At 67.2% G+C, this 113,969-nt stretch carries 111 protein-coding genes and 3 pseudogenes (2 of these 114 only partly in view); 55 read left to right on the plus strand and 59 right to left on the minus strand.

Translation table 11 applies throughout. The features are described 5' to 3' along the window. Positions 1-132: the end of an SDR family NAD(P)-dependent oxidoreductase gene (locus GAA2_RS19965; RefSeq protein WP_159405817.1), read on the plus strand. 669 nt of this gene lie to the left of the window's left edge; only the last 132 of its 801 coding nucleotides appear in the window; the start codon falls outside the window, past its left edge; the stop codon is at positions 130-132. An 18-nt stretch (positions 133-150) separates the two neighbouring features. On the opposite strand, the gene GAA2_RS19970 is transcribed toward GAA2_RS19965, so the two are convergent. The 4 genes from GAA2_RS19970 to GAA2_RS19985 form a co-directional block, all read right to left on the minus strand. Then, on the minus strand, positions 151-648 hold the full coding sequence (locus GAA2_RS19970) for an NADPH-dependent FMN reductase (RefSeq protein WP_024499740.1): 498 nt from the start codon (positions 646-648) through the stop codon (positions 151-153). A gap of 97 nt (positions 649-745) precedes the next feature. Continuing rightward, positions 746-1,525, minus strand: coding sequence for an MFS transporter (locus GAA2_RS19975; protein WP_159405816.1), 780 nt, complete (start codon positions 1,523-1,525; stop codon positions 746-748). Positions 1,526-1,604: 79 nt separating this feature from the next. Beyond that, entirely contained in the window at positions 1,605-2,900 is a 1,296-nt protein-coding gene (locus tag GAA2_RS19980; RefSeq protein WP_159405815.1) for an MFS transporter, read from the minus strand. A gap of 253 nt (positions 2,901-3,153) precedes the next feature. After that, the gene (locus tag GAA2_RS19985; RefSeq protein WP_159405814.1) at positions 3,154-4,227 is read right to left on the minus strand and encodes an ADP-ribosylglycohydrolase family protein; all 1,074 of its coding nucleotides are present in this window, start codon (positions 4,225-4,227) and stop codon (positions 3,154-3,156) included. 264 nt (positions 4,228-4,491) lie between these two features. Between GAA2_RS19985 and GAA2_RS19990 the strand changes: the two are divergent. Further along, positions 4,492-5,746, plus strand: a pseudogene (locus GAA2_RS19990) (DUF222 domain-containing protein). A gap of 291 nt (positions 5,747-6,037) precedes the next feature. Further along, complete coding sequence (locus GAA2_RS19995; RefSeq protein ID WP_159405830.1) at positions 6,038-6,355, plus strand: hypothetical protein; 318 nt, start codon at positions 6,038-6,040, stop codon at positions 6,353-6,355. Positions 6,356-6,367: 12 nt separating this feature from the next. Here the strand turns inward: GAA2_RS19995 and GAA2_RS20000 are convergent, their stop codons facing one another. Genes GAA2_RS20000 through GAA2_RS20030 form a run of 7 tightly spaced genes read right to left on the minus strand, consistent with a single transcriptional unit; the run spans position 6,368 to position 12,491 of the window. After that, on the minus strand, positions 6,368-7,102 hold the full coding sequence (locus tag GAA2_RS20000) for a hypothetical protein (RefSeq protein WP_006438007.1): 735 nt from the start codon (positions 7,100-7,102) through the stop codon (positions 6,368-6,370). Between the two features lie 31 nt (positions 7,103-7,133). Further along, entirely contained in the window at positions 7,134-7,922 is a 789-nt protein-coding gene (locus GAA2_RS20005; protein ID WP_159405813.1) for an MlaD family protein, read from the minus strand. Continuing rightward, the gene (locus tag GAA2_RS20010) at positions 7,919-9,037 is read right to left on the minus strand and encodes an MlaD family protein (protein ID WP_159405812.1); all 1,119 of its coding nucleotides are present in this window, start codon (positions 9,035-9,037) and stop codon (positions 7,919-7,921) included. Before GAA2_RS20010 ends, GAA2_RS20005 begins: the two co-directional genes overlap by 4 nt. After that, positions 9,034-10,140, minus strand: a complete 1,107-nt coding sequence (locus tag GAA2_RS20015) for an MCE family protein (RefSeq protein ID WP_236577707.1) — start codon at positions 10,138-10,140, stop codon at positions 9,034-9,036. Before GAA2_RS20015 ends, GAA2_RS20010 begins: the two co-directional genes overlap by 4 nt. Then, positions 10,137-11,156: an MCE family protein gene (locus GAA2_RS20020; RefSeq protein ID WP_159405811.1), complete on the minus strand. Its 1,020-nt coding sequence runs from the start codon at positions 11,154-11,156 to the stop codon at positions 10,137-10,139. The genes GAA2_RS20015 and GAA2_RS20020 overlap by 4 nt, the downstream gene beginning before the upstream one ends. 20 nt (positions 11,157-11,176) lie before the next feature. After that, positions 11,177-11,494, minus strand: a complete 318-nt coding sequence (locus GAA2_RS20025; RefSeq protein WP_006438013.1) for a hypothetical protein — start codon at positions 11,492-11,494, stop codon at positions 11,177-11,179. Between the two features lie 25 nt (positions 11,495-11,519). Beyond that, positions 11,520-12,491 carry a class I adenylate-forming enzyme family protein gene (locus tag GAA2_RS20030; protein WP_236577706.1) on the minus strand — a complete coding sequence of 324 codons (972 nt, stop codon included), beginning with the start codon at positions 12,489-12,491 and terminating at the stop codon, positions 11,520-11,522. A gap of 128 nt (positions 12,492-12,619) precedes the next feature. On the opposite strand from GAA2_RS20030, the gene GAA2_RS20035 reads away from it, so the two are divergent. Then, entirely contained in the window at positions 12,620-12,778 is a 159-nt protein-coding gene (locus tag GAA2_RS20035; protein ID WP_159405810.1) for a hypothetical protein, read from the plus strand. Positions 12,779-12,810: 32 nt separating this feature from the next. On the opposite strand, the gene GAA2_RS20040 is transcribed toward GAA2_RS20035, so the two are convergent. Then, the gene (locus tag GAA2_RS20040; protein WP_006438015.1) at positions 12,811-13,617 is read right to left on the minus strand and encodes a FadR/GntR family transcriptional regulator; all 807 of its coding nucleotides are present in this window, start codon (positions 13,615-13,617) and stop codon (positions 12,811-12,813) included. A gap of 162 nt (positions 13,618-13,779) precedes the next feature. On the opposite strand from GAA2_RS20040, the pseudogene GAA2_RS20045 reads away from it, so the two are divergent. The 3 genes and pseudogenes from GAA2_RS20045 to GAA2_RS20055 all read left to right on the plus strand — a co-directional run bounded on the left by GAA2_RS20045 (position 13,780) and on the right by GAA2_RS20055 (position 16,526). Then, positions 13,780-15,263: pseudogene (locus GAA2_RS20045) on the plus strand (aldehyde dehydrogenase family protein). Continuing rightward, positions 15,260-15,448, plus strand: coding sequence for a ferredoxin (locus GAA2_RS20050; protein ID WP_006438018.1), 189 nt, complete (start codon positions 15,260-15,262; stop codon positions 15,446-15,448). The pseudogene GAA2_RS20045 and the gene GAA2_RS20050 overlap by 4 nt, the downstream one beginning before the upstream one ends. Before the next feature lie 112 nt (positions 15,449-15,560). Next, positions 15,561-16,526: a spirocyclase AveC family protein gene (locus GAA2_RS20055; RefSeq protein ID WP_248664830.1), complete on the plus strand. Its 966-nt coding sequence runs from the start codon at positions 15,561-15,563 to the stop codon at positions 16,524-16,526. A gap of 26 nt (positions 16,527-16,552) precedes the next feature. Here the strand turns inward: GAA2_RS20055 and GAA2_RS20060 are convergent. Beyond that, positions 16,553-17,401: pseudogene (locus tag GAA2_RS20060) on the minus strand (sulfurtransferase). 32 nt (positions 17,402-17,433) lie between these two features. Here GAA2_RS20060 and GAA2_RS20065 point away from each other — a divergent pair. Beyond that, complete coding sequence (locus tag GAA2_RS20065; protein WP_159405809.1) at positions 17,434-18,594, plus strand: metallophosphoesterase; 1,161 nt, start codon at positions 17,434-17,436, stop codon at positions 18,592-18,594. Between the two features lie 22 nt (positions 18,595-18,616). Further along, positions 18,617-19,492, plus strand: a complete 876-nt coding sequence (locus GAA2_RS20070) for an alpha/beta fold hydrolase (RefSeq protein ID WP_159405808.1) — start codon at positions 18,617-18,619, stop codon at positions 19,490-19,492. 74 nt (positions 19,493-19,566) lie between these two features. On the opposite strand, the gene catC is transcribed toward GAA2_RS20070, so the two are convergent. The 4 genes from catC to GAA2_RS20090 form a co-directional block, all read right to left on the minus strand. Continuing rightward, positions 19,567-19,848: a muconolactone Delta-isomerase gene (gene catC / locus GAA2_RS20075; RefSeq protein ID WP_159405807.1), complete on the minus strand. Its 282-nt coding sequence runs from the start codon at positions 19,846-19,848 to the stop codon at positions 19,567-19,569. Beyond that, on the minus strand, positions 19,848-20,714 hold the full coding sequence (gene catA, locus GAA2_RS20080; protein WP_006438024.1) for a catechol 1,2-dioxygenase: 867 nt from the start codon (positions 20,712-20,714) through the stop codon (positions 19,848-19,850). The genes catC and catA overlap by 1 nt, the downstream gene beginning before the upstream one ends. 62 nt (positions 20,715-20,776) lie before the next feature. Continuing rightward, entirely contained in the window at positions 20,777-21,880 is a 1,104-nt protein-coding gene (locus tag GAA2_RS20085) for a mandelate racemase/muconate lactonizing enzyme family protein (protein WP_006438025.1), read from the minus strand. Further along, positions 21,877-22,809: a LysR family transcriptional regulator gene (locus GAA2_RS20090; protein ID WP_006438026.1), complete on the minus strand. Its 933-nt coding sequence runs from the start codon at positions 22,807-22,809 to the stop codon at positions 21,877-21,879. Before GAA2_RS20090 ends, GAA2_RS20085 begins: the two co-directional genes overlap by 4 nt. Positions 22,810-23,035: 226 nt before the next feature. Between GAA2_RS20090 and benA the strand changes: the two genes are divergently transcribed. The 4 genes from benA to GAA2_RS20110 all read left to right on the plus strand — a co-directional run bounded on the left by benA (position 23,036) and on the right by GAA2_RS20110 (position 30,675). Continuing rightward, entirely contained in the window at positions 23,036-24,427 is a 1,392-nt protein-coding gene (benA, locus tag GAA2_RS20095) for a benzoate 1,2-dioxygenase large subunit (RefSeq protein ID WP_024499691.1), read from the plus strand. Between the two features lie 31 nt (positions 24,428-24,458). After that, positions 24,459-25,016, plus strand: coding sequence for a benzoate 1,2-dioxygenase small subunit (benB, locus tag GAA2_RS20100; protein WP_006438029.1), 558 nt, complete (start codon positions 24,459-24,461; stop codon positions 25,014-25,016). 61 nt (positions 25,017-25,077) lie between these two features. Continuing rightward, the gene (gene benC / locus GAA2_RS20105; protein WP_159405806.1) at positions 25,078-27,897 is read left to right on the plus strand and encodes a benzoate 1,2-dioxygenase electron transfer component BenC; all 2,820 of its coding nucleotides are present in this window, start codon (positions 25,078-25,080) and stop codon (positions 27,895-27,897) included. Between the two features lie 72 nt (positions 27,898-27,969). After that, positions 27,970-30,675 carry a helix-turn-helix transcriptional regulator gene (locus GAA2_RS20110; protein WP_159405805.1) on the plus strand — a complete coding sequence of 902 codons (2,706 nt, stop codon included), beginning with the start codon at positions 27,970-27,972 and terminating at the stop codon, positions 30,673-30,675. 12 nt (positions 30,676-30,687) lie between these two features. Here the strand turns inward: GAA2_RS20110 and GAA2_RS20115 are convergent, their stop codons facing one another. The 4 genes from GAA2_RS20115 to GAA2_RS20130 are packed head-to-tail and all read right to left on the minus strand — an operon-like array spanning position 30,688 to position 34,176. Continuing rightward, positions 30,688-31,341, minus strand: a complete 654-nt coding sequence (locus GAA2_RS20115; RefSeq protein WP_159405804.1) for a 3-oxoacid CoA-transferase subunit B — start codon at positions 31,339-31,341, stop codon at positions 30,688-30,690. A gap of 14 nt (positions 31,342-31,355) precedes the next feature. Continuing rightward, positions 31,356-32,162, minus strand: coding sequence for a CoA transferase subunit A (locus tag GAA2_RS20120; protein ID WP_159405803.1), 807 nt, complete (start codon positions 32,160-32,162; stop codon positions 31,356-31,358). Continuing rightward, positions 32,159-32,944 carry a 3-oxoadipate enol-lactonase gene (pcaD, locus tag GAA2_RS20125; protein WP_159405802.1) on the minus strand — a complete coding sequence of 262 codons (786 nt, stop codon included), beginning with the start codon at positions 32,942-32,944 and terminating at the stop codon, positions 32,159-32,161. The genes GAA2_RS20120 and pcaD overlap by 4 nt, the downstream gene beginning before the upstream one ends. Next, a complete protein-coding gene (locus GAA2_RS20130) occupies positions 32,941-34,176 on the minus strand; it encodes an acetyl-CoA C-acetyltransferase (RefSeq protein WP_159405801.1) in 1,236 nt (411 codons plus the stop codon). Before GAA2_RS20130 ends, pcaD begins: the two co-directional genes overlap by 4 nt. Positions 34,177-34,266: 90 nt before the next feature. Between GAA2_RS20130 and GAA2_RS20135 the strand changes: the two genes are divergently transcribed. Then, a complete protein-coding gene (locus GAA2_RS20135) occupies positions 34,267-35,157 on the plus strand; it encodes a LysR substrate-binding domain-containing protein (RefSeq protein ID WP_159405800.1) in 891 nt (296 codons plus the stop codon). A gap of 407 nt (positions 35,158-35,564) precedes the next feature. On the opposite strand, the gene GAA2_RS20140 is transcribed toward GAA2_RS20135, so the two are convergent. Both GAA2_RS20140 and GAA2_RS20145 read right to left on the minus strand, forming a co-directional pair. Beyond that, complete coding sequence (locus GAA2_RS20140) at positions 35,565-36,341, minus strand: enoyl-CoA hydratase (protein ID WP_006438037.1); 777 nt, start codon at positions 36,339-36,341, stop codon at positions 35,565-35,567. 43 nt (positions 36,342-36,384) lie between these two features. Continuing rightward, complete coding sequence (locus GAA2_RS20145) at positions 36,385-37,458, minus strand: enoyl-CoA hydratase/isomerase family protein (protein WP_024499688.1); 1,074 nt, start codon at positions 37,456-37,458, stop codon at positions 36,385-36,387. A gap of 106 nt (positions 37,459-37,564) precedes the next feature. Between GAA2_RS20145 and GAA2_RS20150 the strand changes: the two genes are divergently transcribed. After that, positions 37,565-38,446, plus strand: a complete 882-nt coding sequence (locus GAA2_RS20150; RefSeq protein WP_024499687.1) for a siderophore-interacting protein — start codon at positions 37,565-37,567, stop codon at positions 38,444-38,446. A 31-nt stretch (positions 38,447-38,477) separates the two neighbouring features. Here the strand turns inward: GAA2_RS20150 and GAA2_RS20155 are convergent, their stop codons facing one another. Continuing rightward, positions 38,478-39,029, minus strand: coding sequence for a MarR family winged helix-turn-helix transcriptional regulator (locus tag GAA2_RS20155; protein WP_024499686.1), 552 nt, complete (start codon positions 39,027-39,029; stop codon positions 38,478-38,480). A 71-nt stretch (positions 39,030-39,100) separates the two neighbouring features. Here GAA2_RS20155 and GAA2_RS20160 point away from each other — a divergent pair, with 71 nt between their 5' ends. After that, positions 39,101-40,522 carry an FUSC family protein gene (locus tag GAA2_RS20160; RefSeq protein ID WP_159405799.1) on the plus strand — a complete coding sequence of 474 codons (1,422 nt, stop codon included), beginning with the start codon at positions 39,101-39,103 and terminating at the stop codon, positions 40,520-40,522. Between the two features lie 22 nt (positions 40,523-40,544). On the opposite strand, the gene GAA2_RS20165 is transcribed toward GAA2_RS20160, so the two are convergent. Next, the gene (locus tag GAA2_RS20165; protein WP_024499684.1) at positions 40,545-41,417 is read right to left on the minus strand and encodes an SDR family oxidoreductase; all 873 of its coding nucleotides are present in this window, start codon (positions 41,415-41,417) and stop codon (positions 40,545-40,547) included. Further along, positions 41,414-41,917 carry a MarR family winged helix-turn-helix transcriptional regulator gene (locus GAA2_RS20170; protein ID WP_024499683.1) on the minus strand — a complete coding sequence of 168 codons (504 nt, stop codon included), beginning with the start codon at positions 41,915-41,917 and terminating at the stop codon, positions 41,414-41,416. The genes GAA2_RS20165 and GAA2_RS20170 overlap by 4 nt, the downstream gene beginning before the upstream one ends. Before the next feature lie 95 nt (positions 41,918-42,012). Between GAA2_RS20170 and GAA2_RS20175 the strand changes: the two genes are divergently transcribed. Continuing rightward, on the plus strand, positions 42,013-43,476 hold the full coding sequence (locus GAA2_RS20175; RefSeq protein WP_159405798.1) for an MFS transporter: 1,464 nt from the start codon (positions 42,013-42,015) through the stop codon (positions 43,474-43,476). Positions 43,477-43,539: 63 nt separating this feature from the next. Here the strand turns inward: GAA2_RS20175 and GAA2_RS20180 are convergent, their stop codons facing one another. Then, positions 43,540-44,283 carry a GntR family transcriptional regulator gene (locus GAA2_RS20180; RefSeq protein ID WP_159405797.1) on the minus strand — a complete coding sequence of 248 codons (744 nt, stop codon included), beginning with the start codon at positions 44,281-44,283 and terminating at the stop codon, positions 43,540-43,542. A 46-nt stretch (positions 44,284-44,329) separates the two neighbouring features. Then, positions 44,330-45,481: an acyl-CoA dehydrogenase family protein gene (locus GAA2_RS20185; protein ID WP_024499680.1), complete on the minus strand. Its 1,152-nt coding sequence runs from the start codon at positions 45,479-45,481 to the stop codon at positions 44,330-44,332. Positions 45,482-45,654: 173 nt separating this feature from the next. Between GAA2_RS20185 and GAA2_RS20190 the strand changes: the two genes are divergently transcribed. From GAA2_RS20190 to GAA2_RS20200, 3 genes are read left to right on the plus strand one after another with little or no spacing between them, the layout of a single operon-like run. Beyond that, positions 45,655-46,497, plus strand: a complete 843-nt coding sequence (locus GAA2_RS20190; protein ID WP_236577704.1) for an HpcH/HpaI aldolase/citrate lyase family protein — start codon at positions 45,655-45,657, stop codon at positions 46,495-46,497. Continuing rightward, positions 46,490-47,509: a MaoC family dehydratase gene (locus GAA2_RS20195; RefSeq protein WP_159405796.1), complete on the plus strand. Its 1,020-nt coding sequence runs from the start codon at positions 46,490-46,492 to the stop codon at positions 47,507-47,509. Before GAA2_RS20190 ends, GAA2_RS20195 begins: the two co-directional genes overlap by 8 nt. 31 nt (positions 47,510-47,540) lie before the next feature. Beyond that, the gene (locus tag GAA2_RS20200; protein WP_024499677.1) at positions 47,541-48,680 is read left to right on the plus strand and encodes a CoA transferase; all 1,140 of its coding nucleotides are present in this window, start codon (positions 47,541-47,543) and stop codon (positions 48,678-48,680) included. 61 nt (positions 48,681-48,741) lie between these two features. On the opposite strand, the gene GAA2_RS20205 is transcribed toward GAA2_RS20200, so the two are convergent. From GAA2_RS20205 to GAA2_RS23285, 5 genes are all read right to left on the minus strand, one after another. After that, positions 48,742-49,671 carry a phytanoyl-CoA dioxygenase family protein gene (locus tag GAA2_RS20205; protein ID WP_096274698.1) on the minus strand — a complete coding sequence of 310 codons (930 nt, stop codon included), beginning with the start codon at positions 49,669-49,671 and terminating at the stop codon, positions 48,742-48,744. Positions 49,672-49,917: 246 nt separating this feature from the next. Continuing rightward, a complete protein-coding gene (locus tag GAA2_RS20210; protein WP_159405795.1) occupies positions 49,918-50,706 on the minus strand; it encodes an acyl-CoA thioesterase domain-containing protein in 789 nt (262 codons plus the stop codon). A gap of 13 nt (positions 50,707-50,719) precedes the next feature. Then, entirely contained in the window at positions 50,720-52,297 is a 1,578-nt protein-coding gene (locus GAA2_RS20215; protein WP_332108854.1) for an FAD-dependent oxidoreductase, read from the minus strand. Continuing rightward, complete coding sequence (locus GAA2_RS20220) at positions 52,194-53,057, minus strand: SDR family oxidoreductase (protein ID WP_024499673.1); 864 nt, start codon at positions 53,055-53,057, stop codon at positions 52,194-52,196. Before GAA2_RS20220 ends, GAA2_RS20215 begins: the two co-directional genes overlap by 104 nt. Before the next feature lie 146 nt (positions 53,058-53,203). After that, positions 53,204-53,353 carry a hypothetical protein gene (locus tag GAA2_RS23285; protein WP_232513026.1) on the minus strand — a complete coding sequence of 50 codons (150 nt, stop codon included), beginning with the start codon at positions 53,351-53,353 and terminating at the stop codon, positions 53,204-53,206. A 250-nt stretch (positions 53,354-53,603) separates the two neighbouring features. Here GAA2_RS23285 and GAA2_RS20230 point away from each other — a divergent pair, with 250 nt between their 5' ends. The 5 genes from GAA2_RS20230 (at position 53,604) to GAA2_RS20250 (ending at position 58,529) form a co-directional block, all read left to right on the plus strand. After that, entirely contained in the window at positions 53,604-54,251 is a 648-nt protein-coding gene (locus tag GAA2_RS20230; RefSeq protein WP_159405826.1) for a PAS and ANTAR domain-containing protein, read from the plus strand. A gap of 160 nt (positions 54,252-54,411) precedes the next feature. After that, the gene (locus GAA2_RS20235; protein WP_024499671.1) at positions 54,412-55,578 is read left to right on the plus strand and encodes a glycosyltransferase; all 1,167 of its coding nucleotides are present in this window, start codon (positions 54,412-54,414) and stop codon (positions 55,576-55,578) included. Then, the gene (locus tag GAA2_RS20240) at positions 55,571-56,680 is read left to right on the plus strand and encodes a glycosyltransferase family 4 protein (protein WP_191834534.1); all 1,110 of its coding nucleotides are present in this window, start codon (positions 55,571-55,573) and stop codon (positions 56,678-56,680) included. Before GAA2_RS20235 ends, GAA2_RS20240 begins: the two co-directional genes overlap by 8 nt. Continuing rightward, on the plus strand, positions 56,677-57,654 hold the full coding sequence (locus GAA2_RS20245; RefSeq protein ID WP_159405793.1) for a hypothetical protein: 978 nt from the start codon (positions 56,677-56,679) through the stop codon (positions 57,652-57,654). The genes GAA2_RS20240 and GAA2_RS20245 overlap by 4 nt, the downstream gene beginning before the upstream one ends. After that, complete coding sequence (locus tag GAA2_RS20250) at positions 57,651-58,529, plus strand: glycosyltransferase family 2 protein (protein ID WP_159405792.1); 879 nt, start codon at positions 57,651-57,653, stop codon at positions 58,527-58,529. The genes GAA2_RS20245 and GAA2_RS20250 overlap by 4 nt, the downstream gene beginning before the upstream one ends. 10 nt (positions 58,530-58,539) lie before the next feature. On the opposite strand, the gene GAA2_RS20255 is transcribed toward GAA2_RS20250, so the two are convergent. Further along, positions 58,540-58,965, minus strand: coding sequence for an anti-sigma factor (locus GAA2_RS20255; RefSeq protein ID WP_024499667.1), 426 nt, complete (start codon positions 58,963-58,965; stop codon positions 58,540-58,542). A gap of 314 nt (positions 58,966-59,279) precedes the next feature. On the opposite strand from GAA2_RS20255, the gene GAA2_RS20260 reads away from it, so the two are divergent. Both GAA2_RS20260 and GAA2_RS20265 read left to right on the plus strand, forming a co-directional pair. After that, complete coding sequence (locus tag GAA2_RS20260) at positions 59,280-59,714, plus strand: hypothetical protein (protein ID WP_024499666.1); 435 nt, start codon at positions 59,280-59,282, stop codon at positions 59,712-59,714. Between the two features lie 4 nt (positions 59,715-59,718). Further along, complete coding sequence (locus GAA2_RS20265) at positions 59,719-60,897, plus strand: zinc-dependent alcohol dehydrogenase (RefSeq protein WP_191834535.1); 1,179 nt, start codon at positions 59,719-59,721, stop codon at positions 60,895-60,897. An 83-nt stretch (positions 60,898-60,980) separates the two neighbouring features. On the opposite strand, the gene GAA2_RS20270 is transcribed toward GAA2_RS20265, so the two are convergent. After that, positions 60,981-61,787, minus strand: a complete 807-nt coding sequence (locus GAA2_RS20270) for a SigB/SigF/SigG family RNA polymerase sigma factor (protein WP_159405790.1) — start codon at positions 61,785-61,787, stop codon at positions 60,981-60,983. A gap of 416 nt (positions 61,788-62,203) precedes the next feature. On the opposite strand from GAA2_RS20270, the gene GAA2_RS20275 reads away from it, so the two are divergent. After that, positions 62,204-62,647, plus strand: coding sequence for an STAS domain-containing protein (locus tag GAA2_RS20275; protein WP_024499663.1), 444 nt, complete (start codon positions 62,204-62,206; stop codon positions 62,645-62,647). Positions 62,648-62,672: 25 nt separating this feature from the next. Here GAA2_RS20275 and GAA2_RS20280 read toward each other — a convergent pair whose 3' ends face one another. Beyond that, positions 62,673-63,356 carry a GAF and ANTAR domain-containing protein gene (locus GAA2_RS20280; RefSeq protein WP_159405789.1) on the minus strand — a complete coding sequence of 228 codons (684 nt, stop codon included), beginning with the start codon at positions 63,354-63,356 and terminating at the stop codon, positions 62,673-62,675. Positions 63,357-63,568: 212 nt separating this feature from the next. Further along, positions 63,569-64,741, minus strand: coding sequence for an acyl-CoA dehydrogenase family protein (locus GAA2_RS20285; protein WP_159405788.1), 1,173 nt, complete (start codon positions 64,739-64,741; stop codon positions 63,569-63,571). Between the two features lie 128 nt (positions 64,742-64,869). Between GAA2_RS20285 and GAA2_RS20290 the strand changes: the two genes are divergently transcribed. Beyond that, positions 64,870-65,889, plus strand: a complete 1,020-nt coding sequence (locus GAA2_RS20290; RefSeq protein WP_159405787.1) for a LacI family DNA-binding transcriptional regulator — start codon at positions 64,870-64,872, stop codon at positions 65,887-65,889. 17 nt (positions 65,890-65,906) lie between these two features. Here GAA2_RS20290 and GAA2_RS20295 read toward each other — a convergent pair whose 3' ends face one another. Beyond that, positions 65,907-66,719: a mycofactocin-coupled SDR family oxidoreductase gene (locus GAA2_RS20295; protein WP_024499659.1), complete on the minus strand. Its 813-nt coding sequence runs from the start codon at positions 66,717-66,719 to the stop codon at positions 65,907-65,909. 125 nt (positions 66,720-66,844) lie between these two features. Then, a complete protein-coding gene (locus GAA2_RS20300; RefSeq protein WP_159405786.1) occupies positions 66,845-67,333 on the minus strand; it encodes a nuclear transport factor 2 family protein in 489 nt (162 codons plus the stop codon). A 148-nt stretch (positions 67,334-67,481) separates the two neighbouring features. Here GAA2_RS20300 and GAA2_RS20305 point away from each other — a divergent pair, with 148 nt between their 5' ends. The 6 genes from GAA2_RS20305 (at position 67,482) to GAA2_RS20330 (ending at position 73,919) form a co-directional block, all read left to right on the plus strand. Beyond that, complete coding sequence (locus tag GAA2_RS20305; protein WP_159405785.1) at positions 67,482-68,108, plus strand: TetR/AcrR family transcriptional regulator; 627 nt, start codon at positions 67,482-67,484, stop codon at positions 68,106-68,108. A gap of 88 nt (positions 68,109-68,196) precedes the next feature. Beyond that, positions 68,197-69,390 (plus strand): acyl-CoA dehydrogenase family protein, encoded by a 1,194-nt coding sequence (locus tag GAA2_RS20310; protein WP_159405784.1) that lies wholly within the window; start codon positions 68,197-68,199, stop codon positions 69,388-69,390. Continuing rightward, positions 69,387-70,121 (plus strand): hypothetical protein, encoded by a 735-nt coding sequence (locus tag GAA2_RS20315; RefSeq protein WP_159405783.1) that lies wholly within the window; start codon positions 69,387-69,389, stop codon positions 70,119-70,121. Before GAA2_RS20310 ends, GAA2_RS20315 begins: the two co-directional genes overlap by 4 nt. Then, positions 70,118-70,990 (plus strand): alpha/beta fold hydrolase, encoded by an 873-nt coding sequence (locus tag GAA2_RS20320; RefSeq protein ID WP_159405782.1) that lies wholly within the window; start codon positions 70,118-70,120, stop codon positions 70,988-70,990. Before GAA2_RS20315 ends, GAA2_RS20320 begins: the two co-directional genes overlap by 4 nt. Then, complete coding sequence (locus tag GAA2_RS20325; RefSeq protein WP_159405781.1) at positions 70,987-72,684, plus strand: AMP-binding protein; 1,698 nt, start codon at positions 70,987-70,989, stop codon at positions 72,682-72,684. The genes GAA2_RS20320 and GAA2_RS20325 overlap by 4 nt, the downstream gene beginning before the upstream one ends. After that, complete coding sequence (locus GAA2_RS20330) at positions 72,681-73,919, plus strand: acetyl-CoA C-acetyltransferase (RefSeq protein ID WP_159405780.1); 1,239 nt, start codon at positions 72,681-72,683, stop codon at positions 73,917-73,919. The genes GAA2_RS20325 and GAA2_RS20330 overlap by 4 nt, the downstream gene beginning before the upstream one ends. 8 nt (positions 73,920-73,927) lie before the next feature. Here GAA2_RS20330 and GAA2_RS20335 read toward each other — a convergent pair whose 3' ends face one another. After that, the gene (locus GAA2_RS20335; RefSeq protein ID WP_191834536.1) at positions 73,928-74,635 is read right to left on the minus strand and encodes a tyrosine-protein phosphatase; all 708 of its coding nucleotides are present in this window, start codon (positions 74,633-74,635) and stop codon (positions 73,928-73,930) included. Positions 74,636-74,711: 76 nt separating this feature from the next. Then, positions 74,712-75,026, minus strand: a complete 315-nt coding sequence (locus GAA2_RS20340; RefSeq protein WP_159405779.1) for a DUF2470 domain-containing protein — start codon at positions 75,024-75,026, stop codon at positions 74,712-74,714. Between the two features lie 104 nt (positions 75,027-75,130). Here GAA2_RS20340 and GAA2_RS20345 point away from each other — a divergent pair, with 104 nt between their 5' ends. After that, positions 75,131-75,763, plus strand: coding sequence for a flavin reductase family protein (locus GAA2_RS20345; RefSeq protein WP_024499649.1), 633 nt, complete (start codon positions 75,131-75,133; stop codon positions 75,761-75,763). Here GAA2_RS20345 and GAA2_RS20350 read toward each other — a convergent pair. The 3 genes from GAA2_RS20350 to msrB form a co-directional block, all read right to left on the minus strand. Beyond that, positions 75,760-76,713, minus strand: a complete 954-nt coding sequence (locus GAA2_RS20350) for a PfkB family carbohydrate kinase (protein WP_024499648.1) — start codon at positions 76,711-76,713, stop codon at positions 75,760-75,762. The genes GAA2_RS20345 and GAA2_RS20350 overlap by 4 nt on opposite strands. A gap of 114 nt (positions 76,714-76,827) precedes the next feature. Further along, complete coding sequence (gene msrA / locus GAA2_RS20355; RefSeq protein ID WP_159405778.1) at positions 76,828-77,376, minus strand: peptide-methionine (S)-S-oxide reductase MsrA; 549 nt, start codon at positions 77,374-77,376, stop codon at positions 76,828-76,830. Next, complete coding sequence (gene msrB, locus GAA2_RS20360; RefSeq protein ID WP_159405777.1) at positions 77,373-77,858, minus strand: peptide-methionine (R)-S-oxide reductase MsrB; 486 nt, start codon at positions 77,856-77,858, stop codon at positions 77,373-77,375. Before msrB ends, msrA begins: the two co-directional genes overlap by 4 nt. Positions 77,859-78,048: 190 nt before the next feature. Here msrB and GAA2_RS20365 point away from each other — a divergent pair, with 190 nt between their 5' ends. Then, positions 78,049-79,461, plus strand: coding sequence for an amino acid permease (locus tag GAA2_RS20365; protein WP_159405776.1), 1,413 nt, complete (start codon positions 78,049-78,051; stop codon positions 79,459-79,461). Positions 79,462-79,555: 94 nt separating this feature from the next. Here GAA2_RS20365 and GAA2_RS20370 read toward each other — a convergent pair whose 3' ends face one another. Next, a complete protein-coding gene (locus GAA2_RS20370) occupies positions 79,556-81,289 on the minus strand; it encodes a PEP-utilizing enzyme (protein ID WP_024499644.1) in 1,734 nt (577 codons plus the stop codon). 272 nt (positions 81,290-81,561) lie between these two features. Between GAA2_RS20370 and surE the strand changes: the two genes are divergently transcribed. Further along, on the plus strand, positions 81,562-82,350 hold the full coding sequence (surE, locus tag GAA2_RS20375; RefSeq protein ID WP_024499643.1) for a 5'/3'-nucleotidase SurE: 789 nt from the start codon (positions 81,562-81,564) through the stop codon (positions 82,348-82,350). Between the two features lie 98 nt (positions 82,351-82,448). On the opposite strand, the gene GAA2_RS20380 is transcribed toward surE, so the two are convergent. Further along, the gene (locus GAA2_RS20380) at positions 82,449-83,078 is read right to left on the minus strand and encodes a MarR family winged helix-turn-helix transcriptional regulator (protein WP_024499642.1); all 630 of its coding nucleotides are present in this window, start codon (positions 83,076-83,078) and stop codon (positions 82,449-82,451) included. After that, on the minus strand, positions 83,075-84,646 hold the full coding sequence (locus GAA2_RS20385; RefSeq protein WP_024499641.1) for an AMP-binding protein: 1,572 nt from the start codon (positions 84,644-84,646) through the stop codon (positions 83,075-83,077). The genes GAA2_RS20380 and GAA2_RS20385 overlap by 4 nt, the downstream gene beginning before the upstream one ends. A gap of 165 nt (positions 84,647-84,811) precedes the next feature. Here GAA2_RS20385 and GAA2_RS20390 point away from each other — a divergent pair, with 165 nt between their 5' ends. The 8 genes from GAA2_RS20390 (at position 84,812) to GAA2_RS20425 (ending at position 93,300) form a co-directional block, all read left to right on the plus strand. Beyond that, on the plus strand, positions 84,812-86,011 hold the full coding sequence (locus GAA2_RS20390) for a cytochrome P450 (protein WP_024499640.1): 1,200 nt from the start codon (positions 84,812-84,814) through the stop codon (positions 86,009-86,011). Beyond that, a complete protein-coding gene (locus GAA2_RS20395) occupies positions 86,008-87,462 on the plus strand; it encodes an aldehyde dehydrogenase family protein (RefSeq protein WP_024499639.1) in 1,455 nt (484 codons plus the stop codon). Before GAA2_RS20390 ends, GAA2_RS20395 begins: the two co-directional genes overlap by 4 nt. After that, positions 87,459-88,283 (plus strand): SDR family oxidoreductase, encoded by an 825-nt coding sequence (locus tag GAA2_RS20400; RefSeq protein ID WP_024499638.1) that lies wholly within the window; start codon positions 87,459-87,461, stop codon positions 88,281-88,283. The genes GAA2_RS20395 and GAA2_RS20400 overlap by 4 nt, the downstream gene beginning before the upstream one ends. Positions 88,284-88,296: 13 nt before the next feature. Next, positions 88,297-89,781, plus strand: a complete 1,485-nt coding sequence (locus GAA2_RS20405) for a pyruvate, phosphate dikinase (protein ID WP_024499637.1) — start codon at positions 88,297-88,299, stop codon at positions 89,779-89,781. After that, positions 89,778-90,491, plus strand: coding sequence for a TetR/AcrR family transcriptional regulator (locus GAA2_RS20410; RefSeq protein ID WP_024499636.1), 714 nt, complete (start codon positions 89,778-89,780; stop codon positions 90,489-90,491). The genes GAA2_RS20405 and GAA2_RS20410 overlap by 4 nt, the downstream gene beginning before the upstream one ends. After that, complete coding sequence (locus tag GAA2_RS20415) at positions 90,488-91,531, plus strand: ferredoxin--NADP reductase (protein WP_159405775.1); 1,044 nt, start codon at positions 90,488-90,490, stop codon at positions 91,529-91,531. Before GAA2_RS20410 ends, GAA2_RS20415 begins: the two co-directional genes overlap by 4 nt. Positions 91,532-91,666: 135 nt before the next feature. Continuing rightward, positions 91,667-92,548 (plus strand): SDR family oxidoreductase, encoded by an 882-nt coding sequence (locus GAA2_RS20420; RefSeq protein ID WP_159405774.1) that lies wholly within the window; start codon positions 91,667-91,669, stop codon positions 92,546-92,548. Next, complete coding sequence (locus tag GAA2_RS20425; RefSeq protein ID WP_159405773.1) at positions 92,545-93,300, plus strand: enoyl-CoA hydratase/isomerase family protein; 756 nt, start codon at positions 92,545-92,547, stop codon at positions 93,298-93,300. The genes GAA2_RS20420 and GAA2_RS20425 overlap by 4 nt, the downstream gene beginning before the upstream one ends. A 110-nt stretch (positions 93,301-93,410) precedes the next feature. On the opposite strand, the gene GAA2_RS20430 is transcribed toward GAA2_RS20425, so the two are convergent. Next, the gene (locus tag GAA2_RS20430) at positions 93,411-93,629 is read right to left on the minus strand and encodes a hypothetical protein (RefSeq protein WP_236577703.1); all 219 of its coding nucleotides are present in this window, start codon (positions 93,627-93,629) and stop codon (positions 93,411-93,413) included. 143 nt (positions 93,630-93,772) lie between these two features. Between GAA2_RS20430 and GAA2_RS20435 the strand changes: the two genes are divergently transcribed. Together GAA2_RS20435 and GAA2_RS20440 are read left to right on the plus strand one after the other, a co-directional pair. Beyond that, a complete protein-coding gene (locus GAA2_RS20435) occupies positions 93,773-94,414 on the plus strand; it encodes a TetR/AcrR family transcriptional regulator C-terminal domain-containing protein (RefSeq protein ID WP_096274702.1) in 642 nt (213 codons plus the stop codon). After that, the gene (locus tag GAA2_RS20440) at positions 94,414-96,096 is read left to right on the plus strand and encodes an acyl-CoA dehydrogenase family protein (RefSeq protein ID WP_159405825.1); all 1,683 of its coding nucleotides are present in this window, start codon (positions 94,414-94,416) and stop codon (positions 96,094-96,096) included. Before GAA2_RS20435 ends, GAA2_RS20440 begins: the two co-directional genes overlap by 1 nt. Positions 96,097-96,115: 19 nt before the next feature. Here GAA2_RS20440 and GAA2_RS20445 read toward each other — a convergent pair whose 3' ends face one another. After that, entirely contained in the window at positions 96,116-97,027 is a 912-nt protein-coding gene (locus GAA2_RS20445) for a LysR family transcriptional regulator (protein ID WP_024499629.1), read from the minus strand. 292 nt (positions 97,028-97,319) lie between these two features. Here GAA2_RS20445 and GAA2_RS20450 point away from each other — a divergent pair, with 292 nt between their 5' ends. Beyond that, positions 97,320-98,528, plus strand: a complete 1,209-nt coding sequence (locus GAA2_RS20450; protein WP_024499628.1) for a sensor domain-containing diguanylate cyclase — start codon at positions 97,320-97,322, stop codon at positions 98,526-98,528. Here GAA2_RS20450 and GAA2_RS20455 read toward each other — a convergent pair. Next, positions 98,506-99,870, minus strand: coding sequence for an FAD-binding oxidoreductase (locus GAA2_RS20455; protein WP_159405772.1), 1,365 nt, complete (start codon positions 99,868-99,870; stop codon positions 98,506-98,508). The genes GAA2_RS20450 and GAA2_RS20455 overlap by 23 nt on opposite strands. An 87-nt stretch (positions 99,871-99,957) precedes the next feature. Here GAA2_RS20455 and GAA2_RS20460 point away from each other — a divergent pair, with 87 nt between their 5' ends. Both GAA2_RS20460 and GAA2_RS20465 read left to right on the plus strand, forming a co-directional pair. Continuing rightward, on the plus strand, positions 99,958-100,383 hold the full coding sequence (locus tag GAA2_RS20460; protein ID WP_024499626.1) for a nitroreductase/quinone reductase family protein: 426 nt from the start codon (positions 99,958-99,960) through the stop codon (positions 100,381-100,383). A gap of 72 nt (positions 100,384-100,455) precedes the next feature. Continuing rightward, positions 100,456-101,400, plus strand: coding sequence for a serine/threonine-protein kinase (locus tag GAA2_RS20465; RefSeq protein ID WP_159405771.1), 945 nt, complete (start codon positions 100,456-100,458; stop codon positions 101,398-101,400). Positions 101,401-101,414: 14 nt separating this feature from the next. On the opposite strand, the gene GAA2_RS20470 is transcribed toward GAA2_RS20465, so the two are convergent. After that, on the minus strand, positions 101,415-102,542 hold the full coding sequence (locus GAA2_RS20470) for an amidohydrolase family protein (protein ID WP_236577702.1): 1,128 nt from the start codon (positions 102,540-102,542) through the stop codon (positions 101,415-101,417). 132 nt (positions 102,543-102,674) lie between these two features. Between GAA2_RS20470 and GAA2_RS20475 the strand changes: the two genes are divergently transcribed. Continuing rightward, positions 102,675-103,826: an FAD-binding oxidoreductase gene (locus tag GAA2_RS20475; protein WP_006437657.1), complete on the plus strand. Its 1,152-nt coding sequence runs from the start codon at positions 102,675-102,677 to the stop codon at positions 103,824-103,826. On the opposite strand, the gene GAA2_RS20480 is transcribed toward GAA2_RS20475, so the two are convergent. The 8 genes from GAA2_RS20480 to dnaK form a co-directional block, all read right to left on the minus strand. Continuing rightward, positions 103,820-104,902 carry a hypothetical protein gene (locus GAA2_RS20480; protein WP_159405769.1) on the minus strand — a complete coding sequence of 361 codons (1,083 nt, stop codon included), beginning with the start codon at positions 104,900-104,902 and terminating at the stop codon, positions 103,820-103,822. The genes GAA2_RS20475 and GAA2_RS20480 overlap by 7 nt on opposite strands. Positions 104,903-104,935: 33 nt before the next feature. Next, complete coding sequence (locus GAA2_RS20485; protein ID WP_006437655.1) at positions 104,936-106,081, minus strand: hypothetical protein; 1,146 nt, start codon at positions 106,079-106,081, stop codon at positions 104,936-104,938. Between the two features lie 46 nt (positions 106,082-106,127). Next, positions 106,128-106,430, minus strand: a complete 303-nt coding sequence (locus tag GAA2_RS20490) for an antibiotic biosynthesis monooxygenase family protein (RefSeq protein WP_006437654.1) — start codon at positions 106,428-106,430, stop codon at positions 106,128-106,130. Positions 106,431-106,504: 74 nt separating this feature from the next. Next, entirely contained in the window at positions 106,505-106,972 is a 468-nt protein-coding gene (locus tag GAA2_RS20495; RefSeq protein ID WP_006437653.1) for an SRPBCC family protein, read from the minus strand. 36 nt (positions 106,973-107,008) lie between these two features. Beyond that, a complete protein-coding gene (locus GAA2_RS20500; RefSeq protein ID WP_006437652.1) occupies positions 107,009-107,407 on the minus strand; it encodes a heat shock protein transcriptional repressor HspR in 399 nt (132 codons plus the stop codon). Between the two features lie 3 nt (positions 107,408-107,410). After that, the gene (dnaJ, locus tag GAA2_RS20505) at positions 107,411-108,613 is read right to left on the minus strand and encodes a molecular chaperone DnaJ (RefSeq protein WP_096274705.1); all 1,203 of its coding nucleotides are present in this window, start codon (positions 108,611-108,613) and stop codon (positions 107,411-107,413) included. A 133-nt stretch (positions 108,614-108,746) separates the two neighbouring features. Beyond that, on the minus strand, positions 108,747-109,370 hold the full coding sequence (gene grpE / locus GAA2_RS20510; protein WP_096274706.1) for a nucleotide exchange factor GrpE: 624 nt from the start codon (positions 109,368-109,370) through the stop codon (positions 108,747-108,749). Then, complete coding sequence (dnaK, locus tag GAA2_RS20515; protein WP_024499619.1) at positions 109,367-111,214, minus strand: molecular chaperone DnaK; 1,848 nt, start codon at positions 111,212-111,214, stop codon at positions 109,367-109,369. The genes grpE and dnaK overlap by 4 nt, the downstream gene beginning before the upstream one ends. Positions 111,215-111,551: 337 nt before the next feature. On the opposite strand from dnaK, the gene GAA2_RS20520 reads away from it, so the two are divergent. The 3 genes in view from GAA2_RS20520 to GAA2_RS20530 are tightly spaced (at most 11 nt apart) and all read left to right on the plus strand, a layout consistent with a single transcriptional unit that may run on beyond the window. Then, a complete protein-coding gene (locus GAA2_RS20520; protein WP_024499618.1) occupies positions 111,552-112,739 on the plus strand; it encodes a hypothetical protein in 1,188 nt (395 codons plus the stop codon). An 11-nt stretch (positions 112,740-112,750) separates the two neighbouring features. Then, entirely contained in the window at positions 112,751-113,833 is a 1,083-nt protein-coding gene (locus GAA2_RS20525) for a DUF1214 domain-containing protein (RefSeq protein WP_024499617.1), read from the plus strand. Continuing rightward, positions 113,833-113,969: the start of a sulfotransferase family protein gene (locus tag GAA2_RS20530; protein ID WP_024499616.1), read on the plus strand. Its footprint extends 1,126 nt past the window's final position; only the first 137 of its 1,263 coding nucleotides appear in the window; the start codon lies at positions 113,833-113,835; its stop codon lies off the right edge, out of view. The genes GAA2_RS20525 and GAA2_RS20530 overlap by 1 nt, the downstream gene beginning before the upstream one ends.

Consider the following 113,969-nt stretch of genomic DNA (forward strand, 5'->3'; position numbering starts at 1 on the left):
GGCAAAGCCCGATCCGTGGCGGCGTCGACAAAGACGCGAATCATGGCCGGCGCGAGCATGATCACCCCCGATGCGGTGAAAGCCGCGCTCCATCGCGTTCTCTCCGCGCCGGGGTCCGGTTCCACGAGCTGAACGAGGGGCGCCGTCGGATCAGGCATCGGAAACCTTGGGCTGCAACGCCGATGCCCACCGATCGGTGTAATCGGCGATGCGGGTGTCGGTGGTGTAGGTGGAGTCGATCAGGTAGAGACCGGGCAACGGGCACACGGCGCCGAGTTCCACGAGCACCGGCTTGAGCAGCAGGTCGGGTGCCATGGCGTGCGCCGGACCCGCCCCCAGCATGAGCGGCACCGCGGTGACTCCGCGCAGACCGTCGCCGGTCGCGAACTGGTCGAGGAAGAGCTTCAGAACACCGGTGTAGGTCGACTTGAACGTCGGGCTCGCGACGATGACGAGATCCGACGACGCAACGGTCTCGACGGCCGCCTTGACCTTCTCGTCGCCCCAGCCGAGGAGACCAGGGCCGAGTTCGATGACGTCGACCACATGGTCGGGTGCGGATCCGGTCAGCGCTTCGGCGAGCCGGTTGGCCGCGTCGAGCGTCCGCGAGCCGGGTTTCGGATTGCCTGCGACGACGGTGGTGGTCATGGCGGTGCCTCTCGGTCGGAATGAACCGTGCTGGATGCTATCCGGGCACCGTCGCGGCCGCACCACCCAACGGGGATACCGATCACGCGGGCTGACGTCACGCCGACGCCAGAACCGCACCACCACGACGCCGCACCACGAACACGACGCCCGTCGTGATCACCAGTGCGACGATCGTGCCGATCGCGACTCCGACGACGGCGGTCGTCTCGCCCTGCGCCGTGTCCAGGATTCCGAGGAACGCCCAGACCAGAGTGAGCGGATAGGCGACCAGCACGGAGCCGACCACCGCGGTCACGGCGAGCCCGAACAGGGCGCACAGGATCAGGACCGTCAGCTGCCAGCCGAGGGACTGCGGGTCGGCGAGCTCGGCGCCGATGGCGGCCGCCCAGTTCTGGAAGACCGCGGCTGTGGCCCATGCGGCGTAGACGCCGACCAGGACGCGGGTGAGCACTCGCAACCAGCCGGGTGCCGCGTAGTCGGCAGGGCGCGCCGCGATCCGTGCTGCGTCGAGCAGCACCATCGTCATGACGGTCAGCACGATCGGGGTGATCCACGTCCATTCCGCGGCGGACACCAGAATCCAGATGGCCGCACCGGCGAACGCGATCTCGAGGTCGATGAGCAGGCGACGTGGATCGGCGGTCCCTGTCGATCCCTTCCAGACCACCGCGAGCGCGACGACGAGCGACAGCAGGTAGATCAGGCTCCAGATGGAGAACGTCCAGCCTGCCGGCGTGATGAGCAGATCGGTCGTCGACTCATCGGGTGAGGCACCGATCCCGGAGAACGGCACAACGGGCGCCACCACCTGCGCCACTGCGAGAAACACCGCGAGCCAGGTGATCGGACCGGAGACGCGTGCGACAGATGCCATGGCTCCCACCGTAGGCACAGGTTCGACTCCGACCATGTGGAAGCCGCTGAACTGCAACATCACCGACAGCCGGCAGCGGTCAGGAAGTCGTGTCCGCCGTCTGGCGATCCGCCGCCCGGGTCACGGTCGGCGTCGCCACCCGTGTACGCCGGAGCACCAGCGCGATCGCGATCGCCGAGATGACCGCATAGACCACACCGATCGCGACGGCCCCGCCGATTGTTCCGGCCAGCTGCCCGGCGATGCCGTCGAGTACCACCATCACCCCGGCCCCGCTGTAGGCGAAGGCGGAGAACGTGGCCGCCACCCGGCCCTGCTGGATGGGCGTGAGCCCGACGGTGATGTACGCCAGCGCGACCCGGTAGCCACCGGCTTGGCCGATGCCGCCGATGACGGTACCCAACAGGATCACCTCGAGCCGGCCCACCGCGAGACCTGCGATCGCGATCGACCAGCCAAACGCCAGGAGCAATCCCACCGACGGCAGCGTGGTGATGACGCGGAGACCCACGCCGACGAAGTTCGCCAGCATCGAGACGATCAGGCATGCGCCGCCGACACATTGCGCGACGAGCAACGACTCGCTGATGCCTGTCGCAAGAATCGCATTCGGCATGGCTCCCACCGCGAGCGCGCCGATCGCCCATGCCAGCGCCCCGACGAGGAACGCACCGGGGTCGCGGGACCGGGACGAGTCGACCACCACGTCGAGATCTCCGGTGTGCGCCGAGGGTACGTCCGCGATCTCCTGCTCGCCGACCGGCACCGGATCACGTCCTGGCGCAAGCAGATCCGGGGCCGCCCGGAGTCCCGCGACCAGGAAGCCGAGACAGATCGTCATCGCGACCGCGTGGATGGCGTAGACCGTCACCAGCTGCCAGGGCAGGTACACCGCGATCAGGATCGCGGCGATGAGTCCGGACCCGGCACCGATGAGAGAACCGGTCGCCATGAACGCACGACCCTTCTCGCCGCGGGCCGCCACCATCATCGCCGCCGCCGCACCGGTGCTGAGCGCCACCGACGCGCCTGTCATCAACCGCCCGGGGAACAGCACCAGCGGATACCAGGCGCCGACGATCTCCACCAGGTCGCCGACGATGGCCGTGAGGAACGCGATCGGCAGCACCTTGCGCGTGTGCCGGATGAGCGGGCCGCGTGCGGAGATCAGCAGGATGACGATGAGCGCGACGAAGTAGGTGGCGAACAACACCGCGGCCGCGGCCGGACCGAAACCGTGGCGATCCATGTAGCCGGGCAGCAGCGGCGTCATCGCATTCGAGCCGCAGATCGCGAGGATGAAACCCACACCCGATGCTCCTGCGAGCAAACGGGTTCCGGCGTCACCTGTGCCCGCCGCGACCTTCACTGTCATATGTCGTGCCTCCTCATGCCACCGGTGGCCGTGAAGGCGCCGGACGGCACCACCGGAATCACCGTGCAGGAGTACTCAATAGGACAGCTGTAACCGATCGGGAACCTGATCGTGGCGGCCGTATTGCGCACCTCGGACACGTGAGCACGACGCGCTGACCTGCCCGGATGGCGGACGTCGTGCGAACCACGCCGATTGCCGCCATGCCCTGATCCGGTTGGGAGATCTGGGCGTGCAGTTCCACCGGGATCGGTCAGCCCGTCGGCTGAAGTCCGACGTACTTCTCCGCGACGCCCGGGGCGTCGAGTTCCCAGTCGATGAACTCGTAGAGGTCGACGGCCACCTCGGTGATGACGTCGCGTAGTTCGAGCGGTCCGAGCCACTGCTCACCGATCGCCCCGATGCCGTCACGGGCCCCGAGCAGGTTGCCGGTGATCGCCCCGGTCGAATCCGAGTCGCCGTCGTGATTGACCGCGATCACCACGCCGTGTTCGAAGTCGCGTGCGACGAGCGCGCAGTAGATCGAGATCGCGAGCGCCTCCTCGGCCACCCACCCCTCGCCGAGGCGGGCAATGGCTTCCTCCGGCGCGACGTTCTCGGCAGCGATCTGCTCGGCGAGTTCGACGGCAGCAAGGGTCTCGTCGTGCTCCGGTTTGGTTCGCAGGATGTCCTTCGCGCCGGCGAGCGACTCGTCGAGCGTCGCACCTTCGACGAGGTCGCGAATCATCACCGCGAGTACGCCTCCGCTCAATGCTCCCGACGGATGACCGTGCGTCAGTGCCGCGAGCGAGGTTGCGAGGTCGAAGGTTCCGACCGCCGACCATTCGGCGCGCGATGCGAACAACCCGACGGGGGCGACTCGCATGACGCCGCCGCAGCCCTTGCTGTTGTTGGATGCCGGCGCACCCGGTCGTGTCGTCGCGCGCAGAGCACTCAGGCAAGTGGTGCCGGGTGCGCGCTGATCATGGAGTTCCCGGTGGCTCATCAGCCAGGTGGCTCGTTCGGTCATCGGCAGCACACCGTGACGCGGGTGTTCACCCTGCGTGATGAACCAGCGAAGGTAGGCGCGGGCCGTCGTCGCGGCGAAGCACGAGATGCCGCCGTCGCAGTCCCGCACCCACGCGCGCAGAAGTCCCTCGGCAGTGAACAGCGTCATCTGGGTGTCGTCGGTGATGGTGCCGATCCCGCCGTACGCGGGAGCATAGGAGGTGATCCCGGCCGGACCGAATCGATCGACGATCGCCGCTCGTGACATGAACTCGACCGATCCCCCGAGCGCGTCCCCGACCGCACCCCCGATCAGGCAACCAACAAACTGATCCTTCATCGGTGTCACCTGCACTTTCCACGGTGTTCCAACCATGTTCACATGCAGGGACGACATTCGCACGACGACAGTTCGACGAGGCCTACGCCTCGTCGTGCTGTGAGTGGACCGCTTCGTCGATCACATCGGTCGGGGCAGCCGGTCCGCAGTTCTTGTCAGACCCCCGAGGTAGAACTGAAGACACAGAGAATTGACGACGGAGCAGTAGTCAACGACGGTCCCACCCAACCGCATGTAGGCCTCCACGAGAGAGACGGCTCCGTCATGATCGACACCGCCACGACTTCAATCGACGCAATCCTCGACCACCTCATCGAGATCACCCCACCCACCGACGACCCCACTGGCCGCACGACGTGCGAGCAGCTCAATCTCCTACGCCTGATCCGCAACACCGTCGATCACCAGATCGTCTCCCACACAGCACAACTCGATGAACTACGCGTCGCCGAGAAGGCCGGGTCCACCACCAAGAAGCTGCTGATCGAGATGGGCTTCGCACCCGCGGTCTCCACACGCGCCACCCGCATCGCCGACGCGATGGGCACATTGAGCAAGGCCGAGGCCTACGCGGCCGACGGACGCCTCTCCGCCGAGGTCGTCGACGCCATCGTGCGCGGAATCACGACCATCGAGAGACGTTCCCCCACAGCGCTTTCCGACGAAGACCACGCCATCTACGAAACCGAGCTCGTCACCCAAGCCCTGTCGGGAGCCACACCCCCCGAGATACAGAAGCACGCCCAGATGATCGGCAACACCATCGCCGACACCTCCGACAACGGAATCCCCGCCAGCGACGACCGGACCCTCGACACCCTCTCCCACCACACGACCGAAGACAGTCGCGTCGAGATCCATGCCAACGTGACCCAAGTCGTCGGCGAGAAATTCATCGCCATGATCGACGAACGCGGCGTGCCCCGACCCGAACCCGACGGCTCCCCCCGATCGACGCTCAGCCGCCCAGATCCGAGCCGACGCGCTGGAGGTGCTGTTGGATCAAGCTGCCGTTGGAGCGGCCATGGACACCATTGGCACCCCCAGAACCCAAGTGGCGTTGACCATTCCCGCCACCGGCGACCCCGCCACACTCCCTTGGACGGGCCCGGTCACCCACGTCATCGCCAAACAACTGTCGTGTGACGGTTCCTTGACCGAGATCATCATCGACGGCGAGACCGTGCCCTTGCAGATGGGCCGCGAACGACGACTGTTCCCGGCACACCTGCGCAAGGCGATCATCCTGCGTGACGAGACCTGCATCAAATGCGGTGCGCCGCCATCCCATACCCAGGTCCACCACATCCAACACTGGACCGACGACGGCAACACCGACCTCGACAACGGCTGCCTGCTCTGCCAACGCTGCCACACCCAGGTCCACCACCACGGCTGGGACATCCTCCTCGGCTACGACCGCCACCCCTGGCTCATCCCACCCGCCGACATCGACCCGCAACGCCGCGCCCTACCCGCCCACAACCGACGCACCATGCGACTCGACGACGCCGCCTGACAGACAGCCCGGTTTCGATAGCCCCGTCGCAAGCCACTCACCCCCTCAACCAGCGGGCGGTTCGGTCCGTCGATCCGCACTCGTTCTTTGACAACTCCACAGTGTGAAATCCAAGCTCACCCGGGTCCGCACACCCATCCGTTCCCGCTCGCGCATCCTCGTCGGCGGGAACGGATGGGGCGAGAGGCGGCACGCTCCGCCGTGCCGACGTGCACTATCGCGGCGGGCGAGATGACCAGCCACCACCACTGTTCACTACTCGAACATACGTGCGATAATTCTGACGTGAGCATGAAGTGGATTGGCGGGGACAACGGCCAACCACACCGGCCGGCGTTCGTGCGGGTCGGCCACAAGGCGGTGCTCATCGACCTGGGCGCCCTCTACCCCAACGCACCCCACTTCACCGGCGAATACAACCCCGAAGGCCTGCAGATACGGTCGGTCCACCTGGGCGTGCTCACCGAGTGGGGACGCGACGAGTGGGGCGCCTGGTACGGCAAGGTGACCTACACGATCACTGCCAAGGACCGCCAGGAGAAGGTGACGCACTGGGTGCCGTCCTGGGCGCTGCGCCCGGCCGGGGACCCGCCGAATCCTCGGCGCTGAGTCATCCGAGGATCATGGCAGATCCACCTTGCTCGCCAGCCAGCGACCGTCGACCTTCTCCATGGTCATCAGCACCCGGCTGCGGTCGACGCGCGGTTCCGGGCTCGCGGTGTTGGTGATCGACTGGTCGACGAACAGCATCACCACGACGCGATCGGTCGTCGCCGACTTCACGCCCGCGTCGATGACGACACCCTTGCTGGTGGCTTTGTTGTCGACGAGCATCTGCTTGAGCTGACTGCTCGACCGCGAGTACATGTCCTTGAACTCGCCGGTCGCGCCACCGAGGACCTCGGTGAAGTTCTGGTCGATGCTGCCGGAGTCGATACTGGTCAGCGTGACCGCGTAGTCCTTGGCGGTGGCCACCGCCTGCTGCTCGGCCTGGTCGACCGCATGGTTCTCGTAGAGCTTCCAACCCGCATATCCCCCACCGGCGAGCAGCGCGAGGATCGCGAGGACCGCAACGACCCGGCGCGGCCGCAGGAGACCGGCCAGCCGTCCCGCCCGGATCACGGGACGACGACGCGCCGAAGTCTCCTGCTCGGGGGCCGCGGGTGAATCGACCACATCTGCGTCCCCGACCTCGATCTCGGTGGTCTCCGTGGTCGCGTCGGACGAGACCTCGTCCACCACCGACTCGTTGTGGGATCGCCGCGACCTGCCTCCCCGCACGGGGGACTTCTTCACGACGTCCTTGCCCTTCGGAGTCGTGGTCCCGGTCGTCTTGTTCGTCGTGGCCGCGCTCATGGTCTCGCCTCTCGCCTCGGATACGGGTGGTCTAGTTGTAGTGGATGTCGGGGCCGCCGAACGGCGTCGGAATGGTCTTCGGTCCACGCGGTGTCGGGTCGGTCCGGGCCTGGGGATCGCTCCCCGGTGCCGGCAGGTTGGTGTCGTCGCCGGGCGGCCGTGGCACAGCGCCCGCACCACGAACCAGGAGTTCGGTGTTCTTGCAGTGCGTGTTGATGAACGGCTCCGGGAAATCCGGCCGCGACGCTGCCGCCCGGGGAAGGTCGTAGTCGCAGGGGACGCGCGGGTAGACGTCGACGCTGCCCCACAGGCCACCGTCGCGGAAGGCGGTACCGATCGCGTCGAGTGTCGACCCGGAGCGTTGCGTCGGGAAGAAGAACTCGCGCAATGCCGGGACGCGGAGGAACGGCGCGGAATCGCCGGCCGGCCGGAAGTCGAGGAACTGTTCACCGGCCGGCGACAGGCTCGACACCCTGACTTCTCCGTCGGCCGGGATCCTGATGCCGGCGTCGATGGTGGCGACCACGCGCACCCCCTCGTCGTCGATACGCACCGAATCGACCCGGCCGACCGGGACGCCGCGCAGCGTGACGTCCTGATTCGGCAGCAGCCCACCGGATTGCGCGAGTTCGACCTCGACGCGGATGTTCGATGCGGTCGGATCCCGCTGCAGGGTGTCGAGCAGCAGGTACGCCACTCCGACGACGAGGATCGTCAGAAGTCCCAGCACCGACAACCAGTTCCGACGCCGACGCCCCCATCGCACGGCCGCAACGACGCCTCGGGCTCCGGTCTCCACGAGGTCGGGCCGCGCGCTCATCGCGGCGCTCCCGGTTCGACGTGCTGACGCAATCGCATCAACGTGACCGACAACGATCCGATGAACTGCTGCCAGTCGGTGACGTCCGGCAGTCGCATTCCCGGATCAGCCCGGTGATTCGGGTCGTCGAGGGCGCCGATCGCGAACTGGGAGATCGCGACGTCCGTGTGTCCCGACGTCGCGTCGGTCAGTTTGACGATGGGCCCGAGGATGCGGTTGACCGCGTCGAGGCTGGCTCCCGGTGCCGTGGCAGCTGCGTTGAGCGACGCGGCGATCCGGTTGATGTCGTCCATCATCCCACCGGCGGCGGTCCCCTTCACCGACGGGAACGCGCCGAGTTGCCGGATGATCCGGTCCACCTGCTCGACGGTCGTCAGGATCGATTGCGTGTTGTCGGCCACCGTCCACAGCGCGGGTCCGGCTGCCGCGAGGGCCGAGTCGATGGTCTGCTGCCGTGCAGACACCGTCGACGCCAGCCGGCTCGCGGAACCGAGGACGGCCTCGATCTCCTCGGTCCGTGCCGACAGCGAGGACACCAGGACCGTCGACTGCCTGACGAGCTTGCCGAGTTGGTGCCCGTCGTCGCCGAGCGATTCGCCCAGACCGTTGACGATGTCGGTGAGGTTGCGGATGGCACCGCCGTTGACCAGCATGGCGGCCGTCGACAGCACCTCCTCCACCGTGGCTCCGGCCGACGTGCGGTCCAGCGGGATGACGTCGCCGTCACCGAGGAGGACCGCGCCCGGCTCCGGTTCGGCAGGTGGTTCGAGGGCGACGAACACGTCGCCGAGCGGTGTGGCGGAACGTAGTTCGGCACGGGTTCCCTCCGGAAGGCGGGTCCCGTCGGCGATCCGCATACCGACATCGGCGAGATAATCGTCGACCTCCATCGACTCCACGAATCCCACGTCGGCGCCCAGGAGCCGCACCTTCGCCTTGGCCGGGAGGTTCAGCGCGTTGTCGAACTGCGCTTTCAGCTCGAACCCGTCGCCGCTGGTGCCGGGCGCCGGAAGCGGAAGTTGTCCCAGACCCACCGAACACCCGCTGAGTACGCAGATCAGCACTGTTACGACCGCGGTGACGGCCTGCCGGTGAATTCGCCTCGCCGCGTTCATTTCTGTCCGACCCCCGCCATCGCGGCCAGCATCGCCGTCACTCCGAAATCCGGGCCGAAGTCCTGTGGCTTACCGGTGTTGCACCCGAGGTCCTTCAGGTTCGCGAGATTGCAGACCTCTTTGAGGACCTGCTGGTCGAAGAGAATCCGGTCGGCGAAGGTGTGCACCCGGATCGTGCCGTTGATCTGGTCGATCGCGTTGTAGGCGTTGTTCATCAGCGTCGGCGTCAGGTTCAGGAACTCGGAGAGTTCACGTTGGTAGTCGGCGAGCGTGCGGGTGACGGTGGTCGCGTCGCGGGCCGCGTTCCGTAGCGGAATCCTGTTCTCTTTGAGCAGTTCCGAGGTCTTGGCGAGAATCTGGTTGAGCTTGGCGCCGGTGTCTCCCTCGCCCAGTTGCTGATCCGCGATGACCTGGCTCATCGCCCGCAGGCTGCCGCCGAATTCGCGAATCGTCTTGTCGTTGTTCGCGGCGGCCTCGGTGAGGATGTCGAGGTTGTCCACGAGCTTGACGATCGCCTCCCGGGTGGCGCTCGGGTCGGCTCCGGTGCGCAGGGCCTTCGACAGTTGCCCGAGTGCGTCGCGCAGGGCCGGGCCGTTGCCGTCCAGGGACTCGGAGGTCACCGACAGCATGTCGGCGATCGGTCCCCCGCCCTTTCCGTCCCCGCCGAGCTCACCGGCCAGGTTGTCGGTCATCGTGAGCAGGCGGTCGAACTCGATGGGCGTCCGGGTCCGGTCGAGCGGCAGGAACGCGTCCGCGGCCAGCTTCGGTCCGCCGGAGTAGGCGGGGGTGAGTTCGACGTGGCGGTCGGTGAGCACCGACGACGACACCGCCACCGCCGTCACGTCGACCGGCAGGGTCACCTCCTCGTCGACCTCCATGGTGACGTCGACGACGGTGCCGCGCGGACTGATGTCGGTGATGTGGCCGACCGTGATTCCCAGGACCGACACCTTGTTGCCGTCGTAGAGGCCTGCGGCACTGTCGAACTGTGCGACGATCCGGTGGGAGCCGGACGACGGGTTCCAGATCGCGACGATCGTCGCCGCCACCGCAACCGCGATCGCCGTCACCACCACCAGAGTGCGCATACGTGGTCGTCTCATCGGCAGTCCTCGAAATACTGTGCGCGTCCAACCTGTTCGGCTCGTCCGCTCAGCGCACACATCCATGAGTCGATGAGAAAGCCTGCGGGCCCGGTGAAGTCGATGTAGTTGCCGGCGCCGGTCGCATTGGTGAAGTTGCGCACCGGCAGCGGCAGGGCCTGGAGCGTGTTGCGCAGCAGGTCGTCGTGACGGGCGAGCGCACCCAGCATCCCGTTCAGGTCCTCGATGAGTGCATCGAGCGCCGGCCGGTTCACGACGGTGATGCGATGCAACTGCGCGACGAGAGCCGTGGTGGCGTTGAACATCCCGTGGACGGCGTCCCGGCGTCGGGTCAACTCGACCATCAGGTTCCGTCCTTGGACCATCAGCGATCCGATGTTGGACTCCTGGTTGCGGATGACCGTGGTGACACGTTCGGCACCGGTGATCAGTTCGCCCAGCTGGGTGCGCCGGGTCGCGATGATCTCCGAGAGGGTGTGTGCGGTGGAGATGGCCTCCGGTACAACCTCCGGCGCCCCCTCGAGTTGTGTCGACAGTGTCGTCATGGCGTCGGCGAGCCCACCGGCGTCGACCTGCTCGAAGTTGGTGGTCGCATCCTCGATCGTCTCCTGCAGGTCGTAGGGAACCCGGGTGTTGCGCAATGGAACCCGATCATCTTCCAGTGATCCCGATCCCGCCGGGGTGATCGCGATGTAGCGCGAGCCGAGGATCGTGGTGAGTTTGATCTCCGCCTTGGTCTCGTTGCCTAGCCGGATTCCGCGGTCGATGTTCATCGAGATGATGACCCGATTCCCGTCGAGACGTGATCCCTTGACCTCACCCACCGGCACACCGGCGAGAGTCACCTGATCACCGTTCCGGATCTCACCGGCCTGTGCGAACTCGGCTTCGATGTTCTTCCGGCCGACGTCGATCGCACTGATCCCGACGACGAGGACGAGGACGCCCACGCCGCCGAGGCCCAGGTAGAGCGAGTTCCATTCGGCGATCGGCTTCCGGGGCGATCGATCGGTCATTCGGCGGGTCCCTGACGTTTTCATGGCTGACAGATCGGCGAGTACTTCGGCTTCCCGCCAGGCGTGGCCGCGGCGACGATGGCCGGTGCCAGCGGGGTGAGGAACGGAACGAAGTCGGCGGGATTGAGGTCACACACGTAGGCGCTGAGGAAGCTGCCCTCCTGGCTGACGCGGGCCATCCCCTTCAGGAGCAGTGGGACGTTGGCGCCCAGGTACTCGAATTCGGACTTCTTCTCGGCGAAGTGGGCGAGGAAGCCCGGCTGTCGGGTGAGGAAGGCGTCGAAGGACGGTGCGGTGTCGGAGGCGATCTCCGCGAGGCGTCCACCGACTTCTGTCATGACGTCGGCGGTTCCGACGAGGTCCTCAGAGGTAACCCTCGTCGTCGACCCAGGCCTGGTCGTTGGTGGGGAACCAGCCCTCGTCGTCGAGAACCGAGCCCTTCCCCAGGTAGGAACCCGACACCTGTGCACCGCGGACGAACAGCGAGCCGGTCTCGCCCGGACCGACGGGTTTCCCGTCGGCATCGCGGATCTCGATCTCCATGCCCGGTATGGGGCGCCCCACGCTCTCGAGCCGCCGTCGGATGCGCGGGTCGTCAGAGGCGATGGCCCGGGCATCATCGTCCGGACCCAGCAGTGCGAGTGTCGAACTCGTCTCGGTGAGTCCGTACGCGTTGCAGAAGCCGGCGTCGGGGAACGCGCGCATCGCACGTTCGAGAACCGGAAGCGGTAGTCGCGCACCGCCGTAGGAGATCAATCGCAGTGCCGGCGCCTCCGCGACCTCGCCACCGAGAGCGTCGACGACACGGGCGAGCATGGTCGGAACCACGGTCGCCGATGAAATCGACTCTCGTGCAACCAGGTCCAGCCAATCGCCGGCATCGAAGTCGGGAAGGTGCACGACTCGACGGCCGCCGTAGAAGTTGGTGAGCGTGGCCCCGACCGCCGCCACATGGTACGGCGGCACGGTGATGAGGGCCGCCTCTTCTTCTCCGGCGCCGGCGAAGTCGACGGTCGCGAACCCGTGGGCCTGGAGGTTCTCGTGCCGCAGCGGTACGACCTTGGGTTTCGACGTGGTACCGCTCGTGTGGAGCAGGACCGCGGGCGCGTCGTCGGGAACATCGATGGGCGGCATCGGTTCCGCCGCTCGCGCCGCAGCCAGGAAGTCGTCGAGGCCGACCACCTGGTCCCGCCCGGCGACCCGGTCACGGTATCGCTCCTCGACGACGATCAGAGGATGGTCGAAGTCGTCGACGAGATCGCCGAGCACCTCGTCGCCCAGACGGTAGTTGACCGGGACGAAGGGCACGCCGGCCATCGCCGCGGCGAAGAACACCTGCGGATATCCGGGGCCGTTGCGGCCGAGATAGATGACTTCCGAGGGCGGACGCCCGACAGCGCCATCGGAGGGGAAGACCCGGAGATGACCGCCGCACCGCCACGGGCGGTGGCGACCACGTCGCCATGGGTGAGACCCGAGGCACGGTCGCCGAGCGCGACTCGATCACCGAGCCCGGATTCCACCATGTCCAGAAGAAGGCCGACACCCATGTTTCCGCCAATCCACGTGAGCTCACGAATGGTGCGCAGCGTCGAGCAGCGCACACCGCTCATCGTCGATGATTAAGTGTAATCAGTTCACCGTTTTGCGTCCCTCAGTTGAAGAGGTCGACCACGGATTCCGTCGCGAACCGACCCCACAGCATCTTCTTGGCAGCCGTCTTCATATGCCGGCGCCAGTGAGCCTCGGCCGCTTCGGCGTCGCGGGCCTCGACCAGCGTGATGAGCTTGCGGAATGCCCGGATCGTCTTCTTGAACTGCGCGGCGACCTCGCCGGTGTCCGTGGATCGGGATACGACACGCGACATGTGCGTCGCGACCACGTCGGCGAGAACCTGACCGATGAGTCCGATCGCCTGGTTGCCCGCGCGCTCCAGGATCAGATCGTGGAAGCGGAACGCGGTCCGCGACCACTGGTCGAGGTCGGCGGCATCGGCCCCGGCGTCGACCAGGTCCGCGAGTTCGTCGATCACCACGACGAGAGCCTTGAGGTCGTCGTCGGTCCGGCGTGCGGCGAGCATCCGAACCGCGGCCGGCTCGAGGACCATCCGGGCCTCGTACAGATCGGAGAGCGTGGTGTTCTGGATCTGCAGCAGCAGCCCGATATAGCGGGCGGCAACGGACACATCGGGCGAAACCACCTGCACGCCACCGCGCGAGCCGCGGCGGACGACGATGAGCGATTCGTTCTCCAAGATGCGGAATGCTTCTCGTAGCGTGGGCCGCGAGACATCGAACCGTTGTCCCAGCACGGTTTCCGGCGGCAACATGTCACCCGGCTTCAGCACCCCGCGCACGATCTGACCGCGCAGCTGTTGAGCGATGAGTTCAGCGGTCTTGGGGACCTGAATCCGCTTGGGCAATCCGTTCTCGTCGAACGAGCTGTTGGCCAATTCCCACACCTTCCGGAAGCCGGCGACTGCCGAGCGGGATTCAGCCTAGCACCCGGCCGAATAACACCCCGGTTTTGACCAAACCGACATGAAGATGATCACACCCATTGTACGGTTCAATCATCTAACTCATCTAGTGATCCTGCGGGACGCAGGGGAGGTACCCACAGCATGTCGGATGCATCAACCCAGAGCACACGTACCGGGCAGCTCTTCATCAACGGCAAATGGGTCGACGGCCGCGGCGCCGAGACGATCACCGTGATCAACCCCGCGACCGAGGCGGTGATCGGGACGGTGCCGCAGGCAACTGTCGCCGACGTCGAGGACGCGGTCGGCGCCGCACGAGCTGCGTTCGACGAGGGCCCGTGGCCGCGGATGTCCGTGCGCGAGCGAGGCGCGGTGTTGCGCCGGATGGCCGAGGGTTTCGCCGACCGCCGCGCCGAGCTGGTGGACCTCTCCGTCGCCGAAGCGGGATCCACCCGTGCGCTGGCGGAGTTCCTGCAGGTCGGCACCCCGATCGACCACTTCTTCGACCTCGTCGACCGCATACTCCCCGGCTTCGAGTTCGAGACCCCGCTGCCGCCGATGATCGGCAACGGCATCGGTCAGGGTGTGGTGGTCCGCGAGCCCTTCGGTGTCGCCGCCCAGATCACGCCGTTCAACTTCCCGCTGTTCCTGAACCTCTGCAAGGTCGCGCCGGCACTGGCCGCGGGCTGCACGGTTGTTCTCAAATGCTCGCCGTACACGCCGTTCGAGGCCCTCGTGGTCGGCGAGATCGCCGAGGCCGCGGGACTGCCGCCGGGCGTCCTGAACATCATCACCGGCGACGTCGAGGCGGGCGAAGCGCTGACCACCCATCCCGGCGTCGACATCATCAGCTTCACCGGCAGTGACACGGTGGGCACGAAAGTGTATGGGCAGGGGGCACAGTCGCTGAAGAAGGTGGTGCTCGAGCTCGGCGGCAAGTCGGCGAACATCCTCCTCGAGGACACCGATCTGGACAAGGTGATGCAGAGCGTGCTCGGGGGCTTCCTCACCCATGCCGGACAGGGATGCGCACTGATGACCCGCATCCTCGTGCACGAATCGCTGCACGACGAGCTCGTCGGCCGCGTCAAGATGGCGCTCGACTACGTCCCGGTGGGCGATCCGGCCGATCCCAACGTGGTGATGGGTCCGCTCATCCGTGAGGCCCAGCGCCCCCGGGTGGAGGAACTGATCCGGGTCGGCCAGCAGGAAGGCGCCCAGATCGCCTACGGCGGTGGACGACCCGCCGGACTCGACAAGGGGTTCTTCGTCGAGCCCACCCTCTTCGTGGGTGTGGACAACGGTATGAAGATCGCCCAGAGCGAGATCTTCGGCCCCGTCGGTGTGGTCACCCCTTCTCCTTCGATGCCGAGGCCGTCCGGATCGCCAACGACAGTCCGTACGGACTCTCCGGCGGCGTCTGGTCGGCCGACCCCGTACGCGCACACGGCATTGCCCGCCAACTCCGCACCGGCATGGTCGTCGTCAACGGCGGCGGAGGCGGATTGATGCCCGACGGACCGTTCGGCGGCTACAAGCACAGCGGCATCGGCCGCGAGTTCGGCGCGCATGGACTGTCGGAGTACTTGCAGCACAAGACGATTCAGTGGGCAGCCGGTCGATGAGGGTCGTCGTCGACCAGGACAGGTGCGGCGGTCACGGTCGTTGCATCGCCGTCGCACCCGATCTCTTCGACCTCGACGACGACGGAGTGAGTTTCCCGATCACCGAAGAGATCGGGACCGATCAGGAAGCAGCGGCCAAGGAGGCCATCGCCAACTGTCCGCAGAGCGCGATCCGCATCGAATGAGACCGTTACCGGTCATCGGGAGGACTGAACAAGCAATGTCGAGTTCACTTGGGGAGAAACCCGATTCGGGTGCGGTCGGGCAGACCTCACCGGATGACCGGTCGCCGCACCGGTGGCCAAGGAGTCGCCGCCGATCGTGTGGCTCGCCCGGCTGGGGGCGGTCTTCGTCGCCATCCAGGCCTACGTCTACATCCGGTGGATCTTCTCCGACTCCTTCACCCCCATTCCGACCGGCCCCGACGATGTACCGACCCACACGCTGGTCATCATCCGGGCGTCGGAGGTCATCTGCGTCGTCGGCGTGATCGCCTCGATCATCTGGCTGGTGCGCCGGACACGACGCGACGGACAGTTCCCCACCATCGGCGTCTTCATGATGGGCTGGCTGCTCACCTGCTGGCAGGACGTCGGCGTCAACGCGGTGGTACCCGTCTTCTCCTACAACTCGGCCTTCCTCAACATGGGCACATGGGGCGAGTTCGTTCCGGGTTGGGTCAGCAAGGGACCCGAGACCCCCGCCCCGATCCTGTACGAGCTGGCCGACTACATGCTCTTCCTCCCGCTGGCCGTCGTCGGCATCGACAAGGCCGTGAAGGCCGCGCGAGCACGCTGGCCGCGGCTCAACAAGGCCGGCATCATCGCGGCCCTGCTGCTGATCTTCCTCGTGCTGGACACCATGAGCGAGCAGATCCTGCAGCGCCAGGGGCTGTGGTCGTACCTGCGGGTGAACGAGACCTGGTCCATCTTCACCGGCACGCTCAACCAGTTCCCGCTGTACGAGGGCATCGTCTTCGGTTCGGTCGTCATGGTGGCGTCGATGTGCTTCTACCTGTTCCGCCGCGACGGCGACCGGCTGATCACCGACGCCGGCATCGAACGGCTCAAGATCACCCGCGGCGTCGCCGTCGTGCGCATCCTCGCGTTCTCGGCGGTGATGAACGTGATCCTCGCGGTCTTCTTCCTCGGCTTCAACCTGGTCAACATGCACGCCGACGTCGCGCCCACCGATGTACCGAGCTACCTGCACCAGAACATGTGCGGACTGGCCGAGAACCCGCCCTGTCCGCACCTCGAGTAGCCGAACGCCGAATCACGGGATGGCCGTCAGCGCTGCACGCCCAGCGCGACCGGCCGATCCGGGTCCGACGACCACTGCGAGAACGACCCGGGAAACAGGGTCGCGTCGATGCCGGCGACCGCCAGGGCGGCGATCCCGTGGGTCGCGTTGACCCCGGAGCCGCAGTAGACCACCACCTCGCGCTCGTCACCGGGTACGACGCCGACCTCGGCGAATCGGCGCCGCAGTTCGTCGGCCGAACGGAAGCGCCCCGTCTCGTCGATGTTGTCGACCGTCGGGGCGTTGACCGCACCCGGGATGTGTCCGGCCCGTGGATCGACCGGCTCGACGTCACCGCGATACCGTTCTCCCGCACGAGCATCGACGAGCAGCGCGTCACCGTCCGCTACGTCGTCGATCGTGGCGACCGGGAGGTTCCCGGCGGTCAGCGTGACCGTGCCGGCGCGCGGTCGCCCACCGTCTCCCGTCGTCGTGCGCAGACCCTCGGCACACCAGGGGCGAGACCACCGTCGAGCAGGCGGACGTCGGCGTGCCCCGCCCAGCGGAGCAACCACCATGCCCGCGCGGCCGCGAGGTTGCCCGAATCGTCGTAGACGACGACGGGCACGCCGTCGTTGATCCCCCACCGACGAGCGGCTGCCTGCAGATCGTCGATCGCGGGGAGCGGATGCCGGCCGCCGGCCGCCGGCCGGCCCGGACGGCGGGGCGGCCAACTCGGTGTCGAGGTCGACTTACACCGCGCCCGGAATGTGGCCCTGCCGGTAGTGCTCGCGACCGTCGGGGTCGCCGAGCCGCCAGCGCACGTCGAGGACGACCGGGGGCGTGCTCAGAAGATGTTCGGCCAGGTCGAGCGGCGCGATGAGGTACTCGTGCATGGCGCGAGGATACCGATCGGCAGAATGGTCCGGTGGCGCTCATCCCCGCGGTCTTGTTCGGCCTGCTCACCTTCTGGTTACACCGCCGGATCGTCCGCGCGACCGCACTTGCCCGGCCCTGGTCGATCGTCGCCGATGGTGCGCTGGTGGTGCTGTGGGCGCTGGCGCTCGTCGGGTTCGAGAGCGGACGATCACTGGATCCGTCGTGGGCGCGTCCCATCGGCACGATCGGACTGATCTGGCTCGCCACCTTCTTCTACCTGTTCCTCGGCCTGACGATCATCGGCCTGCTCTCGTTCGGGGCGCGCGTCATCCGTTGGGCGCGACGCCGTCTCGCGGGCGCACCGGACACCCCGCAGTCGGCCGCGCGCCGGTTGCGCCGGATGCGGATCGCGACCGCCGCGGTGGTCGCCGCCGCCGTCGGGGTCACCGGGTACGGGGTCGTCGAGGCGTCCCGGCCGCAGGTGATCGACGTCGACGCCACGCTCGCGAACCTGCCCGCACGGTTCGACGGCCTGCGGGTGGCGGTCGTCTCCGACCTGCACGTCGGCCCGGCGCGCGACGCCGACTTCACCCGCGGCGTCGTCGACCAGGTCAACGCGCAGAACCCTGATCTGGTGGTACTGGTCGGTGACCTCACCGACGGCACGATCCCCCACGTCCGCGACACCCTCGAGCCCATTGCCGGACTACGAGCCCAGCTCGGCGTGTACGGCGTCAGCGGAAACCACGAGTACTACTCCGACGACGGCGGACGCTGGCTGGATGTGTGGGAGGAACTCGGCGTGCGCACGCTTCGGAACGCGCGGGTACCGCTGACGGTCGACGGCCAGACCATCCAGCTCGCCGGCGTCCACGACGCCACCGCTCCCGAACCCTATGAGCCCGATCTCCCTGCCGCCCTGGCGGGCTCGTCTCCCGATGACTTCGTGCTCCTTCTGGCACACCAGCCCAATCAGGCCGTGGAGGCCTCCGGTCTCGGAGTCGATCTGCAGTTCTCCGGGCACACCCACGGCGGGCAGCTGTGGCCGGTCCGCTACCTGGTCCCGGCTCAACAACCCACGGTCACCGGTCTGGACACGGTCGGCGAGACCGTCATCTACACGACCCAGGGAGCCGGCGCTTGGGGGCCGCCTGTCCGCGTGCTCGCCCCGCCGGAGATCACGGTGCTGACGCTACGGACGAAGTCGTGACGTTCCACGTAGGCTCCACACGATGACGGAGTTCAGGTTGGACATCGGGGGACGACTGATAGCGGTTCGGGAAGCCGGAGAGTCGTCCGGACCTACCGTCGTACACTTTCACGGCACTCCGGGATCCCGCCTCGAGGCCGCCTTCGGCGATCAGATCGCCCAGCGCGCCGGGATCCGGGTGGTGAGTTTCGATCGCCCCGGGTACGGCGGGTCGGACCCTGCGCCGATCGGTCTCACGCCGGTCGCCCGCGATGCCGAGGCCCTGGCCGACCACCTCGGACTGGACCGGTTCGCCGTCTTCGGATGGTCGGGCGGTGGGCCCTTCGCGCTTGCCGCCGCAGCACTGATGCCCGACCGGGTGACCTGCGTCGGTGTGTCCGGCGGCCCCGGACCCGCGCTCGACGTGCCCGGGGCGCGTGAGCTGCTGACCGACAACGACCGGCTGGCACTTTCGCACCTGCCGGCAGATCCAGCTCGGGCGGCCGAGGTCTTCCTCGCGGGCAACCGGGACATGCTCGATGCGATGATGTCCGTTCGGACCGACCCGACAGCGCCCTGGATCGACTGGATGTGGGGCACCAGCGACGCCGCGGTCATCGCGGACCCCTCGGCAAGACAGACGCTCTTCGAGTCCTTTTCCGAAGCGATGAAAAGGGGTCCGGGTGCCATCGCATGGGACAACGTCGCATTCGTCGGTCCGTGGGATTTCCGGCTCGCCGACGTCTCGGCGTCGGTGTGTCTGTGGTACGGCGCCGACGACACGATGACGCCCCTGCCGAACGGCGAATGGCTGGCCCGCCACCTACCCGACGCCGATCTCACCGTCTTCCCGGGTGAAGGTCATCTGCTCCCGCTGAGACACTGGGACGCAATGCTTTCCGCGTTGATCGCCGAGTGAGGACCGTACCCGGACCGGAACGCGACATGCCCCGGCGACACGGTGCGGTCGGCGGGGCATGTGGCGCGTGTGCGTCAGCTGTTGATGTCCGACGGATGCGTCGCCAGCGGCGTCACCTTGATGTCCATGTACGGGAACAGCGGCAGACCCGACAACAGCGTGTGCAGCTCATCGTTGGAGTTGACGTCGAAGATCGAGTAGTTGGAGTATTCGCCGACGATCCGCCAGATGTGGGGCCATTTGCCGGATCGCTGGAGATCCTGCGAGTACGCCTTCTCCCGGGCGACCGTGTCGGCCCGGACGTCCGGGTCGAGGTCGTCGGGGATCTTGACATCCATACGGACGTGGAACAGCATCACTTCTCCGGATCGAGCACGAAGTCGTAGGCCACGGTGAAGCCACCCTTGCCGTCTTCCTTCGGGTCGAGCACGAGTTCGGGCTTGACCGCGCTGGCGACGTCGTCGTCGTTGTGCGGGTCACCGGGGAAGTAGAGCTGCGCGGTCAGCTGCTCGTGACCGGGCGCCGACACCTTGAGGTGCAGGTGCGCGGGACGCCACGGGTGCCAGCCGGCGGCGGCGATCATCTTCCCGCATGAACCGTCGGTCGGGATCATGTACGGCGCCGGGCGGATCGTGGTGATCTCGAAGCGACCCTCGTCGTCGGTGGTGAAGGTGGCCCGCAGATTCCATTCCGGGATGCCGGGCGCGAACTGGGAGTAGAAGCCGTCGTCGTCGGCGTGCCACAGCTCGACCTTGGCCCCGGCGAGCGGGGTGCCGTCGCACGAACGGACCTGGCCGTTCCACAGCAGCGGATCGCCCTTCTCGTCTTCGCGCATCGGCACCGAGCCCGTGGAGCCCTGGTCCGGCGCATTCGGCACGTAGTACGGGCCCTCGATGCTGCCCTTGTTGCCCTCGCGGTGCTCGGTGGCGACATCCTCGACGACGTGCTCGACCCAGACGTCGAGGAACAGCGGCCACTCGCCGTCCTCACCGACATTGATGAGCCACGCCTTGAGGGCGTTGTACTCGTCGTAGGTGACCTTGTGCTCGCGGATCGTCGCGTGCACGGCGGCGAGTACCTCGTTGATCAGCGTGGCCACGCGCTCCGGCGGGGTGTCCCTGACGGCCTCGAAGGGCGACTTGTCGGCGTGGAACCGTTCGGTTGCGGAGGCTCCGGAGGCTGCTGCGGTCGCGACCTCGTTCGGGTGCTCGGTGGTGGTCATGATCTTCTCCTTGTACTCACTGCTCGTGGGGCTGCCACGAAACGCTTTGTGGGAAAGCTCTTTCAGTTGTCGGTGCGGTAGCGGTCGAGTTTGGCCGGATCGATCTCGAAGCCGATGCCGGGTGCGGTCGACCGATGCAGATGGCCGTCGCGGATCTGGAGCGGTTCGGCGAGCAGGTCGTCGCTCATGTCGAGGAAGTTCGACAGTTCGCCCGCGTACCGCGACGTCAGTTCGAAGGCACTGCCGAAGGCGAGCGCACAGGCGGTGCCGACCTGGCCGTCGATCTGATTGCCCATGACCACCGGGACGCCGAGTCCCTCGGCGAGGTGATGTGTCCGGCGTGAGGTGGTGAAGCCGGTTCGGGCGGTCTTGATGCTGATCGCGGTGGCCGAACGACCGAGGATCTCCCGGGTCACGTCGGCGGGAGTGGGCACCGACTCGTCGGCGATGAACGGTACGTCGAGACGCTCGACGAGCCATCGGCGACCGAGCACATCCGCTGCGTCGCAGAGCTCTTCGGCGAACAGCAGATCGAGATCGGCCATCTCCTTCATCGCCCGCGCCGACTCGGCGGCGGTCCAGCCGCGGTTGCCGTCGACATACAGTTCGATCTCGTCGCCGAACCGCTCCCGCAAGGCGCGCACGACCGCCGTGTCGAGGGTCACCGGATGGCGGCCGACCTTCACCTTGAAGGTCCGGATGCCGTACGTGTCGACCATCTTCTCGGCCTCGGCGACCATCGCCGCCGGTTCGGCGAAACCGAGCATATGGCTGACCCGCATACGGTCGGTGAAGCCACCGAGCATGTCGCCGACGGGAAGTCCCTGGATCTTTCCCAAGGCATCCCAGATCGCCATGTCCACTGCGGATTTGGCGGCCGGGTTGCCGATCGTCTTGGCCAGGCGCGCCGCCACGACCTCACGTTCGAGCAAGGTGAGACCGACGACTGCCGGCGCGAAGATCGTGTTGATCACGGCGATGATGCCGTCCTGCGTCTCACCGTAGGTGAACGGGCGTGGTGGGGCCTCGGCCACCCCGATGACACCGACGTCGGTGTGCACGCGCACGAGCACGTGATTGGCGACCTGCACCTCGCCCGACGCGAACTTCAGCGGCTTCACGTAGGGAATCGCGAATGGAATCGCTTCCACCCGAGTGATCTTCATGGTTCATCTCCGTATCGAGCGCTCGCGTGAGCGCCGGCTTGGGTTGGTTCGACGGCGAAGGCGGCGGCGATGACGTCGGCCACCGCGGCCGTGACGGGGTCGTTGTTGCCGGCGCGCCAGGCCAGTGCGACCTCGACGGTGTCGGCGTCGACCAGGTCCCGGACGACGAGTCCGTCGAGCGGCAGCGAGCGCACGGACGCCGGCAGCACCGAGACACCCAGACCGGCCGCGACGAGAGCGAGGAGTACCGCGGTTCCCGGCGCCTCATGGGCGCGATGGGGCACGAAACCGGCTGCGCGGCAGGTCCTCATCGCCGCGTCGTTGACGGCGGAGTCGCGGCTGTCGTACATCACGAAGGGTTCGTTGCGCAGGTCGGTGACCGAGACGACCGGCTCGACCGCCAGGCGGTGGTCGATCGACACGGCGAGCACCATCGGCTCGACGTCGATGACCCGTGTCTCGATGCCCTCGCCGACCGCCGGCGGTCGCAGGACGCCGAGGTCGAGTGCGCCGGCGCGTAATGCGTCGCACTGGCTCGGGGTGAGCATGTCCGACTGGATGTGCAGGTCGACGTCCGGCAGCTCACGCTTGACCACCCGCGCGATCCGTGGCAGATGCGAGAACGCGGCGATACCGGTCAGTCCCACCCGAACCAGACCGCTCCGCCCGGCAGCGATCCGACGCACGCCGTCGACCGCATCGTCCACGCCCGCGAGGATTCGCTCCGCCTGACCCTTCAGGTAGGCCCCGGCCGGGGTCAGCGCCACCTGGCGGGTGGTCCTGGTGAAAAGCGTGACGTCGAGTTCGTTCTCGAGCTGACGGATGGCGTAGGAGAGGGCCGGCTGCGCGACGTGCAGCGACGCAGCGGCCTGACCGAAGTGACAGGTGTCGGCCACTGCGGCGAAGTAGCGCAAGTGCCGTAGCTCCATGACCTGGCCTTATCTCGATCTCGGTGGATGTCGGCCCCGGTGCTGTGACCGGGAACACGTCTCCACGGTAGGACCTCGCTTAGATACAGACAATGACCCGTTTTCCATTTATTGATGTCTTTTGTTTATCAATCTGGGCCTAGGTCAGGACTGGTCATTACCCCAGTGTGATCGGCACCACGTGGTGCCACAGTGCACATACAGCCCACATCTGGAGGAACACGACATGACCGCGTCCGTAACGGAACATCTGCACCACGTGAACTCGGTTCTCGGCGACGCGGTCGTCGACGACCGCGAGGCCGGCATCTACCGGGCCAACCGGCGGATATTCACCGACGAGGACATCTTCGAACTGGAGATGAAGCACATTTTCGAGGGCAACTGGATCTACCTCGCCCACGAGAGCCAGGTGGCGAACCCCGGTGACTACTTCACCACCTACATCGGACGGCAGCCGGTCGTGATCACCCGGGACAAGAGCGGTGAGCTGCACTGCCTGATCAACGCCTGCGCCCACCGCGGCGCGATGATCTGCCGCCGCAAGACCGACAACCGGATGACGCTCACGTGCCCGTTCCACGGGTGGACGTTCCGCAACGACGGCACCCTGCTCAAGGTCAAGGATCCCGAGGGCGCCGGATACCCGGACACGTTCGACGTCGACGGTTCCCACAACCTGACCAAGGTCGCACGTTTCGACTCCTACCGCGGATTCCTGTTCGGCAGCCTCAACGACGACGTGGCCTCGCTCGACGATCATCTCGGCGACACGCGTCTAGTCATCGACATGCTCGTCGACCAGTCGCCCGACGGCCTCGAGGTGCTTCGCGGTGCGTCGACCTACACCTACGACGGCAACTGGAAGGTCCAGGCCGAGAACGGTGCCGACGGCTACCACGTCACCGCGACCCACTGGAACTATGCCGCAACCACTTCCCGCCGCGGCACCGGCGAGTCCAAGAACGACACCAAGGCGCTCGACGCCGGCGGCTGGGGCAAGTCCGGGGGCGGCTACTGGTCGTACCCCAACGGCCACCTGTGCCTCTGGACCTGGGCGGCCAATCCGCAGGATCGCCCGCTGTGGGACAAGATGGACGACCTGAAGAAGACCCACGGCGACGCCAAGGGCGAGTTCATGGTGAAGGGTTCGCGCAACCTCTGCCTGTATCCGAATGTCTATCTCATGGACCAGTTCTCGACGCAGATCCGCCACTTCCGGCCGATCGCCCCGGACAAGACCGAGGTGACCATCTACTGCATCGCCCCCAAGGGTGAGAGCGATACCGCACGCGCGCACCGCATCCGCCAGTACGAGGACTTCTTCAACGCATCCGGGATGGCGACGCCGGACGACCTCGAGGAGTTCCGCAGCTGCCAGCTCACCTTCCGGGCCCAGGCGGCACCGTGGAACGACATGAGTCGCGGCGCGCAGCACTGGCTGACGGGTCCCGACGAGGTCGCCGATTCACTCGGCATGACCGGCGTCATCTCGGCCGGCGTGAAGAACGAGGACGAGGGTCTCTACCCCGTCCAGCACGGCTACTGGCTCGAGACCATGCGCGCCGCAGTCGCCGCCGAAGAGGCAGCAGCCGCCCAGACCAACGGCCGACGGTGAACCGGCCACAAGCGATTACGGGGAACACACGATGACCACCTCAGAGACCACATCCGGCGCCACCGGCACACCCGCGAGCAGCCGGGCGGACGGCGGAAAACTGATCACCCAGAACATGATCGAACAGTTCCTCTATCGCGAGGCGCGTTACCTCGACGACCGCGAGTTCGAGAAATGGCTCGACTGCTATGCCGACGACGTCGTCTACTGGATGCCGTCGTGGGACGACGCCGACCGGCTCACCGAGGACCCGCAACGAGAGATCTCGCTGATCTACTACGCCAACAAGGGCGGCCTGGAGGACCGGGTCTTCCGGATCCGGACCGAACGCTCGTCGGCGACGTCGCTACCCGAACCGCGGACCAGTCACAACATCTCCAACGTCGAGGTCATCGAGCGGCGCGGCGAACTCGTGGACGTCCGGTTCAACTGGCACACGATGTATTTCCGGTACAACGCCGTCGATCCGTACTACGGGACCTCGTTCTACACGATCGACTTCTCCGGGGAACAGCCGCTCATCCGGCGCAAGACGATCGTGCTGAAGAACGACTACATCCACCACGTGGTGGACGTGTACCACTTCTGACCCGAGCTCAATTCTGACCCGAGCCCACTTCTGACCCGACCCCACTTCGAGGAACCTCTCCATGACTGTCACCACCGACGCGGACACCGGCATTGGCGCCGGCACCGCCACCAGCCACCAGGTGGCGCTGTCCTTCGAGGACGGGGTCACGCGCTTCATCACCTGCCGCGAGGACCAGACCGTCGCCGACGCGTCGTACCGGCAGCGCATCAACATCCCTCTGGACTGCCGCGACGGTGCATGCGGAACGTGTAAGGCGTTCTGCGAGTCCGGAGATTACGACGGTGGCATCTACATCGAGGACGCGGTGTCCGACGCCGAGTCGTCGGAGGGCTATGCACTCCCCTGCTGTATGAAGCCGAAATCCGACCTCGTGCTGCAGATCGCGTCCACGTCGGATGTGGCGAAGACCCAGGCGGCGAGGTTCACCGGGACGATCGCCGGGCTCGACCGGCTCTCCGACTCGACGATGCGCCTGGAGATCCGCATCGAGAACCGCGGCGAGCTGGCGTTCCTGCCGGGCCAGTATGTGAACATCGAGATCCCCGGCAGCGATCGTGGCGACGGTGAACCGGTTAGCCGCTCGTACTCGTTCGCCAACGGCCCTCACGAGGACCGGCTGATCTTCCTGATCAAGCTCACCCCCGGCGGCGCGATGTCGACCTATCTCACCGACCGTGCGACACGCGGCGAGGAAATCTCCTTCACCGGTCCGCACGGGTCGTTCTTCCTGCGGGAGGCCACCCGTCCGGTACTGCTGCTCGCCGGTGGCACCGGGCTGGCACCGATCCTGTCGATGTTGCGGAAGATGCACGCCGACAAGAGCCTTCGCAAGGTCCACCTGATCTACGGCGTGTCCAGCGACACCGACCTGGTCGCCACCGACGAGATCGAGTACTTCGCCGACAAGCTGCCGGGCTTCACCTGGGACCACTGCGTGTCCGATCCGGCCGGCACCGCGGCGAACAAGGGCTATGTGATGAGCCTGATCCGGCCCGAACACCTCTACGACGGCGACGTCGCCATCTACCTCTGCGGTCCGCCGCCCATGGTCGAGGCCGTGCGCAAGCACGTGGCAGAGGTCGGGATCGAACCCACCGGCTTCTACTACGAGAAGTTCGCGCTCGCCGCGAAGCCGGCGACTGACCGTGATCGCACGGCGATGCCGGCGGTCGAGCCCGAACCGGAGGCGGGCAGCGTCACCGAAACCGAGGCGATCAGCGACGAGGCCGCTGCTCCTGCTGCCCCGACCCCGGTCGGTCGGGACGGTGACGACCCCATCCTCGAGGTCGCCGACGCCCGCGCCATCGCCGGCCGGATCGCCTTCCCGCCGACCGGTCTCGACACCTGGTCCGGCTCGAGACCCGCACCGCGCGAGGATGACTCGCTGGCCCGCATCGGTGGGCAACGGATGTGGGACGGACGGACCGGCGATGCCGGACTCGACGTCGACGCGGGTACGCTGCGTCCCGCCGGGACCGCACGGTCGATCGCCGGGCAGGAACTCTTCGCGCCCGACGGCATCTCGCAACTCCACGAGAGTGCGCCCAGCACAACCGAACCCGACTCCGTCGAGGCACCGCCGCTGCCCACCGTCGTCGGCTCACAGGGTTATCAGATCGGCGAGGAACACCCCGAGATCCACGAGTCCGACGCACTTTTCGAGGCACGCGCCGCGCTCGAACTCGGCGCTCTGGAGCTCACCTTCGGCCGGATGACCCATCAGCAGCTCACCGGCTATCGGCTGCTCGCCGAGGCCACGGTCCCCTACGTGGACGGCGACCGCTTCGTCGACGCCGCGCAGTACACCGAGACGAACGCGGCCTTCCACGACTACCTGTTCAGCCAGACCGGCAACGACCATCTCCTCGAGGCCTACAAGGCCCTCGGCGTGAAGGGCCGCATGACCGAGGTGCTGCGCAACGCGACCTGGTGCCACCCGCTGTGCGCACAGGACCACCTCGACATCGTCTCGGCGTTCGAGTCCGGCGACCACGATGCCGCCCGCGCGCTCATTTCGGCACACGCCGACCGGTCCAAGCAGACCATGCGCCGGGCGATGGCCGACGAGATGGCCTCGCGCCGGCCGCGTTTCATCACCCCGGGACGCTTCGCGAACAAGGTCGTCGTGATCACCGGTGCCGCACAGGGGATCGGCGAGCAGACGGCACGACGGATCAGTGCGGAAGGCGGTCGGGTCGTCCTCGCCGATCGTTCAGATCTGGTGGAGGAGGTCGCCCGAGACCTCGAGACCGCCGGTCCCGGTGCGGTGGCGGCGATCGCCGACCTCGAGACCTACGACGGTGCCGAATCGGTGATCCGGCGCGCTCTCGAAACCTACGGCCGGGTGGACGTGCTCATCAACAATGTCGGCGGGGCGATCAACTTCAAACCGTTCACCGAGTTCACCCACGAACAGATCCGGGCCGAGATCGACCGCTCACTGCTGACGACGCTCTACGCGTGCCGCGCGGTGCTGCCGTCGATGGTCGAACGCGGCGGCGGGGTGATCGTCAACGTCTCCTCCGCGGCGACGCGTGGCATCCACCGCATCCCGTACTCGGCGGCCAAGGGCGCTGTCAACGCGATGACCGCCTCGCTTGCCATGGAGTACGCCGAGTACGGCATCCGCGTGGTCGCGACCGCCCCGGGTGGGACGGAGGCCCCACCGCGTCGGATCTCCCGCGGTACCCCCGAACCCCGCAACGAGGTGGAGGCCGGGTGGTTCCGGGCCCACATCGATCAGACGTTGTCCTCGTCGCTGCTGAACCGGTACGGGACGCTCGACGAACAGGCCGCGGCGATCTGCTTCCTCGCCTCGGACGAGGCGGCCTACATCACGGGCAGCGTCCTGCCGGTCGCCGGCGGCGACCAGGGCTGACCACCCACGTCGGGAAGACGCGGGCGAGTCTGTACGACCCGGGGTCTGTGACCTGGGTCCTAGTATGGAGCGATGATGGTCACTGCCGTGTGCGTCGGGCGGGACCGTGAGGTCGATGCGCTGTGGTCGCGGCTGCGGCACGCGACGGGCGCGGAGTTCCTCGCCGTCTCCGGTGACCCCGGGAGCGGGAAGTCGACCCTGCTCACCCATCTGGTCGCGCGGCATCGCGCCGAGTCGCACGGTACCGACGACACCGGGGCGACCCTGTGGGCGCGCGTGTCACCGTGGCAGGCGTCGACGCCGGGTGCCCTGGTCCGGCAACTGCTGCAGGATCACTCACCCGCCGGCACAACCGATGTCGAAACACTGGTCGGCGGCCTGCTCGCCGCACTCGGCCCGGCCGCCGACACCCCGTCGCTCATCGCCATCGACGACGCCGATCTCGCGGACGAGATGTCACTACAGGCATTGCTCACGCTCACCCGCGACCATCGCGCCTGCCGGGTCCTCGTCGTCGCCACGACATCCCGGCCCGGGGCGCGTCTGGTGGGGCAACCCCTCGACGAACTGCGGCTCGAGGGCATCGACCCACAGGGCACCGCCGAGATCGCGGGCCGGCGGGGCATCGTGCTGCACCCCGCGATGCGGGAGGAGTTGACCCGTCACACCGCGGGCAACCCGCGCGACATCGTCGCTCTCCTCGACGAGGTGCCCGCCGGTACGTGGTCGCGCAGCGGCGCCCAGCTACCGGCCCCCCGATACGTCGTCGCGCAGGTCCGCGACCGGTTGCCCGACACCGGCGTACCCGCGCGCTCGCTCATCGAGGCGCTCGCCATCCTCGACGACGCCGAACCGCTCTCCACCGCAGTGGAACTCGCCGAGATCACCGACCCCTTGGACGCCATCGACGAGGCGCGACGCACCGGACTCGTCACCTGTGACGGGGCGCTGACACCGGCCGAGGCCCGACCTCGGATCGTCACGCCCCTCGTCCGTGCGGCAGTGCTCGAGGTCCTCGGGATGGGAGCGGTCGGCGAGGCCCATCGTCGTGCCGCGCAGATCGTCGCCGACCCCGCCCGACGACTCCACCATCGAGTTGCCGCGACGCCGACCGCCGATGCCGCACTCGCCGACGACCTCGCCGAACTCGCGCGCGCCCGCGGCGCCGACGGGGCGTGGGCCGAGGCGGCTGGCCTCTACCGCCAGTCCGGTCGGCTGACCCCCGACCCGCTCGAACGCGACACACGGGTGACACTCGCGGTGGATTCGCTTCTGGCCGCGGGTGATTGCACGGGCGCCGGCGCACTGGTCCCGACCGTCGAGAGCCTACGGGAGACGCCGCTGCGCAACGCGACCCTCGCCTACCTGGCGATCCTGCGCGGGCGTTCTGCGGAGGCACAGCTCCGCCTCGACCGTGCCTGGGGAATCGTCAACGTCGAACGAGAACCCGACGTCGCGGCCCTCATCGCGCAACGCCACGTGCTGCACAACCTGGTGCGCTGCCAGGGTTCCGAGCTCGTCGCCTGGGCAGATCGTGCGATGGAGATGGCCGGGGGCCGTTCGGCGGCACGGGTCGAGGCGGCCGTCATCCGTGGTCTCGGCCTGGCGTGGTCGGGTCAGCCGGAGGCCGCACGCGCCGAGTACGAGTCGGTCTCGGCGACCATCCGCTACGGCGCGCAGGCACAGCGAGCCGTCATGGGTCGCGGCTGGCTGCAGCTCGGACTCGACGAGATCGATGCCGCGCGTACGAATCTCGAGGCTGCGGTCTCGATGGCGCAGCTGGGCGGTTCGACGCGGATCTCGTTGTGGGCGCTGGCCTGGCTGGCGCGCGTGCAGTTCCTCACCGGGGACTGGGCCGATGCGATGCGCAGCGTCGAGGCCGGCCGGGCGCTCGCCCGTAGCAGTGGAATCGCACTCACCACACCGCTGCTGAACTGGACTGCGACGCAGATTCATTCGCTTCGCGGCGACTGGGAGGAGGCGCATCGCAGCATCGCCGCATCGGCCACGTCGATCGGCGACTACGAGATCATGCGGATACCGGAATTACTGGCGCGGGCGCAACTCGCCGAGGCCGCAGCCGATTACGGCAAGGTGCGTCGAATTCTCACACCGCTGGTGACGATGGCCGAATCCGTCCCCGCCCTCGCCGAGCCCGGGCTGTGGCCGTGGGTCGACGTCCTGGCCAACGCGCAGGTTCTCGAGGGCCAGTTCGACGAGGCCGACCGGTTGCTGCGCACCTACGAAGCCCGTTCCGCCGAACGCGGCCACCGGTCGTCGGCCGCCCGGATGAAGTACGCGCGGGGCCGCCACCTCGGTGCCACCGGAGACATCCACGGGGCAAGGAGGGCGTTCGAGGAAGGACTCGAACTCCTCGACGGACTGGGGTTGCGTTACGACCAGGCACGGGTGAACTTCGCCTACGGACAGACACTGCGACGCGCGGGTAAGCGCCGCGCCGCCGATGCCGTCATCGGTACCGCGCGAGACCTGTACCTATCGCTCGGGGCGACCAATTACGTCGACCGTTGCGACCGTGAACTCAAGGCAGGCGGACTGGCCGGGTCGCGAACCGAGAACCGGGGCTCGCCGAGAGACGCCGGCGAACTCACCCCGCAGGAGGAGGCCGTCACCGCACTGGTGGCGCGCGGGCTGTCCAACCGCGAGGTGGCGGCGGAGCTGTTCATCTCGCCCAAGACCGTGCAGTACCACCTGACCCGGATCTACGCGAAACTCGGCCTGCGGTCGCGGTCGGAGCTGGCGGCCTCGCGCCGTTGAGTGGCCGCCGGCTCAGACCGCGGCGTGCACCGCGGTGCGATCGGTGACCGGCGCTCCGGTCTTGGCCTCGACGATCTCGAGATCGACACCGGGAGCGAACTCCACGACCTCGAAACCTGTTCCCGCGACGTCGAACACACCGTGATCGGTGATCACCCGGCTCACCACGCCGCGACCGGTGAGCGGTAACGAACACGCCTCGAGGAGCTTCGGCTCACCCGCCTTGGTGACATGCTCCATCAGGACGATGACCCTGCCCGCCCCGTTGACCAGGTCCATGGCACCGCCGATCCCCTTGACGAGTGCGCCGGGAACCATCCAGTTCGCGAGGTCGCCGTTCATCGCGACCTGCATGCCGCCGAGGACGGCGACGTCCACGTGGCCGCCGCGGATCATCGCGAAACTGGTCGCTGAGTCGAAGTACGACGCCCCCGGCAACACCGACACGGTCTGCTTGCCCGCGTTGATCAGGTCGGGATCGACCTCGTCGTCGTACGGGAAAGGGCCGACGCCGAGGATGCCGTTCTCGGCGTGCAGGTAGATCCCCGAGTCGTCCGGCAGCTGGTCGGGGATCATCGTCGGCAGACCGATCCCCAGGTTGACGTAGTCACCGCGGGTCAGTTCCCGGGCCGCGCGGGCGGCCATCTCGGTACGGGTCCAAGTCATCTGAATCTCCTGGCTCAGTGCGCCGCGACGGGACGCTCGCGGACGGTGCGCTTCTCGATGCCCTTGCGAGCGGCCTGCTCGGGGGTCAGCTCGACGATCCGCTTCACGAAGATCCCAGGCAGATGGATCTCGTCGGGACCGAGCTCGCCGACGTCGACGACCCGTTCCGCCTCGACGATGGTGATCCGCCCCGACATCGCCGCGGGCGGGTTGAAGTTGCGTGCGGCCGCGTGGAATCGGCAGTTTCCGGCGGTGTCGACGACCGCCGCGCGGATCAGGGCGTAGTCGGTGACGATGGCTTCTTCGAGGACCATGTCCACCCCGTTGAAGGTGCGGACCTCCTTGGGCGGGGACGCTTCGGCCACCGAACCGTCGGGGTTGTACCGCCACGGCAGACCACCCTCCGCGACGAGGGTGCCCACGCCGGTCGGGGTGAAGAACGCCCCGATTCCGCTGCCGCCGGCGCGCATGCGCTCGGCCAGAGTGCCCTGCGGGGTGAGTTCCACGGTGACCTCGCCCGCGAGGAACTGGCGGCCGAATTCCTTGTTCTCGCCGATGTAGGAGGCGATCACCTTGTCGATCCGGCGGGCCTCGAGCAGCAGACCGAGGCCGGCGCCGTCGACACCGCAGTTGTTGGAGACGATCGTCAGGTTCTTCGCACCCTGCTCGAGGAGGGCGTCGATCAGGAACCCGGGGATGCCGGCCAGGCCGAAACCGCCGACTGCGAGGCTCGCGCCGTCGGGGATGTCGGCGACCGCATCCGCCGGCGACGCGGCCAGTTTGCTCACCGCACCGGTGGCGGCGGTCTCGTCGATGGTCATGGCTGCTCCAGGTGTTCGATCAGTGCGGGGTTGATGATGTCGGGCTGCTGAGCGTTGGCCAGGTGCGCCGAGTCCGGCACCACGAGCAGACGGCCCTGCTGCACGTTGTCGGCGATCTCCTCGAGTTTCGCCGGTGGGGTGGCCGGGTCGTCGGCGCCGGCGATGGCGAGCGTCGGCGCGACGATGGACGGCAGGTCGTCCCGCAGATCCATGGCCGCGATCACCTCGCAGCACGCGGCGTACCCCTCGGCCGGGGTCGCGGCCACCATGTCCTCGTGATACTTCCTCGACGCCTCGTATGTGCTCCGGTACTCCTCGGTGAACCAGCGCTGCACGACGGCTTCGGCAACTGCCCCGGTGCCTTGTGCCCGGACCGTCGCGGCCCGGTCGAGCCAGGCCTGGGCCGGGGGGAGTTGCGCGCCGGTGCAGAGGACGGCGAGACGCCGTACCCGTTCGGGATTGCGTGCGGCGACCCGCATCATGGTCATTCCGCCGAGCGAGAGGCCGACGAGATGTGCCTGCGTTATCTCGAATCGATCGAGGAGGGCGATCACGTCGTCGGCCAGATCGTCGATCGTGTACGGCCCCTGGGGAACCGGGGATTCGCCGTGCCCGCGGGTGTCGTACCGGACGACGCGGAAGCGGTCCTCGAGTGCGGCCAGCTGCGCGTCCCACATCCGGTGCGTCGAACCCAGCGAGTTCGACAGGATCACCGCGGGGCCGTCCTCGCGACCGGTGACGACGGCGTGCACCTCGACCGCGCCGGTCTCGCGCCCGCTCATCGGGTCGCCTCGAAGATCGCGGCGAGTCCCTGGCCGCCGCCGATGCACATGGTCTCCAGGACGTGGCGCGCCTCACGACGGCGCGCCTCATGGGCGGCGGTGGCCAGGATTCGCGCACCGGTGGCACCGATCGGATGCCCCAGGGAGATGCCGGAACCGTTGGGGTTCAGGCGTTCATCGCTCGCGTCGATCTTCCACTCGTCCAGGCAGGCGAGGACCTGCGCGGCAAAGGCCTCGTTGAGTTCGATCAGGTCGATGTCGTCGAGGGTCAGCCCGGCCCGTGCGAGCACGACGGCGGTCGCACTGACCGGACCGAGACCCATGGTCTCCGGCGCGCACCCGGTGACCGCCCAGGAGCGCAGTGCGAGAAGGGGGTCCAGACCGCTGCGTCGTGCGTGTGCACGCGTGGTCACGACACACATCGCCGCGCCGTCGTTCTGGCCGGAGGCATTACCGGCGGTGACCGTGGACTCCGCGTCGACCTTGAGCCGGATGGGACGCAGCTTCGCGAGCGAGTCCGCGGTGGCGTCGGCGCGCGGATGCTCATCCCGGTCGACGACCGTGGCGGGTTTCCCGCGGCGTCCGGGAATCGCGACCGGGACGAGTTCGTCGGCGAAGCGGCCTTCCTCATGGGCGGCGACGGCACGGTGGTGCGACCGTGCGGCGTACTCGTCCTGGTCGGCACGGGAGATGCCGTACTTCGCGCGGAGGTTCTCGGCGGTCTCGATCATCCCGCCGGGGACGGGGTGGGATTCCCCACCGGCGGTGAGACGACCGCGGTCGAGCCGGTCCATCAACTCGACGCCGCCCTGCTTGATCCCCGAGCGGAGTCCGAGTGCGTAGTGTTCGACCGTCGACATCGATTCGGCGCCGCCGGCGACCACGAGTCGCGCTCCGCCGGTCGCCACCGAGGACGCGGCGGTGAGGACGGCCTGCAGACCCGATCCGCACCGGCGGTCGACCTGCATGCCCGGGACGCCGACACCGAGCCCGGCATCGAGAGCGGCGATCCGGCCGATCGCCGGCGACTCCCCGCTCGCGTAACCCTGCCCGAGGATCACGTCGTCGATGTCTCCCTCACCCAGCCCGGTGCGCGCGGTCAGTTCCCGCAGCAGATCGGTCGCCAATCGGGTCACCGGCACGGTGGACAGCGCTCCGCCCATGCGGCCGACGGGCGTACGCAGGGGCGAACAGATCACGATGTCGGTGTCCGAGGTGCCAGAGGATGCCATGCCACCAGCGTAAGGACCTGCAGCGATATGGAGAAGTATCCATTTGTCGAGTTTTGATATCTCACACATATCAATCGGTAGAGTGGGTGCATGGAACTACGCCACCTGCGGTACTTCCGCGCGGTCGCCGAGGAACTGCACTTCGGCCGTGCGGCCCAACGGCTCCACATCGCCCAGCCGCCGCTGTCCCAGCAGATCCGGCAACTCGAGGACGAACTCGGGGTCCCCCTGCTGGTCCGGTCGACGCGCCGCGTCGAGCTGACCGCCGCGGGTGAGGACTATCTGCGTCAGGTCGAGGCGATCCTCGACTCCGTGGATGCCGCGGCCCGTCGCGCACAGCGCATCGCCGACGGCCGGCAGGGCAATCTGGCGATCGGCTGCGTGGGGTCGGCGACCTACTCACTGCTGCCCCGCTTCGTGCGCGCGCTGCGCGACGAGTTGCCCGACGTGGACGTGAGCGTCCGCGGCGAGATGCTGGCACCCGAACAGATCGGCGCGCTGGCGTCGGGCGACATCGACCTGGCGTTGCTGCGCATGCCCGTGGAGACACACGGTCTCATCGTCGAATCGATCCGGAAGGACCGGCTGATCGTCGCACTCCCCGCCGACCATCCGCTCGCCGACACCCCCGAGGAGCAGTTCGTGGAACTCGCCGCACTCCGCGGCGAGGACTTCATCTCCCATGTGGGCGGTGGTCGGTCGGTGATCGCCGGGGTCCTGGCCGCCGCGTCGGACCGCGCGGGCTTCGTGCCGCGTGTGCGCCACGAGGTCGAGGAGACGTCGACGCTCGTGACGCTGGTCGCGGCCGGACTCGGCGTCGCGATCGTGCCAGAGCCGACCTCGGCTCTCGGCGTGGCCGGCGTCGTCTACCGACCGCTGGCCGCACCGATCGACCACGTCGACCTGACGGCCGCATACGCCGCGGCCCGCCGAACCCCGCTCATCGAGCGGGCGGTGGCGGTGCTGCGTACCCTCTCCTGAACGCCGCACCTAGCCGCTGCCGAGCGAGCCAGCGCAGCGCAACCCCCGCTCCCTGAGGAGTGAGCTTGCGAGCGTCCGCCCCGTGCTCCCTGAGGAGCGAGTTTGCGAGCGTCCGCCCCGTGCTCCCTGAGGAGCGAGCTTGCGAGCGTCCGCCCCGTGCTCCCTGAGGAGCGAGCTTGCGAGCGTCCGCCCCGTGCTCCCTGAGGAGCGAGCTTGCGAGCGTCCGCCCCGTGCTCCCTGAGGAGCGAGCTTGCGAGCGCAACCCCCGCTCCCTGAGGAGCGAGCTTGCGAGCGTCTCGAAGGGCCTGGCGAGAATCTCTCACCATGCCCTTCGAGGCTCGTCGCTATCGCTCCTCGCACCTCAGGGAGCGAGAGATCGGTTGCGACGCAGCGATGTTCGCGAACTATCAGCGGTGCGTGAAGTTCGGGTCCCGCTTCTCGACGAAGGCGGCCATGCCCTCGGTCTGATCGTCCGTGGCGAAGGTCGAGTAGAACAGGACCCGCTCTGCGTGGACACCCTCGGCCAGGCTCGACTCGAAGGCGCGGTTGACCGCGTCCTTGGCGAGCGCGGAGGCGATGAGCGACTTGGAGGCGATGACCTCGGCCACCTCGATCGCGGTGGCCAGGGCGTCCTCCTTGGGCACGACACGCGAGACCAGGCCCGCACGCTCGGCCTCGTCGACCTTCATCTGACGACCGGTCAGGACCATGTCCATCGCCTTGGCCTTGCCGACGGCGCGGGTCAGGCGCTGCGAGCCGCCGATGCCGGGGATGACACCGAGGTTGATCTCCGGCTGACCGAAGACGGCGTTGTCGCCGGCGATGATGGTGTCGCACAGCATCGCGAGCTCACAGCCGCCGCCGAGCGCGTAGCCGGTGACCGCGGCGATGATCGGGGTGCGCGCACGCGCCAGCTCGTCCCAGGCGCCGAAGAACTGCTCGTTGACGACGTCGGCGTAGGTCTTGGAGGACATCTCCTTGATGTCGGCGCCGGCAGCGAAGGCCTTCTCCGAGCCGGTGATCACGATGGCACCGATGCCCTGGTCGACGTCGAGTTCCTTCACGACGCCGACGACTTCGTTCATGAGCTCGGAGTTGAGGGCGTTGAGCGCCTTCGGGCGGTTGAGGGTGATGATGCCGACGCGGCCGCGGCGTTCGACGAGGATGGTCTGGTATTCGGTCACGTGATTCCTTCTTCCGGTTGTGGTGGTCGGTCAGGCAGTGACGTCAGGCAGGGAACGTCAGGTCGTGCGGCAGCGGCGCGAAGAACGCGTCGACGCCCGCCTCCGAGAATTCTGCCCAACTCGGGTTGCGGTCCTTGTCGATGACCTGTGCGCGGATGCCCTCGGCCATGTCGGGATGCAGGAGGCACCGGAGGGATACGCGGTATTCGCGCACCAATGTGTCCTCCAGGGTCGCGTCGGCCGCGGCCTCGCGCAGCGAGCGCAGCGTGACCGCGAGTGCGGTGGGGCTCTTGGCCGCGATGGTGTCGGCAGTCTTGGCCGCCGCCTCGGTGCCGACTGCGCGGCAACGGTCGATGATCTCCGAGATCGTTTCGGCAGCAAAGGCTTCGGCGATCCAGTCACGCTGCGCGGCGAGCTCCGACGCGGGAGCGTCGGTGGCGTACTGCTCGATCGCCGCGTCGACCCCGGAGGTCCCGATGGCCTCGATGAACGCGGGCAGCGAGTCCGAGGGGACGAAGTGGTCGGCGAGACCCATGGCCAGCGCGTCGGCGCCGCGGAGGTGAGCCGCGGTGAGGCCGGCGTAGAGGCCGAGCCCGTCGGGAACACGCGAGAGCAGGTGTGTGCCACCGACATCGGGGACGAATCCGATGCCGACCTCGGGCATGGCGAGGCGGGTGCGGTCGGTCACGATGCGGATGTTGCCGTGTGCGGAGACGCCGACGCCGCCGCCCATGACGATGCCGTCCATGATCGCGACGTAGCTCTTCGGGTAGCGGGAGATCGCGGCGTTGAGCCGGTACTCGTCGAACCAGAACTTCGCCGACGGCGAGTTCTCCGCGTCGACATCGGTCGAGTCCGGGTTCCCGCTGAGAGCGGAGGCGTCGCGATGGATCGCGACGATGTCGCCACCCGCACACAGGCCGCGCTCGCCGGCACCGTAGAGAACGACGGCCTCGACGGCGTCGTCACCGGACCAGGCGTCGAGGCGTTCCGCGATCTCGGTGACCATCTCGTGGTCGATCGCGTTGATCGACTTCGGACGGTTGAGGATCAGCGACCGCGCCGACCCGTTCTCCTCCGTCAGGACAGACGGGACCAGCACTGATTGTTCCGACACGACCGAAACTCCTCTCCACACCGACAGGCCTCCACAGATGGTTGCATATCCTAGTAACAGAGGCCAGACCCCGGGTGCCCCTCCATTACGAGGTTAGGGTGGCCTCATGGGCTACTCGAGAGCACGCGTCCGCGGGGTCGACGACCTGACGCCCAACCTGCGCCGCCTGACGTTCGACGTCGATGACCTGACCGGCCTGGGACTGCCCGGCGTCGCCGACGAGGCGGTGGGCATCTACTTCCCCTTCGAGTCGCACCGCTCGACCCCGGACATGGAGTGCCGGGACGGGACCTGGGCCTACTACGACACCGACCCCGCGCCGGCCGGGCGCAACTACTCGATCCGCGCAGCCGACCCCACGGCCGGCACCGTCGTCGTCGATTTCGTCATCCACGCCGCGGGACCGGCGACCACGTGGGCCCAGCGGGCCGAGCCGGGTCATGAGGTGGTTCTGACGCACGCGCGTAGTTGGTTCACGCCACCGGCCGGTACGAGCCGACTCGTCCTGGCCGCCGACCTCGCCGGACTCCCCGCCCTCGCCCGGATTCTCGAGGAACTCTCGTCGACCGTCGGCGTGACGGTGGTGGTCGAGGTGCCGGCGCCGACCGACCTCGCCTACCTACCCGAGCGGGAGGTCGAGACGATCACGCTGGTCGGCGGCAATGGACGGACGCCGAGCCGGCTCGCGCAGACGGTCGCCGAACTCGACCTTCCGGCACCAACTGACACCTCCGCGTACTGCTGGTTCGCCGGCGAGGCCGCCGAGTCACGTTCCGTCCGTAAGCATCTGCGCAGCGAGCTGCGATGGGGCCGTGATTCCTACGACGTGATCGGCTACTGGCGAGCGGACAGCGAACGCTGGACCCGACGCTATACCGAGCGCAGCACCGAACTGTTCGCGGTGTACCGGCAGGCGCTCGCCGACGGCAAGACCGAGAAAGAGGCGTCCGAGGAGTTCGACGAGGCGCTCGAGCGCGTCGGCCTGTAACCGACGATCCGGACCGCGCAACCGGCACTGCTCAGGTCCGGTCTGCCCGAGTTCGGGGACCGCGCTCCACGTTGCGGGTGATCCGCCGCAACAGCTCGATGAGGGTTTCGATCTCCTCGTCGTCGAGGCCGTCGAGCATCTGCCGTTCCGACTCGAGACGACGCGGGAACTGCTCTTCCACCAGCTCCCGTCCTTCGGGGGTGAGTGACAGCAGGACCACCCGCCCGTCACGTTCGAGCCGCTCGCGTTCGACCAAACCCATCTTGACCAGGCGCTCCACGTTCTTCGTCGTCGACGCCCCGGAGATCCCGGTGACCGAGGTGACCTCGCTGGCGCGCAACGGGTGATCGGCGCGCGCGATCGCACTCAGGACGTCGTATTCGACGCGGGTGACCCCACGCGGGTCGAGTTCGCGCTCGAAACGCGCCAGCGCGAGGGCACTGATCCGCGTGATGCGACCGATGACGTCGATGGGCCTGCCGTCGACCTCGGGATACCGGGCCTCCCACTCCGTGCGGGCCCGGTCGACGGCGTCCGGGAGGACTTGGTCACCGGGTCCGGATGCAGCGGAAGGAGTTGGCACGTGACACATCGTACTCGATCATTTCCAACTGTTTTATAGATATTTTACTTGAGAACTATTATGGTGGTCGAATGCCGTCCACCTTCAGCGGCACCACCCGCCGCAGTCGCCTGCAGCACTCGAGGAGGGCGCTCGCCCATTCGGTGTCGCCGTCGGCGTGGCGCGCGACGCTCGAGTTCCGGCGGGCGGACCCGACGTTCGCGATCGGCTTCCGCGTCGGCCTCGCCGGTGCCATCGCGCTCGTCGTCGGAGGACTCGTCGGCCATACCGAGGTCGCGGGCTTCGCCGCTCTGGGGACCCTGTCGTCGGCCTATCTCCGTTACGAGCCGTATCCGCGCATGGCGGGCAGGCTCGCCGGGGTGGCGTCGCTGATAGTCGCCTACACCACCCTGGGTGCCCTCCTGGGCGTGCTGGGCGTGTCGATCTGGGCGCAGATCCTGCTCGTCTCCGGGGGCGCCGGACTCGCCTTCTGGTTGTGCGCGGCGTTCCGCATCACCGGACCGGGCCCGGCCATCATGATCTTCGCCGCCGCCGGCGCCGCCGGATTTGCCCACACCGCAGCCGACGCCGTGACGGCCACGTTCGCGGCGGCATTCGGCGGGCTCGTGGGCTGGGTCGTGGCCATGGCGCCCGCACTGTCCCATCCGCACGGCCCGTCGCGGGTGGCCGTCGCCCGGGCACTCGCCGCCGTGTCGGGGATCGAGCACTACGGTCCGGGCTCGGTGGCCGCGGCTCGAGCGTCGATCGGGCAGGCACGCGAGGTGATCGCCCGGACCCCGGCACGACGCGTCGACGCCCATGTCGCCGAATTGATCTCATTCCTCGACGCCGCGGAGTCGGTGCTCGACAGCGGTTCTCACGACTCCCTGACCGCTCGGCGCGAGGACTTCTCCCACCTCGAAGCGGAACTGCGCAAGGTGCGGCCGAACCTCACTCCCCCGCGCGAGCGCACCGACGTGACCATGCCCGGAACCGCGCCGAAGAACACTCTGCGCGAATCACTCCGGGGATTGTCCGACCGGGAGATCGGAGTGAACGTCGCCCGGGTGACCACCGCGTCCCTGCTGGCCGGTGGGCTCGCCACCGCGGCCGGTCTCACCCACCCGCTTTGGGCGTCGATCGGTGCGCTCGCCGCGCTGCAGGGAGTCAACTATCGACACACGGTTCAGCGAGCCATCCAGCGCCTCGTCGGCAATGTCGGTGGCGCGGTACTCGCGGCGATCATCATCGCCGCCGGACTCGGATACTGGCCGCTCGTCGTGGTGATCGTCGTATGCCAGGGTGCCGCCGAGATGGTCGTGACCCGCAATTACGCCCTCGCCTCGGTTCCCATCACGGCAATGGCGTTGCTGGTCACCAGCATCGGCAACCCGGTGGGTGCCGACATCGGCGCGACCCGGGTGTTCGACACCCTCCTGGGCGTGATGATCGGTGTCGTGGTCGCGGCCGTCACGATCCGCCTCGACGACCGGCACCACCTCGACACCACGTGATGCTCCCCGGACAACTGCGGGTCTAGTACCGTGCGACCTGCCCGTCCTTGGGTGCGCGGTACATCTTCCACACCAGCTTCGGAATCCCGCGTACCGGCAGCGGCTTCGGCCAGTCCCGCGTGCGCATCAGAGCCTCGGTCCCGCCGTCGACGGTGATGACGGCGCCGGCCATGAAGTCGGCGGCCGGCGACAGCATGATCATCACCCACGCGGCGAGCTGCTCCGGGGTTCCATACTCGCGCACCGGAACCGGAAAGGACTTCACGCTCTTGGCCTGCGGGCTGTCGAGCTGGGATCGCAGCAGGGGCGTCATCACCGGGCCGGGCGCGATCACGTTGATCCGGATGCCCTCCCCGGCCCACTCCGGCTTGGTGCCCTGCCAGCGTGACCACTGGGTGACCGCGATCTTCGATGCCGCGTACGCGACCGGCGCGGTGACGCCGCGGCGTCGCAGGATCTGCCGGGTCGCCCCGGCGGTGTCGCCGTTGATGAGCCGCCGGATGGCACCGCGCGGCACCAGCGGTGTCACGGTCGTCGAATTGGAGCCGAAGACAACCACTTTCGCCTTGTCCGCAGCAGCGAGGGCCGGGCGCCAGGCAGTCAGCAGATCGGTGACGCCGAGGACGTTGACCTCGGTGATCATCCGCTCACGCCCCTTGCTCGGCCCCATCCCGGCGGCGAGGACCGCCCCGTCGAGCGTGCCGCCGGCCTTGGCGAGGACCTCCTCGGCGGCCTTCTGCCGACCGTGCGCGGTCGACAGGTCGGCGACGACGTCGGCATCGCGCAGATCGACGCCGATCACCGTGTGCCCTTCCGCGCGTAGGGATTCGGCCACAGCCGCGCCCATCCCCGACGCCGACCCGGTCACCGCGTACGTGCCGCCTCCAGTGGTCATACCATCCCTCTCTTGAATCTCTGATCGCTCTTGCTGTCACGCTGGCCGGCGCCGTGCCGGTCCTGCGTCCGTTCATAGGCGTCGTTGAACGCCCGCAACTCGTGGAGCAACGCCTCCGGGCTGCCCGGTGCGAGATCGGCGAAGACCTGCTCGAGTCGCTCGGCACGAAGCAATCCGTCCCGGCGGAAGGCCTCGCGTCCCGCATCGGTGGGACGGATCAGCTTGGAGAGCGAGTCCTCGACCTCGAAACGCTCGAGGTAACCGTGTTTGATCGCGGCATTGACCTGCCGGTTGACGGTCGACTGCTCGAGTTCGAGTTCTTCGGTCAGCTGGCGAAGCGTGCGCGGCCGACCGTCGGACAGAACCCACAGGATGGCGAAGGCGGACTTCTCCAGCCCGACCGACGGCGGGAGCAGCCCCTTGCGCCGGGACATACGCAGCAACTCGGCCACCAGGTCTCGGTGTACCGGCGATTGCCACGGCTCGTGGTCCTCGGACATTGCTCCTCCATCGCATCGACCAGGACAAATCTACTGTCCGGTTTGCCTATGTACGTTACATATGTATGCTGCATACCTCGAAGGAGGTCTCGCATATGAGCGAAACACAAGGCCAGTTACCCCAGGAGGGAACCGAACAGGCCCCCGCCGGCGCCGTCGGCAGCGTCGTGGCGCTCTGCTTCGGCGGACTCGTCGCGTCACTGATGCAGACCTTGATCATCCCGATCCAGCCGGATCTTCCGCGTCTGCTCGGAACCTCGATCGGCAATGCGTCGTGGATCATCACCGCCACCCTGCTCGCCGCGGCGGTCGCCATGCCCATCGCCGGTCGCCTCGGCGACATGTTCGGCAAGCAGCGCGTCCTACTCGCCAGCGCCGTCCTGCTGACCCTCGGATCGCTGCTGTGCGCAGTGGGCGATTCCCTCGTTCCGCTGATCATCGGTCGTGGCGTGCAGGGCCTCGCGATGGGTTTCATTCCGGTGGGCATGAGCTTGATCCGCGAGATCACCCCGCCTCACATCACGTCGATGGCCGTCGCCGCGATGAGTGCGACGCTCGGCGTCGGCGGTGCGATCGGTCTGCCTCTGTCGGCGTGGATCGTCGAGACGTGGGACTGGCATGCCCTGTTCTACGTCGCGACCGGCCTCGGTGTGCTCATCATCGCCGCGGTCCTGCTCCTCGTCCCGCGGGTCAACAACTCCGCCGGCGGCCGCCTCGACATCCCCGGTGCCGTCGGTTTGGCCATCGGCCTCTCGGCCTTCCTGATCGCGGTGTCGAAGGCCAATGACTGGGGCTGGACCTCGGGCAAGACCCTCGGCCTGGGCCTCGGCGGCATCGCCGTCCTCGTCGTCTGGGGAATCTTCGAGCTCCGCCAGAAGGAGCCCCTGGTCGATCTTCGGACGACGGCCCGGCCGGCCGTGCTGCTGACGAACATCGCCGCGGCCGCCATCGGTTTCGGCATGATGGCGCAGTCGATCATCCTGCCGATGCTGCTGCGGCTGCCCGAGGCGACCGGTTACGGCCTGGGCCAGTCGATTTTGGCTGCGGGTCTGTGGATGGCGCCCGGCGGTCTGATGATGATGTTCTTCGCACCGCTGTCGGGCCTGCTGATCAACAAGATCGGCGCGAAGTACACCCTCGCCATCGGCGCCGGCATCCTCGGCTGCGGCTACCTCTTCGCCTTCTTCCTCATGGACGCGGCGTGGAAGCTGATGCTGGCCTCGATCATCTGTGCCATCGGCGTGGGCGTCGGATACGCCGCCATGCCGACCCTGATCATGGGTTCGGTGCCGGCCACCGAAGCCGGCGCCGCGGTCGGACTGAACGGCCTGATGCGCTCGCTGGGCACCACCGTCGCCTCCGCCGTCATGGCCCTCATCCTGGCCAGCGCGACCATCTCGCTGGGCGGCACCGAGGTCCCCGACGAGTCGACGTTCACCTGGTGCTTCCTGATCGCGGCCGCCGCCGCCTTCGTCGGCGTGGCGATCACCCTGCTCATCCCCTCCAAGGGAAGAACATCGGGCATCGTCGAGGAGCAACCGGTACGCGCCCGTCACTGACCCTCCCCGAGATGCCAAGCGGCCCGGTGGTCCTCGTGATCACCGGGCCGCTTCGCGTCTGCTTCACAGGCCGCTACGTCGCAGCGTCACGCGGTACGTGTAGTGCTCGGGCAGGAAGTAGCTGATCGCGAGTTCGACGGCCCGCCCGCGTGAATCGGTGTAGAGCCGGTCGACGCGCAACACGGCGTGACCCACCGGACAGCCGAGCCGCCTTGCGGTCTCGGCATCGGCGGTGGTGGCCGTGATCGATTGCGCGCATTCCTCGATCGGATACTGCAGGTGCGGTTCGAGCAGACCGATCATCGTGTGCTCGCTCGTCGCACCTGTCTTCACCTCGGGCGCACCGATCACGAGCCGAGCCACCGACTCCGGCCATGACACGGTCGTGACCACGAACGGCACCCCGTCGTGGAATCGCTGGAACACGATCCGGTAGACGACGTCGGTGTCGAGCCGCAGGCGTCCGGCAGCCTCGAGATCGACTCGGCGCGAGGGTGATTCGAGGACCTGCATCTCGGTGTCGGTCGAGAGGTTCATCAGGTCGTCGATCGAGCCCAGTTGCCGCAGGTACTGACCGGCGTTCTCGGTCGCGAAGGTCCCACGGCCGGGTACGCGATACACCGAGCCCTCGGTGACCAGCTCGAGAAAGGCGCGGCGTACCGTCTGCCTGCTCAGGCCGTACTCCTGTGACAGTTCGGACTCGGTGGGGAGCCGTACACCCCCCTTGTAGCGGCCTTGGGCGATGTGCGATCGCAGTTCGGCGGCCAGCACCTTGTACGCCGGCTCGGACTGCCCGACCTCGCTCATCCCACTCCCCTGTTCGAGTACGGCTGCTCCTGACGAGTCGACGCCGTCAGATACCGCCCCGTGCCACGAGCTGCGCGGCGATCACGTTGCGCTGGATCTCGTTGGTGCCCTCACCGACGATCATCAGCGGTGCGTCGCGGAAGTACCGTTCGACGTCGAACTCGGTGGAGTAACCGTAGCCGCCGTGGATGCGGACGGCATTGAGGGCGATCTCCATCGCGACCTCGGAGGCGTAGAGCTTGGCCATGCCGGCTTCCATGTCGCACCGCTCGCCCCGGTCGTACTGCTCGGCGGCGTGCCAGGTGAGCTGCCGGGCCGCGGTCAGCTTGGTCGCCATGTCGGCCAGGTAGTTGCCGATCGACTGGTGCTTCCAGATGGGCTGCCCGAAGGACTCGCGCTGCTGCGCATAGGCCAGCGAGTCCTCGAGTGCTGCGGTCGCGACACCCAGTGCGCGACAGGCAACCTGGATGCGGCCGGTTTCCAGCCCCTTCATCATCTGGCCGAAGCCCTTGCCGGGTACGGCGCCGAGGATCGCCGACTTCGGTGCGCGGTACCCGTCGAAGGAGAGCTCGCAGCTCTCGACTCCCTTGTAACCGAGCTTGGGCAGGTCGCGCGAGACGGTCAGTCCGGGACCGTGTTCGACGAGGACGATCGAGATGCCCCTGTGCCGCGGCTGTGCGGCCGGGTCGGTCTTGCACAGCAGGGCGATCAGCCCGGAGCGTCGGGCATTGCTGATCCAGGTCTTCGCCCCGCTGATGACCAGCTCGTCGCCGTCTTCCTTGGCCACGGTCGACATCGCCTGCAGGTCGGAACCACCGCCCGGCTCGGTCAGCGCCATGGTTGCGCGCATCTCGCCGGTGGCCATCCGCGGCAGGTAGTTCTGCTTCTGCTCCTCGGTGCCGAACAGGGTCAGCAGCTTGGCGACGACGGTGTGACCGCCCATCGCGCCGGCCAGGCTCATCCAGCCGCGTGCGAGTTCCTGGGTGACCTGCGCGTAGCAGGGCATCGAGACCGGCGAGCCGCCGTACTCCTCGGGCACGGCCAGACCGTATATGCCGATCTGCTTCATCTGCTCGATCCACTTCTCGGGATATTCGTTGGCGTGCTCGACCTCCTGCACGGTCGGCTTGACCTCGCGGTCGATGAACGACCGGACGGTCTCGACGAGAAAGGATTCTTCCGCTGACAGCGTGCTCATGAAGGGGCTCACCTGTGTTCTTCGAGGAGGGCTGATTTGTACGGCCATTTTGTCGATAGGCCGTACCTATGTCAACCTTCCCATCGGACATCGAGGTCTGATAGAACCGTGAAGGCACGACTTTGGCCGCACATTTGAACCCGACATCCGGGTTGACACGATCACTGGGAGCAATGGTGCAGAGAAGACGAGGCGTCCTGGTGGCGCCGGCCTCCGACGACCGCAAGGCACGCAAGGCGCTGGCCTCCATCGCCGACGAGGTGGTCCTCGACCTCGAGGACGCGGTCACCCCGGCCAACAAGGACTCGGCGCGCACCGCCGCCGCCGAACTCGTCGCCGAGTTCGGGGCTGATCGCGCTGTCTCCCTGCGCATCAACGCCATCGACACCCCGTGGGCATCGGACGATCTGGCCGCCTGCGCCCAGATGCCGAACCTGACGTCGGTGGTGCTCCCCAAGGCCGACACCCCCGGTGATCTCCAGGAGGCCGACAAGCAGCTCGGCGATTCCGCCGTTCGTCTCCAGGCACTGCTCGAGACCCCTCGTGGGATTCGCGACGCCGGAACGATCTGCGCGGCCACCGACCGTCTCGACGCCGTTCTGATCGGTTATGCCGATCTCGGCGCGTCGCTCGGCCGGGCGTCAGGACTGCCGATGCGGACCTGGCACGTCGTACAGGACTCGGTCCTGCTCGCCGCACGCGCCGCCGGGGTGGACGTGATCGACGGCCCCCACCTCACCATCGCCGACGACGACGCGTTCCGTGACGCCAAGCGCTGGGTCCGCGACCTCGGCTTCGACGGCACCTGGGTGATCCACCCGGCCCAATTGGCAAGTGCGATCCAGATATTCACTCCGGACGCGGATGCCATCGAGGACGCGCGACGCGTACTCGAGGCACTGGAGAAAGCAGCCGCCGCAGGCGCCGGTGCCGCCGAGCTCGACGGCCGGATGCTCGACGAGGCCCTCGCCGTCTCCGCGCGCCGAGTCCTCGCGAAGGGAGCGGTCGATGAGTGAGCCGATCGCGGTCGGCGGGCCGTACTTCGACGAACTGACCCACGGGCAGGTGTTCGACGACGCACCGTCGCTGACGCTGACCTCCGGGCTCGCCGCGTCGCATCAGACGATCCTGGGTGACCGGCTACGCCTGTCCCTGGATGCACATCTGGCGGGCCGCGTGCTGGGCGAGGGCACGCTCGCTCATCCCGGCCTGGTGACCGACGTCGCGATCGGACAGTCGACACTGGCCACCCACCACGTGAAGGCCAACCTCTTCTACCGTGGGCTGCGTTTCCTCAGCTATCCGAAGATCGGCGACACCCTCACCACCGTGACCGAGGTGGTCGGGCTGCGGGAGAACAAGTCCAAGCCCGGTCGCGCCCCGACCGGTCTGGCCGCCCTGCACATGGTCACCACCGACCAGAACGGCGCCACGGTTCTCGACTTCTACCGCTGCGCGATGCTGCCGCTGTCCCCGGCCCCCGACCCGGGACGCACCGTGCACGCCGACGACCTGAGCGCCATCGGCCCCGGCGCGGATGCCGAACCGGCACTGCCCGACTGGGACCTGACCACCTACCGGTCATCGGTCCGCGGGCAACATTTCTCCCCCGAGCTGGCCGGACGCGTCTACCGCTCGAGCGCCGACGTGGTCTCCAGCGCACCGGAACTCGCGCGTCTGTCGCTGAACATCGCCGCCACCCACCACGACGAGCGAGTGGCCGGCAAGGCGGCCGGCGGACGGCTCGTCTACGGCGGACACACCATTGGACTCGCTCTGTCGCAAGCAAATCGGGCCCTGCCGAACCTCGTCACCGTGGTGGCGTGGGACTCGTGCGACCACACCGGGCCCGTCCGCGAGGGCGACACGCTCAGCTCGGAGATCCACGTCGAGGACGCCACCCCGCTCGACGGCGGGGGTGGAATCCTGCGCCTCCGATCGAAGGTCGTCGCCCACGGCGACCGTGACGACCAAGCAGGGGAGGACCGCGACGTCCTCGACTGGCGCTACCACGTCCTGATGGCCTGACCCGAACACCCTTTCTCGGAGGATCTTTCGCATGAGCACCACACCCCGCCCGCTGGAGGGCCTGCGCATCGTGGAGGTGTCGAGCTTCGTCGCGTCACCGTTGTGCGGTCTGACGCTGTCCCAGCTCGGCGCCGAGGTGATCCGCGTCGACCCCCTCGGCGGCGCCGCCGACACCAACCGGTGGCCGGTCACCGCCGACGGCAACTCCATCTACTGGACCGGCCTCAACCGCGGCAAGAAGTCGGTGACCGCGAACTTCCGGGAACCCGAGGGCCAGAAGCTGATCCAGGATCTCGTCACCGAGAGCGGGCCCGGTGGCGGCATCCTCGTCACCAACGCCGGCGGTCGTGCATGGATGAGTCACGAGACCCTGTCCGCGAAGCGCTCCGACGTCATCACCCTAGAACTGCTCGGACGCACGGACGGGACACCCGGTGTCGACTACACCGTCAATGCGGCACTGGGTTTCCCGGCGATCACCGGCCCAACCGACTACGCCGGTGTGGTCAACCACGCCCTGCCCGCGTGGGACGTGGCCTGTGGTCTGTACGCCGCCCTCGCGATCACCGCGGCGGTACGACGCCGCGACCAGACCGGTGCCGGCGCTCAGATCACGTTGCCGCTGGAGGACACCGCCCTGGCGATCGCGGGAACGCTCGGTTACCTCACCGAGCCGCAACTCGGCGGCGGTAGCCGGCCCGCGACCGGCAACGACGTCTACGGCACGTACGGAACGGATTTCGTCGCCTCCGACGGTGGCCGCTTCATGCTCGTCGCCCTCACCCCGCGCCACTTCCGGGACCTGGTCGCGATGACCGAGACCGGGGATGCGGTGGCAGCGGTCGAGAAGGCGCTCGGTGCGGACTTCACCGCGGAAGCAGACCGCTACACCCACCGCGGAATCCTCACCCCGCTGTTCGCCGCGTGGTTCGCCCGCCACTCCACCGCCGAGGTGGAGGCCGCCCTGGCGAAGAGTTCGGTGCTGTCGGAGCGCTACCGCACCTTCGACGAGGTGGTGGAATCCGGCGTTCTACAGAAGAATCCGCTGTTCACGGAACTGGACCAGCCGGGTATCGGCAGATACCTCGCGGGCGGTCTCCCGGCCCGGTTCGACGGTGAGCACTACTTCACCGGCCCCGCCCCGGAGTTGGGATCCTCGACAGGCTTCTGACTCCCCAACAGAGTGCGGGATCAGTGCCGCCTTCCGGCACTGATCCCGCACTCTGTTCAGGTCACCTGTGCGCCAGGTGATCCGGACGAGGTGCCGTACCGTCGAACGGTTCCTGTAGGGCATTCGACTTCGCGTTGAACACGACGAAGAGGTTGCTCCGCGGGTACGGGGTGATGTTGCCGGCCGAAGCGTGCAGGCAGTTGGAGTCGAAGTAGAGCGCCGAACCCGCGGGGCCGGTGATCGTGTCGATCCCGAGTTCGTCGGCGAGGGTCGCGACATCCTCCTCGTCCGGCGTGCCGAAGGGCGGACGGTACGAGGTCAGCGATTCCCGGTGGTAGCCATCGGGTGTCGCGCCGACGCAGCTGACGAACCGACGGTGCGAGCCGGGGATGATCATCAGCGGCCCGTTGGTGGACAGGTTCGGGGTGAGTGCCAGCGACACGCTGAGTGCTCGCGGTGCGGGCATCCCGTCCTCGGCGTGCCAGGTCTCGAAGTCGGAGTGCCAGTAGAACGGTCCACCGGCGAAGCCCGGCTTCAGGTTGATCCGGCTCTGGTGGATTGTGACCTCGTCGTCCAGGATCTGTTCGGCGACACCGCGGATCGAGTCGCGGTCGCAGATCTCGGCGATGATGTCGCTGAGGCGGTGCACCGCGAACAGCGAACGCACGTCGCCGTTCGAGGACTCACGGATGACCCGGTCGTCCTCCCCGAGTCGGTCGGTGATGTCGGACACCTCACGGAGACACGCGTCGATGTCGGCGGCCGACAGGACCTTGTTCTCGGTGTGGTACCCGCGGTCGGCATAGTGGCGCAGCTCGGGCGCCGACAGCGGCCCCGGGTTCCCCATGCTGCCCCACACGGTGTTGTGGGGTCGCGGTTCGATCTGGCTGCGGTGGGCGAGACGGGTCCGGTACACGTCGACGCCTCGGGTCAGGCTCTCGGTTCGGGCATTGCGGATATCGATGTTCTGGCTTGCTGTTTGAGTTACCACGATCGATTCGATCCTTTCCCTCATCCGGCAGGCCGCTCGGGACAGGGCATTCCGGCGGCAGGCAAGGTGATTGTGTTGTGCGCGAATCCGTCTCACGGGAACGGACCGCGAAAGATACGGCCGCACGAGGCACGCGATGATCTGCACGCACCTGACAGGGCCGTATGTGTGCAGCCTGCCAGGGAAATGCGGCCCCCCGCAACCATGCTGGTATGCCGGTTGCGAAGGCCGTGCATCGTCGCGATCTCAGATGTGTTGCAGGACCACGGTTGCGATCGACGACGGTTTGCCCGACGAATTCGCCGATATGACGCGCACCACGGACAGGCTTCGGCCACGGTGCAGGGTCTCCGACGTGAAGGTCGTGGTGTCGGCGGCGTTGCACGGGCGGACATAGCTGATGTCGATGCTGGTGGTGCGCAACTGCCCGTCCGCCTCGACCGACGACATCGCCGCGAGTTCGGAGGCGCAGATCAGGATTCCGCCGTGCACGCTGCCCATCCCGTTGGCCGAGAGGAAGGTCGGGGGCATGGTCAGAACGCCGGGCGCGGTGGGGACCAGGCCGAGCTGGTCGCGAACCGGGCTGGCCGGCGCGTCGAGCACGTCGGCAGTCGCATGTGCACCCGGTGAGGTCGGGGCGTCGATGAGGTGGGACCGCTGGACGATCGTCGCGATCGTGCGACCGGAGGGATCCGAGATCCTTCCGGTGGTCATCGCGCCCCGCTCGTCGCGGGCGACGAGTTCGCCGGTGACGTCGAGGACCGTCCCGTCGAGCGGCGGGTCGGCGACGAAGTCCATCCGGATCCCGAGGGACACCGGCCAGCGTCCCTCGGGGCTACCCGCGTCCACGACATATCCCGTCACGTCGTCACAGACGACGGCCAGCGCCGCCCGGGTGACGCCGGCGGCGGGATCGGCGAGCCACGGCCCGGTCTCGATGCGGGCCTCACCGCGTTCGGCGGACATCGAGAGTCCCCTGATCCGCAGCATGACCTCGGGTCCGCCGAGGTAGAAGTCAGACGAAGTCGTCGGCATGGAACGAACTTACTCAGCGTCGGGAATCGGCGTACTCCAGGATCACGTCGACGGCCCGCGCCGCGCTCTGGCAGGCGCCCTCCATCGTGGTGGTCCAGTCTGTCCTGGTCCAGTCGCCGGCGAGGGCCAGACCGTCGACGGTGGTGCGCTGGTCCGGCCGGATTCCCGCGGTACCGGGACGCTGGGCGAACGTCGATTTCGGCATCCGGACCACGTGACTGTGGATGACCTGCGCGTCCGCGGCCTGCGGGTAGTACCTGCGCAGCATGTCCATCTGGATGTCGGTGATCTCGGCGTTGGTCTTGCCGATCAGGTCATACGACGCCGACACCGTCGTCGAGTAGAACCAGTTGTCCTTCGGTTCCCGTCCGTGCATGCGCTGACGGTCCCAGACCTGTTCCAGCACTCCCTCACCGCCGTGGAGGATCTCACCCCAGTCGGTCATCCCGATCGACCGGTCGAGGTAGAGGTTGACGCTCACGATCGGGACGGGCGTGAGGTTGTCGACGGCCTCGTAGATCCGTTCGTGTCCCGGGACCTGGTCGAGCAGCCCCTTGACGCTCCACACGGGTACCGCGCAGATGACCGCATCCGCCGCGACCTTCTCCCCGTCGGCGAGTGTCACCCCGGTGACGGTGCCGTCAGCAACGTCGATCGTCGAGACCACGGCGCGATGCCGGACGTCGACGCCGGCGTCGGCGAAGCGTTTCTCCGCGCCCGCGATGAACAGGGTGTCGAGGTCGACGGTCGGGAATCCGATGGAGACCGGGGTGCGGGTCGCGAGAGCGCGCCGCGCACCTGTGACGAGCAGATCGGCGGGCACCTTCGCCGACGAGATCTCGGTCTTGTCGCCGGTCAGGCCGATGACGATGCCATCCCACAGTGCGTCGCGTGCCGACTGTGGCATGCCGATGCGGCGGAACCACTCGTCGGCGGTCACCTCGTCGAGCCACTCGGGCTGGCGGAACGCGTGCCGGATCAGCCGTGCCTGGGCGATCGCGGTCCGCACGCGGTCCACACCGGTCACCCCGGGGAGGTCGCCGATCGCGGCACGCAGTCCGGTCACGCCGCCGAACGCCGACTTGCGGGTGGCGCCGCCGGGCATCCGGAACGTCATGTGTCCCGGGAACTCGACGTGTTCGCGGGTCCCGACGCTCTCGAGGTACCGCATGAGGTGTTCGTATCCGCTGGCGAAGACGTGTTGCCCGTTGTCGGGGACGTCGTCCACCGCGGCCAGCGGCATCGAGATGGTGCGGCCACCGAGCGAACCGCGCCGCTCCAGGAGCGTGACCCGCTGCCCGGCCTCCGCGAGCCACACCGCCGACGCCAGACCGGCGAGTCCCCCACCCACGACAACGCAATGCATGCGCCACAGCGTATCGGCCAGCGGTGACCGATGTGAGATGGTTCGACCGTTGCGTCTCAGTTCGTCATCCTGACGTTCCTGGCAGCACGCGGTCACTGCGCTACCGGCGGGCGAGCACCGGTCAGCCCGGCAACGTCTCACCACCGATCGGGGCGAGCACCTCGCCGGTGTAGTAGGACGACAGCTGCTCGGCCGCGAAGAACACATAGGACGGCGCGATCTCATCGGGTTGGGCGGCTCGGCCCATCGGCGCCTGCGTCCCGAAGTCCTTCACGGCCTCGGCCGGCATCGTCGCCGGGATCAGCGGGGTCCACACCGGTCCGGGCGCGACGCAGTTGACGCGGATCTTCCTCTCCAGCAACGACTGTGCGAGCGAATAGGTCAACGCCAGGACCGCGCCCTTGGTCGCCGAGTAGTCGATGAGACTGTCGTTGCCGCGCAATCCGTTGATCGACGAGGTGTTGATGATCGCGCCACCACCGGTGAGGTGGGGCACGGCGGCGCGGGTGGTGTGGAAGAAACTGTGGATGTTCACGTCGAACGTCCGGTACCACTGTTCGGGGTCCACCTCGAGGAAGTCGTCGACGACCTCCTGGTAGGCGACGTTGTTCACCAGGATGTTCAGCCCGCCGAGCTCGGCGACGGTGCGTTCGACGACGTCGGCGCAGTGGGCCGGGTCACCCAGGTCGCCGCGGTAGGCGCGCGCCTTGCGACCCTCGGCCTCGATCAGCGCGACGGTGTGGCGCGCGTCCTCGTCCTCGTCGAGGTACGCGATCGCGACGTCGGCCCCTTCCTTGGCGAAGGCGATCGCGGTGGCCCGGCCGATACCCGAGTCGCCGCCGGTGATCAGCGCCTTCTTGCCGGCCAGCAGGTCGCGGCCGCGGTACTCGCGCATCTCGTCGCGCGGACGGTCCGGCATGTCCCCGGTCTCGCCCGGGTAGGGAATCGTTTTCGCTTCGTGTGGGGAGTTGCCCTGATCGGTCATCGTCGTCGGTTGCCCGCTGTGCCGCAATCGAAAACCTGCTACCGCGTTCAGGGATTCTCGTCGGGGATCTCCTGATCGAGTTTCTCGTCGAGCGTCTCTCCCTCACGCTGCTCGCGGGCCGTCGTCCCGGTACGGTCACTGGCCGACTAGTCCTCCGGCGGGTCCATCCCGTCCTCGAGCGGATCGCGGGCGAGATGGTCCTCGTCGAGGTCCTCGGCACCCACCGTCGAGGTCAGATCGGGGTTGACTCCCTCCGTCGCCGCAGTCGCGTCGGTGCTCTCACTGTCGGTGCTCACCACGACCTCCTCAATCTTCTCGGGAAACGATCTCGTCGGCGACAGGTACGTTCGCCACGGCACCGTGCCTACCCGAGCACCGAACGACCAAAACAAGAGCGTTGACCTGCTTGTTCGTCCATGTCTCCGATCGGTCCGCGACACGGGTCGGGCCAATTCTTGCCGCTGATGAAACCCGGGTAAGCTCATATCTCGCCCGAGACCGCCGGCGCTGTCGTTTTTGCGTGCCTTCTTAGCTCTAGGGGTGACCGTGCCAAAGACCAACAACATTCCTGCCGATGATTCTCGGATTCGTCACGTCGGCAGCTTCCGGTTCCTCTTCGACACCGAGGAGTGGTGGTGGTCCGACGAGGTGGCCGAGATGCACGGTTACCAGCCAGGTGAGGTCACCCCGACCACCGAGCTGCTGGCCGGTCACAAGCATCCCGACGACCGCCACGCCTTCGACGAGATGGTCGCGACGATGCTGAGCCGACGCACGCCGTTCTCCAGCCGTCATCGCATCATCGATACCTCCGGCACGGTCCATCACGTCGCGGTGGTCTCGCAGCAGATCATCGACGAGCACGGCGTACCCATCGGAGCCGAGGGCTTCTACCTCGATCTGACCGGGTACGACGAGCAAACCGTCAAGTTCCAGGTCGACGAGCACGTCGCCCGCTTCCGCGAGAACCAGGGCGTGATCGAACAGGCCAAGGGCATGATCTCGATGGCGTATGGGGTCAGTCCCGAGCGCGCGTTCGAGGTGATGCGCTGGCGTTCGCAGACCGCCAACGTCAAGGTCAACGAGCTGGCCAAGAACATCGTCTCGGGCGTCCACAGGTACGTCGTGCTTCCCGACCCGGTGCGACAGTCCTTCGACCACCTCCTCCTGAACGCTCACCAGAACGAGAACTGAGACCTTCCCGACACGCATCGTCGTCGGGTTTCACAATCGTCGTACCGGGGTATCCGCAAGCCAACTGCCGCTCTCGGCAATTCTGCGGTGAAGACGCCGCAATCCTGCGGACCCGGTTGAGCCAACAGCCGTTCATGTCTCGAAGTGAACGGATGGAACAGTGGACGGACGTGTTATCGGGCAGCTCGGCGGTGCGGCAACCCTCGAGAAGGTGCACAGCTCACGGACGACGCGGTCGAGCACCGCGCACATCCGCGTCGCTTCCGTCCCGCAGTCGCATGTCTACGTCCGGCATCTCTCGCCGGTGAACGGGTCGGTCAGCCTCCTGGACACCGGTGCCGTGTCGGTGACCCGGCTGCCCGACCCGGTGCCTGCTGACGGCGCCAAGGTGCCCGGCGGATGGTGGCCGCCGTTGATGCTCGACCCGCGGTGGATTGCCGAGCACCACAACGAGTTCGACGTGTTCCACATCCACTTCGGCTTCGACGCCGTCGAACCGTCGGTGATGGCCGACGTCCTCGGTGAACTCGACCGTCACGACAAGCCGCTCGTCTACACGCTGCACGACCTCCGCAACCCTCACCACCCGGAGCCCGGCGCCCACGAGGAGGTCCTCGACCTCCTCGTCCCGGCCGCGGACGAGGTCATCACGCTGACCCCGGGTGCGGCCCAACAGATCTCGCAGCGTTGGGGTCGGTCCGCGGCGGTACTCCCGCACCCCCATGTGGTGCCGCCCGCCCGGTTCGCCCCCCGCGAGGCACCGACCGACGAGTTCATCGTCGGCGTGCACGCCAAGAGTGTGCGCGCCAACATGGACCCGCTCCCCGTCATCATGACCCTGCTGGACGCCGCCTCCGACTATCCGGACATGACGATTCAGATCAACCTCCACGACGAGGTCTTCGTCCCCGGGAACCACTGGTACAACCCGGACTTCGGCACCGCCGCACTCGCGCTGTCGCGCCACCCGTATGCCCGCGTGCGGGTGCACGAGTACTACACGGACGATCAGCTGTGGGACTACCTCGGCAAACTCTCGGTCTCGGTCCTGCCCTACCGGTTCGGTACCCACTCGGGGTGGCTGGAGGCCTGCCACGACCTGGGCACCGCGGTGATCGCGCCCAGCTGCGGCTTCTACCACGAACAGCAGGAGTGCTTCACCTACGACTTCACCGAGGACCATTTCGATCCGGAGTCGCTGGTTGCCGCACTGGCGCAGGCATATTCCGCTCGTCCGGCACCGGCGATGTGGCGCGATCGTCGCGCACAGCGGCTGTCACTCGCCGAAGCCCACGCGGGCCTCTACACCCGGGTGCTGCATGAGTGAGTCGCTCCGAATCGCCGTTGTCGCGTCCAGCCGGTACCCGATCGCACAGCCCTTCGCCGGCGGCCTCGAAGCCCACGTCTGGCATCTGACGCGGGCGCTGACCCTTGCCGGTCACGAGGTCACGCTGTTCGCGGGAGCCGGCAGCGACCTGCCGGTCGAGTCGGACCGATTACGTGGCGACCTGTTCGAGCCGTCGGCGGCGGCTCGGTCGGATGTGTCGATGCCGCCGATCGAGGTGCTGCACGATCATCACGCCTATCTGTCGCTGATGCTCTCGTTCACCCGGAACCCGGATGACTTCGACGTCATCCACAACCACAGCCTGCACTACCTGCCGGTCGCGATGGGTCCAGCCGTCGACACTCCGATGGTCACCACCTTGCACACCCCGCCCACGCCGTGGCTCGAATCGGCACTGGCGCTGGCACCGGATACCAGGTGCGTCGCGGTGAGCCGGCACACCGCCCACGCGTGGTCGCATGTTCTCGGTTCGATACCGGTGGTACACAACGGTGTTCGGCTGAATCACTGGCCGATCGGCACCGGCGGTGACGACCTGGTGTGGTTCGGCCGACTCGTGCCGGAGAAGGGCGCCCACCTCGCGATCGAGGCCGCCCGAATCGCCGGTCGTCGGCTCCGGCTCGCCGGACCGATCAGCGACAAGACCTACTTCCGTGATCACGTCGCGCCGGCCCTCGGCGACCAGGTCAGCTACGAAGGTCATCTACACCAGCACGAACTGGCCCGGCTGGTCGGGTCGTGCGGCGCTGCGCTCGTCACACCGGTGTGGGACGAGCCCTACGGACTCGTCGTCGCCGAATCCCTCGCCTGCGGAACACCAGTGGCGGGATTCGCTCGCGGCGGCATCCCGGAGATCGTCGGTGACACCGCCGGCATGCTGGTCCCGGGCGATGATGTCGTCGCGCTCGCGGAGGCCGCCGAGAAGGCATTCACGATCGACCGACGGGAGGTGCGCCGGCGCGCCGAGCAGCATTGTTCCGACATCGCGATGATCGACCGGTACACCGACATCTACACCGAACTCGTGGCCGAGCGAGAGCGCCGAGGCTCCCGCCGACTTGCCGGGGCGTTCTCGGCATGATCGGCTATTACGTCCACCATCAGGGTCGCGGACACTGTTCGCGGGCCGCCGCCATCGCCGCGCGCTTACAGACCGACATCGTCGCACTCACGAGCGCCGAACTGACCGATCCGGCCTTCGACGAGGTCGTCGTCCTGGACCGCGACGACGCCGATCCCGCTCCCTCCGACATCGACGCCGGCGGTCTGCTGCATTGGGCGCCTCGGCACGACGCCGGGTTGCGCAACCGGATGGCCCAACTGGCGGATTTCGTCGCGACGCGGCGGCCGGCCGCGATGGTCGTCGACGTGTCGGTGGAGGTCACTCTGTTCCTCCGGCTGCTCGGCGTACCGGTCGTGGTCATGGCGATGCCGGGCGTGCGCGACGATCTTCCCCACCAACTCGCCTACCGCGCCGCCGACGCCATCATCGCTCCCTGGCCCGGCGACCTGTACCAGCCGGACTGGCTCGTCGAGCACCTGTCCAAGACGGTCTTCACCGGCGGCATCTCCCGCTTCGACGGCCGGCCACAGGTCGCCCACCCGACCTTCGCCGCCGACATCCTCGTTCTCGGCGGGGCCGGCGGCAACGCCGGGGCAGCGCATCCGGCGATCGGCCTGGCCGACGCATTCCCCGATCTCAAGGTGGTGGGCCTCGGCCCGGCCTTCCGAACCTGGGTCGACGACCCGTGGCCGTTCCTGTGCAGTGCCCGCCTCACCGTCATCGGCGCTGGGCAGGGGAGTGTGGCGGATGCCGCCGCGGCTGGACGTCCCGCTGTCGTCATGCCGGAGGACCGTCCGTTCGCCGAGCAGCGCGCCACCGCGAACACTCTCGCGCGTTCCGAGCTCGCTCTGGTCGCCTCGACGTGGCCCGACATCGACCGTTGGCGATCGATCGTGGATTCGGTCGGTGATTCCGAACCGGCGTGGTCCCGGTGGCAGACCGCCGGCGCCGCCGAACGGGCGGCCCGCGCCATCGAAGCGGTGGCGAGATGACGACCGGAAGTGCAGAGGAGACCGTCGCGGTGATCACCATCGTGTCGGGACGCCACCTGCATCTGCGCCGGCAACTCGAGGCGTTCGAGCACTCGACCGCGCGACCCGACGTCCACATCGTCGTCGCCATCGATGACCCCGACATCGATGGGGTCGTCGCCGATTCGGCTCCCGCGGCGCATCCGACGCGGGTCGTCCACGTCGAGAAAGAGGAGTCCGGCACGTTGCCGCTCGCCGATGCTCGCAACACCGGCGCGCAGGCCGCCATCCACGCCGGGGCAACCCTGCTGGTGTTTCTGGACGTCGACTGCATCCCCGGGCCGGACCTGGTGCAGCGTTATCTCCGCTCATGCGCTGCGACACCAGAACTGCGTCTCCTCTATTGCGGGCCCGTGACCTACCTGCCACGCGACCAGGAGGTGTTCGACGCACGAGAGCTCCACCACTTCACCGACCCACATCCCGCGCGTCCGGTGCCTGGGCCGTGCCAGACTCAACTGTCCTCCGAGATGACACTGTTCTGGTCGCTGTCCTTCGCCGTCCGCTCGATCGACTGGCTCAGGATCGGCGGGTTCCACATCGGTTACCGAGGCTACGGAGGAGAGGACACCGACTTCGCGATGTGCGCCGCACGCAACGGCTTTCGCATCGCCTGGGTCGGCGCCGCCCACGCGTACCACCAGCACCATGCGGTGTCGGACCCGCCCGTCGAGCACCTCGAGGACATCCTCCGCAATGCGCGAGTGTTCCACCGGCGGTGGGACCGATGGCCCATGGAGGGATGGTTGAACGCCTTCGCGCGACAGGACCTCATCACCTACGACGAGACCGTCGACGACTGGCGCCGGACTACGGTCGAACGGTTGAGCAGATGATTGGCCGGACTTACTTCCGGACCTTCGAGAACCTGATGGTCACGTCGCGAGTCGCCTCGGCGGGCGACGATTCCGCGTAACTGATCGCGTGGGTGTCGGTGACGGTCTGGACGACTCGCCATCCGAACGTCGACTCGTCCAGCTCGACGCCATCCACGAGCTGACCCCGGACCTCCCCGACCACGCCGTTGGAAGCGAGGTGCAGAGTGACCTCCATCGAGGAGCTCTCGGCTGCTGCGGAGATTATCTGTGAGCAGATCTCGTCCACCGCGACCTTCGCGTCGATCACGTCGTCGAGCGACCAGTCGTCGATGTACAGAGCCGTCTCGACCAGCGCGCGCACCAGCGCAAGTCGATCAGTGGCCGCCGGGACCCGCAGCACCGTTGGCAGACTGCCTTCGATCGATAGCTGGGAAGTGGCGTCGGAGTCGGTCATCAAGTGAGTCTTCTTCGCACGTCGATATGAGTGGATCTTCATCGGTCTGCTCATGAATGCCCCGCGATGGTCTCGTCCAAACCGTGGTTGTTCAGCCGACATGCTGATCGTGCTCCCCGAAACACGTCTTCCGACGTTAGCAGAGGCGTCAACTGAATCGACTGCACCCGCCGACCCCAGAACGCGACGTCCACCCGCCCTCATCTGGGACAACGGCCGACGGCCGCAACGGCGACGTTTCAGCGCGAGGCGCCTGCGGTACCCGACGGACACAGTCACATCGGAGTTCACCACCACCTGGCGAAGGGACAGCTATGCCAGATCTCACACCTGAACGGGAGGTCGCCTCGCGCGAAGCCATCGCCCGACGACCGGCCCGGAAGTCGCGCGGACTCAACGCCATCGGTCTTCTCGGAATCTTCTGTCTCGGACTGATGCTGGTGCTCGGCGGTATGGCGATCGCGGCCGGTGCCGGCGACCGGGACGCGACCGTCTGGCTCGCCATCGGCGCCGTCATCGCCGGTCTCCTCGCGGTCGGCCTCCTCATGGGCAGCCGAGTTCTCCTGCGGCGGCGGGCAGGTCGCGACGGCGAACGAGCCCACCAGGATCCGATCCAGCCCGAGACCACGGCCGAGGAGGCCGAGCGCTACGAAGAGCGGTACCACGGTTTTCCCGTCGACCACGACGGCAAGCACGAACGGGCGCGGGTAGAACGCCGCGAAGACCACAACGACCACGGAAAGGCCTGAAAGCATGCGCGCAGTGACCTGGCAGGGCAAGCGAAACGTATCGGTGGAGACTGTGCCCGATCCGAAGATCATCGAACCGACGGACGCCATCATCAAGGTCACCTCGACCAACATCTGCGGTTCCGATCTGCACCTCTACGAGGTGCTCGGTCCGTTCATGAACGCGGGGGACATCCTCGGCCACGAGCCGATGGGGATCGTCGAGGAGGTCGGTTCCGACACCGGGGATCTACGGGTCGGGGATCGCGTCGTCATCCCGTTCCAGATCTCCTGCGGCTCATGCCAGTTCTGTAATGACGGATTCATGACGCAGTGTTCGACCACCCGCGTCACCGACCAGGGCACGGGGGCGGCACTCTTCGGCTACTCGCAGCTCTATGGCTCGGTGCCGGGCGGGCAGGCGGAGTATCTCCGTGTGCCGCAGGCACAGTTCACCCACATCAAGGTGCCGGTGGAGAACCCGGATTCCCGCTATGTGTACGTGTCGGACGTTCTCCCGACGGCATGGCAAGCCGTCGAGTACGCCGAAATCCCCAGCGGCGGAACGGTGACCGTCCTCGGACTCGGACCCATCGGTGACATGGCCGCACGTATCGCCGCCCACAAGGGCGCGCGGGTGATCGGCGTAGATCGCGTGCCCGAGCGCATCGCGCGTGCACAGGCGCGCGGCATCGAGACGGTCAACATGGACGACGTGGACGATGTCGGCGAGGCGATTCGCGACCTCACCGGTGGACTGGGCACGGACTCGGTCATCGACGCCGTCGGCATGGAAGCCCACGGTTCACCACTGAACAAGGCCATGCAGACCGTCGTTGGTCTGCTCCCCGACGCGATCGCGCGTAAGGCGATGTCGGAGGCGGGTCTCGACCGGCTGGGCGCGCTCTATTCCGCCATCGACATCGTCAAGCGCAGCGGGACGATCTCCTTGTCCGGCGTGTACGGCGGTGCCGCCGACCCGTTGCCGATGCTGACGATGTTCGACAAGCAGATCCGGCTCCACATGGGACAGGCCAACGTGAAGCGGTGGGTCGACGACATCCTTCCGCTGCTGACGGATGAGGACCCGCTCGGTGTCGACACCTTCGCGACGCATGAGCTCCCGCTCGGCGAGGCACCCGACGCCTACGCCAAGTTCCAGCGCAAGGCCGACGGGATGGTCAAGGTCATCCTGAAGCCCTGACCGAGACCGAGGGCCCGCGCCGATGCCTCCGGCGCGGGCCCTCGGTACCCGAGCGTGTGACCGCAGTTGGTGGACCGCAGTGGTTACGCGTGCTTGAGCAGGGGCTCCTCGTACTCGTCGTCGGCAACCTCTTCACGCAGCGTGTCGAGAATCCGGGTGAGAAGCCTCGACACATGCATCTGTGAGATCCCGACGTGCCGGGCGATCTCACTCTGGGACATCGAACGGAAGAACCGCAGGGTGAGGATCGTCCGTTCGCGTTCGGTGAGCCGCTTGAGCGCCGGCTGGAGGGTCACGAACTCCTCGATCATGTCGAGTCGCTCGTCCTCGTCACCCAGAGTGTCGGCGAGCGTCCAGCCGTCGGTGGACGAACCCGCCTCGGCATCTATGGAACTCGCTGTGTACGCCGACCGCGCGACCATCCCTTCGATGACCTCGCTGACCGGTAGTCCGAGGTGCTCGGCGATCTCACTCGGCCGCGGTGACCTACCGAGGGATTGCAAGAGCTCCTCGCTGGCCTTCGCGATGTTGAGTGAGGCCTCCTGCGCACGGCGTGGCACTCTGATCGACCACGTGCTGTCACGGAAATACCTCTTGACCTCACCCATCACCGTCGGAACGGCAAAGGCGAGGAAATTGTTGCCACGCTCGACATCGAATCTGTCGACTGCGTGCATGAGACCGATCCGCGCCACCTGGCGGAGATCGTCGACCGGTTCACCACGATCGGAGAACCGTCGTGCGACATGATCGGCGAGCGGTAGACACCGCTCGATCACTTCGTCGCGTTTTTTCGCACGTAAATCGTCATCGCGTTCACTGCGGATCTCACGCAGTATCGGGAGGACGTCGCTGTAATCGTCGTGCTCGGCGCGTTCTTGTGCCGCCATTTGTCACCACCCAGACGTTCTGATCTTGCGACCGATGGGCTGACTACTGCCCCATCTAGCATGGATTGCGATGTGCGCACGCGACTCGACGCACATCGCTACTAGACAACCACGTTCTACGGCGCAGGTCCAGCTACGGCGTCTCACGATGCGGGATTCCGAAACCTACGAACGTAACCTTCTCGACCTTGTTCGGCACTCGAAACACCCGTAGGGTTGGTAGAGCGGTTCAGGTAGGAGCTGCACAGTAATAGCGAGAGGGCACCCAGGGCTCCTCGGCTCACGCGACATCACGGTTTATCTCCATTCAGGACGATCGTGAACTTGGGGTCTCGCGCCGTCACCGGCGTCGGACACTGACCGGGCTCGATCGTCGATCGATCGCTCGGCACGCTTCCTACTGAGACGAGCAATCCATGCCACTCACCACCTCGACAGTCTTCCGTTCGGCGTTCGACACCGGCAGAGGGCCGTCGACAACCACACCCAGGCGCTTCGATTCCGCGAAATCCTATTGTGTACAGCGCTTTTCCGGCAGCGTCGACCGTGAAACGGCCGCCGACTTCGCGGCCGCCCTCGACCGCGTCGCGCGTGATCGAGTCCATGGCGTCGTCCTGGACTTCTCCGCGGTGAACTTCTTCGGCACGATCGGACTCGTACTGCTCCAGACCTTCGTCGACGACGCCACCGAGCGATCGATTCCCGTTGTCCTGGTTGGCGAACGAACCGTCAGCCGTCCACTGGAGATCTGCGGGATGACATCCTACGTACGGGTCTTCGACACCGTCGACGACGCCGGACGCCAGCTCACCGAAGGTGAGATCGGTCCCAGTGCAACGGAATTCGCTACCTTCGAGTAGAACTCCGCCGGCTCGCCCCGGCAGGTCACCTCTTCAGGGTGATCTGCCGCGCTATCTCGACGAGCTTGGTGTTCGATTCCTGGGACAGCTTCTTCAACAGCTCGAAAGCCGCCACGGCATCGATGCTGAAACGCTCCATCAGGATGCCCTTCGCCTGGCCGATCACATCGCGGTTGGCGAGGGCGCTGTGGAACTGATGGTCCTTCTTGATGGTGTTCCAGGCCAACGCGGCGTGGGTGGCGTAGACAACGCCGATGTCCTCGGCGTGTAGGTCGAAGACCTGCGGCTCATCCGCGAAGAGGTTGAGCGCACCGATCTTGTTCTGATTGGCGAAGAGTTGGAAGGACAGCACGGAACGGATCGGCACCTCGTCCATCGCGCGACTCCGGTATACCGGCCACCGCTCGTCCTTCTCGAGATCGTCGACGCGGACAACCCGGTCGTGGAGGGCAGCCGAAAGGCACGGTCCCTCACCGACCTCCGCCTGGATGCGATCATGCAATTCTGCGATCTCGTGCGTCGAACCGAAGGACTCGATGGATCGTCGATCCGTCGCGACCGTGAGTCCGGCGTATTGGGCACCGGGGATCTCCGACACCGCACCCTCGACGATGGTCTTGGCCACCAGTTCGTCGTCGGCGTCGTCCCCGTGCAGCTCCCGAGCCATCTCCGCGATGCGGAGATGGACGTCGTCGTTCGCGTCGGTCACGATCGAACTCCTTCCCGGCGGGCGGGGCGTAGCGGGACCGTCCATGGCCGCCGTGACTATACGAACCCGAGTACCCAACGTACCGCCTGCAAACCCCCTGAACGGGGTTTCAGTGCACTGGACGATCTCCACCCGTCCAGCTCGCAAATCCACCCCTTTTCCGCAACGTCACCCCCGAGTGGGTGGTATGGCGGAAAAGGGGTGGGACTACCTCAGCGGAACGCGGTTTCGCCGGTGAGGGCACGTCCGATGGTGAGCTGGTGGACCTCGGAGGTGCCCTCGTAGGTGAGGACGGACTCGAGGTTGTTGGCGTGCCGAATGACCGGGTACTCGAGCGTGATGCCGTTGGCGCCCAAGATGGTTCGGCATTCGCGGGCGATCTTGATGGCCTCTCGGGTGTTGTTGAGCTTGCCGGTGCTCACCTGTTCGGGGGTGATCTCGCCGCGGTCCTTCAGACGGCCGAGGTGGTAGGCCAGCAGATGCCCTTTGCCGACCTCGAGTGCCATGTCGGCGATCTTGGCCTGGGTGAGCTGGTACCCGGCGAGCGGCTTGTCGAAGACCTCGCGGGACCGGGCGTAGTCGATGGCGGTCTCGAGGCAGTCGCGGGCGGCGCCGATCGCACCGAAAATGATGCCGAACCGGGCCTCACCCAGGCTGGTCAGCGGGCCGCGCAGGCCCTGTGCCTTCGGCAGCACGGCGGATTCCGGCAGGCGGACGTTGTCGAGGACGAGTTCGGAGGTCACGGACGCGCGCAGCGACATCTTCTTGTGGATCTCCGGCGCGGAGAACCCGGGGGTGTCGGTGGGGACCACGAAGCCGCGGATGCCCTCATCGGTCTGGGCCCACACGACCGCGACGTCGGCGATCGAGCCGTTGGTGATCCACATCTTGGTGCCGTTGAGCAGCCAGTCACCGCCGTCGCGCTTGGCGTTGGTGCGCATGCCGGACGGGTTGGACCCGAAATCGGGTTCGGTCAGGCCGAAACATCCGATCGCGTCACCGGCGGCCATGCGCGGCAGCCACTCGTTCTTCTGCTCCTCCGAACCCCAGTGGTGGATGGAGAACATCGCGAGCGAGCCCTGCACCGACACCAGGCTGCGGATACCGGAGTCGACGGCCTCGAGTTCGAGGCAGGCGAGACCGTAGGCGGTGGCACTCATGCCCGGGCAGCCGTAGCCCTCGAGGTGCATACCGAGCGCGCCGATCTGACCGAGTTCCTTGGCGATCTCGCGGGCCGGGAGTCTCGCGTCCTCGAACCAGTCGGCGATGTGCGGCCGCAGACGCGCGTCGGCGAAGTCGCGGACGGTGTCGCGGATCGCGATCTCGTCGGCGTCGAGCAACGAGTCCAGGGCGAAGAGCTGGGTCAGAGTGCTGGGGCGAGACATCGGAACCTCCGGGGAGTCGGGCGGCGTAGAACTGATCCTACAAGTCCGTCGAGAACGTTTGCGAGAACGTTTGCATGGACTAACGTAAGGGGTCCGACGCGCAGCGTCAACAGAGGCACTCGACAGGAATGGGGACCAGCGTGGCCGGTGGTCAGCGGACGCCGACGCTCAAGGAGATCGCCCGACGCGCGGGGGTCCATGTGTCGACGGCGTCCCGGGTGCTGCGACAGTCGGAACCCGCCGACGGCTGGTCGGAGTCGGCACTGAGGGTCCGCGAGGTCGCCGACGAGCTGGGCTACCAGCGCAATCTGTGGGCGGCGAGTCTCCGCACCCGCAAGACCACCACCCTCGGCGTCGTGATGACCCGACTCACCGACGGCGTGGTCGCCACGACCTACCAGGGCATCGAGCAGGAGGCGACCCGCGCCGGCTACTCGGTGCTCCTGTCCAGTCCGCCCGACGACCCGGAAGCCCAGCGTGCGGCTATCGAACTGCTCGTGGGACGGCAGGTCGACGGTCTCCTCCTCAGCGGATTGCATCGCCCGGGCCGGAAGTTCATCGCCTCGTTGCGGGTCGGCGACGTACCGATGCTGACCCTGACCCGGCACGCAGACGCCGGACTCCCCTTCGTCGGCGGCGACGACGTGCGCGGCGGCGCCCTCGCCGCACGGCACCTGATCGATCGCGGGTACACCGACCTCGCCGTCATCGCCGGTCCGGCCCACGCGACGACGGCAACGGATCGACTCGCCGGCTTCCGGGCCGAGACCACGGCGGCAGGTATCGAACTTCCCGACTCTCGGGTCGTCGCATCGAGTTTCGAGGTGCGCGGCGGCACCGAGGCCGGGCAGGTTCTGCTCGACGCACCGAACCGGCCGCGGGGGATCTTCGCGGTGTCCGACACCATCGCCGTCGGTGTGCTCGGCGTCGCCCGCGACCTCGGACTACGTGTCCCCGAGGACCTGGCCCTCGTCGGCTACAACGACATCCCGATCGCCGCGCAGCTTCCGGTGCCGCTCACCACGATCCACTCCCCCGCCCTGGAGATCGGGCAGACCGCGGTGCGCGGGTTGCTCGATCTGATCGCGGGACGCGACGTCGAGTCGCGGCGCCTGCCGGTCGAGCTGATGGCACGCGGAACCACCTGAAAGCCGCGCGCCGCGTATCAGAAATGCTGCGCGCCGCCGTCGATCGAGATCTCCTCGGCGGTGATGAACTTCGACTCGTCCGATGCCAGGAAGGCCACCACGCCGGCGACCTCGTCGGCCTCGGCGGCGAACTGGTTGAGGAATGTCATGCCCATCCCGGCAAGGCGCGGGTTGGCCTTGTTCGTCTCCTCGATGCGTTCGACCATGCGGCCCGAGCCCATCGGCGTGATCACCGCGCCGGGATGGACGGTGTTGACACGAATGTCGTGCTGCCCCAACTCCGCGGCGAAGGCGCGCGACATCCCGACGAGCGCGTGCTTGCTCGTCGTGTAGTGAACCATGAACGGCTGCAGCTTCTTCCCGGCGAGCGAACTGATCAGGACGACCGATCCCCCGCCACGGCCGATGAGGTGGGGAGCCGAGGCGGTGACGGTGTTCCAGACGCCGGTCACATTGATGTCCATGGTGTCGCGAAAGCTCTGCGGGGTCACCTCGTCCCAGGTCTCGGGGATGCAGATACCCGCGTTGGCGACGACGACGTCGAGCCCGCCGAGCTCCTCGACCCCATCGGCAACCGCCGCCCGAAGACCGTCGAGATCTCTTGTGTCGCAGCGGGTGAGAATGGCCTTGGCGCCGAGGTCCTCGACCAGACGCTGGGTCTCGGCGAGATCGTCCTCGGTGGCCGGATCATACGGAACGCCCGGAAGCGGTCCGACGACGTCGACGCCGATGATCTGTGCCCCCTCGGACGCGAGCCGTACCGCGTGGGCTCGCCCCTGTCCTCGGGCGACGCCCGTGATGAACGCAACCTTGTCCGCCAAACGCGCCATGCCGATCCTTGTCTGCCGTAGATGTCGGGTCCGTGATCAGTCGACCGACTGCATACTGGCCGACCCTACCGACGACGGCCGGACGCGAAGTGGTTTCCCCCACTCACCGGTACGCGACGGCCCGATCAGGGATTGACCGCCGCGGCATGTGCCGAGTCGAGCGCGAACCGATTCTCGTCCCATCCGTCGGCGAGCGGGCCGAAGAAATGGAAGCGCACCCTCTTCACGCGGTAGAGCCACCGCCCGTCCTGCTTGACCAGCTCGTCGGTGTAGCGACCGGCAGCGATCGACGCGACACCGTCGAGGACGCACGGCTGCCAGAGAAATGACCGGGCAACAGCCGTGTCATCGTCGATCTCGATCTCGAGGTTGGTGATGAAGTGCCAGAACGAGGTGAGGCCGCCGTCGGCGAGACCTGCGAAGAAGGCGCGCATCTCGATCTTGCCCCGCGGGTTCGACAGGCCGTCGAACTCACCGTCGTCCGTGAACAGAGTCATCAGGTCATCCCAGTTCCCGTCGTCGAGGTGACGGCAATATCGCGCGTCCAGTGCGCGGATCGCCTCGAGATCCTCGAGGCGCGTCAACCGCGCGGCCAGATCGGGTTCGGTGCTCATGCTCATGCTCCAGAGTTCGTCGACGGACAGCGCAGCATATTAACGATTGTTCACGTGATCCACACCATAAGCCGGGTCGCCTGAGAGCGTCAACCAACCCGCGATCCGCTTCCTTGCTGGTGGAACCGCACCGCCCTACCCTGAGCGGATGAACACCCGATCGCCATCGGCCACCGCCGCATCCCGCGACCGCATCCTCGACGCCGCGCTCGACGAGTTCTTCACCGCCGGATTTCACGGCGCGACGATGCGCACCATCGGTAATCGCGCTGGTTGCAGCGCCGCAAACGTGTACAACCACTTCGAGAACAAGTCCGATCTGCTGGTCGAGATCCTCCGCACCGCGAGCGACGAGCAGTTCACCGCGACCCGCAACGCGATCCGCCGGGCCGGCAAGGACCCCGTCGAACAGTGGCGCGCAGCCGTCGTCGCACACGCCCTCTACACCGCGCAGAAGCCGCGCGAATGTCTGGTCGCGAACACGGAACTGCGCTACCTGGGCGAGATCGACCGCAAGCGTGTCGTCGGCTCGCGCGACGCCCAGGAGCAGCAGTTCATCGACATCGCCGAAAGAGCGGTCGATCAGGGGCTATTCCACATCGACCGCGTACACCAGGCTGTCACCGCGGTTCTCCTGATGTGCGCCGGAATCCCGGTGTGGTTCCGCCCGGACGGGCCGCGGACCGCGTCCGAGGTCGCCGAGGACTACGGCCAGTACGCCCTCAACCTCGCCGGATACCGCCCAGACGTCGGTCAGGCATTGACCGCGGGCTGACCCGGTGCTCTAATGGTGAACGCACGTTAATGAGTGGCCGGCGAGTACGACCCGGTTCACTCCGGCCCGCATTCACCAGGAGAAGGCCATGACCCATCGGCCGTCACAGCCCCGGACCGACAGCCCGCGATACCTGACCGAGGATCGGATCGCCATCCGCGACCTCGCCCGCGACTTCGCCATGAAGCAGGTGCTGCCGGTCGCCAACGAGCTCGACCCCGTCCAGGGGACCATCCCCGACACGCTCAAGAAGGCGATGGCCGAGGTCGGGTTCTTCGGCATCATGATTCCCGAGGAGCACGGCGGCCTCGGGCTCGGCGTCTTCGAATACTGCCTCGTCGCCGAAGAACTCTCGCGTGCGTGGATGAGCGTGTCGGGACTGTTGGCGCGCGGCAACGGCATGGGCGGCGGATTCACCCCCGAGCAGGAGTCCGCACTCCTGCCACGCGTGGCGCGCGGCGAATACCTCGGCGCCTATGCGCTTTCCGAGGCCGAGGCAGGCTCCGACGTCGCCAACATCTCCTGCCGGGCGACCCGTGACGGCGACGACTGGGTCGTCAACGGCACCAAGATGTGGTGCACCTATGCCGACGAGGCCGACTACCTCGTGCTGTTCGCCCGTACCGATCCGAACAAGGACCCGGCCAAACCGCATCGCGGCATCAGCGCCTTCCTCGTCGAGAAGGATCGCGGCGTGTTCCCCGAGGGCATCTCCGGCACCAAGGTCCGTAAGATCGGCTACTTCGGCTGGAACACCTGGGAACTGTCCTTCGACGATTTCCGCATCCCCGCCGACCGCATGCTCGGCGGGGAGGGCAAGGGCTTCTACCTCGCGGTCAGCGGGCTCGAGGTCGGTCGTGCCCACACGGCGGCTCGCGCGATCGGCCTGGCCCGCGCCGCACTCGAGGACTCCATCGCCTACATGCACACCCGCAAGCAGTTCGGCCACGAACTCGCGGACTTCCAGCACCTGCGTTTCAAGATCGCCACGATGGCCGCCGACATCGAAGCGGCCCGGCAACTGATGTACTCGGTCGCCACCGACATCGACACCGGCAGGCGTTGTTCGCTCGAGGCCTCGATGTGCAAGCTCGTCGCCACCGAGATGGCCGAACGGGTGACCAGCGAGGCCGTCCAGATCCACGGCGGCGCGGGGTACACCACCGACTTCCAGGTCGAACGGCATTGGCGCGACGCACGTCTCACCAAGATCTTCGAAGGCACCAGCGAGATCCAGATGCGGATCATCTCCGACGAGTTGCTGGGCAGGGCCGGGTCATGAGTTCCGCCCTCGCATCGATCCGCGTCGGCGTCCGGACCGCGACCGGCACCGAACCGGCCGCCGATGTCCTCGACCGCCACGGGCTCCGCATCCCCGCTCGTTCACCGTCGTTCGGGATGGTGGTGGCGGAGTGGCTGACCGACCCGGTCCCGGCTGCCGAACGGCTCGGCGTCACCTGGTCGGCCACAACGCCGATCACCGGGTCGGACCGTGTCCACGCCACCACCGTCGTGACCCGCGTCGGACCCGACGGCATCGACCGCGAGGTCCGGCTGCTCGACGACACCGGGCGGGTTCGCGAATCCGGGACGGAGACCTGGCGTACCGAGATCCGGACCGAAGTGATTCCGTCGCTTGACTTCTGCTCGATCGAGTGGGGTGAGCAACTGTGTGGACGCCTGCATCACGACGCCGCGTTCACCTCGTCGGTCTCCACCTGGGACGGCACCGTCGGACTGCGGTGCGGCAACCGCGAAGTGCACCTGCGCATCTACAAGGGCCAGGTCATCGACGTCACGCGGCGCGCGCTCCTGGGTGCCACGTTCACCTTCGAAGCGGCCCCTGTCACCTGGGTGGATCTGATGCTGTCCGACTCAGACGACTTCATGCGTCGCGCACTCCGTGGTGAGTTCTCCTCAGCCGGAAACGGATACGAGTATCTGCGATTGACCAAGCCGTTACACGCGATCATCCAGAACGCGCGAGCGATGGCGCGGGAGGTGCACTCATGATCGAGGCACGCTACCTCGAGATCCAGGGCGCCTTGGCGTTCGTCGAGATCGTCACCGCCGACCCCACCGCGCCGGGCCGGCGCGTCGTCGACATACCGACGGTGCTGTGCATCCACACCGCCGGACAGAGCGGCGTCCAATGGCGTTGTGCCGCACAGGACATCGCCGACCGCGGCTACCGCGTCATCGTCCCGGACCTACCGGGTCACGGACGCTCCGAGCCCTGCCCAACGGGCCCGATCACCGGCCTCGGCGACTACGCCGACTGGCTCACCGCCGTCCTTCGGCGTCTGGACGTCGAGCGGCCGTATGTCATCGGGTGTTCCATCGGCGGCAAACTCACGCTCGAACTGGCGACGCGGCCGGAGTACCCGCTCGCCGGGGCCGTCGCCATGGCCGCCGAGACCGGGCCGGGCCGGGTCAGGATCGCCGGTCTACGACGCGAACTCGAGGATGTCGCCGGGCCCGCCCGCGCGGACCGCACCTACCTCGGCAGCCTGGCCTCCGTAGGACGGGCGGTGCCTGCGGCGCGGGCACATCTCATCGGCCTCATGCACAAACGTGAGGACCCGGAGATCTCCTCGTCGGATCTCATCGGCTGGGGCAGTCACGATGTCCGCGACCGGCTCACCGAACTCACCTGTGGCCTGCACCTGGTCTGCGGCGCCGACGATCCGTGGATCAGTGTGGACGCCGTCCGCCGAGCCGCCGACGAGATCAACGAACTCGACGGTCCGCGTGCGGAGTTCACCGAGCTGGCCGGATACGGCCACTATCCGATGGAGGAGCTCCCCGACTTCGGTTCACGCGCCGACGCCTGGCTGCGGTCCCTGTCGTCCGGCACGCGCACCCCGGAGGTCGTGTCATGACCATCACCACCCGTCCCACGCTCGCGGGAATGCTCGCCGACCTCGTCCAGAAGTCCCCGGACAGTCCGGTGGCGATGGACGTCGCCGACGGCGAGGTGATCACCCTCACCCGATCCGAACTCGCACGACGAGTCGAGCAGCTGCGCGAAGAGCTGTCCGACATCGGTGTCCGTCGAGGCCAGTGTCTGGCGGCATATCTGCCGAACTGGTCCGACGCGCTCGTCTGGCAGTTCGCCGCGTCGGCCGTCGGTGCGCACGTCATCGGGGTCAACACCCGGTACAACGTCGGCGAGGTCGCCCACATCCTGAACTCGGCGCGGCCCGTGGTGGTCGCCGTCCCCGCACAGTTCCACGGGCTCGACATCTTCGGCACCTTGCGCGATGCGAGTTCGGCGGCCGATCCCGTTCCCGCGATCGCGGTCGTCCCCGGGCCGTTGAGTCCCACCGCGACGCCGTCCGACTTCGATCTCGGCGCGGGAGCCTGGATCGCCGGAAGTGGCGACACCACCGGCGTTCACGCACCCGCGACCCCGTCGACGGCGGCATGGACACCTGCGGGTGAGCGCGCTGCGGACACCGGTGAACTCGGGGTCGCATTCACGACCTCGGGCTCCACCGGGACCCCCAAGCTCGCAGCGCACCGGGATTGTGCCGTCGTCCGACACGCGCATGCCGATTCCGTCATCATGGACGTCCGCGAGGGCGACGTGGTCCTCGGCGTCCTACCCGTGTCGGGTGTCTTCGGATTCAGCACGGCCATGGCCGGTCTCGCCGGTGGCGCAGCCATCCTGATGGAGCCCGTCTTCGACGCGGTGGCCGCCCTCGATCGAGTCGAATCGCTGCGTGTGACCCACATCGTCGGCGGCGACGACCTCTTCGGGCGCCTGTACGACACCTGGCATGACGGCCGGCGTACCGACCTGAGTTCGTTGCGTTGGCTCGGCATCGCGGACTTCCTCGGCCGGTCCCATGACATCGCCCGGTGGGCGCGTGACGAGGCCGGCGCCGAGACGACCGGTGTCTTCGGTTCGTCGGAGATCTTCGCCCTCGCTCTGCTGTGGTCGTCGGACGACCCGGAATCGTTGCGCTGGAACGGCGGTGGCCGGCCGGTGGAGGATGCCATCGAGGTCCGTGTCGTCGATCCGTTCGACGACCGCATCCTGGGAGCCGACGAGGAGGGTGAACTGCAGTTCCGCGGTCCCAACGTCGTCGACGCGTATCTCGGCAACCCGGAAGCCGCCACGCGGGCATTCACCACCGACGGCTGGTTCCGCAGCGGCGATCTCGCGCGCACCCTCGACACCGGCGGCTTCCGTTATGTGTGCCGTATGGGAGATGTGTTGCGGCTACGAGGTTTCCTCGTCGACCCGGCGGAGATCGAGCACCGCCTCGCCGAACACGAGAACGTGCAGACCGCGAAGGTCGTCGGGGTCACCGGTTCTGGTGGTTACACCGAGGCGGTGGCCTTCGTCGTACCCGTCGAACCCGACGCCGACCTCGACGCCGCCGCGTTGAAGGCCTGGTGCCGCGACCGCCTGGCCGCATTCAAGGTGCCTGCCGCCGTACACGTGATCGAGGAGATGCCGACCACGGTCGGGGGCAACGGAACCAAGATCCGGGCCGTCGAGCTGCGCGACTGGGCGCAGCGGTGGTCAGGCCAGGAAGTGGACTACCGCAAAGGAACACCCGCATGAGCGTGAACACCGCACCACCCGCAGCCGACGACGTCGTGATCTGTGAGCCACTCCGTACGCCCGTGGGACGCTACGGCGGTTCGTTCGTCGACGTCCCGGCGACCGACCTGGCCGCGACGGTGATCTCGGAACTGTTGCAACGCACCGCGATCGACCCGGAGAGTATCGACGACGTGATCTTCGGCCAGTGTTACCCCAATGGCGAGGCGCCGGCCATCGGTCGCGTCGCCGCACTCGATGCGGGACTCCCCGTCACCGTGCCGGGTTCCCAGCTCGACCGGCGTTGCGGCTCCGGTCTACAGGCCGTACTCGACGCCGCGATGCGCATCCAGACCGGGGTCGCCGAGCTGGTGATCGCCGGCGGCGTCGAATCCATGAGTCGCGCAGAGTATTACACCGAATCGATGCGATGGGGCGCCAAGGGCGCGCCGGCCGCCCTGCACGACCGGCTGGCCCGCGGCCGCGTCACCGCGGGCGGAAAGAACCATCCGGTCCCCGGTGGCATGCTCGAGACCGCGGAGAACCTCCGCCGCGAGTACTCGATCCCGCGCCGGGAACAGGACGAGTTGGCCGTCGAATCGCATCGACGCGCCGTGGCCGCCATCGAGAGCGGCAAGTTCGCGGAAGAGATCGTGCCGGTGTCGGTTCCGCAGCGAAAAGGCGACGACCAGGTCGTCGACCGCGACGAACATCCCCGTGCCGACACCACGCTGGAGTCACTGACCCGACTGCGCCCGATCATGGGCAGATCCGATCCCGAGGCGACCGTCACCGCCGGCAACGCCAGCGGCCAGAACGACGGCGCCGCCGCCACACTGGTGACCACCCGGGCGAATGCCGAACGCCTGGGTCTCGATCCGCTCGCCCGCCTGGTCACCTGGGCGGTGGCCGGGGTCGGCCCGGAGGTGATGGGCATCGGCCCTGTTCCCTCCACCGCCAAGGCATTGGCGCGGGCGGGTCTCGAACTGTCCGACATCGATCTCATCGAACTGAACGAGGCCTTCGCCGCCCAGGCGCTCGCGGTCACTCGAGAGTGGAAGTTCGCCGACGCCGATTTCGAGCGCACCAATGTCAACGGGTCGGGTATCTCATTGGGTCACCCGGTCGGTGCGACCGGCGTGCGGATCCTGACGACACTGCTGCGTGAACTCGACCGTCGTGAGGCACGTTTCGGACTCGAGACCATGTGCATCGGGGGCGGACAGGGGCTCACCGCGATCTTCGAGCGGGTCTGAGACCCGGTTCAGCCGACGAAGGTGGCGACCCAGCGCTCGAAGCGCGGGACGTCGCCGCCGTGGGCCTCGAACCATCCCCAGGCCCCGCCCGGCGTGCCGGTCACCTCGTCGATGACGAGGTCGATGGCCTCACGCGGAGTCCGCAGGATCGGAGCGGCGAGTGTGGTGCCGGCCGGGATTCTGCGCCGCTCGCGCAATCGTGCGAAGACCCCGGCGATGAAGTCCTCGGTGCGCTGGTAGTCGGCGATCACCGAATCCGCCTCGACCCCGGCGAGGAGCAGTGCGATCGCCACGACCATGCCCGTGCGATCCTTGCCGGCCGCGCAGTGCACGAGTGTCGAACCGGTGAAATCGAATTCGTTGAGAGCCGCGGTGAGCCGGTGTTGCCCGGTGCGGATGACCGACGAATAGATCTCGATGAGCGCCGTGTCGGCGAGCCGGTCGATACGCGCACTCGACGACACCTGCCGATTGACGACCCGCACAGCCGACGGCCAGGTGACGGCTATCGGCTCGATCTCCGTGGGGTTCCGCAGGTCGACGACGGTACTCGGCGGCCACGGCACCCCCGCCGGGTCCTCGTCGGCGGGATAGGGCGCGTCGCTGCGGATCAACACGTTCGGCACCGTCACACCGCCCGACGCGAGGGGCAGCCCACCCAGGTCCCGAAGATTTGCGAACGTCCGGAGCCTGGCATCGGAGGAGGAGAGGGTCACGCGATTCCCGTCGTTGTCACTGACAAGTCGCACCTCAGGATACTGAAGTCTGGACCCTGCGGTATCCGTGCGTGAGCTATCTCTCCGGAGTCGCCTCCAGGCGGGCCTGCGCATCCCGGAACATCGCCACGACGGCCATGCGTACGTCCGTCCGGTTCACCACCGGACGGTCCCACTCGAATCGCATCTCGACGACCCCTTCGGGGACGGTGACGTCGAAGATCGCGGCTTCGTGATCGAATCCGGTCATCACGGCCGCAGTCGCGTCCGGGCGTCGCCCGAGAGCGTGGCAGATGACCAGTGAATCGTCGGCGTGGTCGCCGTTCATGTGCGCCAGCACCCCGGCCACCACGTCCTCGGTGAACTGCGGTGTCGTGTCGTGACCAGCCATGTCAGCCTCTCTCGTCGATCTCGTCGAGGGTACTCGGCGCCGTCACCTCGTCTCCGGACGGTGTTGCCCCGGGACACGATCGAGCACTCACGTACGGTGAAGCGATGACCGGGTACCACTCCTACGAGCCGGCCGCGGGCCACCGGCTCGCCCATGACCCCCTCAACGCGATCATCGCGCCGCGTCCCATCGGCTGGATCTCCACGGTGTCCGACGACGGGGTGCGAAATCTCGCCCCCTACAGCTTCTTCAACCTCTTCAACTACTCCCCTCCGATCATCGGCTTCGCCAGCATCGGCTGGAAAGACACTGTCGCCAATGCCAAGTCGACCGGTGAGTTCGTGTGGAACCTCGCGACCGAGGCGATCGGCGAGCAGATGAACCAAACCTCCGCCGCGCTTCCTGCAGACGTCGACGAGTTCGACCACGCCGGCCTGACCGCGGTCGACTCCGACCTGGTCCGCCCGTCCCGGGTCGCCCAGAGCCCGGTCAACTTCGAGTGCCTGGTCACCGAGGCCTTCCAACTGCGGTCCGCCGCAGGCGAGTCCGTGGACACCTGGATGGTCCTCGGCGAGGTCGTGAAGGTGCACATCTCGACGGCGCTTCTCGGTGACGACCTGACCTACGACACGGCGCGCCCCCGACCCCTGTTACGCGCCGGCGGCAAGGGTGACTACTTCATTCCGAGCGACGAACACCATCTCTACATGGAGCGGCCCCAGCCGATGACGCGTTAGGTTCCCGACACCGCGCGCTGGATCGCCGGCGCCGTCGGCATCCCGGTGCGCGCCCCCACGTGAACCACCGACAACGACGCTGCTGCCGCACCACGCCGCGCAGCCGTCACGAGATCGTCGCCGGCCGCAAGGGAAGCCGCCAGCACGCCGTTGAAGGTGTCGCCGGCACCTGTCGTGTCGACCACCGTCTCGACCCTGCCCGCCGGCACGGCGGTCGCACCGGCGCGGTCGACGACCAGCAACCCATCGGCGCCGAGCGTGACGATCACGGTCACCTCGAAGTGTTTCGCGAGGGCGACTGCCATCTCGGTCTCGGTCATGCGGTCATGATCCGCGACCACCGACGTCCGCACGTACAGGTCGCGCAGTTCCGAGGCGTTGGGGGTGAGGATGTCCGGAACCGAGATCACGCCGACGAGTTCGTCGAGGACGGGGGCCGGATTGACGACGCACGGGACACCCTGTTCCGCAGCGGCTTTCACCGCTGCAATGGCTGCATCGGGGGCTATCTCGGTGCTGACGAGTACGCAACCGACTCCCCAGTCCGCGGCGCGGCCGACGGCCGCGCGTACCCGCTCGGGGTCGACACGCGCATTCGCCCCCGATCCCACCGCGATCTGATTCTCGCCGGACGGATCCACCACGATCAGCGCGGCGCCGGTGGCGACTCCGGCGACCCGGGTGACCTCGGTGATATCGACGCCCTCGTCCGCGAGCTCCGCGAGAGCCCCCGCTCCCATCTCGTCGTCACCGACCGCGCCGCAGTATCGGACAGCCGCGCCTGATCGCGCCGCCGCGACAGCGGCGTTCGCACCCTTGCCACCTCCGTGGCGGGCCACGTCCGGCCCGACGACGGTCTCCCCGGGGCCGGGCAGCCGATCGGCACCGACGACGAGGTCGACGTTCACGGCCCCGACTACGAGCACCTTCCCGGTGTCAGCATCGGTCATGAGGGCTCCTTCGACGTCGGCACAGGCAGGTGCGCACGATTCTGGCACCTCAGAAAGGCGCCGGACCGGGGCGCGCGGGAAGGAGACGCACACGTCCCGCGCGACCCCGGTACGTCACGGCGTGGTCGACGCACCGCGCCTGGGAAGTACCCAATCGGCGCGCGGGAAGTGGCAGGTGTAGCCGGACGGATACCTCAGCAGGTAGTCCTGATGCTCGGGTTCGGCCTCCCAGAACGGTCCTGCGGGCTCGATGGTCGTGACGGCCGCACCCGGCCACAGGCCCGACGCGTTCACGTCGGCGATCGTGTCCCGGGCCACCTGCTCCTGCTCCGGGCTCAGCGGGAAGATCGCCGACCGGTAGCTCGTCCCGACGTCGTTGCCCTGGCGGTTACGAGTGGTCGGATCGTGGATCTGGAAGAAGAACGCCAGAATGTCGCGGTACGTGGTCTGCGTCGGGTCGAACACGATCTCGACGGCCTCGGCGTGACCGGGATGGTTGCGATAGGTGGCGTGGTCGTTCTGCCCGCCCGTGTAGCCGACGCGGGTGCCGAGGACACCCGGCTGCTTGCGGATCAGGTCTTCCATCCCCCAGAAGCATCCGCCGGCGAGGACCGCGGTCTCGGTGCCGGGTCGGACGGTGATCTGGCCGGTGTCGGTGGTCATGCGGTCTCCCCTTCGGTATGGGTGTCTGCGGTTGTGGTGTCGCCGAACAGCCCGGTGTACTCCCCGTAGCCCTCGGCTTCGAGGTTGCTAGCCGGGATGAAGCGCAGCGCTGCCGAATTCATGCAGTAGCGCTGTCCGCCGGCTTCGCGCGGACCGTCGTCGAAGACGTGGCCGAGGTGGCTGTCGGCCCCCGACGAACGCACCTCGGTGCGTCGCATCCACAGGGTGCGATCGGACTTGGTCGTCACGGCGGCGGAGTCGATGGGTCTGGTGAAGCTCGGCCATCCGGTGCCGCTGTCGTACTTGTCGGTGGACGAGAACAGCGGCTGGCCGGAGACCACGTCGACGTAGATACCCGGCTCGTGGTTGTCCCAGTACTCGTTGTCGAAGGCGCGCTCGGTGCCGTCGCGCTGGGTGACGCGGAACTGCGCGTCGGTGAGGCGGTTCAGGGCCTCGGGGGTCTTGCGGTACTCGTTGCTCACGATTCCTCCTGTCGACGCCGGCCGCTCGTCGATCTGGCATGGCTCTCCGGCGTCATCATGCGCAACAACGCGGGGTCCCGATTTGGTCCCGCGCGAGTGAATCCGACAATTCAGGCTGGTGAATCCGGCTGCGAGGTCGTCGTTACCCTGAGGACCGCCAACCAACACAATGGCGTCAGGAGTTCTCCACGTGACGATCGAGCACGGAAGCGCCGAAACCGGCGTCGAGGCAGACGAGGGTTACCAGCGCGGGCTCACCGCGCGCACCGTCCAGATGATCGCCATCGGCGGCGCGATCGGCACCGGACTCTTCTACGGGTCGGGCGGAGCGATCGAGAAAGCCGGACCGGCGCTCGTCCTCGCCTATGCACTCGCAGGCCTCGCCATCTTCATCGTGATGCGAGCCCTCGGCGAGTTGCTGATCTACCGTCCGATCTCGGGCGGGATCAGCGAGTACGCCGACGAGTTCCTCGGCCGCTTCGCCGGGTTCAGCCAGGGCTGGACCTACTGGGCCGTGTGGACCACCACGTGCATGGCCGAGATCACCGTCGCCGGCAAGTACATCAACTACTGGTGGCCGGCGGTCCCCGTCTGGCTGACCGCACTGGTCGCGCTCCTCGTCCTGTTCTGCGCGAACCTCATCTCGGTCGGGCTGTTCGGAAAGGCCGAGTTCTGGTTCTCCACGATCAAGGTGACCGCCATCGTCGGCATGATCGTCGTCGGCATCGGCGTGCTGCTCCCGATCTCCGGGTTCGGCCCGGAGACCGGACCGTCGGTCACGAATCTCTGGAACGACGGCGGATTCTTCGCCACCGGCTTCAGCAATGCCCTGCTCAGCCTGCAGATCGTGATGTTCGCCTATGTCGGCGTCGAGCTGGTCGGCGTCACCGCGGGTGAGGCCGAGAATCCGCGGGTCACGCTGCGCAAGGCGATCAACTCGGTACCCTTCCGCATCGGCATCTTCTACGTCGGCGCCATCATCGTCATCCTGTCCGTGCGCAGCTGGAAGGACTACCAGGAGGGCGAGAGCCCGTTCGTGTCCGTCTTCTCCTACATCGGCATCCCCGGAGCCGCGGGGATCGTGAACTTCATCCTGCTGACCGCTGCCCTGTCATCCTGCAACTCGGGCATCTACTCCACCGGCCGGATGCTGCGGTCGCTGGCGCACACCGGTGACGCCCCGAAGCAGCTGACGAAGCTGTCGAGCCGCAAGGTCCCGGCCGCGGGCATCGCCGTGAGCGCTGCGGTGATGGTCCTCGGCGTGGTGGTCAACGTGCTGGACCCCGAACACGCCTTCGCGTACATCACGGCGGTCTCGACGGTCGGCATCATCGTGATCTGGTCGACGATCCTGCTGTGTCAGATGGCCTTCCGGCGCCGGGTCGCACGCGGCGAATTACCCGCCTCCGACTACCGGGTGCCCGGGGCGCCGGTCACCACCTGGCTTGCACTCGCCTTCCTGGTCATGGTTTTCGTATTGCTCTTCTTCGACGAGGACGGGCGTATCGCGCTCATCGTCGGCGCGGTGTGGTTCACCGGAGTCGGCATCGGTTACCTCGCCTGGACGCGCAACGCCGGGGAGCTGGCCGACCGCGAGGTCTGACGATCCGCCGACGAACGAACCCGGACCAGATGGACGAGCGGCCCCGACGGAGATGTCCGTCGGGGCCGCCCGGGTTCGGGGGCGCCGAATCCGGTCAGAGAAGAGTGACCCTGCCAGAGGTGCCGTCGACCTCGACCATGGCTCCGTCGGTGATCCGCCGGGTGGCTTCGGTGGCCGACACGACGCAGGGGATGCCCAGCTCGCGACTCACGATCGCGGCGTGGGAGAACGGGGCGCCCACGTCGACGACGACCGCAGCGGCGGCGACGAACAGCGGAGTCCACGACGGATCGGTGATCGGTGCGACGAGGATGTCACCCGGCTCCAGGGCCGAGGGATCATCGGGATTCGTGAGAACCCTGGCGCGGCCGCGTGCAGTGCCGCCACAGGCGGGAACGCCGGTGATGGTGTCACCGCTGGATGCGGCAGCGACACTCGACTCCGAACGCAGCGGCCATTCGCTGACCGGGGGCGGGGTGCCGTCCACGACGAACGGCGGTGTGCGATCGAAGAGGTCGAGGTAGACCTTCTCCCGCTCCACGAGGGTTTCCCGGTAGGACTCCGGGTTCTCGAGGAAGTCCGGCAGTTCGTCGGCGAACACCATGAAGATCTGGCGGCTCGAGTCGATCGCGCCCTTGTCCGCGAAGCGACGACCGAGTTCGAGAGCCGGTAGACGGAGCTCGTGGATGAGCATGGCAGCGGTTGTTCGGCCTCGTTCGCGGCCTCGCATCCACAACGCGGACGCATTGAGAACCGCCTCGAACTGCGCGGAGGCTTCCGCGTCGGCGGCCAGGGTCTCGCGGATCGCCGCTGCTGCAGCATCGCGTTGCGCGGCGCGCTCGGCGGACTTCGCCTCCGGTGCTTCGTCATCCGAGACATCGCGCATTCGATCGATGGTTGCAAGGGCCAGGTCCGGGTCGACACCCCAGGTGATGGCTCGGATCTCCCACTCGGCGGGGCCACGGAAATCCCAGTCGGCGAGGAATGTGTCGAGCTCAGCGGTGAACTCCGCGACCGCGGCCGACTCGGAAGCCCTGAGCTTCGCGTAGAGGCCCTTGGTGCCTGCGTCGAACAGAGCCGCGACGTCCGGATGCTGAGCCCGACGGCTGAGATCCCACATACGCAGCGAGGGGCCGGCGGAATCGACGTTGCCGAGTCCCGCGACGAGGGTGAGGGACTGTTCCGGCTTACCGACCGCCTCGGCCAGCTGTGCGATGGCACCGAGCCCGACACCGGACTTCAGGCTCGCCTCGATGTGATGCTTGAAGAGTCGACGCAAGAGGGTCTCGAACGAATTCATCCGCTCGACCAGCTCGGCGTCGGACAGCGTGGTCATGTCCGGCCGATTTCGACGGATCTCGTCGACCTCGTCGCGATCGGCGTCGTAGGCGGCGAGGTCGGTCGCGCCGAGGACCTGCTCGGCGAGCCACGCGTCGGCCTTGGCCTCGTACTCGGGGCTCTGGTCGAAGTCCCGCTTCTCACTCTCGTAGCTCGGGATGCCCGGCATGTCGCCGAAGTACTGCAGGTCGACCGCCTCGGCGCCCATGCCCGGTACCCGCACACCGAACAGGCGCATCAGGGACATGTTGATGTAGAGGTAGCTCCCGAAGGCCGGAAGGATGTTGAAGTCGACCGAGTCGTCGTAGAGGTCGTCGTCCCACACCCCGCACGCGATGAACGCATCGCGCCATCCGGGTTCAAGAGTGTGCTGGAACCCGAGGGAAGCGTTCAGCGGGGTGATCGGGTCGGGGAAGATCTCACCGACGTTGGCGCGGGAGTACAGCGGGAAAATTTTCGAAGTCTCGTTCGAGATCGGCCAGGCAGTCATGTGTCCGGGCGTCCTTCCATTTCGTCTTGAGCCAGCGGCCGAATCCTCGAACCGCTTCCGGCATCGCGCCACCGATTTGTCGGTTAGCGAACGCTGTGTCACATTATTCTGTGACACCACTCACGTTGTCAACCGCCCGTGACTGCCTATTGCCCGTCCAAACACGCGCTTTCGTCCGAACGTCCCATCTCCACTGGACACAGATGTGATGAGTGAGTCACTATTTATGGCAGGCACGCCGGTGATGACAGGCTGCCGAGAGGAGAAGTCTGATGCGAGTGCTGGTCACCAACGACGACGGGTACGACGCCGATGGGTTGATCGCGGTCGCGTCGGCGCTAATCACGGCGGGACACGAGGTGGTCGTCGGCGCACCGAGTTCCGAGCGCAGCGGCAGTGGCAGTTCGTTGGGCACCATCGAGGACGGCGCGCTGATTCCCACGACCGAGCACCGGCTCGCCGAACTCGGTGACACCCCGGTGTTCGCGTTGGACTGTCCGCCGGCATTGACGACAATCGCGTTCTGCTCGGGCGCGTTCGGACCGCCGCCTGAGCTCGTGGTCAGCGGCATCAACGAGGGCCACAACACCGGACGGTCGATCCTGTTCTCGAGCACGGTCGGGGCCGTCCTCGCCGCGCGCGTGGCCGGCGTCGGCGGCATCGCGGTCAGTTCCGGCTTCGCCCCGCATAGCCGCTACGACACCGCCGCGGCGGTGACCGAGCGTATCGTCGGCTGGATCGCCGAATCCAACACCCCGCGAATGACGTTGAACGTCAATGTTCCTGACGTCGACTTCGCCGACCTTCGTGGTATCCGGATGACATCGCTCGCCGCCAGGAGCATGTTCTCCCTTCGACTCTCACGCACCGAGAACGCACTGCTGATCAATCGCGTGCTGCGGGACGCCGGCTTCCGCGAGGGCACCGACAGTGCCGCCGTGGCCGACGGTTTCGTCTCGGTGTCGGCGTTGCGCGGAGTCGACGCGGACAGCGATCCCATTCGCGACGCGGACGCAGCGGTGCGATTGGACGACGCATTGGGTCTGACGCGACTCGCCTGACAGCGCCGAGCAACCTGTACACCGATTGAGCCGCCCGTCACCAGGTGACGGGCGGCTCAATCGATATGGGGCTCAGTCGCTGCTGCCGGACCGAGTTCTCACTCGTCGCCGGCGCCGCGCTCGCGGCCCGACGTCAGCAGCAGGTCCTGGTGCAACTCCATCCAGATGTCGTGGTAGCTGTCGTACATCGGACGGGCGAACGCCGCGGTGTCGCCGTCGCGCACCTTCTGCAGTGCGACCGACAGTCGGGCGCTGTAACGACCCAACCGGGGAATGTCGGTGCCGACCGCATCCAGCGCAGCGGAGACCCGCTCGTGAACCTCATCCAACTCGGCGACGACAGATGCGTCGTAGTCGGGATCGGTGTGATCGTTGGGCGTTTCGTCCGGACGAACCTGCCACGCGGAGCAGATCTTCTTGAAGTCGCCGTTGATCGGTCCGAAGGCTTCGCGGAACGTATCCACTGCCACACGCTCGGAATCACCGAGCACGAACTCCGTGGCCAACCGCTCGTACTCCTCGCGGCCTGCCGGAGTGATCATCGTGCCGGAGATGCGTCCGCCCTCACGGCGCAGGACGAAGCCCGTTTCCCGGAGCGCATCGACCGTCGCGGTCAGTGTGTCGGAGGCCAGACCCGTCAGCGCGGCCAAGGCCTCGTCACTGGCGAGTCCTTTCACCTTGAGGGCGTGCAGCACATCGAATTCGGCGGTTGAGGTCTTCGTCGTCATACTTTCTCTCCTTGAAACGTCGACGGACTGGGCAACTGTTGCGAATCGGGGAACTTCGACGAACCGGGGCCGGCGCCTTCGTCCGCGGTGGCGAAGCGGTCGACCAGTGTGCGCTTGTCGAGCTTGCCGGTGGGTAGGCGGGGTAGGTCGGTGGTGAATTCGACGGATCGGGGCGCCTTGAAGTGCGCCAGGTGCTCGCGCGCGTGGTCGATCAACTCGGCCTCGGTGACCACCGCTCCGGGGCGCACCTCGACGACCGCCTTGACCGACTCGCCGAACTCGGCATCCGGGACACCGACCACCGCCACGTCGGCGACGGCGGGGTGAGCCATCAGGGCCGTCTCGATCTCCTCGGGGTAGATGTTGACCCCGCCCGAGATGATCATGAAGCCACGACGCCCGACGAGATAGAGGAAACCCTCGTCGTCGAGGTACCCGATGTCCCCCATCTGCTTCAGTGCCGGACGGGACGCGTCACCGGAACCGGCGGTGGCCTCGAAGCAGACTGTGCCCTGTTCGCCGGGGTCGACGTCGGCGCCGTCGGCGTCGGTGATGTGCACCCTGGCAGCACCGAGGGGGCGGCCGACCGACCCGGGGTGCGACTGCGCCTCCAGCGGCGAGATGTAGGTGTGGCCGTAGCCTTCGGAAGCTCCGTAGTACTCGTGGAGGATCGGCCCCCACCAGTCGAAGATCGCCGTCTTGACGTGCGGCGGGCACGGGGCACCAGACGTGAAGGCCACCTGGTGACGGGGCGAGAGCGCGATGGACTCCCGATCCGGTAGACGCAGCAGGCGGACGAGCATGGTCGGCACCCACTGTGAGTGGGTGACCCCGTAGTCGACGATCGCCCTCATTGCCCCCGCGGCGTCGAACCTCTCCATACACACCACCGTGCCGCCGGCAGCCAAGGTGATCAGTTGGAACGTGAACGGCGCCGCGTGATAGTTGGGTGCCGGGGAGAGCAGGACAGAGTCGGAACCGACCCCGAGCTTGTCGACCAGCCCGGAGTGTCGGCGCGGCGCCTCGGAGGGATGTATTCCGAGCAGTGGCTGGGCGAACCGTTTCGGGCGCCCGGTGGTCCCGCCGCTGTAGAGCACTCGCGCACCGAGCAACTCGGTTTCCAGCGGGTCGGTGGATTGATCGGCGAGGGCCGTATCCCACTCGACACACCCCTCGGCCGCCCCGTCGGCGCACACGATCACCGGGTGCTCGTCGGTCGTGCCGCCCACCGCGGCGACCACCTGCTCGGCGAGCGCAACGCTGGTGACTATCGCCGCCGGACGGTCCTCACTGATGAGTGCCGCCAACTCGGCAGGCTTGAGGTGCCAGTTCACCGGCGTCACGTAGAGGCCACTGCGCATCCCGGCGGCCACCGCCACCGGCCAGGCCAGGTTGTTCTCCATCACCAACACGACCGAGCCGCCCGGGCCGACGCCCCGCGACTGCCAGAATCGAGCCAGCTGGTTCGATCGTCGATCGAGCTCGGCGTAGGTGATGCGCTCCCCCGACCCCGCCATCACATAGGCGATGGCTTCGGGGCGGTCACGCACGGTCGACGGTGGGTACACGTCACTCCTGATTGCGAATCGCAAGTCGCATTGCTCACCCCCGGCCGATCAGCCGGTTATCGCAGGCAAGCAACCTCGGACTTTTCTATTGTTGTGGTTCACAACACACCATAGACTATGGTTTAGTGAAAGTGCAGTCACAAACCAGAGTCTTTTGGAGACGACATGACAATCGCTGACAACATCGACCTGATGGATCTCAGCCCCTTCGCCGCGGGCGTCGACCACGAGCTGTTCGCACAGCTGCGCGACATGGACCCGCTGCACTGGAACGCCGAACACGATGGCCCGGGATTCTGGTCGGTGACCCGCTACGAGGACATCAAGGCCGTGGCCTCCAACGCCGAAGACTTCACTGTCACGCAGGGTACCCAGATCGCCAGTCGACGCGCCGAAGGAGAGGGGGCGCGCAGCATCCACCACGTCGACCCTCCCGAGCACGGCAAGCTGCGCGGCATCGTCACCCCGCACGTGCGGCCCGTGAAGCTCAAGTCGCTCGAAGGGGACATCGCCGCCGTCATCGACGAACTCCTCGATGCCCACACCGGCACCGGTGACATCGACTTCGTCGCCTCCATCGCCGCGCAGCTCCCCCTGGTGATGATCGGACGCCTCCTCGGCGCACCGCTCGAGGACTGCCCGAACCTGTTGCGCTGGACGAACCAGATGGCCAGCGAGGATCCCGACTACTCCGAGGGACCCGAAACCGCGGTGAAAGCGCGTGACGAGGTCTTCGACTACTTCCGCGGACTGGAGAAGCTCCGCCGCGAATGCCCCGCCGACGATCTGATCAGCGTGCTGACCGCGGCCGAACTCGACGGTGTACCGCTCAGTCGTGGCTACCTCGATGCCTACTACCTGATCCTGATGGTCGCGGGCAACGAGACGACGCGCAATCTGCTGTCGGGCGGGGTCAACGTCCTGTCCGAGAATCCGCAGTGGTGGGACTTCATGCGTGAGAACCCCGCCAAGATCCGGGTGGTCGTCGAGGAGATGGTTCGCTGGGTCTCGCCAGTCCTTTCCATGCGGCGCACCGCAACCCGCGACATCGAGATGCACGGCAAGACCATCCGAGAGGGCGACAAGGTCGTGATGTGGTTCTGCTCGGCAAATCGCGACGAACGCGCCTTCGAGAACCCGGAGACGTTCGTCGGCAACCGCTTCCCCAACGAGCACGTCGGTTTCGGGTGGGGCGCGCATGCCTGCCTCGGCTCGAACCTCGCGCGGATGGAAGCACGGCTGTTCTTCACCCACGTCATCGAGCGCGGACTGGACATCAAGGTGATGGATCAGCCGAATCGGTTGCAGAGCAACTTCTTCCGTGGCATCAAGACGCTCCCGGTCCGGATCGAAGAGACCCGATGAGCACTATCGGCGAGCTGGGGACACCCGCCGGCGTCGGAGCGGGTCCCGCGGCCCTGATCGAGGACCGCGTCATCGCCGATGGCGCACCGATCCCGGTGATCAACCCGTTCACCGACCGCGAGATCGGTACGACCCATGAGGCCGGTACTGCCATCGTCGACGAGGCCGTCGCCGCAGCCGTGGCCGCCTTGCCGTCATGGTCCCGGACCAGCGCGGCGCATCGGGCAACGGTGTTGCGTGCGACCGCGGATCTGATCGATCACCATGGTCACCGGATCGCGGCGACCGTGACCTCCGAAATGGGAATGCCGACCGCTCTGTCCACTGCCAGCCAGCAGGTGTTGCCTGCATCGGTCCTGCGCGCCACCGCAGACGCTGCCGAGCGCTTTCCCTGGGAACAGACCGTGGACGGGGCGATCGTGCGCCGCGTTGCCGGCGGCGTCGTCGCGGCGATCACACCGTGGAACATGCCCGTACATCAGATCATCGCCAAGGTCGCCGCCGCCTTCGCCGCCGGCTGCACCGTGGTGCTCAAGCCCTCCGAGGCGACGCCCTTCGATGCCGCACTGGTCCGTCGGTGCTTCCTCGAAGCCGGGCTTCCCGCAGGCGCATTCGCCATCGTGAACGGTACGGGACCAGAGACCGGGCAGGCGTTGTCGTCACACCCGGACATCACCCACGTGTCGTTCACCGGTAGCGTCCGCGGCGGAAAAGCAGTCGCTGCGGCGGCCGCAGAGTCACTGGCCCGGACCACGCTCGAACTCGGCGGCAAGTCACCCGCCGTCGTGCTGCCCGACGCCGACCTCGACGCCGTCGTCCCGAGGATCCTGGCCTCCGGGCTGGTCAACTCCGGCCAGGCCTGCAACGCGACCACGCGACTCGTGCTCCCCGCCGCGCATGCCGACCGCATCGAGCAGCTGATCGGCGATGCGCTCGCCGAACTCGTGTTCGGCGACCCGACCGCACCCGAGACCACCCATGGTCCGCTGGCATCAGCCGCGCACGCCCGCCGAGTTCTGGACCACATCGATCTCGCCCGGCACAACGGTGGTCGCGTGATCGCCGGTACCGGAGAGCAACTCGGCATAGGCAACTCCCGTTGCTTCGTGGCCCCGATCGTCTTCGGTGATCTCGACCGCTCCGCGTCCGCGGTGCGCGAGGAGATCTTCGGGCCGGTCCTGGTGGTGCAGTATTACCGCGATGTGGCCGAGGCGATCGAGGTGGCCAACGACAGCCAGTACGGCCTGTCCGCTGAGGTGTGGTCCGCCGACCGGGATCACGCGGTCGAGGTCGCGACACACCTCGAGGTCGGCCAGGTCAAGATCAACGGGGTGCGTACCCGCGAACGGCCCACCGTCCCCTTCGGTGGGGTCAAGAACTCCGGCTACGGACGCGAACTCGGCAGTGTGGGTATCGCCGAGTTCACCGAGGTATCGGCGGTGATGGCATGAGCGACGCCTCCAGCATCGCACGTACGGTGGTCATCACCGGCGCCGCGTCGGGAATCGGTCTGGCCCTGGTGAATCGGTTGCTCGACCGAGAGCCGGACACCCGCGTCATCGCGATCGACATAGCCGCCTGCCCGGACGATCGCGCACACTCCCTCCGGTGCGACCTGTCCGACCTGGCGGCCATCGCCGCACTGGATCTACCCGACCACGTCGACGCATTGGCCAACGTCGCCGGCGTGCCGGGCACCGCGCCGGCCGAGACCGTCCTGGCGGTGAACACCCTGGGCCTGCGGGCGCTGACATTCGCTGTGCTCGAACGGATGTCAGGAGGTGCGGTCGTCAACGTGGCCTCGATCGCGGCACACCGGAACACCCTGGGACACGACGATATCGTCGGACTCCTCGAGGTCCGCGACCGCGACGAGCTACGTGAATGGCTGGACCGGACACAGCTCGACGGCCCGGCGGCCTACGACACGTCCAAGCGTGCTGTCGTGGATTGGACCATCGCCTTGTCGGCGTCTCTGCAGGCCCGAGGTATCCGCGCGCTGTCGGTCAGTCCCGGACCCACCGAAACCCCGATCCTCACCGACTTCGAACAGTCCATGGGCGTCGACGCCATTGCACGATCGGCATCGATGGTCGGCCGCCATGGCACCGCCGCGGAATCGGCGTCGGTGATCGACTTCCTGCTCAGCCCTGCTGCAGACTGGGTCAACGGCATCGACGTCCCCGTCGAAGGCGGACTCACCGCGCTGCGTTCAGCAGCCCTCCCCACTCCTCTGTCCCAGCCTCGAGCTCGGGTCGACACCACCGAGTGAAAGGACCACTCTGATGAACACACCCGCTGTCCTGGCACTGGACGGGACCGCTCCGGCCGACCGGGAGTTACTGGGAGGCAAGGCCTACAGCGTCAACCGCATGCGGTCGCTCGGGCTGCCGGTCCCGCCCGCCTTCGCCATCACCACGCCGGTCTGTGCACGGTTCCACGACAACGGAGGCCAACTCCCCGACGAGGTGTGGGACGAGGTCGTCAATCAACTGCACGTCCTCGAACAGCAGACCGGAAAGACCTTCGGTGCCGGACCGTTTCCCCTTCTTGTGTCGGTGCGTTCGGGTGCCGCGCAGAGCATGCCCGGGATGATGGACACCGTCCTCAACCTGGGGCTGACCGAGCAGCTGACCGCCGACCTCGCCGAGGCGACCGGGGACCACGACTGGGCGCGCGACACCTGGGCGCGGTTCTGCGCGGGATACGGCGAGGTCGTTCTCGGTGACGCCGCGTCCGCACCGCCCGTCGATCCGCACGACCAGTTGCGCGAGGCCATCGGCGCGGTGTTCCGCTCGTGGACCAATGAGCGGGTCACTGCGTATCGCCGCCACCACGGACTCGGCGAGGGCGGTGGCACCGCGGTGACCGTGCAGGCCATGGTGTTCGGGAATCGCGACGAGCAGTCCGGTACCGGTGTGATCTTCAGCCGCGACCCGGCCACCGGCGACCCTCAGCTATTCGGCGAATGGCTTTCGCAAGCACAGGGAGAGGACGTGGTCTCCGGAGAACGCACTCCGCAGACGATCGATCAGTTCCAGGTTCACTCCCCGCAGTTGCACCAGGATCTGAGTGCGATCTCGGCCACTCTGGAAGCCGAGCATCGCGATCTGGTCGACATCGAGTTCACCGTCGAGAGCGGCACGCTCTACATGCTGCAATGTCGATCGGGCAAGCGGTCTGCACGTGCGGCGGTGCGCATCGCCGTCGATCTGGTCCGTGAGGGCCTCATCAGCCGTGAGGAGGCCGTCTCGCGCATCAGTGCAGAGCAGGCCGAGGCCCTCGCCCAGCACAACTCGGCCGACGCGGGCGCCGAACTGCTCGCCTCGGGCACGGGCGCAGGACCGGGAGCCGCCGTCGGCGTCGTCTACACGGACACCGACGCCGCCTGCATCGCGGCCGCCGAGGGCGAACGCGTGGTCCTCGTGCGCCCATCGACCTCCCCGGCCGATGTCCCGGCGATGTTCGACTCCGTCGCCGTGGTCACGGAGGTCGGCGGAACCACGTCTCATGCCGCACTGGTGTGCCGCGAGATCGGCGTGCCGTGCGTCGTCGGCTGTGGGATCGGCCTCTCGCAGACCTTGGCGGGACAGACGGTCACCGTCGACGGTTCGACCGGAAAGGTCTACGCAGGCGACGCACTGAACTCCGGGGACACCAGCGACGAGTATCTCGACGAACTGCTGTCGTTCCTCCCCGACACCATGCCGGATGGCCATCCGCTGAAGGCACTACAGGCAGCACGGTCGCTGGAAGGAGCGACCCGATGAGTACCGAGACCGGCCCGGACACACGCGAGCATGACGGGATCAACGCGGCCTATTCGGCGGCCGGACTGCTCGACGAGACAGCGGTCTCGACCAAACGCGCCAACAAGCGCGGTGAACAGACCCGCGACAAGCTGGTGAAGGCGGCCACCGAGTGCTTCACCGAGTACGGATACACCCGCACCCGCATCTCGGACATCACCCACCGCGCCAACGTTTCTCAAGGCAACTTCTACCGCCACTTCGTAGGCCTGGACGACATCTTCCTCGCGGCTCTCCGGCCGTCGCTGCAGGAACTGGCCACCGCCCGGCTGCGGCCCGACCGAACCCACGGTGAGTTGGAATCGCTGATCGAGGTCAACACGACATATCTACAGGCCTACGCCCGTAGCCGCCACATGCTGCGCCTGCTCCGCGAGGCCGCCGCGGCCAGCGAGAATCCGGGATTCAAACAGTTGTGGCTCAACCTTCGTGGCGACTTCGTCAAACGCACCGAACGTTGGCTGGAACGCCTCGTCGCGAGCGGCGCGATTGAAAGCTGTGACACCAACCTGCTCGCGGAGACGCTGGGATGTGCCACCGAACAGATGGCCTACATCCATGTCGGCCTGCCGACCAGCACGCCTCGACGAGAACGACTCGAAGCGCTCGGCACCGCACTCGGCGAACTGTGGTACCGAGCGATTCCCCTCATCTCCAGGACCACCACATGACCCAATCGACCATCTCTCCCGTCGCACGGACCCTCGGCATCGACGTGACCGTCACCGCGGTCATCGACGAGACCCCGGAGGCCCGCACGATCGTGCTAAACTTCCCCGACGGCACCGACTACCGGCCCGGACAGTTCATCACCGTCCGTATTCCCAGTGACCGCACCGGCCTCGTCGCCCGCAGCTACTCCCTGTCCACGGCCCCGAACGTCGACGCTTCCCCGGCGATCACCGTCAAACGAACCCGCGACGGCTACGGGTCGAACTGGTTGTGCGACAACGCCGAACCGGGATTGGTGCTGCATATCCTCCCACCGTCGGGCGTCTTCACGCCACGGTCCTGGGAAGGACCGCTGTACCTCTTCGCGGCCGGCAGCGGGGTGACCCCGGTGATGTCGATACTGCGTTCGGCACTGGCGGAGCACGACACCGACGTGGTGTTGTTCTACGCCAACCGCGACCATGAGTCGACCATCTTCGCGAGCGCGATCGACGAACTGACAGCTCGTCATCCCGCGCGACTGACCGTGAACCACTGGCTCGAGACCGAGCGGGGTCTTCCCACCGCGGATGCGGTCAGCGGGGTCCTCACCGACGCAGTCGGTACGGGCGAAGCATTCATCTGTGGCCCAGCACCTTTCATGGACCTCGTCGAGCACACCCTGCGGGAACACGGCATCCACCACGACCAGGTTCACGTCGAGCGATATGTGTCGTTGACCGGCGATCCGTTCACGCTGGACACTGCCGACCACGAGGGCTCCGGTGCATCGGAGATCACCGTCACCATCGACGGAGACGTCCGAACCGTCCGGTGCGGCACGGACACCGTCCTGCTCGACGCGCTCCTCGCCTCGGATGTCGACGCCCCGTACTCGTGTCGCGAAGGGGACTGCGGGTCGTGTGTGGCACGCCTGACCGCCGGGGAAGTAGACCACGGCAACGGGATCGCACTGGAACCCGAGGACATCGACGACGGCTACCTGCTGACCTGTCAGGCGACCCCGAAGAGCGGCCGCATCGGGATCGAGTTCGACTGAACTCTCAGACCTGATCCGATCCGGTCATCGGCGCAGCGCCGTCCGGAGCACTCGCGCCCGGGGAACCCTCCGGGCCGGATCTTCTCGTGTAGTTCCTGGAATACATTGAGAATCACCACTTTCCATCGCGCCTGAATGTGGCGCCCCTTCCTGAAAGGACCAGTCGTGCAGACTGAACCCGAGGACAGATCACTGGAAGGCCGCACCCTGATCATGTCAGGCGGCAGCCGAGGCATCGGCGAGGCGATCGCAATCCAGGCGGCCCGTCGAGGAGCCAACGTGGCCCTGATCGCGAAAACGACCGAGCCGCACCCGAAGCTGCCCGGCACCATCTACACCGCGGCTGCTGCGATCGAGTCGGCCGGCGGCAAGGCGCTGCCACTTGTCGGTGACATCAGGGACGACGAGTCGGTGGCCGACGCCGTCGCGCGCACGGTCGAACAATTCGGTGGCATCGACATCGTCGTGAACAACGCCAGCGCGCTCGATCTGACACCGACTGCAGATATCAGCATGAAGAAGTACGACCTCATGCAAGACATCAACGCGCGCGGCGCCTTTCTCCTGACGAAGACCGCCATCCCGCATCTACGGCGATCGGCCAACCCGCACGTCCTGACCCTGTCGCCGCCGCTCAATCTCGAACCGAAATGGTTCGCGGACATAGGGACTGCGTACACGATCTCGAAATTCTCGATGTCCCTCGTAACCATCGGACTTGCCGCCGAGCTCGCCGGCGACGGTATCGCCGTGAATTCCCTGTGGCCGCGAACGACCATCAACACGGCCGCTGTTCGCAACATCTTGAGCGAGGAACTCGTCTCGCGTAGCCGAACGCCGGACATCATGGCCGATGCAGCGATCAGCATCATCACCAAGCCCTCCGACCTCGTCACCGGACAGTGCTTCATCGATGACGAGGTCCTGGCCGGTGACGGTGTGACCGATTTCTCGGGCTATCGAGTCGTACCCGGCGACGTGGAGCTGGAACTGGACTTCTGGATGGAGTGGGCATGAGTTCGGTCATCTTCGGAGTGGACGAACGAGGTGTTGCGTCCATCGAACTCAACCGGCCATCCGCGGGCAATGCACTCGATCTCGAGGTCGCCGACGGCCTCGCCCAGGCGATCACGTCGATCCGCGAGAATGCCGACGTACGGGTCATCCGTCTGTCTTCGACCGGAAAGATCTTCTGCGCGGGCGGCGACGTACGGGCAATGGCGGCGGCGTCGGACCGCCCGCGGTTCCTCGCAGACCTCGCGGGGTCCATACACCGTTCACTCATCGCACTCGACGAGCTGCCCGTCCCGATAGTCGCCGCAATCCAGGGACCGGTTGCGGGCGCCGGGCTCGGCCTTCTACTTGCAGCCGACTACGTGGCCGCCACTCCCGCCAGCTCTTACGTAGCTGCGTACTCGACGATCGGGTTGTCACCGGATTGCGGGGTGTCGATCAGCCTCCCCCGCGTGATCGGCATGCGGCGGGCGCTTCAGATGCTCGTTCTCAACGAACGTATCGATGCGTCGACCGCACTCGCGTGGGGCCTCGTGGATACGGTCGTGGAGCTGGACGAACTCGCCTCCGACGTCGACGGTGTTGTGTCCCTGCTTCTCGATCGGCAGACGTCGGCTGTCGGCCAGGCGCGGAGGCTCGTTCGAGCGTCCTACCAGCGAGATTTTGCCGAGCACCTCGACGATGAAGCCCTGACCATCACCCGTCTGGGCGGTACCGAAGAAGTGGGCGCCTTGCTCTCTTCCCGTTCGAAGTGACCGCCTGGAAGCGGTCCTGTCCGGGCTGGTGACCGGCCGCGCTTCCGGCTGATCGTCGGCTCACCGCGTCGTCGACGTCGCAGACTGCGCGGTCGACGTACTGGACACGTTCAGCCTCGACGGCCGTCGACGTCTTCGATGCCGCGATACTGCCACAGGTCCGACCCACGCACGGAGGTTGCGGCGATCTTGATGATCGCGTTGGTGGGCTGCTGGATCGTCGGGTTCTCTCGTTCGTCCATCCGGATCTTCCCAGGGTCGTCCATGATCACGCCGAGCAGTTTCTTCCACTTCAGCCCGCCGTCCGCGGCGGGGCGGTCCGTACTCATCGACGCAGGCGACTTCGTCAGGGCGGGTTCCCGACGACTTGGGAGCGAAACCCGCTGACCCGTCGGCGATCAGCCCTTGCCGTCGCCCTCGTGGGTGTTTATTGTTTGTCATACAAACATCTACTTCGACCAGGCAGGATGCTGTGGCGACCTCCGGACGCGCTAGCCGGGAAGCGGGCAAGGCGACCCGCCAGACCCTGCTGCGTGCCGCTGCCGAGGTCTTCGCCGAACAGGGGGAGACGGCATCGGTCGCCCAGATCTGTCAGCGAGCCGACGCCTACCCGAACCAGGTGACGTACTACTTCGGTTCCAAGGAACAGCTGTTCGTCGAGGTCGCCTGCGTCGGCGTGCTGCGCGCCGGGCGTCGAGCCGAGGAAGCCGCCGCCGGAACGACGACCGTTCGCGACTACACCAACACGCTCGTCGGCACCTTGCTCGGCCCCTGCGCGCGGGACGTCGAATTGTTCACCACCGCCATGCTGCTGACGGCGCGTCGGACCGACCTGCGCGAGCACATCACCGACACGCTGCGCACGCTCCACGAACGCGGCGAACAGGCGCTGATGTCGACGCTCGTGCGCACCGGCTGGAAGCTGCGCGCGGGGATCGACGTCGAGGCGAAGGCGTTCTGGTCCGCGATCTTCGGTCTCGCAGTCCAGAAGGCCGCCACCGGAGCCGATTTCGGCTATCGGCTCGAGGACGCGGTCGCGGTGATCTTCACGAACCTGCAGATCCCGGACCGGGTTCTGGATCGGCCACTCGTACCCACGTCCCAGGAGGCATGATGTCCCAGTCCGCAACGCACATCCATCCGCAACCCCACCTCACCCACGAGGTGTTCAACCAGTCCGCGCCGCGGGTGGACGTCAACGAATACGAACTCGACACCGTCCTGACCGAGGCGGTCGCCCGCCACGACGGCGCCTGGGGCGACGCCGAGCTCCGCGAGATCGGTGCGCTCGTCGGCAGCGAATCCTTCAAGCACGACGCCCATCTCGCCAACACCGTCACCCCCGTACTGCGGACGTTCGATCGCTGGGGCCACCGCATCGACGAGGTCGAGTACCACCCGGCATATCACCGGATCATCTCCGCCTCCATCGCGCACGGTGCCCATACCCGTTGCTGGGCCGACCCGCAGCCCGGGTCGCACGTCGTCCGCGCGGCGGCCTTCATGCTGTTCGGTCAGATCGAACCGGGCCACGCCTGTCCGGTGTCGATGACCCATGCGGTCATCCCCTCGCTCGAACTCCAGCCCGACGTCGCCGCGAGCTGGGTGCCGAAGGCGTTGTCCCGCAGCTACTCCCCCGATCTGAGCGCCACCAAGGAGTCGGCGATATTCGGTATGTCGATGACGGAGAAGCAAGGTGGCTCCGACGTCCGCGCCAACACCACGGTCGCCGTCCCCGCCGGGACCGGCGGACAGGGCGCCGAGTACCTCCTCACCGGGCACAAGTGGTTCTGTTCGGCGCCGATGTCCGACGCATTCCTCGTCCTCGCCCAAGCGCAAGGCGCTGGCGGCGAGGGACTTTCGTGCTTCCTTCTCCCACGGATACTGCCCGACGGGACCCGCAACGTCTTCCGCATCCAGCGACTCAAGGACAAGCTCGGCAACAAGTCCAACGCCTCGAGCGAGATCGAACTCGACGGCACCGTCGCCGTGATGGTCGGCGAACCGGGACGCGGCGTGCGCACGATCATCGAGATGGTCGCGCAGACGCGGCTCGACTGCGTCCTCGGTTCGGCGGCCGGCATGCGGCAGGCGGTCGCCGAGGCCGTGTGGCACGCCCGCCACCGCGCCGCCTTCGGCGCGACGCTGGCCGACCAGCCGGCGATGACCGCCGTATTGGCCGATCTCGCACTGGAATCGGAGGCCGCGACCACCACCGCGATCCGGCTGGCACGCGCCCACGACGAGGATGCCGATCCCCAGGAACGGGCCTTCCGCCGGCTCGCGACCGCCGTCGCCAAGTACTGGATCTGCAAGCGCGGACCCCACCACGCCTACGAGGCGCTGGAATGCCTGGGCGGCAACGGATACACCGAGGACTTCCCGCTCGCCATGCGCTACCGCGAACAGCCGGTGATGGCCGTGTGGGAAGGCTCCGGAAACGTCATCGCCCTCGACGTCCTGCGCGCGATGACCCGCGAACCGGAGTCGGTGGCCGCCTTCGATGCCGAGGTGTCACTCGCCCGCGGCGCCGACCGCACTCTCGACGCCCACCTGGACCGGCTCCGCGACCAGCTCGGCGAACTGTCGCGCCTCGGCCCGGCCGACGCCCAGCGCAGGGCCCGGTCGACCGTCGAGGCGATGGCCCTGGCGCTCGAGGCGTCACTGCTGGTGCGGCACAGTCCGTCCGCCGTCGCCGACGCCTTCATCGCCAGCCGGCTGGGTCCCGACCGCAGCTTCGAGTACGGCGCGCTTGCCGACGGTGCCGACCTCGCCGCGATCCTGGAGCGTCACTGAGGTCCACACCCTTCCGCTCTCACACAACACCTTCCGCCGCGGCCAGGATCTGTCGGCGTAGCGTCGACGCGGTGTTGGGCAGCCACATCGCCCGGACGGGGGCGAGCGGCGGATCGGTGAATTCGATGATGCGGATGGAGTTCGCATAGATCCAGCCGGGTTCGTTGGTGACGAACGCGCAGGCTTTCGGGTGTGCGATCACCGCGGTGTGCGGTGGCGTACCCAGGAGCGTCGACAGGATGATCCGCGGTTCGAATCCCGCACGCCGACACAGTCCGACGAGGATGTCGGTGTACTCGTATTCGTGCTCGGGGCCCCACACGACGATCTCGTAGTCGGCGAGGTCGGCCATGTCGACGTGAGCGTGCGCGGCGAGCGGGTGATCACTGCGCACCGCGAGCCGGAGTTCGTGCTGGGTCGCGATCGTCGTCGCCATGTCCGGGGGCGCCGCCACACCGCGGCCCAGTGCCAGATCGATCGAGCCCGACAGCAACTCGTCTCGCATGAAGTCGGCGAACACCGGGCGCACCGTGATCGGTATCGAGGGGTCGGCGAGGACGACGGGTTCGATGATGCGGAACACCTCCGACGACGCGAGGTCTGGTGCGTGGCCGATGACGAACGGTGCCGGCGACCCGGAATTGACGCGCCTGACCTGGGTGGCGAGCTGTTCGCCACCGGCCAGCAGCGGCACCGCGCCGCGGTAGAGCGCCTCCCCGGCCGGCGTCGGCGTCAGGCTGCGGCGCGACCGGGAGAACAGCTCGACACCCAACTGCCGCTCGAGTTCACGAATCGCCGACGACAACGCCTGCTGGCTGATGAACAGGGTGTCGGCCGCGACGCGAAGGCTCGGAGCTTCCATGACGACGACAAACATTCGGAGTCGACGCAAGTCGATATCGCGGAGTCCGGCGTCCCCAGAACCATTCATCAACCTTCTCCTGTCAGTTATCCAGATTGATGTGATTGTAGGTTGACCTTTGACCCAATATGCTCATTTCTGCATGGCGTCGTATTCAGATGTCAGTCGCGTTTGGGCTACCTGCTGAGGTCCCCCCGCGGAGGGGACGGGAGGACCTCGGCAGGTGCTTCCCACTCATATCTTCCTGCTTTCGCTTCTGCGACCGGGCTTCGGCGAATATTTCTCGCGCTGATGAAGTATCGTTAACGCCCCTCTAGACTTCGCATTGTTCGCCACACCCTCATTTCCGGAGCTCGATCAGGTGGAAGAAACGGTCGGCCGTTCGCCGAGATCCAGACCGTTGAGCGGGCTCGGTGGCGACTCGCTCACCGCTGAGATCGCACGAGGCGGGCAGCTCTACGACGAAACGCATCACGTCCTTCGGCAATTACGACTGCGCGAACGTCATATCCGCTACACCATCGCCGGGCTGGTACTGATCTTCGGCGTCGTGGGGGCACTCGGGCTCTTCACACCGAGTGGTTCGCAGGGGTCGGTATGGCGGTCACTGATCCTCGGCACCGCTGCCGCCACCACCGTTCCCACCGCGATGGCGGTGAGCCGAGTTCATCTGGGCGAGATGTGGTGGACCAAGAAATCACACGTCCGAGGATTCAACAACGTATTCGTCGCCTACGCGGACATCGGAGTGGCGGTGTGTCTGTTCGCCATCGCCGACCCACGTCTCGCGTTGTACTTCTCGGCGCTGTTCGCCGTGGTGGGTTCGTACAGCGCACATTTCGTGCGGGCACGCGTCGTGTATCTCCACATGGCTTTTTCGAGCGCGGTGACATGCACTCTCGGCATTCTCGCGTGGCACGACGGCGTTCCGCCGGTCACCGCGTTCTCCGCGACGCTCGCGCTGCTCGTCGCCGTGAACGGGACCGTCACCCTCCACCACGGTTACACCTCCGATCTCCAGCGGACCCTGAAACATCAGCTGCGGATGGCCAACACCGATCCGCTCACCGGATTGCTGAATCGCCGCGGATTCATCCTGGCGACGTCCACGCTGTTGCGCCGGGGGCAAGGGGATCGGTTCGCACTCCTCATCGCCGACGTCGACCGCTTCAAACGGATCAACGACGACCACGGCCACGGCGTGGGTGATCTCGTACTGCAGCAGGTCGCCGAGATCCTCCAGGGAGCAGTGGACGAGCCGGCGGTCGTCGCCCGGCTCGGTGGGGACGAGTTCGCGATCGCGATGCGGCTCGACGAAGCCGCGGCGCGTGCCGTCGCCGAAGACATCCGGGCTCAACCGATCGATACCGAGGACGGCGAGTGGGCGACCGTGAGTCTGGGTATCGCGGTGGGTCCGCTGGACCGCGACCAGATGTCCGACGTGGATGCAACCGCACGGATTCGACGCGACCTCGCCCTCGCCGACGATGCCCTGTTCTCGGCCAAGGCGAAGCGCCGCGGCAGCTATGCCGTCGTGCTGACCACGTCTACAGGATCACGCCCGGATTGAGGAGCCCCTCCGGGTCGAGGGCGTTCTTGATGAGCGCGGTCAGCTCCATCACGTCCGGTCCCACCTGGTCGGGCAGCCAGCCCTTCTTGAGGCGCCCCACGCCGTGCTCGCCGGTGATGGTGCCACCGAGTTCGATGGCGAGGTCCATGATATGACCGAACGCGGTCTGCGCACGGCCGGCCTCGGCGGCGTCGGTCGGGTCGAAGACGATCAACGGGTGGGTGTTCCCGTCGCCGGCGTGCGCGATCACCGAGATCATCACCTGATTGTCCGCGGCGATCTTGGCGACGCCGTCGATGAGATCGGGCAACGACGGCAACGGCACGCCGACGTCCTCGAGGAGCAGCGACCCGAGCTTCTCCACGGCCGGGATGGCCGCGCGCCGGGCGGCGGTGAACGCCTCCCCCTCGGTGGGATCGTCGGTGGCGAAGACCTCACCGGCGCCGTTCGTCTCGAAGGCGTTCCGGATGAGTTCGACCTCCTGGGCGCCGGCCGCCCCGGGTGCGTCGGACTGGGCGACGAGCAGCGCGCCGGCGTCGCGGTCGAGCCCCATGCGCAGCATGTCCTCGACCGCGTTGATGGCCACCGAATCCATGAATTCGAGCATCGCCGGACGGATCTCGCCGGTGACGGCGAGGACGGCACGGCTCGCGTCGTGGACCGAGTCGAAGATCCCGACGACCGTGCTCGCCGGCCCCTGGGGTGGCAGCAGCCGCAGGGTCACCTCGGTGATGATCCCGAGGAGTCCCTCGCTGCCGACGAAGAGTTTGGTCAGCGGGAGGCCTGCCGAGTCCTTGAGCTGTTTGCCGCCCACTCGCACCGCGCGGCCGTCGGCCAGCACCACCTGCAGGCCCAGGACGTAGTCGGTGGTCACCCCGTACTTCACGCAGCACAGTCCGCCGGCGTTGGTGGCGACGTTGCCGCCGATCGAGCAGATCTCGAACGACGACGGGTCCGGCGGGTACCAGAGACCCTCGGCCGCCGCCGCGGCCTTGACCTCCGAGTTGAACAGCCCGGGCTGCACGACGGCGGTCCGCGTCGCCGGGTCCACCGCGATCTCGCGCATCTTCTCGGTGGAGAGCATGATGGCGCCGTCCACCGCGGTCGAGCCACCCGAGAGGCTGGTGCCGGCACCCCTCGTGATGATCGGCACCCGGTTCTCGTGACACCAGCGAACCGTCGTCTGAACGTCTTCGGTCGAGGTCGGGCGGACGAGTGCGAGCGGGGTGCCCGCGGTCGGGTCCAGGGCACGGTCCTGGCGATACCCGGCAAGGATGTCGGGGTCGGTGATCACCATCCCATCGGGCAGCGCGGCGGCCAACGAACTCGTATCGGCACTCATACGTTCAGCGTATTCTTCGCCGCCCGGACCGCGGTTTCACTTTGACACACCGGCCGGTCGTCGCCGGGAAGGCGTATCAATGAGATCGTGAACGACTTCAACACCACCATCATCAACGAGTTCCGCACCAACAACGGACATGTCGAGACCGCAGGGTTCGGGAAGAACCTCGTCCTGCTGCACACCGTCGGCGCCAAATCCGGTGAGCCGCGGATCAGCCCGCTGTTCGGTCTCGCCGACGACGGCTCCTGGCTGGTCATCGGGTCCTTCGCGGGTTCCCCGACGACGCCGGCGTGGGTGCACAACCTGAGGGCCCACCCCGACTCGGTTGCCGTCGAGGCCCCCGCCGTCGACGGCATCGAGCGTCACGACACGCAGGTCACCGAGATCACCGACGACGACTGGGATGAGGCCTGGGCGAAGTTCACCTCGTTCACCGATCAGTTCGTCAAGTACACCGAGACCGCACAGGGCCGAAGGTTCCCGATCTTCCGCCTGACGCCGACGGCCTGACCGCGAGCCCGGGTCCCGACACCCCGATCGTCGCACCGCTCCGACCGGTCGTCGTCGCCTTACGCTGACAAGGTGTTCGAGGTTGGCGAATGCGTGGCCGGCTTCACCATCGACGAGTTCCTCGGCGGGGGTGCGAGTGCCGACGTCTTCCGTGCCCATCGCGACGACGGCAACGGGCCCGTCGCGCTCAAGGTGCTGCACCCGAACGCCTCCGACCACGGCCGGGTCCGCGAACGGTTCGAGCGGGAGTCCGGGATCGCCTCGCTGCTCGACCACCCGCACATCGTGCGGATTCGCGCGCACGGCGAGATCGCCGCGCCGCCCGGGTCTCTCGGCCCCCACCACCTGCCGTCGATGTGGCTGGCGATGCAGTACGCGCCCGGCCCGTCAGCCACTGCACTCGTGCCCGGTCGCACCGACGAACCCCACGTCGACACGATCCTGCGGGTCGCCGCACAGATCGCCGATGCCCTCGACCACGCCCACCGCCAGGAGATCCTCCACCGCGACGTCAAACCCGCCAACATCCTGCTCTCCCGGCCGGTCAGCCCCGACGGCGACACCCCCGCACCGGTGGACGCCTATCTCTCCGATTTCGGGATCGCCCAGTTCCTCGACGACACGAGGCCACTCGCCCGGAACGGGCGGGTGCAGGGTTCCATCGGGTACGCCTCACCGGAACTGCTTCAGGCACAACGTCTCTCGCCGGCCAGCGACAACTACTCCTTCGCATGCAGCCTCGTCGAGATGTTCACCGGCGAACCGCCGTACCCGCGACACACGTCGTTCGCGATCACCTACGCACACATCAACGACGAGCCGCCCCGCCTCACCCGACGCCGGCCGTGGCTCCCGTCGGCGATGAACTCCATCTTCGCCAAGGCGCTCGCCAAGTCGCCGCAGGACCGCTATCCGACGTGTACCGAACTGGTCGACATACTGGTCCGCCTCATGCGCGACGTGCCCGTGCCCGAACCGACCCGCTCACGAAGGTGGGGGCGTCCGCGTCACCTGTGACGAGATCCGACACGTCACGCGTCGTCGAGCTTGTAGACCCGGACCGCGGTGTCGCGGAAGATCCGTCGCAAGGCCTCGTCTCCCCATGGCGACGCGCAGTCGACGAGGGCTCCGACGAGTACGTCGATCGCGGCGTTGGGCCGGTCGATCGGGTAATTGGACCCGAACATGACGCGATCGGTACCGAAGTGGTTCACGACGTGTTCGACGAACGGACAGATCATCTCGGCGAGTGTCGTCTGCCCGCCGATGTTGCCCCACCGTTCGTGGCCGTAGCCGAGGACCGGCATCGCGAGACCGGAGAGTTTCACCACCACATTGCGATACGACGCCAGGGTGGTGATCCGTTCCCGCCATAGCCGCCAGATGTCCGCGCGCGCGGCGGCCGTCGCGCCCGTGCGAGTCCCGATCGGGCCGAAAACCCCGGCCGGCATCCCGAAATGATCGAGCACGATGGTCGTGTCCGGATACTCCCTCGCCAGCACGATGACGTCGTAGAGCTGATGGGAGTAGACCGCCGCCTCGAAGACGAGCTTGCGCCCCGCGAGCTCGGCGAAGCCGTCGAGGAAGGCGGTCGACGACAGGATGTTGTCGGCGTCGCCACCGTCGCGGACGCGTGGATCGGGGTGACGCGTCGCCACCAGCCGGACGCCTCGGACCCGCGGTGAGACGATGAGCTGCTGGTCGAGTGTCTCGGCGAAGTCGTGGTCCCGTGGATCACCGTGGGCGACGATCGCTCCGAGACGGGGAGCCCCCGCCTGACCGAACGGGAGGTCCTCCAGATAGCGCGTCTCCTCCACCGCGGTGCTGTGGGCGGACGCCTGTTCCCCGGCCGGAAACGCCTTGCGCCAGTGCGACTCGACGTGCACGACGGTGTCGATGGGCACACCGACGACCGTCGGCACGAGTGCGGCATCGGTGGCGTACTGCCGCGGCCCGTAGGGACGCGCGACCGTTCGCGGTGTCAGCACGAACTCGCGGTCGGCGCGCGAGGCGACGAGCGGAAACACCCGGTCCCCCAATCGGGGGACGAACCCGTACAGGCGCGACGAACGGGTTGCGGCCCAGGGAGTGCGCCGCAGATTCCAGTGCTGCACATGCGCGTCGACGATGGCCGGGAGGACACCGTCGAGGGACGTCATGCTGGTACCTTGCCATACCGGATCACAGTCCGACATACGATGGCGGATCCTGAATTCTGTCGGGTCGAGAGGCTAGTGTTGGGTCTCTTGGAAGAGGCGGGGACGAACGCCGACGGAGGTTGTCCAGAGAGAATGGCGAGCCACTCACGCCACACGTTGCATCAGCTGCGAACAGCGGTGAACCGGCAGCCCGACCGGTTCGCGACCAACGTCTTCACCCGGATGTTCGCGATCGACCCCGACCTCCGGGACCTGTTCGGCGTCTCGATGGCCGCACAGCAGATCGCCTTCCATCGCGTGATCGACCACGTCCTCGAAGCCATACCGGCAGAATCCGGCCACGCCGACCTCGTCGAGTTCCTCGCCCAGCTCGGTCGCGACCATCGCAAGTTCGGCGTCGAACCCGAGCACTACCACGTGATGTACTCGGCGCTCATGGGCGAGTTCGCCAGTCTGATGGAGGGGTACTGGGACTCCGAGGCCCAGCAGACGGTCTCCCAGGCGATGATGCTCGTCACCGGCGTGATGCGTGGGGCGGCCGAAACCGCCACCCATCCGGCGCGGTGGACGGCAGAGGTCGTCGAGAAGTACCGCATCAGCCGCGACCTCGCCGTCGTACGACTCATCGCGCACGCGCCACTGACATTCATCGCCGGCCAGTACCTCGAGGTCCACATCCCGCAGTGGCCGAAGCAGTGGCGCAACTTCTCGCCGTCGATCCCCCCGAATCCGGCCGGTGAGCTGGAGTTCCACGTACGGGCGATCCAAGGTGGGGCGGTCAGTTCGGCGATCGTCAGCGAGACCAGCGTCGGGGATGTCTGGACGCTGTCCCAGAGTCACGGCACGTTGCACGTCGACCGGGATCAGCCCGTGCTGATGGTCGCCGGCGGTACCGGTCTCGCCCCGCTGCGTGCGCTGCTCATCGAGATGTCCAAGCGCGCGGACTCGCCGCCGACCCACATCTTCTACGGCATGCGCCATCCCGGCGAACTCTACGACCTCAGTGTGCTGCGGCGGATCGCCGCCACCAATCCGTGGTTGCAGGTCACCGCGGTCTCGGAGGAAGAACGCGACCCGTGGTGGATCAGGGCGGTGGCGACGCCGGCCGAACTCGGGATCGAACACCGCATCGGCACCCTCGCCGACGTGGTTGTCGGCGCCGGGAACTGGGAAAACCATCAGGTGCTGATCGCGGGGTCGGCGCAGATGATCGAGGCGACCCGGCGACAGCTGATCATCGCCGGGGTGCGGGCGAGCCGCATCCAGCACGACCCCGTCTACTGACCCCGGGGCGCTGATTCTCCCGGCGCCGGCACCTCGATGGTGGTCGTCTCCGTCTCGGTGATCGTGGCAGCCGACACCTCTTCGGTCACCGTGGTCGTCCGGGTGACCGGACGCGGCGTGCTGGTGACCGTCGTGGTGCGGGCCTGCGGCGTCTCGGTCTCGGTCTCGGTGACCGTCGTCGCGTCTGCGGTGACGGTCACCGCCGCAGGGGTCTCGGTGACCGTCACCGGAACAGCTTCGGGGGTGGCCCTCTCGGCGGCCAGGATCAAGGTCAGCCCGACGGCGCCGAGGAACACCGCGGCGCCGATCGCGGCGCCGACGAACCACCAGCGTCGCCCCGTCGACACCCGCGTGGCCCCCGCCGGGGCCGACAGCGCCACCAGGGCGGCGTCGGCCGCGCCGATGGCCGACGCGAGCGGGGGGTTTGCGGCGACCGTGACGGGTCGCTGCGCCGCGTACTCGAAGGCGGGAGCGATGCCGGGCATCTCCGCGCCGGGTCCCACCACGATGATGGAGGTGATGTCGCGACCGCGCGGGAGCTTGGTGACCGCCGTCGCCAGAGCGGACGCCCCGTCGGGATCGGTGACGGGCGCGAGCCGGTTGGTGGTGAAGTCGGCGGTCCCGAGGACCGCACCCGACGTCGTGTCGACCGTAGCCACAGTGGTACCGGCCGCCGGGGCGGCATCGCGATCGAGGTCCACGACGGCCACGACGCCGCCTCGGGTGGCGTGGGTGCAGGCGATCTCGGCGAGCGCCGAGGCGTATCCGGTGACGACGACGCGGCGATGCCAGGATTCGCCTGCGGCGTCCGAGGCGAAGGCTTGCGCCAGGTGCTTGCGGACGTCCTCGCGAGAGGCGGAGACACCGATCTGGTCCACCACGACCGGAACCGAATCGACGAGTACGATGATCGCGGCCTCGACCGCGGGGGCCGAGGAATCCGGCAGGTCGACGAGATTGCTCGCCAGGATGTGCCCGTCGGCGTCCCGCACGACGGACGCGATCTGGTCGTCGACGACGGATATCCCGAGAACCACGGATCCGGGCAGTCCCCCACCCGCCGGATCTTGGGTCATCGTCACCTCCACATCGACGTTTGCCCATGAAGCCTAGCGGCTGTTACGCGATCCGTGGCAGCCGGACCGTCGCGGAGTACCTCGCCAGACCGACTCGGCCGGATGCTGGGTGTATGCGGCGTCGCGCACCGCCTCGTCGGTCTCCAGCCCCGCACCGAGCGCACCGCCGACCGTGGCGAGCGAACACGTCAGCCACGCGACCTCCAGGTAGTCGGTGATCCCGGGATCGTGGCCGAGTGCATCGCCGAAGACCTGCGGGACCACCAGGCACAGTGCGCCGGCGGTCGCGAGTACGAACAGAGCCGCATAGAACGCCGCGACGCCCAGCACGACGGTGATGACCGTGACGGTGTTGAACAGGACGATCTGTTCGCGCGACTGCCGCGACGATCCCCGCTCCCACAGGTCGGCGCCGATGATCAGGGTGGCGGTGATGGCGACGATCGAGCCGACGGCGACGCCGGTGAGCCGGACCCATCCGAAGGTGTCGGCCAGCAGCCAGATGTCGGCGGTCACCAGTGCGAACACGCCTGCGGCGATGGCGCCCGTGAGCGCACGGGTCAGCCCGAGCGCGAGGCGCCACGGCCGATTGGCGCGGACCATGCCGGTGAGGAGTCGGAGGTTGCCGGTCAGCACCCGGGCGGTGAAGGCGGTGCTCTCCTCGTCGGTGTCGGTGCCGAGCTGGCGGACGCGGTGCCGTAGCGGGGAGCGAGACGGCGACTTCTGATGCTCTCGGAGATCGTCCGCGTCGGCGCCGAGGAGCTGAGCGAGGAGACCGACCACCGTCCCGCGCGTCCGCTGACGCAGGCCGGTCGGACCGAGCGCGGGAACCGACAGGACCGCAACGCCGTGCACCGCGTTGGCATGGGCGACGACGGGGCGGCGTCCCACGTGTAGCGGCAGGTCGGTCAGGCAGACCACGAGGTCCCATTCCCGTTCGAGGAGAAGGTCTCTCGCGGCGTCGACGATCTGGGCGTCGGTCGCGGGCGGCTGCACCACGGACACCTCCACGACCTCGACCTGCCATCGGGCTCCGGGGAAGGTCGTCTGCACGTGCTCGATCAGATCCGCGTCGACGAGTTTGCGCGCGAGACCGATCGGCTGTCCGGGCGCGGCGACGACTCCGAGGACAACCGCCGGTTCGTCGCCGGATGACGACGCCTCGTCCTCGAACTCCATGTGGCGCCCTTCGTGTGGTGGTCGTCGCCCGGCGGCGACGAAGTGATCAGGCGGTGAATGTCTCGATCAGGGTGTGCTGTTCGACGGCCGAGGGAGCCTGCATCCCCGGCGCCTGCTTGTCGGAGTGCGACGCACGGAACGAGTCCGACTTCAGCCACGCCAGGAAGTCCTCCCTGGCGTCGAATTCCATCGTGGACACGTAAGGCAGGCCGTCGGCCTCCGGGCGCATCAGTGTCGCGCGCTGCAGGCCCGGGACGCCCTTCAGCGTGCTGCGCATCGACTCCGAGAACGCTTTCTCGAATGCCTCGGCATTCTCGGTGACATCGATGCGGTTGGTGATCACGAACATTCGTCGACTCCTGGACTCGGGTCTGATGGTCGCCGCCATCTTACCGACACCGTGTCGGCAAGAGGGCGGCAAGGTCAGCCGAATCGCTTCGCGAGCGCGCGCAGCGTGCCCTCGATGCCGTGACCGTTCTTCTTGTCGTACCCGATCAGTTCCATGATCTTCGGGATCTTGAGCGTCGAGTAATCGAAGGTCTCGGTGACCTGTGTGGTCGTCGGCGACGTGGACACCAGTTCCCAGCGCCAGCGATGGCCCATGGGGTGCTTCCATTCGACGACCTTGTCGGTCTCGACGTCGGTCGCGGTGGACGTGATGGTGTACGGGACGCCGAACTGCTTCATCCCCACACTGAATCGCGCGCCGGGGGTGAGCTTCTCCGGCCCCTTGACGGGTGTGTCGCGCACCGTGCCCGAACCGTCGAGTTCGTGATGCCGGTGCGGGTTGACGACGAGGGCGAAGACGTCGGCGACCGGCGCATCGACGACGATGCGCCGGGAGACGCGGTGCGGGCCCGTGTCAACGGTGGTAACGGTGTCGGATGCCATACATCCAACGTACGCGGGCCCTGCCGGTCGGTTCGCTCAGTCGACGGAACGCTTGCGCCGCGGCTGCCACACGACCAGCGCATTGGTCCGGGGCACCGGGACCAACTCGCCGCCGCGACGGTTCCGCGACGCGGCAACCTCGTCGGAGAGTTCACGGATACGCTGCTGGAGCGCCTCGACCTGATTGCTCAGATCGATGATCCGTTTGATACCTGCGAGATTGACGCCTTCTTCCTGCGAGAGACGCTGGATCTCTCGCAGGAGTTCGACGTCGCGGGAGGAGTAACGGCGTCCGCCCCCACTCGTCCGCTGCGGGGTGACCAGACCCAGACGGTCATAGGTGCGCAGGGTCTGGGCGTGCAATCCGGCGAGCTCGGCGGCCACCGAGATCATGAAGGTCGCGCCATCGGCGTCGAAGTTCTTGTGGCCGGCCATCACTCATCTCCCCCAGTTCGCCCGTGGATCGAATCCGCTTGCCCGCTCGGCCTGATCGTAGGCACGCATCGCCTCGATCGCGGCGTCGTCGAGCTTGTCCGGCACCGCGACCTTGACGGTGACGAGCAGGTCGCCTGCTCCGCCGGACCGCTTGGGGACGCCGCGGCCACGCACGCGGAGCGTCCGGCCGTCGGTCGTGTTCGGTGGGATCTTGACCCCGACCGAACCCTCGAGGGTCGGTACCGAGACCGTCGCGCCGAGAACGAGTTCGGAGATCCGCACCGGCAACTGCACGCGAAGGTCGTTGCCGCTGCGCGTGAACTGCTTGTGCGGGGTCACGTGCACGACGACGTACAGGTCGCCCGACGGCGCTCCGCGGCGTCCGGCCTCACCCTGTCCGGCAAGCCGAATCCGTTGACCGTCTTCGACTCCCGCCGGAATGCGCACGTTGATGGTGCGGGTCCGATTCTTCACGCCGCTGCCGGAGCAGTCGCCGCACGGGTCGTCGATCCGCGAACCGGTGCCCTGGCAGTCCTGGCAGGGTTCACTGAACCCGAACGCGCCCTGGTTTCGGCTGACGAAACCGGAGCCGTTGCAGTTGGGGCACACTCGCGGGCTGGTGCCCGGCTTGGCGCCTGAACCGTGGCAGGTCGTGCACGGGGACGGGCTGGTCACCCGCAGCGGGACCGTCGTACCGAGGGCCGCGTCCTTGAAGGACAGCGTGGTCTCGGTCTCGAGATCCTTACCGCGACGCGGACGGCTGGCCGTCGACGTGCGTTGGGTTCCGCCGCCACGGTTGAAGAGACCCTCGAAAAGGTCTCCGAAACCGCCGGCGCCTCCCCCGCCGGTCTGGGCACCGCCGAACAGGTCACCGAGATCGAAGTCGTTGCCACCGGTCGTGTAGGTCGTACCGCCGTCGGGGAAGCCACCCGGGAATCCGTTGCCACCTCCGCGGAATCGTCCGCCGGCGAACATGGCCCGGGTCTCGTCGTACTCTTTGCGCTTCTCGGGATCACTGAGCACGCTGTGGGCTTCGGACACCCGCTTGAAGCGCTCTTCGGCCGCGGAATCGCCGGGATTGGCATCCGGATGCAGCTCGCGTGCGAGCTTGCGATAGGCCTTCTTGATCTCTTCAGCCGAAGCGTCAGAAGCAACGCCCAGGTCCTTGTAGAAGTCGTGTTCCAACCACTCACGTTGTGGAGCCACCAGACGTCACCTCCTCAAAAGTCTTTTGTTGTCTGGATTGATATTTCGGTTGTGTTCGTACTCTCGCCAGAGAGCCCTGAGGTGCGAGGCGCGTGCTCTCGCTCCTCGCACCCCAGGGCCACAGACGGTCGATCTATTGTGCACCGGCCTGGTCACCGGCGGGCTCGGGATCGGTGACCGTCACCATGGCGGTACGGATCACCTTCTCGCCCAGCCGGTAACCGCAGCGATACACCGCGCCGATGACGGGGTGGTCGCCGGTGCCGTCGTGCTGAACTGCCTCGTGGAGTTCAGGGTTGAACTCGTCACCCGAGGCACCGAAGGCCTCGAGGCCCTCGGTGTTCAGCACACCGGCCAGCTTGTCGGCGACGGCCCGCAGCGGACCGCTCTCGAGATCGCCGTGCTCACGGGCACGGTCGAGGTCGTCGAGAATCGGCAGGAGCTTGTCGATCAGGATCTGCTTGCCGTAGGCAACCGATCCCTGCTTCTCCTCGGCCGCGCGTCGCCGGAAGTTGGCGAACTGCGCGCGTTCCCGCTGCAGATCCGCCGTCAGTTCGGCGACCCGCGCATCTGGCGACGTCGCATCGGCCGGCTGTTCGTTGTCGGGCTCGTCCACGACGGGTTCGGCGTCGGCCGGGCCGGGGCCGGCGGCCGGCTCGTCGCGCACCTCACCCGTTTCCGGGTCGATGCGACGACGGTCGGTCACCGTCACCGGCTCCTCGCCGGACCCATTCGTCGAATGGGATCCTGCGGTCACTTGTTCTCCTTGGCGTCGGCGTCGTCCACGACCTCGGCGTCGACGACATCGGACTCGCTGTCGGCGGCTGCGCCGGCTTCACCGTTGGGGGATTCCGCAGCGGCGTTGGCGTAGATCGCCTGGCCGAGAGCCTGCGACTCCTCCGACAGCTTCTCGATCGCGGTCTTGATCGCGGCCGAGTCGGTGCCCTTCAGCGCTTCCTTCGCGTCGGCGACCGCAGCCTCGACCTTTTCCTTCACGTCGGCCGGGACCTTGTCCTCGTTGTCCTTGAGGAACTTCTCGGTCTGGTGGACCAGCGACTCCGCCTGGTTGCGGGTCTCGGCCTCCTCACGACGCTTGCGATCCTCGTCGGCGTGAGCCTCCGCGTCCTTGATCATGCGGTCGATCTCGTCCTTGCTCAGGCCGGAACCCTCCTGGATGCGGATCGAGTTCTCCTTGCCGGTGCCCTTGTCCTTCGCGGTGACGTGCACGATGCCGTTGGCGTCGATGTCGAAGGTCACCTCGATCTGCGGGACACCCTGCGGCGCAGGTGCGATGCCGCCCAGCTCGAAGCTGCCGAGCAGCTTGTTGTGCGAGGCGATCTCGCGCTCGCCCTGGTACACCTGGATCTGCACCGACGGCTGGTTGTCCTCGGCCGTGGTGTAGGTCTCCGACCGCTTGGTCGGGATGGTGGTGTTGCGCTCGATCAGCTTGTGCATCACGCCACCCTTGGTCTCGATGCCGAGGGACAGCGGGGTGACGTCGAGCAGCAGCACGTCCTTGACCTCACCGCGGAGAACACCGGCCTGCAGGGCGGCGCCCACGGCGACGACCTCGTCCGGGTTGACACCCTTGTTGGGCTCGCGGCCACCGGTCAGTTCCTTCACCAGATCGGTGACGGCCGGCATACGGGTCGAGCCACCGACGAGCACGACATGGTCGATGTCGCCGACGGAGATGCCCGCATCCTTGATGACGGCCTGGAACGGGGCGCGGGTGCGCTCGAGCAGATCAGAGGTGATCCGCTGGAACTCGCTGCGCGAGAGCTGTTCGTCGAGGAACAGCGGGTTCTTGTCGGCGTCGACGGTGATGTAGGGCAGGTTGATCGAGGTGCTCTGCGAACTCGACAGTTCGATCTTCGCCTTCTCGGCAGCCTCACGCAGACGCTGCAGAGCCATCTTGTCCTTGGTCAGGTCGATGCCCGAGGTGGACTTGAACTTCTCGACGAGCCAGTCGACGACGCGCTGATCCCAGTCGTCACCACCGAGGTGGTTGTCACCGGAGGTCGCGCGGACCTCGACCACACCGTCGCCGATCTCGAGCAGCGAGACGTCGAAGGTGCCGCCACCGAGGTCGAAGACCAGGATGGTCTGTTCCTTCTCACCCTTGTCGAGTCCGTACGCCAGCGCGGCCGCGGTGGGCTCGTTGACGATGCGGAGCACGTTGAGGCCGGCGATCTGGCCGGCTTCCTTGGTGGCCTGACGCTGGGCGTCGTTGAAGTATGCGGGCACGGTGATCACGGCGTCGGTGACGTCTTCACCGAGGTACGCCTCGGCGTCGCGCTTGAGCTTCATGAGCGTGCGCGCGCTGATCTCCTGCGGGGTGTACTTCTTGTCGTCGATCTCGATCGTCCAGTTGCCCTCACCCATGTGGCGCTTGACCGAGCGGATGGTGCGGTCGACGTTGGTGACCGCCTGGTTCTTGGCCGGCTGACCGACGAGTACTTCTCCGTTACGCGCGAAGGCGACCACGGACGGCGTGGTCCGCGAGCCCTCGGCGTTGGCGATGACCGAAGCTTCGCCACCCTCGAGCACCGAAACCACGGAGTTGGTGGTGCCGAGGTCGATTCCAACAGCACGAGACATGTTTGGCTTCCTCCTAGTTTGTGGGTGTGCACCCAAGTCCTTGTGCCCCCGCGGCCTGAGACGCGGGGATGATGTCCGAACCCTGCGCGAGGTGGACTTCAGTGCGTCCGACTCATGTCCTACTGAATTCGGAGCGGCGAGTCAAACCTACTTGAGTCTGGATCGCTCAGGTTTCTCGAAGTGTGTAACGGGGGTCCCACGGGGTTTGTTCCCGCGCCGCCGGGAAAAGTTGAGCGGATTTCACTCAAGCCGTGTGGTCCTTGACACACCGGCCGCCACCGTGCAGATTTCAACAGGAAGCAAGCGATTCCACTTCGACGAATCCGAGGACCCGCACATGACGCTGCCCCGACCGACGACCGCCGAACCCGGCTCCGCTCCGATACGTCCCTATCGGATCGCCGTGTGGGGTCCCGGCGAAGTCGGCGGCGCGGTCATCCGTGCCGCGGTCGCCGACCCGGCGTTCGAGGTCGTCGGTGCGCTGGTGCACAACCCGAAGAAGGACGGCAAGGACATCGGTGAGCTGGTGCGCACCGATCCGATCGGGATCGCCGCCACCAGAGACCGCGAGGCCTTCAAGGAGCTCGACGTGGACTGCGTCGTCCTCACCCCCGCACCGGCCGCGGTGATCAAAGGGCTCGACGACGACGTCATCGATCTGCTCGAGTCCGGGAAGAACGTCGTGGCGACCGCCGCTTATCACAACGTGTCGATGCCGAACTGGCTCAGCCCCTTCCGCAAGTCCCCGCAGCGCATGCTCGAGGCGTGCCGCACCGGCGGCGCCACCCTGCACGGGACCGGTGTCCATCCGACGTTCATCGTCGAACGGGTCGCGATGACGATGGCCAAGGCGATGTCGTCGGTGAGTCATGTGCGATCCGTCGAGGCTGTCGACTTCTCCCGTGCCGGATCCATGTGGGGCGGCCTGGAAGCACTGGGTTTCGGCGCCGACCTGGACTCCCTCAGCGCCGAGTCCCCGGTCGCGCGCGGCGGCGACATCTACTACGGCGACCTCACCGGCAACGTCGCGCACGCGTTGTACGGCGCGGACAGTGCCGAGGTCAGGGTCGAGACCTCATTGCGCGGACTGCCCGCCGAACGTGACGCCCAGGTCGGTGCGACGACCATCAGGAAGGGCACCGCTGCGGCCCTGCATTTGACTCATCGCGGCTACCTCGGCGACCACCACTTCTTCACGAACGAGGAATGCTGGTATCTCGCTTCGGTACCCACTCAGCCCGCTCGCTCCGCTCCCGGCGCCGAACTCGTGTACCGGGGCGATGACCTGCCGTTCGGCGGGTTCACCAGCCCGATCGCGTACACGCTGGTCATCAGCGGCGAACCGGCCGAGATGCGGGCACAACTCGAGTTCGGCATCGGGTCCGGGCACACCAACCCGATCACGACGGCGTCGGTGCGGGCCGTGCTCGATGCCGTCCCGGCGGTGGTCGAGGCCGAACCGGGCATCCTCGTCGACGACGTGGGCCCCCACTACCGGCACGACGACCGGGTCCGACTCCCGTGAGCCAGGAGCCGATGAGCCACGAGGCGCGGCCGGAGGTCGCCGCGTGGAACGGCCTGGTCGACGCACTCCGGACCGCCGGCGACAAGCTCGCGGCCGACACCGCCGACCTCGATTCGGCCGAGCAGGCGGACGGGTTCCGTGCACTGGTCCGCGGGCTGTCGAATCAGTTGTCGCGCTTGGAAGCCGACCGTGAACGTCCCGAGTTGGTGCCGTTCAACGGGTGGCGACACAAGTTCCTGATGGACAATCCCGACTTCAAATACTGGGTCACCGAGGTCCGCGGGGACCGCACCTACCGCATCCGCGGGAACCGCGGGGATGCGTCGTACCTGTCGGTGACCGTCTACAAGCGGACCGGCGGCATCGGCTCGGAGGCGACAGCCCGCATCGACAGCGACGCCATCGGATTCGACGACGACGGCGGCTTCGAGATCGTGGTCGGCGGTACCGCGCCGGGTGCCGGGGACTGGCTGGACCTTCCGGAACGCTCCGGGGCGATCTGGGTCAGGTTCTTCCACGGCGATGTCGCACACGACGAATTGGGCTGGTGCAGTATCGAACCGGTGGTCGAACCGCCGGTTCCGCCGTCGATCGATCCGGACAGGTTCACTTCTGCGCTGGGCACGTTGGCGGCCACGACGTCCATGCTGCCGACGATCTTCGAGATCTCGACGAAGGACGATCTCGATCCGCCCAACACCCTGCGGCACTGGTCGGAGATGGCCGGGGGCGCGGTGTTCACCGAACCGGGCATCCACTACGTCCGCGGTGGCTGGCAGCTCCAACCGGATCAGGCGCTGGTCATCGAGGGCGACACCGTCGAGTGCCGGTATTGGAACATCCTGGCCTACAGCCGATTCCTGAACTCCCTCGACTTCCGGTACCGGCCGGTGTCGTACACCGGTGCCACCGCCACGGTGGTCGACGGTCGCTACCGCTTCGTCGTCGCGGCCGAGGATCCCGGTGTCGGAGACTGGATCGATTCCGAGGGAAGGGACTTCGGCATCGTCGTCATTCGTTTTCTCCAACCGACGGACACCCCTCCCCTGCCCTCGGTGCGGGTGGTGCAGCTCCACGAACTGCGAGGTGAATGATGGTCGCCTGGACCCCGCCACCGCGCACAGCGGTCGCCGAGAACATCTATGCGGCAGCGGAAGCCGATCGCGCTGCACGACCCGATCGGTATCGGCTGGGCGCCGGCGCGGTCGATGCGATCGTCGAACGGGCCAC

Origin of the sequence: Gordonia ajococcus (assembly GCF_012974285.1) — a bacterium.
Taxonomy (GTDB): domain Bacteria; phylum Actinomycetota; class Actinomycetes; order Mycobacteriales; family Mycobacteriaceae; genus Gordonia; species Gordonia amicalis.

Coding starts and splice junctions, on each gene's coding strand:
- benC (WP_159405806.1), top strand. CDS start 25,078: ATGACTGTCACCACCGACGCGGACACCGGCATTGGCGCCGGCACCGCC.
- GAA2_RS20130 (WP_159405801.1), bottom strand. CDS start 34,176: ATGGCATCCTCTGGCACCTCGGACACCGACATCGTGATCTGTTCGCCC.
- GAA2_RS20325 (WP_159405781.1), top strand. CDS start 70,987: ATGACCATCACCACCCGTCCCACGCTCGCGGGAATGCTCGCCGACCTC.
- GAA2_RS20490 (WP_006437654.1), bottom strand. CDS start 106,430: ATGTTCGTGATCACCAACCGCATCGATGTCACCGAGAATGCCGAGGCA.
- GAA2_RS20330 (WP_159405780.1), top strand. CDS start 72,681: ATGAGCGTGAACACCGCACCACCCGCAGCCGACGACGTCGTGATCTGT.
- GAA2_RS20305 (WP_159405785.1), top strand. CDS start 67,482: ATGAACACCCGATCGCCATCGGCCACCGCCGCATCCCGCGACCGCATC.
- GAA2_RS20240 (WP_191834534.1), top strand. CDS start 55,571: ATGAGTGAGTCGCTCCGAATCGCCGTTGTCGCGTCCAGCCGGTACCCG.
- GAA2_RS20245 (WP_159405793.1), top strand. CDS start 56,677: ATGATCGGCTATTACGTCCACCATCAGGGTCGCGGACACTGTTCGCGG.
- GAA2_RS19970 (WP_024499740.1), bottom strand. CDS start 648: ATGACCACCACCGTCGTCGCAGGCAATCCGAAACCCGGCTCGCGGACG.
- GAA2_RS20445 (WP_024499629.1), bottom strand. CDS start 97,027: ATGAATGGTTCTGGGGACGCCGGACTCCGCGATATCGACTTGCGTCGA.
- GAA2_RS20440 (WP_159405825.1), top strand. CDS start 94,414: ATGTCCCAGTCCGCAACGCACATCCATCCGCAACCCCACCTCACCCAC.
- GAA2_RS20275 (WP_024499663.1), top strand. CDS start 62,204: ATGCCACTCACCACCTCGACAGTCTTCCGTTCGGCGTTCGACACCGGC.
- GAA2_RS20010 (WP_159405812.1), bottom strand. CDS start 9,037: ATGAACGCGGCGAGGCGAATTCACCGGCAGGCCGTCACCGCGGTCGTA.
- GAA2_RS20270 (WP_159405790.1), bottom strand. CDS start 61,787: ATGGCGGCACAAGAACGCGCCGAGCACGACGATTACAGCGACGTCCTC.
- GAA2_RS20425 (WP_159405773.1), top strand. CDS start 92,545: ATGAGTTCGGTCATCTTCGGAGTGGACGAACGAGGTGTTGCGTCCATC.
- GAA2_RS20115 (WP_159405804.1), bottom strand. CDS start 31,341: ATGACTTGGACCCGTACCGAGATGGCCGCCCGCGCGGCCCGGGAACTG.
- surE (WP_024499643.1), top strand. CDS start 81,562: ATGCGAGTGCTGGTCACCAACGACGACGGGTACGACGCCGATGGGTTG.
- GAA2_RS20165 (WP_024499684.1), bottom strand. CDS start 41,417: ATGACCACTGGAGGCGGCACGTACGCGGTGACCGGGTCGGCGTCGGGG.
- GAA2_RS20120 (WP_159405803.1), bottom strand. CDS start 32,162: ATGACCATCGACGAGACCGCCGCCACCGGTGCGGTGAGCAAACTGGCC.
- GAA2_RS20025 (WP_006438013.1), bottom strand. CDS start 11,494: ATGACAGAAGTCGGTGGACGCCTCGCGGAGATCGCCTCCGACACCGCA.
- GAA2_RS20210 (WP_159405795.1), bottom strand. CDS start 50,706: ATGCCGACGACTTCGTCTGACTTCTACCTCGGCGGACCCGAGGTCATG.
- GAA2_RS20315 (WP_159405783.1), top strand. CDS start 69,387: ATGAGTTCCGCCCTCGCATCGATCCGCGTCGGCGTCCGGACCGCGACC.
- GAA2_RS20395 (WP_024499639.1), top strand. CDS start 86,008: ATGAGCACTATCGGCGAGCTGGGGACACCCGCCGGCGTCGGAGCGGGT.
- GAA2_RS20035 (WP_159405810.1), top strand. CDS start 12,620: ATGGGTGAGACCCGAGGCACGGTCGCCGAGCGCGACTCGATCACCGAG.
- GAA2_RS19980 (WP_159405815.1), bottom strand. CDS start 2,900: ATGACAGTGAAGGTCGCGGCGGGCACAGGTGACGCCGGAACCCGTTTG.
- GAA2_RS20495 (WP_006437653.1), bottom strand. CDS start 106,972: ATGGCATCCGACACCGTTACCACCGTTGACACGGGCCCGCACCGCGTC.
- GAA2_RS20350 (WP_024499648.1), bottom strand. CDS start 76,713: ATGACCGATGCTGACACCGGGAAGGTGCTCGTAGTCGGGGCCGTGAAC.
- GAA2_RS20175 (WP_159405798.1), top strand. CDS start 42,013: ATGAGCGAAACACAAGGCCAGTTACCCCAGGAGGGAACCGAACAGGCC.
- catA (WP_006438024.1), bottom strand. CDS start 20,714: ATGACCACCACCGAGCACCCGAACGAGGTCGCGACCGCAGCAGCCTCC.
- GAA2_RS20455 (WP_159405772.1), bottom strand. CDS start 99,870: ATGAGTGCCGATACGAGTTCGTTGGCCGCCGCGCTGCCCGATGGGATG.
- GAA2_RS20415 (WP_159405775.1), top strand. CDS start 90,488: ATGACCCAATCGACCATCTCTCCCGTCGCACGGACCCTCGGCATCGAC.
- GAA2_RS20475 (WP_006437657.1), top strand. CDS start 102,675: ATGGCGAGCCACTCACGCCACACGTTGCATCAGCTGCGAACAGCGGTG.
- GAA2_RS20470 (WP_236577702.1), bottom strand. CDS start 102,542: ATGACGTCCCTCGACGGTGTCCTCCCGGCCATCGTCGACGCGCATGTG.
- GAA2_RS20295 (WP_024499659.1), bottom strand. CDS start 66,719: ATGGCGCGTTTGGCGGACAAGGTTGCGTTCATCACGGGCGTCGCCCGA.
- GAA2_RS20320 (WP_159405782.1), top strand. CDS start 70,118: ATGATCGAGGCACGCTACCTCGAGATCCAGGGCGCCTTGGCGTTCGTC.
- GAA2_RS20500 (WP_006437652.1), bottom strand. CDS start 107,407: ATGGCCGGCCACAAGAACTTCGACGCCGATGGCGCGACCTTCATGATC.
- GAA2_RS20180 (WP_159405797.1), bottom strand. CDS start 44,283: ATGAGCGAGGTCGGGCAGTCCGAGCCGGCGTACAAGGTGCTGGCCGCC.
- GAA2_RS19975 (WP_159405816.1), bottom strand. CDS start 1,525: ATGGCATCTGTCGCACGCGTCTCCGGTCCGATCACCTGGCTCGCGGTG.
- GAA2_RS20420 (WP_159405774.1), top strand. CDS start 91,667: ATGTGGCGCCCCTTCCTGAAAGGACCAGTCGTGCAGACTGAACCCGAG.
- GAA2_RS20020 (WP_159405811.1), bottom strand. CDS start 11,156: ATGACCGATCGATCGCCCCGGAAGCCGATCGCCGAATGGAACTCGCTC.
- GAA2_RS20255 (WP_024499667.1), bottom strand. CDS start 58,965: ATGACCGACTCCGACGCCACTTCCCAGCTATCGATCGAAGGCAGTCTG.
- msrA (WP_159405778.1), bottom strand. CDS start 77,376: ATGACCACCGACACCGGCCAGATCACCGTCCGACCCGGCACCGAGACC.
- GAA2_RS20200 (WP_024499677.1), top strand. CDS start 47,541: ATGAGCACCACACCCCGCCCGCTGGAGGGCCTGCGCATCGTGGAGGTG.
- GAA2_RS20000 (WP_006438007.1), bottom strand. CDS start 7,102: ATGAGCGCGGCCACGACGAACAAGACGACCGGGACCACGACTCCGAAG.
- GAA2_RS20110 (WP_159405805.1), top strand. CDS start 27,970: ATGATGGTCACTGCCGTGTGCGTCGGGCGGGACCGTGAGGTCGATGCG.
- dnaK (WP_024499619.1), bottom strand. CDS start 111,214: ATGTCTCGTGCTGTTGGAATCGACCTCGGCACCACCAACTCCGTGGTT.
- GAA2_RS20170 (WP_024499683.1), bottom strand. CDS start 41,917: ATGTCCGAGGACCACGAGCCGTGGCAATCGCCGGTACACCGAGACCTG.
- GAA2_RS20485 (WP_006437655.1), bottom strand. CDS start 106,081: ATGGAGTTCGAGGACGAGGCGTCGTCATCCGGCGACGAACCGGCGGTT.
- GAA2_RS20220 (WP_024499673.1), bottom strand. CDS start 53,057: ATGACCGATCAGGGCAACTCCCCACACGAAGCGAAAACGATTCCCTAC.
- GAA2_RS20405 (WP_024499637.1), top strand. CDS start 88,297: ATGAACACACCCGCTGTCCTGGCACTGGACGGGACCGCTCCGGCCGAC.
- GAA2_RS19995 (WP_159405830.1), top strand. CDS start 6,038: ATGAAGTGGATTGGCGGGGACAACGGCCAACCACACCGGCCGGCGTTC.
- GAA2_RS20400 (WP_024499638.1), top strand. CDS start 87,459: ATGAGCGACGCCTCCAGCATCGCACGTACGGTGGTCATCACCGGCGCC.
- GAA2_RS20190 (WP_236577704.1), top strand. CDS start 45,655: ATGGTGCAGAGAAGACGAGGCGTCCTGGTGGCGCCGGCCTCCGACGAC.
- catC (WP_159405807.1), bottom strand. CDS start 19,848: ATGCTGTTCCACGTCCGTATGGATGTCAAGATCCCCGACGACCTCGAC.
- GAA2_RS20525 (WP_024499617.1), top strand. CDS start 112,751: ATGAGCCACGAGGCGCGGCCGGAGGTCGCCGCGTGGAACGGCCTGGTC.
- GAA2_RS20250 (WP_159405792.1), top strand. CDS start 57,651: ATGACGACCGGAAGTGCAGAGGAGACCGTCGCGGTGATCACCATCGTG.
- GAA2_RS20195 (WP_159405796.1), top strand. CDS start 46,490: ATGAGTGAGCCGATCGCGGTCGGCGGGCCGTACTTCGACGAACTGACC.
- GAA2_RS20310 (WP_159405784.1), top strand. CDS start 68,197: ATGACCCATCGGCCGTCACAGCCCCGGACCGACAGCCCGCGATACCTG.
- GAA2_RS20090 (WP_006438026.1), bottom strand. CDS start 22,809: ATGGAGCTACGGCACTTGCGCTACTTCGCCGCAGTGGCCGACACCTGT.
- GAA2_RS20285 (WP_159405788.1), bottom strand. CDS start 64,741: ATGTCTCGCCCCAGCACTCTGACCCAGCTCTTCGCCCTGGACTCGTTG.
- pcaD (WP_159405802.1), bottom strand. CDS start 32,944: ATGAGCGGGCGCGAGACCGGCGCGGTCGAGGTGCACGCCGTCGTCACC.
- GAA2_RS20160 (WP_159405799.1), top strand. CDS start 39,101: ATGCCGTCCACCTTCAGCGGCACCACCCGCCGCAGTCGCCTGCAGCAC.
- GAA2_RS20390 (WP_024499640.1), top strand. CDS start 84,812: ATGACAATCGCTGACAACATCGACCTGATGGATCTCAGCCCCTTCGCC.
- GAA2_RS19985 (WP_159405814.1), bottom strand. CDS start 4,227: ATGAAGGATCAGTTTGTTGGTTGCCTGATCGGGGGTGCGGTCGGGGAC.
- GAA2_RS20345 (WP_024499649.1), top strand. CDS start 75,131: ATGACCGGGTACCACTCCTACGAGCCGGCCGCGGGCCACCGGCTCGCC.
- GAA2_RS20015 (WP_236577707.1), bottom strand. CDS start 10,140: ATGAGACGACCACGTATGCGCACTCTGGTGGTGGTGACGGCGATCGCG.
- GAA2_RS20370 (WP_024499644.1), bottom strand. CDS start 81,289: ATGACTGCCTGGCCGATCTCGAACGAGACTTCGAAAATTTTCCCGCTG.
- GAA2_RS20150 (WP_024499687.1), top strand. CDS start 37,565: ATGGGCTACTCGAGAGCACGCGTCCGCGGGGTCGACGACCTGACGCCC.
- GAA2_RS20085 (WP_006438025.1), bottom strand. CDS start 21,880: ATGAAGATCACTCGGGTGGAAGCGATTCCATTCGCGATTCCCTACGTG.
- GAA2_RS20300 (WP_159405786.1), bottom strand. CDS start 67,333: ATGAGCACCGAACCCGATCTGGCCGCGCGGTTGACGCGCCTCGAGGAT.
- GAA2_RS20135 (WP_159405800.1), top strand. CDS start 34,267: ATGGAACTACGCCACCTGCGGTACTTCCGCGCGGTCGCCGAGGAACTG.
- GAA2_RS20480 (WP_159405769.1), bottom strand. CDS start 104,902: ATGACCCAAGATCCGGCGGGTGGGGGACTGCCCGGATCCGTGGTTCTC.
- GAA2_RS20340 (WP_159405779.1), bottom strand. CDS start 75,026: ATGGCTGGTCACGACACGACACCGCAGTTCACCGAGGACGTGGTGGCC.
- GAA2_RS20265 (WP_191834535.1), top strand. CDS start 59,719: ATGCGCGCAGTGACCTGGCAGGGCAAGCGAAACGTATCGGTGGAGACT.
- benB (WP_006438029.1), top strand. CDS start 24,459: ATGACCACCTCAGAGACCACATCCGGCGCCACCGGCACACCCGCGAGC.
- GAA2_RS20430 (WP_236577703.1), bottom strand. CDS start 93,629: ATGAGTACGGACCGCCCCGCCGCGGACGGCGGGCTGAAGTGGAAGAAA.
- GAA2_RS20520 (WP_024499618.1), top strand. CDS start 111,552: ATGACGCTGCCCCGACCGACGACCGCCGAACCCGGCTCCGCTCCGATA.
- GAA2_RS20380 (WP_024499642.1), bottom strand. CDS start 83,078: ATGACGACGAAGACCTCAACCGCCGAATTCGATGTGCTGCACGCCCTC.
- GAA2_RS20260 (WP_024499666.1), top strand. CDS start 59,280: ATGCCAGATCTCACACCTGAACGGGAGGTCGCCTCGCGCGAAGCCATC.
- GAA2_RS20290 (WP_159405787.1), top strand. CDS start 64,870: ATGGGGACCAGCGTGGCCGGTGGTCAGCGGACGCCGACGCTCAAGGAG.
- GAA2_RS20070 (WP_159405808.1), top strand. CDS start 18,617: ATGACGGAGTTCAGGTTGGACATCGGGGGACGACTGATAGCGGTTCGG.
- GAA2_RS20185 (WP_024499680.1), bottom strand. CDS start 45,481: ATGAGCACGCTGTCAGCGGAAGAATCCTTTCTCGTCGAGACCGTCCGG.
- GAA2_RS20215 (WP_332108854.1), bottom strand. CDS start 52,297: ATGAGATCGCGCCGTCCTATGTGTTCTTCGCGGCCGAGCAGCTGTCGT.
- GAA2_RS20050 (WP_006438018.1), top strand. CDS start 15,260: ATGAGGGTCGTCGTCGACCAGGACAGGTGCGGCGGTCACGGTCGTTGC.
- GAA2_RS20410 (WP_024499636.1), top strand. CDS start 89,778: ATGAGTACCGAGACCGGCCCGGACACACGCGAGCATGACGGGATCAAC.
- GAA2_RS20005 (WP_159405813.1), bottom strand. CDS start 7,922: ATGAGCGCGCGGCCCGACCTCGTGGAGACCGGAGCCCGAGGCGTCGTT.
- benA (WP_024499691.1), top strand. CDS start 23,036: ATGACCGCGTCCGTAACGGAACATCTGCACCACGTGAACTCGGTTCTC.